The following is a 115,343-nucleotide window of genomic DNA, read 5'->3' as shown; positions in this document are numbered from 1 at the left end:
GCGTCCCCGGGTGGTGCCGACGGGCAGCGTCGTCTCGTAGCTGACGAGGGTGCCCGGCCGCAGACCGCGGGCGATGTCCTTCGTCGCCGAGTCCATCCAGCCGAAGTCCGGCACGCCCTCGGCGTCCACGAACAGCGGGACCACCACGACGACGGCCTCGGACTCGGCCACCGCGGCGGCGGTGTCGGTGGTGGCGGACAGCCGTCCGGCCTCCACCGCCGCCTTGAGCTTGACGTCGAGTTCGGCCTCGCCGGGGAAGGGCTCCACCCCGGCGTTGACCAGTTCGACGACCTTCTCGTTGACGTCGGCGCCGATCACCCGGTGGCCCTTGTCGGCGAACTGCACGGCGAGCGGAAGCCCGATCTTGCCGAGGGCTACTACACAGATCTGCATGGCTGGTTATTTCCTTCCGAGGCCCGGCACCAGGCGCCGCAGGCCCGAGGCCAGTGCGTGGCGCGGCGGGACGGCGGTCGCCGTGACGACCAGCCGGCCCTTGTTGTTCGCTGTCGCGGTGTGGCGGTGGAGGCGGCTGCGGACCCACCGGCTGGTGTGGAGCAGGGTGCCCTCGGCGGCGGGCACCGGGATCTCGTACGTCGAGCCCGCCACGTCCAGGTAGAGGCGTACGCCCCAGCGGCCCGTCCCGGCGGGTACGGGGACGCGGGCGCGCACCACGGTGCCCGCGCCGCCGGGGTCGGGCTCGGTGGTGGTCTCCCCGGTGTGCCGCGGGAGTTCGTGGCCGTCCGGCAGTCTCCGGGCACCTGGCTTGTCGGCGCTCTTGGGCATGGCGCGGTCGGCCAGCCGGACGCTGACGGAGCCGGTGTCGCCGGTGACGCCGATCCGCGCGGTGACCGACAGCCTGCCGTCCGGCAGCCATTCGGCACCCAGCCCCTCGACGCCCTTGCCCAGCCGGCCCGAGACGGCCTCCTCCAGGATCTCGAACCAGTCGTCCGGGGCGGCCAGTTCCGCGTCCCGGAAGCCGGGGTAGCAGGCGTAGGCGCGTCCGTCCTCCAGCAGGAACGGCGGCGCGCCGTGCTCCGCCTCGTGGCGCACGGCCTCCCGCAGGGCGTCGGTCTCGCCGCGCTGGGCGAGGGAGATCAGCAGCCGCTCCTTGACGCCCATCTTCGTGCGTATGGCGTCGGTGAGGTAGTCGTCGCACAGCCGGGCGACGCCCCGGCAGAGCTTCTCCTGGGTGTCCCGGTCGAGTTCCAGGAAGTCCGGCCGGAAGAGCTTGGCCAGCTCCCAGGTGAAGTGCCGCCGCAGGACGGCGTCCCGCTCCGGGCCGGCCTCGATCAGTCCGGCCGTGTGGCGCATGATCTTCCCGGTGCACTCCAGCCGGGACAGGTGGTTCGCCCGGTAGGTGATGTTGCCGGCGTCCTCGCGGCGCACCGCGTAGTAGTACGTGTAGTCGGCCAGCACCGAGATCCGCCGGGCGCGTACGCAGGCCTCGATGGTGAACGGCTGGTCGCTGCCGACCGGCATGTCCTCGGGGAACCGCAGGCCGTGCCGCTCCACCAGCTCGCGCCGGAACAGCTTGGTGTTGGCCAGGGTCCACGGCAGCGCCGAGTCGTGGAGGCCGACGTCCTTCTCGGTGCTCTTGTAGAGCGCCTGGTGGACGTACCGGCCGCCGGTGCCGACCATCTTGCCGACGACGACGTCGGAACCGTACTCGTCGGCCGCCGTCACCAGCCGTTCCAGCGCTTCGAGGCCGAGGCGGTCGTCCGAGCCGACGAAGTAGACGTACCGCCCCCTCGCCAGCTCCAGACCGCGGTTGCTGGGCGCCGCCGGGCCGCCGGAGTTGGCCTGGTGGAGGGCCCTGACGGTGTCCGGGTAGCGCTCGGCGTAGCGGTCGAGCTCCTTGCCGCTGTCGTCGGTGGAGCCGTCGTCCACCGCGACGATCTCCAGCCGGTCCAGCCCGATGCTCTGCCCGACCAGCGAGTCCAGGCACTCGGTGAGGTACGGCATGGTGTTGTAGACCGCCACGATGACACTGACGTCCGGAGCAGGCGTCATGCCACCGCCCCGACGGTACCCGCGGCCTTCTCGGCCCGCGCGGCGGGAGCGCTGCCCGGCACAAGACCGCTGTAGACGGTGTCGAGGATCTCGGCCTGGGCCTTCCAGGTCCACTGTTCCAGCAGTCCCGGAGCGTCGTACGCGGCCCGGTAACGCTTCCTGTCCGCGAGGACGGCCCGGACCGCGCGCACGTAGTCGTCCAGGTCCTCCGCCCGGAAGACCTCGCCCTGGCCGGTCTGCCTGACCATGTCGCCCATCGTCTTCACATCACTGACCACGAACGGCAGCCGGGCGTGGGAGTACTCGAAGAACTTGGTGATCAGGGCTATCTCGTGGTTCGGCCAGTGGTGGATCGGGATGACCCCGACATCGGCGGCCGAGAGGAACGGCACCACCTGGTAGTGCGGGACGTACGGCAGCGCGTGCACCCGGTCCGCGACGCCCAGTTCCTCGGCCCGGACCAGCAGTTCGGCGACGTAGCCGGTCGTCGGGCGGAGCACGACCAGCGCGACGTGGACGCCCTCCAGCCGCGGCAGGGACTCGATCATTATGTCGAGACCGCGCTGCGGGGCCGCCGCACCGCTGTAGACGGTGAGCGGGACGTCCGGTCCAATGCCGCACAGTTCGCGCAGGTCCGGCACGGGTTCCCCGTCGGGGCTGGCGGGCAGGTCGGCGTCGGGCGCGTTGAGCACCACGGACGGACGCTGCTTCAGACCGTGCTCCTCGATCAGCATGTCCGCGAGTGTCTCCGACACCGTGACCACGGCGTCGGCGTACTTCGCGTACTCCCGCTCGTGGGCGCACTGGGCCGGGTGCCAGCGCGGGTGGCTGTTCCACGGTTTGATCCCGGGCAGGAACTCGTGCGCGTCCCAGACCAGTTTGACCCGGCCTCCCCGGGCCCGCGCCCGGAGCGTCGCCCGGGCCCCGACGCCGAGCATGCGGAAGTCGTTGGCATGGACCAGATCGGGCTTGAGGGCGTCGATGACCTTGCCGTAGGCGAGTTCGTAGTCCCACAGGCCGGGGTCGAGCCTGCGCCAGGCCCGGTCCCCCATGGTCTTGAGCCAGAAGGCCGTGGTGAACCGGTCCAGCGGGGAGGTCATCTCCTTGCGCCGCTGCTCCAGTGCCCGGGTGCGCTTCCAGCGGACCGCGACCCACTTGCTCGCGATCTTCGCCGTCACCCGGGGCGGGAGCAGCGCGACCCTGGCCAGGGCCGAGCCGTTGAGCTTCGCCTGGGCGAGCCGGACGTTCAGATCGACCCGCCTGGCCTTCATGTACTGCCGGCGGTAGGCGGCGAGCCTGCCGGACGGGTAGGCCAGCGGCGAACGCAGCGGTGCCCGGCGGTACTCGTGGCGGCGCTTGCCCAGCGGGGTGGGCACCGGGAGGAGGACGACCTCCGCATCTCCGAGCTTCCAGCGCTGCTCGTGCTTGTTCGGGGATCTCCCGAGCAGGATGACGTCCCAGCCCGCCGCCGCGGCCGAGCGGGCTTCCTTCTGGACCCGGGAGTCACCGTTGACGGTGTTGTCGACGAGCATGACGATCCGGCCGCGGGTCCCCGGGCGCCGCCCGGGGAGGTTGTCGAGCTCCATCAGAACTTATTTCTCCTTGGGGAACGTCACGGTCTCGCCGCGTCCGGCGGACTCCAGTACCGCCGCGGACACTTCAACCGTACGCAGGCCCTGGGCGAGGGTGACGATGTCGGAGGACTTGCCCTCCACCGCGTCCCGGAAGCGCTCGTGCTCCACCAGCAGCGGCTCGCGCTTGGGGATGGCGTAGCGGATCATGTCGCCCTCGGCGACGCCGCGGAAGGCCCGCAGCGCCTCCCACTCGGTGTTCTGCGCGCCGTTGGCGTAGAACGTCAGGTCGGCGGTGAGGGTGTCGGCGACGAAGCAGCCGCGGTCGCCTGTGACGACGGTGGTGCGCTCCTTGAACGGGCTCAGCCAGTTCACCAGGTGGTTGACCATGGTGCCGTCGGCCAGCTTGCCGACCGCGGAGACCATGTCCTCGTGCGGGCGGCCGCTGCGGGAGACGGTGTGGGCCGTCACGGAGACGTAGCTCTGCCCGGTGACCCAGCTGGTGAGGTCGATGTCGTGGGTCGCGAGGTCCTTCACCACGCCCACGTCGGCTATGCGGTGCGGGAAGGGGCCCTGACGGCGGGTCACCACCTGGAAGACCTCGCCCAGCTCGCCGGCCTCCAGCCGGGTGCGCAGGCTCTGCAGCGCCGGGTTGTAGCGCTCGATGTGGCCGACACCGGCCACCAGCCCGCGCGAGGCGAAGGCCTCGACGAGCCGCTCGGCGCCCTCGACGGTGTCCGCCAGCGGCTTCTCGACCAGCGCGCAGACCCCGGCCTCGGCGAGCTTGAGGCCGACCTCCTCGTGGAGGCCGGTCGGGCAGGCGACGACGGCGTAGTCGACGCCCGCGGCCAGCAGTTCCTCGACGGTGCTCAGCACCGGCGCGCCGTGCGCGGCGCCGTGCTGGTCGCCCATCGGGTCGACGACGCCGACCAGGTCCACGCCGTCCAGTCCGGCCAGCACCCGGGCGTGGTTGCGTCCCATGACGCCCAGGCCGATGAGGCCGGCGCGCAGCTTTCCGTCGGCCATCAGGCCTGTCCTCCCAGTTCGTTCACCGCGGCGGCGATCCGCTCCAGGTCGCCCTCCGACAGGGACGGGTGCACCGGCAGCGACAGCGCCTCGGCCGCCGCCTTCTCGGTCTGCGGCAGGTCCCAGGTGCGTCCGGCGGCCTGGTCCGGCTCCCAGTACGGCCTGAGCCGGTGGATCGGCGTCGGGTAGTACACGGCGTTGCCGATGCCGCGCCCGGTCAGCGCCTGCTGCGCCGCGTCCCGGTCCCCGGTGATCCGCACCGTGTACTGGTGGTAGACGTGCCGCGCCCCGTCGGCGACCGGCGGGGTGACGGCGGCGGTGATCCGGCCGTCGAGGAACTTGGCGTTGGCGCGGCGCCGCTCGGTCCACTCGGGGAGCTGCTCGAGCTGCACCCGGCCGATGGCGGCGGCGACGTCCGTCAGCCGCATGTTGGCGCCGACGATCTCGTTGGCGTACCGCTGCTCCATGCCCTGGTTGCGCAGCAGCCGCAGGGTGCGGGCCAGCTCCGCGTCGCCGGTGGTGACCATGCCGCCCTCCAGGGCGTGCATGTTCTTGGTGGGGTAGAAGCTGAAGCAGCCGGCGGCGCCGAAGGCGCCGACCTGCTTCCCGTGCAGCGCGGCGCCGTGTGCCTGGGCCGCGTCCTCGACGATCGCCAGGCCGTGCCGCTCGGCGAGCGGGACCAGCCGGTCCATGGCGGCCGGGTGGCCGTACAGGTGCACCGGCATGATCGCCGCGGTGCGCGGGGTGATCGCCGCCTCGACCGCGGCCGGGTCCACGCAGAAGCTGTCCGGCTCGATGTCGGCGAAGACCGGCTCGGCGCCGACCAGGCGTACGGCGTTGGCGGTGGCCGCGAAGGAGAACGACGGCACCACGACCTCGTCCCCGGGGCCGATGCCCAGCGCCAGCAGCGCCAGGTGGAGCGCGGACGTGCCGGAGTTCACCGCCACGCAGTGCCGTCCGCCGACCAGCTCCGAGAACTCCTCCTCGAACGCCGCGACCTCCGGTCCCTGAACCACCCGGCCGCTGCGCAGCACCCGGACAGCCGCCTCGATCTCCGCCTCGCCGATAATCGGCCGCGCCGCGGGTATCGGTTCCTCGTTCGCGCCGGGCATGACCCCTCCTCATCGCTTTCACCGAACTTTTTCCGTGCAGAGGGCGAAGATGCACCGGTCCCGTACGGTTCCGCTCACCCCTCCGGCAGGATGCCGAAACCGTCCGTTAACCGTTCGGGCGCAGTCCTGCCGTGTCCGCCTGAGCGGACGGAGTGTGCCGAAGGTGGAACGGGCCCGTCTCACTGTCCGTCCGGGGAGCGCCGCCCTTCGGCCACCTCCGCACCGGCTGCCGCCCTGGCGGGCACGGCACGGTCGCGGGGGTCGTCGCAGCGTTCGGCGTTCACCGCAGCCCCAGCGGCCTCCTTCGGTGGAAGAGGCCACGAGCGGTCATATTAACCGAGCTACCGGCGGCTTCCTGCGGCGTGGCCCACACGCCCCGGGCCGCCCTGCTGCCCGAAGGTACCGGCCGGGCCTGCCCCCGCTGCGGTGTCCCGCCGCGACGAGTCCGCCGACCGTATACCGGCGGCTCCCACCGGTGCTTCCCCCGGGCGTTCCTGACCAGTAACAACACGGCGCGTCCCGGGCCGGCCCCGGTGGGCCGCGGCCGGGGTGCCCGGCGGGCCCGGGAGCCCCTGTTGCAGTTCCGCATCGGAATCGTCACCGGCCGGAACGGCCCTCTTCCAGGGCTTTCCCGGGACGCGCCGGGGCGCCGGGAGGATCAGGAGAAGGGGTCGAAGCCCTCGTACGCCTGTGCCGCCTCGTCGCGCTCCGCCTCGCGGTCGCGGCGGCGCTGGGCGGCCGGCCGGAGGGTGTCCATGCGGTGGTCCTCGCCGCGGCGGCCGAGCATCTCCGCACCGGCCATGACCGTGGGCTCCCAGTCGAAGACGACCGCGTCGTCCTCGGAGCCGATGGCGACCCCGTCGCCCTCGCGGGCGCCCGCCTTCATCAGCTCCTCCTCGACGCCGAGGCGGTTGAGCCGGTCGGCGAGGTAGCCCACGGCCTCGTCGTTGCTGAAGTCGGTCTGGCGGACCCAGCGCTCCGGCTTCTCGCCGCGCACCCGGTACAGGCCGTCGGCCTCCTTCGTGACGGTGAAACCCGCGTCGTCCACGGCCTTCGGGCGGATGACGATGCGGGTCGCCTCCTCCTGCGGCCGGGCGGCGCGCGCCTCCGCCACGATCCCCGCCAGGGCGAAGGACAGTTCCCTCAGCCCCTTGCGGCTCACCGCCGAGACCTCGAAGACCCGGTGGCCGCGGGCCTCCAGATCGGGCCGGATGATGTCGGCGAGGTCCTGCCCGTCGGGGACGTCCACCTTGTTGAGCACCACGATCCGCGGCCGGTCGTCCAGCCCGCCGTACTGCGCCAGTTCGGCCTCGATGACGTCGAGGTCGGTGACCGGGTCGCGGTCGGACTCCAGCGTCGCGCAGTCCAGCACGTGCACCAGCACCGAGCAGCGCTCGACATGGCGCAGGAACTCCAGGCCCAGCCCCTTGCCCTGGCTGGCGCCGGGGATCAGACCGGGGACGTCGGCGATGGTGTAGACGGTCTCCCCGGCCGTCACCACGCCCAGGTTGGGCACCAGGGTGGTGAAGGGGTAGTCGGCGATCTTCGGCTTGGCCGCGGAGAGGACGGAGATCAGGGAGGACTTGCCCGCCGAGGGGTAGCCGACCAGCGCCACGTCCGCCACCGTCTTCAGCTCCAGGACGATGTCCCGGGTCTCCCCCGGCTCGCCCAGCAGCGCGAAGCCCGGCGCCTTGCGGCGGGCCGAGGCCAGCGCCGCGTTGCCCAGGCCGCCGCGGCCGCCGCGGCCGGCGACGAAGGTGGTGCCCTGGCCGACCAGGTCGGCCAGCACCTCGCCCCGCTTGTCGAGGACGACGGTGCCGTCGGGGACGGGCAGCACCAGGTCGCCGCCGTCGGCGCCGGACCGGTTGCCGCCCTCGCCGGGCTTTCCGTTGCCCGCCCGGCGGTGCGGGGTGTGGTGGTAGTCCAGCAGCGTGGTCACGGACTGGTCGACGACGAGGACCACGTCGCCGCCCCGGCCGCCGTTGCCGCCGTCCGGGCCGCCCAGCGGCTTGAACTTCTCCCGGTGCACGGAGGCGCAGCCGTGGCCTCCGTTACCCGCGGCGATGTGGAGCTCGACGCGGTCCACGAAGGTGGTCATGACGAATGCCTCCAGGCTGGTGTGCGGTGATGTGCTGACGGTGGCGGATCGCGGGGCGGGCGCGGGCCCGTCGCGCGCACCCGTACCCCCGTGTTCGTACAACGCGCCGAGGGCGGAACCGCTTCCCCGCCGTACGCGCGGCGCGCGTACGGCGGAAGGCGGTCCGCCCTCGGAAGGTGGTGCGGAACGTGCCGGGTCGGTGTTACTGGGCGACCGGGACGATGTTCACGACCTTGCGGCCACGGGCGGTGCCGAACTGCACCGCGCCGGCGGCCAGCGCGAACAGCGTGTCGTCGCCGCCGCGGCCCACGCCGGTGCCCGGGTGGAAGTGGGTGCCGCGCTGGCGGACCAGGATCTCACCCGCGTTGACGACCTGGCCGCCGAAGCGCTTCACGCCGAGCCGCTGGGCATTGGAGTCGCGACCGTTCCGGGTGGACGATGCGCCCTTCTTGTGTGCCATGTCTTCTCAGTCCCTTACTTCTTGGCCGGGGCGTCGATGCCGGTGATCTTCAGCGCGGTGTGCAGCTGACGGTGACCGATCCGCTTGCGGTACCCGGTCTTGTTCTTGTACTTCAGGATGTCGATCTTGGCACCCTTGTGGTGGTCCACCACCTCGGCGTGGGCCTTCACACCGGCCAGGACCCACGGGTCGCTGGTGACCGCGTCACCGTCGACGATGAGCAGGGTCGAGAGCTCGACGCTGTCGCCGACCTTGCTGGTGGGGATACGGTCAACCTCAATCACGTCTCCGACGGACACCTTCTGCTGGCGGCCACCGGTGCGCACGATCGCGTACACGCGGAACTCTCTCTCGCTCGTGGATGGAACCCCTGATGCCAGCCGCCCGCCGGGCCCTGGGGCCCGTACCGGTCCGGTGGGACTGAGCGGCCTCTCCTCGCGCTCGTCCGCGACACCTCGCGGAGCACGTGGAGGGAGTTGCTCAGGAGCGCGGCGTGTCCACCGACACGCCGACAGTCAAGGTTACGGGGCCCGGTGCGGAGGGGTCAAACCGGGCCCCGGGCGCCGTGCGGCGCCCGGGGCCGGAGTGGCCCTGTACCGGTCCCGCGGTCAGTCCTCGGCCGGAGCCGAGACGGACGGCGGGGTCTGCTGCTCGGCCGCCGCGGTCTTCCGCGTCGCCGGCTTCTTGGCGGTGGACTTCTTGGCAGCCGCCTTCTTCGTGGTGGTCTTCTTGGCGGCTGCCTTCTTCGTGGTGGTCTTGGCGGTGGTCTTGGCGGCGGTCTTCCGCGCCGTCGACTTCTTGGCGGTGGCCTTCTTGGCCGTCTTGCGGGCCGTCTTCTTCACGGGCTCCGCCTCCGCCTCCGCCTCGGTGCCGGTCTCCGGCACGCCGGTGGTCTCCGGCTCGGCGGCGGCCGGTTCCGGGGATGCGGCGGACGACTCGGTGACGATCTCCGCCTCCTCCGGGGAACCCGCCGGAGCGGCCGCCCGGCGTACCACCCGGCGGCGGGGACGGGCCGGAGGCTCGGGCTCTCCGGCCGGCTCGCCCCCCGCTTCCGCGGCGGGTGCGACGGCAGTGTCTCCGGAGTCCACGGAGTCCGTGGATGCCTGCTCGGCGGCCGGGACCACCGTCACCGCGGCCTCCGTCTCCGCGACCGCCTTCGGCGGACCCGCCGGAGCCGACGCCTTCCGCACCGCACGCCGCCGGGTGCGCGGCCGCGGCTCCTCCGCGCTCTCCTCCGTCTCCACCGCGGGAACGGGCTCGGTGACGGGCTCGGGAGCGGCCTCCTCGGCGGCCGGGACCACCGTCACCGCGGCCTCCGTCTCCGCGACCGCCTTCGGCGGACCCGCCGGAGCCGACGCCTTCCGCGCCGTGCGGCGGCGCCTGCGGCCGCGCCGGGCGGCCTCCTCGGCCTCGGCGACGCTGCTGTACAGCTCCTCGTCCGGGACGAACTCCGGCTCCGGCAGCGCCCCGGGCCCGGTGGTCTCCGCCGGTTCGGCTGTCTCCGCGGTCTCCGCCGGCTCCGTGACCTCAGCGGGCGCCTCGGCGGCCGGTTCCTCGGCGGCCGGGGACGTCACGGGCTCGGGCTCGGGCTCGGACTGCTGTGCGCCCTTGCCCTTCTTCCGTCGCTTTCCGCCACCGCCGCCCTGCGCCTGCACCTGGTCCATGTGGACGACGACACCGCGGCCGTTGCAGTGGACACAGGTCTCGGAGAAGGACTCCAGCAGCCCCTGGCCGACCCGCTTGCGGGTCATCTGGACCAGCCCCAGCGAGGTGACCTCGGCCACCTGGTGCTTGGTGCGGTCCCGGCCCAGGCACTCCAGCAGGCGCCGCATCACCAGGTCGCGGTTGGACTCCAGCACCATGTCGATGAAGTCGATCACGATGATGCCGCCGAGGTCGCGCAGCCGCAACTGGCGCACGATCTCCTCGGCCGCCTCCAGGTTGTTCCTGGTGACCGTCTCCTCCAGGTTGCCGCCCTGCCCGGTGAACTTGCCGGTGTTGACGTCGATGACGACCATCGCCTCGGTCCGGTCGATCACCAGCGAGCCGCCGGACGGCAGCCAGACCTTGCGGTCCAGCGCCTTCATCAGCTGCTCGTCGATCCGGTAGGTGGCGAAGACGTCGGTCTCGCCGGTCCAGCGCTGGAGCCGGCCGGCCAGGTCGGGCGCGACGTGCGCGACGTACCCGTGGATCGTCTCCCATGCCTGGTCACCGCTGACGATGACCTTGGAGAAGTCCTCGTTGAAGATGTCGCGGACGACCCGGACGGTCATGTCCGGCTCGCCGTAGAGCAGCGTCGGCGCGTTGCCCTTGCGGGCCTTCTTCTGGATGTCCTCCCACTGCGCCTGGAGCCGCTCGACGTCGCGGCGCAGCTCGTCCTCGCTGGCGCCCTCGGCGGCGGTGCGGACGATGACGCCCGCGTCCTCGGGGACGATGCGCTTGAGGATCTGCTTCAGCCGGGCCCGCTCGGTGTCCGGGAGCTTGCGGCTGATGCCGGTCATCGAGCCCTCGGGCACATAGACCAGGTAGCGGCCGGGGAGGGAGACCTGGCTGGTCAGCCGGGCGCCCTTGTGGCCGATCGGGTCCTTGGTCACCTGGACCAGGACGGACTGGCCGGACTTGAGCGCGCTCTCGATCCGGCGCGGCCCGCCGGACATGCCCAGGGCCTCGAAGTTCACCTCACCGGCGTACAGGACGGCGTTGCGCCCCTTGCCGATGTCGACGAAGGCCGCCTCCATCGACGGCAGCACGTTCTGGACCTTGCCCAGGTAGACGTTGCCGACGTAGCTGGTGGCCTGCTCCTTGTTGACGAAGTGCTCGACGAGGACGTCGTCCTCCAGCACGCCGATCTGGGTGCGCTCACCGCTCTGGCGGACGACCATCACCCGCTCGACGGACTCGCGGCGGGCGAGGAACTCGGCCTCGGTGATGATCGGGACCCGGCGGCGGCCCTGCTCGCGGCCCTCGCGGCGGCGCTGCTTCTTGGCCTCCAGCCGGGTGGAGCCCTTGATGGACTGCACACCGTCCGCGCTCTCGGACGGCTCGTCCCTCCGCTTCCGCGGCTCACGGACCTTGACGACCGTGCGTTCCGGGTCGTCGGGGGCGGCCTCCGCGGCCACCGGCTCGGTGTCCCCGCCGCGGCGGCGACGACGGCGGCGACGGCGCGAACTGCTGCTGGAGGCGGACCCGGACTCCTCCGCGCCATTCTCCTCACCGGCCTGCTCCCGGCCGGTGTCGGCGGCGCTGTCGGCCTCCTCGTCGTCCTCTCCGGTGTCGCCGTCCTCCCGGGACTCCTCGGGGCTCTCGCCGTCCCCGCCGCGGCGACGACGGCGGCCACCGCGCCGGCGGCGGCGCGAGGGCCGCTCCTCGGCCTCTCCGGCCTCCCCGGTCGGGCCTTCGGTCTCCTCGTCGTCCTCACCGGCGTCGGCGGCGTCCTGGGCGGTCCCGGTGTCCTCGGCGCCCTCCTCGTACCCGGTGGTGTCGCCGGCGCGGCGGCGACGGCGACGGCGGCGCGCCGGGGCGGACTCGGCCCGCTCCGGCTCCTCCGCCGTCCCGGCCTCCTCGGACTCCCCGGTGTACCCGGCCTCGAGTTCGTCCTCGTCCTCTTCCGGCTCCCCGGACGCGGCCGCCTCGGCGGCCGCCGTCTCCGGGGTCTGGAAGACCGGCTCGGCGAAGACGGGCGGCTGGAAGACCGCCACCGGCGGCTTCTTCGCCCGGCGGCGCGAGCTCCCGGACTCGGCGGCCGGCTGCTCGGTCTCGGCGGCGGCCTCGGCGGGGGCGGCCTCGGCAGCGGGAGCGGGTGCGGCCTCGGCTGCCTTCCGGCTGCGGCGCCGCGTACGGGCCGGCTTCGTCTCCTCGGCGGGCTGCTCGCTCCCGGCGGCCTCCGCCGACACCTCCACCGGCTCCGCGGCCGACACCACCGCGGCGGCCTCAGCGGCACCCTCCGGCGCCCCCGCCGGAGCCGACACCCGACGCGTCGCACGCCGCCGCGTACGGGCCGGCTTCACCTCCTCGGCCGACTGCTCGCTCCCGGCGGTCGCGGCGGATGCGTCGGATGCGCCGGCCTGCTCGCTCTGGGCGACGGCCGGGGTGACGACCTCCGGCTCGGTGGTGCTGACCGCGGGCGGCCCGGCCGGGCGGGACACGGCCCGGCGACGGCGGCGCGGCGGCAGGGTGTCACTGGGCGTGTCGTTGTTCGGACTGTTGTTCGTCTCGGTGTTCTCCGCGGTCGTTTCCGCGGCTTCCGTGGATTCGCGCATGCGGGCGGTTCTCCCGTCACGCTCCCGGGCGCCGTGCCTCGATCCGGTCGGGCCGCGCATGAGGTGCGCGGGCCGCTGTCCGGGGCGCGGGCGCCGCACAGGAGCTGTTGTCTCGCTCGCCGTCTCCGTGCCCTCCGGCTCGGTCACGGCGAAAGTCTGCTGGTCGGTGCGCCTGCCTGATGGCCGGACCCGGGTGGCTCCCTGGTACCTCGTACATCGGCGGCGCGGCGGCGTCGGCCTTACGCGGTGCCGTCCGGCGCCGTCGCGACGAGGGTTGCGTCGCGGTCGGGCGCGAACGGATCGGTCACCGTGCCGGTCTCCTCATCGAGCGGCCCCTGCGCCAGCCTGGTCACCGCTGCGGGGACCGGCGGCGCCAGGTCGGCCGTAGCTCGGAGGCCGGACAGGACGTCGTCGGGTCGTACGGCGGGTGTCAGGTGCCGTACCACCAGCCGCAGTATCGCACAGGGACCCTCCCCGGTCCTATCGGACCCGGCGGGTACGGCCTCCAGCGCGGCCACCGCGGCACGTGTGTCGAACGTGCGGATGCCCTTCTTGGTCTGCCGCCGGACCTCGACCGACTCGGCGGCGAGGAAGACCGCCACGGCCTTCTCCGCCTCCTGCGGCTCCACGCCGTCCAGCCGCAGCTCCCAGCGGGACGCCGTGAGCCGGTCGGCGAAACCGCCGGTCCGGGCCTCCACCGCGTCGACGACGTCGAGCCCGTCGGGCAGCGAGTCGTCGAGCTGCCTCCGCAGCGCCTCGGGGTCGCGCCGCTCGGTGAGGGCGATCTCCAGGTACTCGGCCTCACTGCCCGTACCGGTCGGTGCCGCGTTCGCGTACGAGACCTTCGGGTGCGGGGTGAAGCCCGCGGAGTAGGCCATGGGCACCTCGGCCCGGCGCAGTGCCCGCTCGAAGGCGCGCTGGAAGTCGCGGTGGCTGGTGAACCGGAGGCGGCCGCGTTTGGTGTAGCGCAGGCGGATGCGCTGCGCCACGGGTGCGGGCGGCGGGCCTTCGGGCTGTCGCTTGCCCAGAGTCTTCTCCTTGCTGCGGGGTGGCGCGCCGAGCGCCCCTCGGTCGAACACTGGCGGCCGGGCCGTCCCCACCGGTGCGGGGCCCGGTGCGGCCCGTACCTCCCACCAGCCTACTCGCCGGTGGCGCCGGTCACCCCCGGGCGGTCCCTCACCGGCCCCGTGGCGACCCAGTACCGCAGTTTCCTTCCCCGCCGGTCCTCGAAGACACCGCCGCACGCCTCGATGACCCGCCGGGAGGCCTCGTTGGTGTCGTCGCAGGTGATGAGGGCCTCCTCGATGCCCAGGGCGCGGGCCACCGGCAGCGCCGCGCGCAGCATGGCGGTGGCGTGGCCGCGGCGGCGGGCGGAGGGACGCACGTCGTAGCCGATGTTCCCGCCGTAGTCCAGCAGGAAGGTGGTGAGCCGGTGGCGGATGGCGATGCGGCCGAGGTAGGTGTCGCCGTCGGCCCACCACCGGGTGGTGCACGGGACGTGGCCCGCCGGCCGCGGACTGTCCTCCTCGGCGTCGGCCCGGACGGCGGCGACGTACCGGGCGAAGACCTCCGGGTCCTCCCAGCGGCCGCCGTACCGGCGGATGTCCTGGCCCATCATCGAGTTGTCGTCCGCGGCCCCGCGGCCCTCCGCCTCGAACTCCCCTATGGCCGCCACGAAGGACGCGTGGACGCGGACGGTGGGAACGATCAGTTCCGGCATGACCGCAGTGTGACAGCGCGTCTCCGCCCCGGGCCAACGGGACCCGCCGGTCGTGGCAGCCCCGCCGGCCCCGAGGGGCCCGGCCTCACGCCGCGCCGGCGGGAGCGACCCCGGTCACCGATACGTCTCCGGCCCGGCACCGGCGGGCGGCGCCGGGTGTCCGGTGCCGCGGAGGTCGAAGGGATCGTCCGGCCTCCCGCCGAGCAGGCGTCCGAGGAGGAGACGCCGGGACCTGCCCCGAACCCCCTGGCCCCCGGGCGCGGCCGGCACCGCAGGCCGCGGTGAGCGGGCTGTCGCGCCGGAGCGCCGGTTCCCGGACGATCCCGTCCGGGAACCGGCGCTCCGGCCGTGGGGTGGCCGCCCGGGCCGGGGACGGCCGTCAGCCGTTGTTGACGACGGTCAGCGGCAGCAGCTTCTTGCCCGTCGGGCCGATCTGGATGGAGGTGTCCATCGCCGGGCACACACCGCAGTCGAAGCAGGGGGTCCAGCGGCAGTCCTCGACCTCGGTCTCGTCGAGGGCGTCCTGCCAGTCCTCCCACAGCCAGTCCTTGTCGAGACCGGAGTCGAGGTGGTCCCAGGGCAGGACCTCCTCGTAGGAGCGCTCCCGCGTGGTGTACCAGTCGACGTCCACGCCGTACGGGGCCAGGGCACGCTCGGCGCACTCCATCCACAGGTCGTAGGAGAAGTGCTCGCGCCAGCCGTCGAAGCGGCCGCCCGCCTCGTAGACGGCCCGGATGACGTCGCCGATCCGGCGGTCGCCGCGCGAGAGGAGGCCCTCGACGATGCCGGGCTTGCCGTCGTGGTAGCGGAAGCCGATGGAGCGGCCGTACCGCTTGTCGGCGCGGATCCTCTCACGCAGCTTCTCCAGCCGGGCGTCGGTCTCCTCGGCGGAGAGCTGCGGGGCCCACTGGAAGGGGGTGTGCGGCTTGGGCACGAAGCCGCCGATGGAGACGGTGCAGCGGATGTCGTTGGAGCCGGAGACCTCGCGGCCCTTGGAGATGACCTTGGCGGCCATGTCGGCGATCTGCAGCACGTCGTCGTCGGTCTCGGTGGGCAGGCCGCACATGAAGTACAGCTTCACCTGCCGCCAGCCGTTGCCGTAGGCGGTGGCGACGGTGCGGATCAGGTCGTCCTCGGAGACCATCTTGTTGATGACCTTGCGGATGCGCTCGCTGCCGCCCTCGGGGGCGAAGGTCAGTCCGGAGCGGCGGCCGTTGCGGGTCAGCTCGTTGGCCAGGTCGATGTTGAAGGCGTCCACCCGGGTGGAGGGAAGCGACAGGCCGATCTTGTCGTCCTCGTAACGGTCCGCCAGGCCCTTGGCGATGTCGCCGATCTCGCTGTGGTCGGCCGAGGACAGCGACAGCAGGCCGACCTCCTCGAAGCCGGTGTTCTTCAGTCCCTTGTCGACCATGTCGCCGATGCCGGTGATGGAGCGCTCCCGCACCGGGCGGGTGATCATCCCGGCCTGGCAGAAGCGGCAGCCGCGGGTGCAGCCGCGGAAGATCTCCACGCTCATCCGCTCGTGGACGGTCTCGGCCAGCGGCACCAGGGGCTGCTTGGGGTACGGCCACTCGTCGAGGTCCATGACGGTGTGCTTGGTCACCCGCCACGGCACGCCGGAGCGGTTGGGCACGACCCGGGCGATCCGGCCGTCCGCCAGGTACTCCACGTCGTAGAACCTCGGCACGTACACGCCGCCGGTCTTCGCCAGCCGCAGCAGCAGTCCGTCGCGGCCGTCCGGGCGGCCCTCGGCCTTCCAGGCCCGGACGATCTCGGTGATCTCCAGGACGGCCTGCTCGCCGTCGCCGAGGACCGCGCAGTCCACGAAGTCCGCGATCGGCTCGGGGTTGAAGGCGGCGTGGCCGCCGACGACGACCACCGGGTGGTCCAGGTCGCGGTCCTCGGCCCGGAGCGGGATGCCGGCCAGGTCCAGGGCGGTGAGCAGGTTGGTGTAGCCCAGTTCGGTGGAGAAGGAGACGCCGAACACGTCGAAGGCGCCGACCGGGCGGTGGGCGTCCACGGTGAACTGCGGGACCCGGTGCTCGCGCATGAGCTTCTCCAGGTCCGGCCAGACGCTGTAGGTGCGCTCGGCGAGCACGCCCTCGCGCTCGTTGAGCACCTCGTAGAGGATCATGACGCCCTGGTTGGGCAGACCGACCTCGTAGGCGTCGGGGTACATCAGTGCCCAGCGGACATCGCAGGCGTCCCAGTCCTTGACGGTGGAGTTCAGCTCACCGCCGACGTACTGGATCGGCTTCTGGACGTGCGGGAGGAGGGCCTCCAGGCGCGGGAAGACCGACTCGACAGGCATGGGTGGTGTCCTTGGCTGCTGGGATGGGTGCTGGTGCGGATGCCGGGCCCCGCCCGCCGCACCGGCGGGCGGGAGTGACCATCCAGCGTAACCCGTTCCGCCGGGCGGCCGATCTCCGCCGGCGGGCCGTGCGCGGGGCGGGCCGCGGGTCAGGCGGAGACCGGGCGCTGCACCCGGATCGACTGGAGCAGCCCGATGGCGATCCACACCGCGAACATCGAGGTGCCGCCGTAGCTGACGAAGGGCAGCGGCAGGCCGGCCACCGGCATGATGCCCATGGTCATCCCGATGTTCTCGAAGGACTGGAAGGCGAACCAGGCAATGATCCCGGCGGCGACGACGGTGCCGTACAGCTCGGTCGTCTCCAGGGCGATGCGGCAGGCCCGCCACAGCACCACGCCGACCAGGAAGATGATCAGGCCCGCGCCGAGGAAGCCCAGCTCCTCGCCCGCGACGGTGAAGACGAAGTCGGTCTGCTGCTCGGGGACGAACCGGCCGGTGGTCTGGCTGCCCTCGAACAGGCCCTTGCCGTACAGGCCGCCCGAGCCGATGGCGATACGGGCCTGGTTGGTGTTGTAGCCGGCGCCGGACGGGTCCAGGGCCGGGTTGGCGAAGGCCGCGAAGCGCTTGATCTGGTACTCGTCGAGGACGCCGAGCTGCCAGACCAGGACCGCCCCGGCGCCGCCCGCGCCGAGCAGGCCGATGATCCAGCGGTTGGAGGCGCCCGAGGCCAGCAGCGCGCCCAGCACGATCACGGCCAGCACCATCACCGAGCCCATGTCGGGCATCAGCATGACGATCCCGATCGGGACGGCGGCCAGGGCGAGGGCCTGCATCACCGTGCGGTGGTCGGGATGGACCCGGTCGCCGGCGTCCACCCGGGCGGCCAGCAGCATCGCCATGCCCAGGATGATGGTGATCTTGGCGAACTCGGCGGGCTGGAGGGAGAGGCCGCCGCCCAGGTCCAGCCAGGCGCGCTGGCCGTTGATCGTCGCGCCGAGCGGGGTGAGCACCAGCAACGTCAGCAGCACCGACAGCACGTACAGCACCGGGACCGCGCCGCGCAGCCTGCGGTGGCCGAGCCAGACGGTGGCCGCGGCGAGCGCCACGCCGATGCCGAGGCTGAGCAGATGGCGCCAGAGGAAGTGCTGCGGGTCCCCCTCGTTGATCTCGGTGCGGTTGCGGGTGGCGGACCACACCAGCAGCGAGCCGAGGACGGACAGCGCCACACAGGCCAGCAGGAGCGTCCAGTCCAGGCGGCGGACGACGGAGTCGCGCGCCATGAGCCTGCTCCAGGCCGACCGCTCCTGCCAGGGCCGCCCGCTGTAGGAATGGGTGCTCACGGCTTGAAGCCCTTCTGGCGCTGGGCCTCGATCGTGCCGTCCGGGTTGATCTTCGGGAGCTGCTTCTGCGGCTTCGGCAGCAGCGCCCGGTCCTTGCGGATCTTCCCCTCGTCGTCCACCCCGTACAGCGCGTCGTAGATGTTGCGCACGGCGGGGCCGGAGGCGCCGGAACCGGTGCCGCCCTGGGAGATGGTCATGACGATGGCGTACTCGTCGGTGTAGGTGGCGAACCACGAGGTGGTCTGCTTGCCGTGGACCTCGGCCGTACCGGTCTTGGCGTGCATGGGGATCTTGTCCTGGGGCCAGCCGGCGTCGGCGAAGCGCCAGGCGGCGGTGCCGCGGGTGGCGACGCCCTCGAGGGCCTTGTCGGTCTGCCGGAGCGTCTTGCGGTCCATCGGCAGCCTGCCCCGCTTCTTCGGGGTGATCTCCTCGACGGTCCTGCCGTCCGGGCTGATGATCGCCTTGCCGACGGTGGGCTCGTACATGGTGCCGCCGTTGCTGAGGGCCGCGTAGATGACGGCCATCTGGATGGGCGTCACCAGGGTGTCGCCCTGGCCGATGGAGTAGTTGACGCTGTCACCGGCGCGCAGCCTGTTGCCCTCCAGGCAGTTCTCGTAGGCGATCTGCTCGACGTAGTCGCCGCCCTTCTTGCCGTACTTGCACCAGGAGTCCTTGTTGGCCTCCCAGTACTCCTGCTTCCACTTCCGGTCGGGCACCCGGCCGGTGACCTCGTTGGGCAGGTCGATCCCGGTGTGCTCGCCGAGGCCGAACTCGTGGGCCATCTCGTAGAACCAGTCCTTGGCGTTCTTCTTGGGCTTGTTGCCGCCGTCCTTCTTCCACTCCTGGTGGGCGAGGGCGTAGTAGACGGTGTCGCAGGAGACCTCCAGTGCCCGGCCGAGGTCGATCATGCCGTGGTCCTGCGACTCGAAGTTCTTGAAGACCTGGCCGCCGATGCTGTACGAGGACGAGCACCGGTAGCGCCCGTCGAAGGGGTAGCCCGCCTTGACGGCGGCGGCGGTCGGGATCACCTTGAAGATCGAGCCGGGTGCCGCCTGCCCCTGGATGGCCCGGTTGAGCAGCGGGTAGTTGGACTTCTTGCCGGTCAGCTTCGCGTAGTCCTTGGCGGAGATGCCGCCGACCCAGGCGTTGGGGTCGTAGTCCGGCAGGGAGGCCATCGCCACCACCCGGCCGGTCTTCGCCTCCATCACCACGACCGCGCCCGAGTCCGCCTTGTAGTTCTCGCCGGTGTTGTCGTCGTACACCTTGCGGGCTTCCCTCATCGCCGCCGCCAGTTCCTTCTCGGCGATGGCCTGGACCCGGGCGTCGATGCTGGTGACCAGGGAGGAGCCGGGCTCGGCCTCGTCGCTGTCGGCCTCCCCGATGACCCGGCCGAGGTTGTCCACCCGGTACCGCGTCACACCGGCGTCGCCGCGCAGCGCGGCGTCGTACTGGCGCTCCAGCCCGGAGCGGCCGATCTGGTCGAAGCTGAGCAGCGGCGAGTCGCTGTCCCGCGCCTGCTCGATCTCCTCGTCGGTGACGGGCGAGAGATAGCCCAGGACCTGCGAGGTGCCGGCGCCGTACGGGGACGGGTAGCGGCGCACCGCGGTGGGTTCGGCGGTGATGCCGGGGAAGTCCTCGGCGCGCTCGCGGATCTGGAGGGCCTGCTGGGTGGTGGCCTCGTCGGTGACCGGGATCGGCTGGTACGGGGAGCCGTTCCAGCAGGGCTGCGGCGTCTTCGCGTCGCACAGCCGGATCTTCTGGGCCACCTCCTGGTACGTCATGCCCAGGACGCCGGCGAGCCGGGTGAGCACCGCCTTGCCGCCGTCGTCCATCTTCATCAGCTCGGTGCGGCTGGCGGAGACCACCAGCCGGGTCTCGTTGTCGGCCAGCGGGACACCGCGGGCGTCGAGTACGGCGCCGCGCACGGCGGGCTGGACGACCTGCTGGACGTGGTTGCCCGCGGCCTTCTCGGCGTACTCCTCGCCGTTGCGGATCTGCAGGTACCACAGCCGCCCGCCGAGGGTGAGCACCAGGGAGAAGACCAGGATCTGGATGGCGACCAGCCGGATGGTGACCCGGGTGGTGCGCCCGGTCTCGGGGATGTTGCTCACCGGTACGCCTCCACCGCGGTCCTGGCCGGTCCGGGTGCCGTGCTCCGCTCCGGGATCCGTGTCACAGCCGCTTGACCCCCTTGATCCGCTCCGTCCTGTTCCGTTGTGCGCGCACCAGCGGGACACCGCGGCGGACCCCGGCCGTCCGGGGCCGCCGGCCGCCCAGCCGGCCGGCGCGGGCCCTGCCGAGGAGGCTGCCGGAGCCGAGTGCCCCGCCGTACCCGCCGAGTCCGCCCGCGCCCTCGCTCGCGCTGCCCGCCGCCTCGGCGAGCGGGTCGTGCTCGCCGCGGCGGGCCAGTGCCATGATCACCGGCACGGTGAACGGGGCGAGCAGCAGGTCGTAGACGGTGGCCGTGGTCAGCAGCCCGCCCAGCCCCACATGGCGGGCGGCGGTGTCCCCGACGAGCGCGCCCACGCCCGCGTACAGCAGGGTGGAGGAGAGCGCGGCGCCCGCCACGACCAGCATCGGGGCGGTGGCGCTGCGGTGCCGGCCGGTCTCCGGTCTGGTCAGCCCGGCGGCGTAACCGATGACGCACAGCACCAGGGCGTAGCGGCCCACGGCGTGGTCGGCGGGCGGCGCGAGGTCGGCCAGCAGTCCGGCGCCGAAGCCGATCAGGGCGCCGGCGGTGTGGCCGTACACCAGGGCCAGGGCGAGGACGGTCAGCAGCAGCAGATCGGGGACGGCGCCGGGCAGCTGGAGCCGGGCCAGCACGCTGACCTGCACGACCAGGGCGGTGACGACGAGCGCGGTCGACAGCAGGATCCGGTTGAGGTGCATCGGCATCGGTCAGTCCCTGGAGGTGCTGGGGTCGGCGTTCTCGGCGGGCTCCCCGGACGCCGCGGCCCTCTCGGCGTTCCCGGACCGCTCCGGTTTCGGCGGGAGCACCGTGTCGCGCGGGTCGGTGCGCGGCGCCTTGACGACGACGCCGACGAGGTCGAGCCGGGTGAAGCCGACGTACGGCCGCACCCGTACCGTCCTGGTGAGGCCGCCGCTGTGCGGGTCGACCTGGATGACCTCCCCGACGGGTACGCCGGGGACGAACGGCCGGTCGTTGCTGGAGCCGAAGGTGACCAGGCGGTCGCCCTTGTCGACCTCGGCCTTGCTGTTGAGCAGCTGGACGGTCAGGGCGCTGTCGCCGCGGCCGTTGGCGAAGCCCAGTTCGCCGGTGCCCTCCAGCCGGGTGCCGACGGTGAAGTCGGGGTCGTTGGCGAGCAGCACGGTGGAGGTGGTCGGCCCGACGGTGGTCACCCGGCCGACGAGCCCGTCGCCGTTGATGACGGTCATGTCGCGCTCGATGCCGTCCCGCTCCCCGACGTCGACGGTGACGGTCCAGGAGAAGCCCTGGGCGGCGCCGATCCCGATGACCTGGGCCGCCTTGACGCCGTACTGCCCGGCGCCCGCGCTCTTGAGGAGCTTCTCCAGCTGCCGGACCCGGTCGTCGTCGCGGCCGGAGGCGGCCAGCCGCTGCCGCAGCTCCGCGTTCTCCCGCTCCAGCGCGCTGATCCGGTCGTGGCGCTCGCCGGAGTCCCGGACGGCCGCGACGGCGTTGCCGACCGGGTCGACCGCGCCCGCGACGGTGTTCTCCACCGGCCCCAGGACGGACGCGGTGACCCGCCGCGCCCCGTCGAGGGGCGACCGCTCATCCCCGCGGAGGTCCACCGTGATCAGCGCGAACGCGACGGCGACCAGCAGGACGAGCAGCAGCCGGCTCTCTCGTGTATCCCTCACGTGCGACGGCCGTGCCTTCCCCTTGGTTGGACTTGTCGGACTTGCCGGACCTCTCGGTCCCGTCCGGCCCCGGCGCCGGACCGCGTGGTGTCCGGCCGCGCGGTACGGGCCGCGCGGCCGGGCCGGTTACCGGCGCGGCTGGGAGTCGAGCACCTGCTGGAGCGCCTCGAACTCCTCGACGCACTTGCCGGAGCCCAGCGCCACCGAGTCCAGCGGGTCCTCGGCGATGTGGATGGGCATGCCCGTCTCGCGGCGCAGCCGCTCGTCGAGGCCGCGCAGCAGGGCACCGCCGCCGGTGAGGACGATGCCGCGGTCCATGATGTCGCCGGAGAGCTCGGGCGGGCACTTGTCGAGGGTGGTCTTCACCGCGTCCACGATGGCGTTGACCGGCTCCTCGATGGCCTTGCGGACCTCGGCGGAGGAGATGACCACCGTCTTCGGCAGCCCGCTGACCAGGTCGCGGCCGCGGATCTCGGTGTGCTCGTCGTCTTCCATCTCGTACGCCGAGCCGATCGTGAGCTTGATGCTCTCGGCGCTGCGCTCGCCCAGCAGCAGGCTGTACTCCTTCTTGACGTACTGGATGATCGCGTTGTCCAGCTCGTCCCCCGCGACGCGGATGGACTGCGCCGTGACGATGCCGCCGAGCGAGATCACCGCGACCTCGGTGGTGCCGCCGCCGATGTCGACGACCATGTTGCCCGTCGCCTCGTGGACCGGCAGCCCCGAGCCGATCGCGGCGGCCATCGGCTCCTCGATGATGTGCACCTGCCGGGCACCGGCCTGGGTGGACGCCTCGATGACCGCGCGGCGCTCGACACCCGTGATACCGGAGGGGACGCAGACGACCACCCGGGGGCGCGCGAGATAACGCCGCTTGTGGATTTTGAGGATGAAGTAGCGGAGCATCCGCTCGGTGATCTCGAAGTCGGCGATGACACCGTCCTTCAGGGGACGGACCGCCACGATGTTGCCCGGGGTGCGGCCGATCATCTTCTTCGCCTCGGCGCCGACCGCGAGGATTCCGCCGGTGTTGGTGTTGATGGCGACGACCGATGGCTCGTTGAGGACGATCCCGCGACCCCTGACGTACACCAGCGTGTTGGCGGTCCCGAGGTCGACAGCCATGTCACGGCCGATGAACGACATGTTGTTCGCCATGAGGATACGTCAGGCCTTCCAACTGGAACGTGTGAGGGGAGGACGACAGCGTGCGCTGCGGGATCCGGAGAGGTTTCCATCGTAGTCGCGCTCGTACCGGCGCGGACCAGAGGGCTCCTCCTCGGTCATTGTCGGCGGTACGCGAGTCATCCCCTTATGTGCTGACGTCGCGTCCGGGTGATTCGTTCCCCCGAGTGGAGGCGAGTTCACGTAGGGGCGATCGAATTCCATCGATCGCCCCAGGTCAAGAGGTTTGCGCGAATGACACGCCGTCAGAAGAGCGAAGGGAAGAAAATCTTCAGCTCCCGTTCGGCGGACTCCTGCGAATCCGACGCGTGAATGAGGTTCTCACGCACGATCGTGCCGAAGTCCCCCCGGATGGAGCCAGGCGGCGCGGCGATCGGGTCGGTCGGCCCCGCCAGGGCGCGCACCCCCTCGATCACCCGTTCCCCCTCGACCACCATCACCACGGCGGGACCGGAGGTCATGAACTCCAGCAGCGGCTCGTAGAACGGCCGGCCGACGTGCTCCGCGTAGTGCTGCTCCAGCGTGCCGCGGTCCAGGGTGCGCAGTTCCAGGGCGCTGATCGTCCAGTCGGCCTTGCGCTCGACACGGCCGACGATCTCGCCGATCAGACCGCGCCTGACCGCGTCGGGCTTGAGGAGGACGAGGGTGCGCTGGCTCATGGTCGCGGCTCCTTGAAGTGCGGCGGGACAACGGCGTTTCACAAGTGCTCAGAGGCTACAGGCAGGCCGGCCGCGCCCCGGCGGCACCCGGCCGTACCGCACCACCGCTCAGGAGGCCGCCGCCGCGCGGGCCTTCGCCTCGTCCACCTTGCGGCCGAAGTGGACCGACGCCCACCACAGGCCGGCGAAGAGGGCCCCGAGGAAGAACATCGCCGGGACGACGAAACCGGAGGCGATCAGGCCGAGTTGCAGCGCCCAGCCGAGCTGGACCCCGCCGGGCCGGGTGATCATGCCGCACAGCACCAGGCACAGCGCCATCGCCACCCCGGCCACCGTCCACACCGTCGACGCGGGCAGCCCGCCCAGCCGCATCGCCACCAGGGCGGCGAAGCCGATCACGAAGAACTCCCCGATCAGCGTGGAGGCGCAGAGCGTACGCATCTAGCGGTCCTTTCCGAGCAGCAGCCGTGCCTCGCCGACGGTGAAGACCGAGCCGGTGACCAGCACGCCCGCGCCGGCGTACTCGCTCTCCTCCTCGGCCAGCGTGACGGCCTCCTCCAGGGCGTCGTCGAGCCGCGGGGTGACCTGCACCCGCTCCTCCCCGAAGACCTCCACCGCCAGGGCGGCGAGCTCGTCCACGTCCATCGCGCGGGCGGTGGCGTTGCGAGTGACCACGACCTCGGCGAAGACCGGCTCGAAGGCCTCCAGCAGCCCCCGCACGTCCTTGCCCGCGCTGGGCGCGACCACCCCGACCAGCCGGCTGAAGCCGAAGGCCTCGGTGACCGCCTCGGCCGCGGCACGGGCGCCCGCCGGGTTGTGCGCGGCGTCCAGCACCACCGTCGGACTGCGGCGCACCACTTCCAGCCGTCCGGGCGAGGTCACGGAGGCGAAGGCGGTACGGACGGCCTCGACGTCCAGGGTGCGCACCCGCTGCGCGCCGATGCCGAAGAACGCCTCGACGGCGGCCAGCGCCACGGCGGCGTTGTGCGCCATGTGCGCGCCGTGCAGCGGCAGGAAGATCTCCGGGTACTCCCCGCCCAGCCCGCGCAGGGTCAGCAGCTGCCCGCCGACGGCGACCTCGCGGGAGAGCACCCCGAACTCCAGGCCCTCGCGGGCGACGGTGGCGTCCAGCTCCGCGGCCCGGCGCAGCACGACCGAGGCGGCGTCCACCGGCTGCTGGGCCAGGACGACGGTGGCGTCCCGCTTGACGATGCCGGACTTCTCCTGCGCGATCTCCGCGGGTGTGCCGCCCAGCCGGTCGGTGTGGTCCAGGGAGATCGGGGTGACGACGGCGACTCCCGCGTCGATCACGTTGGTGGCGTCCCAGCTGCCGCCCATGCCGACCTCGACGATCGCCACGTCCACGGGCGCGTCGGCGAAGGCGGCGTACGCCATGCCGGTGAGCACCTCGAAGAACGACAGCCGGTGCTCCTGCGCGGCGTCCACCATCCCGACGTACGGCTCCAGGTCCCGGTAGGTCTCGATGAACCGCTCGGGGCTGATCGGCGCGCCGTCCAGGCTGATCCGCTCGGTCATGGCCTGCACGTGCGGGCTGCTGTAGCGGCCGGTGCGCAGGTCGAACGCGCCGAGCAGCGCCTCGATCATCCGGGCGGTGCTGGTCTTGCCGTTGGTGCCGGTGATGTGGATGGCCGGGTAGGAGCGCTGCGGCTCGCCCAGGAGGTCCATCAGGGCGCTGATCCGCTCCAGCGACGGCTCCAGCCGTGTCTCCGGCCAGCGGCCCAGCAGTTCGTCCTCCACCTCCCGCAGCGCCCGGTCCAGCTCCGGGTCCTTGGGCCGGGACGGCAGGCCGTCCGGGGACGGCCCGGCCTGGGTGCGCAGGGTGCGGCTGCCCGCCTCGATCACCGCGAGATCGGGGTCACGGTCCGTCTCGGCGTCGATGATCTCGTCGAACCTCTCCACGAGATCGGGTCCGTCTCCGGAGTCACCGGGATCGGCGGGGCCGCCGTGGGGATCGTGCGGGGGGTGCTCGCTCACCGTTCCAGTGTACGGAGGCGGCCGTGGCCACCCCCGCTCCGGGGGTGGCCACGGCCCCCCGGAGCGGGGCCGGCGTGTGCCGCCGCTCAGCCCTGGGGCAGTGCCTCCAGCTGCGCGGAGATCCGGGCGATGTCCGCCTCGGCCTGCTCCCTGCGGCCCCTGATCTTCGCCACCACCTGGTCGGGGGCCTTGGCCAGGAACGCCTCGTTGCCCAGCTTGGCGGTGGTCTGCGCCAGTTCCTTCTGCGCGGCGGCCAGGTCCTTCGTGAGCCGCTTGCGCTCGGCCGCGAAGTCGATCGCGCCGGACAGGTCCAGCTCGACCGTCGCCCCGGCCACCGGCAGGGACGCGGTGGCCGCGAAGCCCTCACCGGCCGGCGTCAGCCGCGCCAGGGAGCGGACGGCCGCCTCGTGCGCCGCCAGGGAGGTGCCCTCCAGGGCGAGCCGGGCCGGAACGCGCTGGCCGGGCTGGAGGCCCTGGTCGGCACGGAACCGGCGGACCTCGGTGATCACCTGCTGGAGCGTGGCGATCTCCCGCTCGGCTTCCGCGTCGCGGAAACCGGAGTCGGCCGGCCAGTCGGCGATCACCACGGACTCCCCGCCCGTCAGCGTCGTCCACAGCGTCTCGGTGACGAACGGCATCACCGGGTGGAGCAGCCGCAGCGTGGTGTCCAGCACCTCGCCCAGGACTCGGGCGGAGGTGCGGGCCGCGGCGCCGCCCTCGGCGAAGGTGGTCTTGGACAGCTCGACGTACCAGTCGAAGACCTCGTCCCACGCGAAGTGGTAGAGGAGGTCGGAGAGCTTGGCGAACTGGTAGTCGTCGTAGTACGCGTCCACCTCGGCGACGACGGTGTTCAGCCGGGAGAGGATCCAGCGGTCGGTCGGCGACAGCTCCTCGGGCGCGGGCAGGTCGCCCTCGACCGTGGCGCCGTTCATCAGCGCGAAGCGGGTGGCGTTCCAGACCTTGTTGGCGAAGTTGCGGGACGCCTGGACCCAGTCCTCGCCGATGGGCACGTCCACCCCGGGGTTGGCGCCGCGCGCCAGGGTGAAGCGCAGCGCGTCGGAGCCGTACTTGTCCATCCAGTCCAGCGGGTTGACCGCGTTGCCGAAGGACTTCGACATCTTCTTGCCGAACTGGTCGCGGACCATGCCGTGCAGCGCGATGGTGTGGAACGGCGGGGTGCCGTCCATCGCGTACAGGCCGAACATCATCATCCGGGCGACCCAGAAGAAGAGGATGTCGTAGCCGGTGACCAGGACGGAGTTCGGATAGAACTTCTCCAGGCTCTCGGTCCGCTCCGGCCAGCCGAGCGTGGAGAACGGCCACAGGCCGGAGGAGAACCAGGTGTCCAGCACGTCGCCGTCCTGGTGCCAGCCCTCACCGGACGGGGGCTCCTCGTCCGGACCGACGCAGACCGTCTCGCCGTTCGGCCCGTACCAGACCGGGATGCGGTGGCCCCACCACAGCTGGCGGGAGATGCACCAGTCGTGGAGGTTGTCCACCCAGTCGAAGTAGCGCTTCTCCATCTCCCTGGGGTGGATGGCGACCCGGCCGTCGCGCACCGCGTCGCCGGCGGCCTTCGCCAGCGGGCCGACCTTCACCCACCACTGCATGGACAGCCGCGGCTCGATGGTGGTCTTGCAGCGCGAGCAGTGTCCGACGGAGTGGCTGTACGGCCGCTTCTCGGCGACGATCCGGCCCTCGGCGCGCAGCGCGCCGACGACCGCCGAGCGGGCCTCCAGCCGGTCCAGGCCCTGGAACGGGCCGTGGGCGGTGATCACGGCGTGCTCGTCCATGATCGTGATGCTGGGCAGGTCGTGGCGGCGGCCGATCTCGAAGTCGTTCGGGTCGTGCGCCGGGGTGACCTTGACGGCGCCGGTGCCGAACTCCGGGTCGACGTGCTCGTCCGCGACGACGGGGATGCGGCGGCCGGTGAGCGGCAGCTCGATCTCGGTGCCGACGAGGTGGGCGTAGCGCTCGTCACCGGGGTGGACGGCCACGGCGGTGTCGCCGAGCATCGTCTCGGCGCGGGTGGTGGCGACGACGATGGCGTCCTCGCCCTCGCCGTAGCGGATGGAGACCAGCTCGCCGTCCTGGTCGGCGTACTCCACCTCGATGTCGGAGATGGCCGTCAGACAGCGCGGGCACCAGTTGATGATCCGCTCGGCGCGGTAGATCAGCTCGTCGTCGTGGAGCCGCTTGAAGATCGTCTGGACGGCGCGGGAGAGACCCTCGTCCATGGTGAAGCGCTCCCGCGACCAGGCGACGCCGTCACCCAGGCGGCGCATCTGGCCGGAGATCTGCCCGCCGGACTCCGCCTTCCACCGCCACACGCGTTCGACGAACTCCTCACGCCCCAGGTCGTGGCGGGACCTGCCCTCCTTGGCCAGCTCCCGCTCGACGACGTTCTGCGTGGCGATGCCCGCGTGGTCCATGCCCGGCTGCCACAGCGTCTCGAAGCCCTGCATCCGCTTGCGGCGGGTGAGGGCGTCGATCAGCGTGTGCTCGAAGGCATGGCCCAGGTGCAGGCTGCCGGTGACGTTGGGCGGGGGGATGACGATCGTGTACGGCGGCTTGTCGCTCTTGGCGTCCGCCTCGAAGTAACCGCGCTCCACCCAGCGCTCGTACAGCTTCTCCTCCACCTCGGCCGGAACGTACTGCGTCGGCAGACTGGCATGGGCGCTGTTCGATGGCTCCGCCCCGGCGGGGGTCAGGCTCTGCTGAGAGTTGTCGGTCACGACCGCCAGTGTACGGGCCGCTGTGTAGCAGTCTCGAATCGGTTTAGGGGGCCAGGGCAACGGGAAGTGGCGCGGTCCGCCAGGATGGGGCACGGCTTTTCACGCACTTGTCCGAACGAGGGGGAGCCCCACCCGTGAGCCACAACCAGCCACCGCCCCAACCCGGTCCGTACGGCGGCCAGCCCAACCCGTACGGCACCCCGCCGCAGCAGCCGGGCCCGTACGGCTACCCGCAGCAGCCCGGCTACGGCTACCCCCCGCAGCAGCCCGGACCGCCCCAGCCCGGGACGGGGGTCCCCCCGGCGCAGCCCGGTTACGGCTACCCCCCGCAGCAGCCCGGTCCCTACGGCGGCCCGCAGCAGCCGGGCGGGTACCCGCCCCCGCCGGGCGGCGGCGGCAACAAGGGCAGGACCATCGGCATCCTGGTGACGGTGCTGGCGGTCGTGGGGCTGGCGGTCGGCGGCTACGTCGTCTTCGGCGACAGCGGCAGCAAGATCGCCGACGACGGCAAGCGCTACAAGCTCGTCACGCCCGAGACGGTCCTGGACGGCGAGTACAAGATGAACCCGAAGGAGAAGGACGAGGGCCCGTTCGAGTCGGAGGACCTCAAGGAGATCGAGCAGTTCGGGGTCAGCGACCCCACGAACGTCTCCGCCACCTACATGTCCGGGGACGACGTCCTGTCCCAGAAGCATCTGAGCTTCAGCGGGGTCTGGGGCGAGATCAGGGACCCCGAGGCAGTCGTCGACGCGATGTTCGCGAAGGCGGAGGAGGGGATCCGGGAGGACTCCGGCGGGGACGGGAGCGAGGGCACGGCCGAGCTGGTCGGCGAGCCCAGGGAGATGTCTCCCCCGGGGCTGGAGAACGCCGTCATGAAGTGCCAGGAGATGAAGCTCTCCGGTGAGGGCACCGCCGAACTGAGCGGTGGCGCCTTCACCATGTCCTTCTGCATCTGGGGCGACCACAGCACCATCGCCTACTCGGCCCTGAACGACATGACCGCGTTCACCACCGGCGAGAACTTCTCGATGGACGAGACCGCCGAGGCCGTGGCCAGGCTCCGTAACGACGTGCGCGTCGAGATCGAGTAGTCGCCGCGCCCGCACGCCACCGCCGTACACGTACGACGGCAGGACAGCACATACGAGGGTGCCCCGGCGGGAGAACCGCCGGGGCACCCTCGTATGTGCGCGTCCGCGCGCTACGCGCTCTTCTCGCGCGGCCCCTGCCCCGTCTCGCCGCGGGTGCGGGGGACGAGCGTGGGGTTGACGTTGGAGTGGACGACGTCGGCGGTGATCACCACGCGGGCCACGTCCTTACGGGAGGGCACCTCGTACATCACCGACATCAGCACCTCCTCCATGATCGCCCGCAGCCCGCGGGCACCGGTGCCGCGCAGGATCGCCTGGTCGGCGATGGCCTCCAGGGCCGGGCGGTCGAAGTCCAGCTCCACACCGTCGAGCTCGAAGAGCCGCTGGTACTGCTTGACCAGCGCGTTGCGCGGCTCGACCAAGATCTTCAGCAGGGCCTCGCGGTCGAGGTTGTGGACGGAGGTGATCACCGGCAGCCGGCCGATGAACTCCGGGATCATGCCGAACTTCACCAGGTCCTCGGGCATGACGTCCTCGAACTGGTTGCTCGCCTCGATCTCGCGCTTGGAGCGGATCGTCGCGCCGAAGCCGATGCCCTTGGCGCCCGCCCGGGACTCGATGAGCTTCTCCAGCCCGGCGAACGCGCCGCCCACGATGAACAGCACGTTCGTGGTGTCGATCTGGATGAACTCCTGGTGGGGGTGCTTGCGGCCGCCCTGCGGCGGCACGGAGGCCGTGGTGCCCTCCAGGATCTTCAGCAGCGCCTGCTGCACGCCCTCCCCGGAGACGTCCCGGGTGATCGAGGGGTTCTCGCTCTTGCGGGCGACCTTGTCGATCTCGTCGATGTAGATGATCCCGGTCTCGGCCTTCTTGACGTCGTAGTCGGCGGCCTGGATCAGCTTCAGCAGGATGTTCTCGACGTCCTCGCCCACGTAGCCGGCCTCGGTCAGGGCGGTGGCGTCGGCGATGGCGAAGGGGACGTTCAGCATCCGGGCGAGGGTCTGCGCCAGCAGTGTCTTGCCGGAACCGGTGGGGCCCAGCAGCAGGATGTTGGACTTGGCCAGCTCGATGCCGTCGTCCCGGCTCTGCGAGCCGCCGTTCTCACCCGCCTGCACCCGCTTGTAGTGGTTGTAGACGGCGACGGAGAGGGCCTTCTTCGCGGCCTCCTGACCGACGACGTACCCCTCCAGGAACTCGTAGATCTCGCGCGGCTTGGGCAGCTCCTCCCAGCGCATCTCCGAGGAGTCGGCGAGCTCCTCCTCGATGATCTCGTTGCAGAGGTCGATGCACTCGTCGCAGATGTAGACGCCCGGTCCCGCGATGAGCTTCTTCACCTGCTTCTGGCTCTTGCCGCAGAACGAGCACTTGAGCAGATCGCCGCCGTCACCGATGCGTGCCACGAGGTGCTTCTCCTTCGCATGGGATCCGTCGAGTTCCACGAACCCGGGTGCTTGCTCTGGGCCTTGGCGGGGGCGGCCCCGGACCCCCTAAGACGGTACCTTGCCCGGGCCCCCGGATGGGCCCCCCTCGGACCGACTCGACCCGAGGGGGGCGGAAATGTTCGGGAGATTCCCGCGGATTCCCGTGGCCTGCCCGCGGGCCTGTCCGGACCTAGCCGAGCCCCACCGAGGTCTTGCGGGTGGAGATGATCTGGTCGATCAGCCCGTACTCGAGCGCCTCCTCGGCGGTGAGGATCTTGTCGCGCTCGATGTCCTGGTTGATCTGCTCGATCGGCTTGTTGGAGTGCTTGGCGAGCAGCTCTTCCAGCTGGGTCCGCATCCGCTGGACCTCGTTGGCCGCGATCTCCAGGTCGGAGACCTGGCCGCGGCCGGTCTCGGTGTACGGCTGGTGGATCAGCACCCGGGCGTTGGGCAGCGCCATCCGCTTGCCCGGGGTGCCGGCCGCCAGCAGTACGGCCGCGGCCGAGGCCGCCTGGCCCATGCAGACCGTCTGGATGTCCGGCTTGACGAACTGCATCGTGTCGTAGATGGCCGTGAGCGCCGTGAAGGAGCCGCCGGGCGAGTTGATGTAGACCGAGATGTCGCGGTCGGGGTCCATCGACTCCAGGCACAGCAGCTGCGCCATGACGTCGTTGGCCGAGGCGTCGTCGATCTGCACGCCCAGGAAGATCACGCGCTCCTCGAAGAGCTTGGCGTACGGATCGTACTCGCGCACGCCCTGCGAGGTGCGCTCCACGAAGCGCGGGACGACGTACCGGGCCTCGGCCGCCGGCCCGTCGTAGCGGGCCTGGAACCGGTCGTGGAGCCCGGCGCCGGGGAAGGACTGCTGACTGTTCATGGGGCTGTACACCGTTCTGGAGAGATGGACTGGCTGCGGTGTCGGGGTGCGGGGCGTGCGGCGCTCACGCGCCCGTACCGCCACCGCCCGGAAGCTGCTCGGCGGAGCCGTAGACCTCGTCGATCAGGCCGTACTCCTTGGCCTCCTCGGCGGTGAACCAGCGGTCGCGGTCGGCGTCGCGGCTCCACTGCTCCTCGCTCTGGCCGGTGTGCAGCGCGGACAGGCGCGTCATCTTCTTCTTGGTGCGCAGCAGCTGCTCGGCGTGGATCTTGATGTCCGAGGCCGAACCCGCCAGACCCGCGGACGGCTGGTGGATGAGGATCTCGGCGTTGGGCAGCGCGAAGCGCTTGCCCCGGGTGCCCGCGCTGAGGAGGAACTGGCCCATCGAGGCGGCCAGGCCCATCGCGATGGTCACCACGTCGTTCTTGATGTACTGCATGGTGTCGTAGATCGCCATGCCGGCCGTGATCGAACCACCCGGGCTGTTGATGTAGAGGTAGATGTCCTTGTCCGGGTCGGCGGCCAGCAGGAGCAGCTGGGCGGTGATCCGGTTGGCGATCTCGTCGTCGACCGGCTGGCCGAGGAAGATGATCCGCTCGTTGAGCAGCCGGTTGTAGACCTGGTCGCCGAGGCCACCGATGGTCGGCTCGGTGGCGGCGTAGGGCATCGGAAGCGTCACGTGTCCACCTGCTCGGGTAACGGACGGCTCGTCTCTCACAGGGCCGTCTCTGAGTCTTCGTGTACTTGGGACCCTAACGCGCGGGTCCGACTGAGCCATCCCGGTCCGAGAACTGTTCGCTGTGAGCGCAGGGGGCGTTCCCGCAGGTGAGGTCGGTGCGTTCCGCCGTACGCGAACGGGCCCGCACACGGTGTCGTGTGCGGGCCCGCGGCGGTCGGGTGAACGGGCGCGGGGCCGGCGCGCCCCGGAGGGGGCGGCCCCGCGCCGGTGTCAGCCCTCGGTCTTCCCGTCCCGCTCCGCGGACTCCTCGCCGGACTCCGCGGCGGCCTCGGGGGTGCTCTCGTCGGCCTTCTCGGCGGCGGCCCCGGTCTCGTCGCCCTCGGACTCGTCCTCGTCGTCCTCCAGGGAGACCGTCTCGCCGTTGGTGTCGGTGACCGTGGCGGCCTCGACGACGATCGCCAGCGCCTTGCCCCGGGCGACCTCGCCGACGAGCACCGGCACCTGGCCGCTCTCGACGACGGCCTGGGCGAACTGGTCGGGGCTCATGCCGGAGGACTGGGCGCGGCGCACCAGGTGCTCGGTGAGCTCCTCCTGGTTGACGTTGACCTTCTCCTTGTTGACCAGCTCGTCGAGGACGAACTGGGTGCGGATGCCCTTCTCCGCCTGCTCCCGGAGCTCGGCCTCGAACTCCTCCTCGGTCTTCTCCTGCATCTTCAGGTAGGTCTCGAGGTCCATGCCGAGCTGCGCGAGCTGGTGGTTGACCAGGTTGTGCTTGCGGGTGTTGATCTCGTCCTCGAGGAGCTTCTCGGGGATCGGCACCTCGACCAGGCCGAGCAGCGCGTCGAGCACCTTCTCCTGGGCCTGGGTGGCCTGGTCGTACTTCTTCGTCTGCTCCAGGCGCCGGCGGCTGTCGGCGCGGAGTTCCTCGATGGTGTCGAACTCGCTGGCGAGCTGCGCGAAGTCGCCGTCCAGCTCGGGCAGTTCGCGGGCGGAGACGGAGTTGACGGTCACCTTCACCTCGGCCTCGCGGCCCGCCGCGGAGCCGCCCTTGAGCTCGGAGGTGAAGGTCGCGGAGCCGCCGGCCTCCAGACCGGTGACGGCCTCGTCGATGCCGTCCAGCAGCTCACCGGAGCCGATGACGTAGTCGACGCCCTCGGCGACGCCGTCCTCCAGGATCTCGCCGTCGATCCTGGCCTCCAGGTCGATCTTGACGACATCGCCCTCGGCGGCGGCCCGCTCAACGGTCTTGGTGGTGGCGAAGCGCTCGCGGAGCTGCTCGATCGCCTTGTCGACGTCCTCCTCGCCGACCTCGACGGCGTCGACGGTGACCTCGATGCCGGAGTAGTCCGGGATCTCGACCTCGGGGCGGACGTCCACCTCGGCGGTGAAGGCGAAGACCTCGTTGTCCTTCAGCTCGGTGATGTCCACCTCGGGCTGGCCCAGCGGGTTGATCTCGCCCTCGTTGACCGCGTCCTGGTAGAGCTTCGGCAGCGCGTCGTTGACCGCCTCCTCCAGGACCGCTCCCCGGCCGAAGCGCTGGTCGATCACCCGGGCGGGGACCTTGCCCTTGCGGAAGCCGGGCACCGTGACCTGCTGGTTGATCTTCTTGTACGCCGCGTCGAGGCTGGGCTTGAGCTCCTCGAAGGGCACCTCGACAGTGAGCCGAACCCGGGTGGGGTTCAGGGTCTCCACGGCGCTCTTCACGGTCGGTCTCCTTGGGGCTGACTGCTGGGAACTTCGATTCTTTGAGAGGCGCCCCGTACGCAGACACGACACCGGCAGGCGCGTTTTTCATAGTACGTGGTCGGGGTGGCCGGATTCGAACCGACGACCTTCCGCTCCCAAAGCGGACGCGCTACCAAGCTGCGCCACACCCCGTCCGTGCGACACGTAGCGTACATGCCGTACGATGCGGAGCGTGCGGCTCGCCGTCACGGTCACCACACAGCCGGGAGCGTTTGTCCGGCCGTGACCGGGTGGTTATGATCTGCACCTGCCCCGTGACCGGCGGGGCGTCGCGGGCGTAGCTCAATGGTAGAGCCCCAGTCTTCCAAACTGGCTACGCGGGTTCGATTCCCGTCGCCCGCTCCACGCGCGAAGAAGCGGCCCGGCTCCTGAAGGAGCCGGGCCGCTTCGCGCGTTTCGGAAGGCGGTCCGTCAGAAGGCGATCTGGTTGATCGAGTCGGCGAGCGAGTTGAGAAAACGGTTGATCGCCGGAGCCATGCCGGTCGAGGCCAGGAAGAAGCCGAAGAGGACGGCGACGAGCGCCGGGCCCGCCTTGAGGGAGCCGCCCCTGATCAACACGACCATGATGATCGCCAAGAGCAGCACCACTGACAGGGAAATGGCCACAACTGATCACACCCTACGGTCGCAACACCTCTGTACCGGCCACACCGGTCCGGGGACCCTCCGCCGTGTCCCCCTGGGCATCATCGTGCCACCAACTGCCGGGCGCTAGGCATCGGGTGGCGGATCGGCGTGGCCGGACGCCCGCCGCTGCTCCCCCAGCTCCCGCAGGATCCTGCGGCTGAGCCCGTCGGCACGGCGTGTCGTCTCGGGCAGCCGGTGGCGCGGCGCGAGGCGCAGGGTGTGGGCGCAGGCGCTGTCCAGGCCGATCCCGTGGCCCGCCGAGACGAACACCGCCCTGACCCCCGGCCGGGTGCGCAGGGCGCGGCCCACCACCTCGGGCGGGTCCCGCCGGGGGTCCAGCAGCGGCGAGGTGTCGCCGCGGCGCGGTCCCGGCTCGGCGTGCGTGAAGGCGAAGGGCGTCTTGGCCACCCCGAAGCAGGGCAGTCCGGTCAGCACGCCCAGGTGCACCGCCAGCCCGGCCCGCCGGGGGTGGGCGACGCCGTAGCCGTCGCAGACCACCAGGTCGGGCGTGGTGCGCAGACCCTCCAGGGCCGCCAGCACCGGCGGCAGCTCCCGGAAGGCGAGCAGGCCCGGGACGTACGGGAAGCGGGCGCGGTCGGTGTGGACGGCCTCCTCGACGACGTCGAGCGTGTCGGCGTCCAGCACCACCGCCGCCGCGACCAGCGGGCCGTCCGCCGTACCGGAGGAGGCGTAGGAGACGTCGACCCCGGCGATCCTGCGCACCGTCCCGGGCGCGGGCCCGGCACTCGCCAGGTCCGCCGCCGCCCGGATCCGCTCCTGCTCGGCCACCGCCTCCGCCACGGTCGCCGGCCACTCCCCCGCCGCGGTGCCCCCGGCCGTCATGCCCCGGCCGTCCTCAGTCCCGGCGGATCAGCAGCAGGGCCCGGTCGTCGTTGACGTCCCGGGCGACGGCCTCGATCAGATGCCAGGCCGCGCCCTCGAACCCGGTGACGACATAGCGGTCGGCCTCGCCGGTCAGCCGGTCGATGCCCTCGCTCAGATCGCGGTCGGAGGTCTCGACCAGGCCGTCCGTGAAGAGCATCAGCACGTCGCCGGAGCGCAGACTGCCCTTGACCGCGTCGAACTGCGCCCCGTCGTAGACGCCCAGCAGCGGTCCCTCGGCGGCCTTCTCCTCCCAGCGGCCGCTGCCCGCGCTGAGCTGGAGGGCGGGCAGGTGCCCCGCCGAGAACAGCTCGTAGTCGCCGCTGTCGAGGTCCAGGACGAGGTGCACGGAGGTGGCGAAGCCCTCCTGCCAGTCCTGGCGCAGCAGGTAGTCGTTGGCGGCCGGGAGGAAGGCGTGCGGCGGCAGCGAGCCCAGCAGACCGCCGAAGGCGCCGGACAGCAGCAGCGCGCGGGAGCCGGCGTCCATGCCCTTGCCGGAGACGTCGGTGAGGACGACCTCCAGGACGCGGCGGCCGGGGCCGGTGCGCGAGGCGACGACGAAGTCGCCGGAGAAGGACTGGCCGCCCGCCGGACGCAGCGCCATCTCGTGGTGCCAGCCGGCCGGCAGCTCGGGCAGCCGGCTCTGGACGCGGATGCGTTCGCGCAGGTCGAACAGCATGGTGCCGCCGCGCCGCCAGGGCACCCCGACCCGGCTGCGGAACTGGGCGACCAGCAGCCCGGTGAGCCCGGTCGCGGCGACCACCAGGATGGTGCCCGGGGTGACCCGGCCGGGGCCGGCCGTGTACGGGCCGAGCACCGTGGCCTCCACGATCAGCGCGGCGGCCGCGGTGGCGTACAGGATCAGCAGGTTGGCGGGGCGCAGCAGCAGCCCGCCCGCGACGATCGGCAGCACCAGGCTCTCGGGCGCGAACCACAGCGGCTCGGCGAGCGTGGCGTAGGTGAGCACGGGCACGAGGGTCAGCAGCGCGGCGAAGGCGATCCAGTCCGAGCCGTCGCCGCGGAAGTAGTCCACGGCGGACCGGCGCAGACCGGTGCGGACCCGGTGCACGGTCTTGCGAACCTGGGACCACCGGGCCGCCGGAGGGACCCTGCCCGTACGACCTGCCATGTCCTGGACCTTATCCACCCGTTCGGGCGCACGTCGATTCCCCCCGGCCGACCGCGGGCACCGGTTGCGCACCGCCGTTCGATATCGGGTCGCCACCGTCCCGCCGTCCTGATAGGGAAGGCCGTATGACGAGCACGGATCTGCGGGCGCTGCGCCCCGAGGAGTGGGACACCTGGTACCGGACCTTCGAACTGGCCTTCGGCGGAGTCCCGGAGTCCGATGAGGAGCGGGCGCTGTGGCGGGACGTCACCGACTTCGGGCGGGCGCTCGCCGCCTGGGACGGCGGACAGGTGGCCGGTACGGCCCTCTCGCACCCCTTCCGGCTGTCGGTGCCCGGCGGCGCGCTGGTGCCCGCCGCCGGGGTGTCGGCGGTGGGGGTGGCCCCGACGCACCGCCGGCGCGGCATCCTCACCGCCATGATGCGGCGTCAGCTGGACGACGTACACGCCGCCGGCGAGCCGCTGGCGGTGCTGTGCGCCTCCGAACCGGAGATCTACGGGCGCTTCGGCTACGGCCCCGCCGCGTACGCCCTGTTCGGTGAGGCGGACACCGCCCGGGTGACCCTGGCGGTGCCGCCGGGGACGGACGACACGGAGGAGGTCCGGCTGCGGCTGGCGGACCCGGAGGAGTCGCTGGCGGAGTGCGAGGCGCTGTACGCCCGCCGCCTGGCCGCCCGGCCGGGCATGATCCGGCGGCTGCCGCACTGGGAGCGGCTGGGGGTGCTGGACCCGGCGGGCGAGCGGGACGGCGCCTCGCCGCTGCGGTGCGTGCTGGCCGGGTCCGGTGGTGAGTTGCGCGGGTACGCGCGGTACGCGGTGAAGCCGGACTGGGACCTGTCCGGCCCGAAGGGCGCGGTCGTGGTGCGCGACGTGGAGGCGCTGGACCCGGCGGCGTACGCGGCGCTGTGGCGCTACCTGTTCGGGATCGACCTGACCTCGGCCGTGCGGTTCGGTCCCCGTCCCATGGACGATCCGCTGCGCCATCTGGTCTCGGACCTGCGGCGCTGCGGCCTCCGGGTCCGCGACACGCTGTACCTGCGCCCGGTGGACGTGGGCGCGGCGCTGGCGGCGCGGACGTACACCACCGCCGTGGACGTGGTGCTGGAGGTCGGGGACGACTTCTGCCCGTGGAACACCGGACGCTGGCGGCTGGCCGGGGACACCGGCGGCGCCGCCTGCGAGCGCACCGGCGATCCGGCCGACCTGGCGCTGGGCGCGAGGGAGTTGGGCGAGGTGTACCTGGGCGGTACGTCCCTGGCGGCGCTGGCCGGTACCGGGCGGGTGCGGGAGCTGCGGCCGGGGGCGCTGGAGCGGGCCACCGCGGCGTTCTCCTGGCCCGTGGCGCCGTGGCTGCCGCACGGCTTCTGAAACGGGCCCGGGCTCAGCCCTTCTGGCAGGCGGGGCACCAGAACAGGTTGCGGGCGGCGAGCGGGGCGGTGCGCACCCGCTCGCCGCAGAGGTGGCAGGGCATCCCGGCGCGCCGGTAGACGTACACCTCGCCGCCGTGGTCGTCCACGCGCGGCGGGCGGTTCATGGCCTCGGGGGTGTGCTCGGGGCGCACGGTGTCGATGCGGTTGTTGCGCACGCCCTCCCGCATCAGCTCGACCAGATCCGCCCAGACCGCGTCCCACTCGGCACGGGCGAGGTCCTTCCCCGGCCGGTAGGGATCGATGTTGTGCCGGAAGAGGACCTCGGCGCGGTAGACGTTGCCGACGCCCGCGACGACCTTCTGGTCCATCAGCAGCGCGGCGATCGTGGTGCGGCTGCGGGATATCCGCGCCCAGGCCCGGCCGGGGTCGGCGTCGGCGCGCAGCGGGTCGGGGCCCAGCCGCTCGCCGACCGCCCGTCTGCCCTCGTCGGTGATCAGCTCGCAGGTGCTGGGGCCGCGCAGGTCGGCGTACACGCGGGGAGCCTCCTCGGTGGCCAGCCGCAGCCGTATCTGCCCGACGGGGGCGGGCGGCGGTCCGGCGCCCTGGGTGAAGCCGCCGTACAGGCCCAGGTGGATGTGGATCCAGTCGCCGTCGGCGGGGTCGCCGGAGCCGGGGAAGCCGAGGAAGAGGTGCTTGCCGTGGGCGTCGGCGCCGCTCAGCGTCCGGCCGTCGACGCGGGCGGCGCCGGCGGCGAACCTGCCCTGCGGGCTGGACGCCCGCACGGGCCGGCCGCCGAACCTCTCGCCGAGGTCGGCGGCCAGCCGGTGGATGGTGTGGCCTTCTGGCACGGGTGGGGCCGTTCCTGTTCCTGTCGTCCTCGGCCGCTTCCGGCCGCTTCCCGCCGCGCGGGCGGCGTCACATCCTCACGGTCAGTCGTGCCGCGGGTGGTGCGGCGGGACGGGCGGGAGCTCGCCGGTGCGCTCGTACTCCGCGAGCATCGCGATGCGGCGCGCGTGCCGTTCGGCCCCGGAGAAGGGGGTGGCCAGGAACGCCTCGACGATGGAGACGGCCTCCTCGGTGGAGTGCATCCGGGCGCCGACGGCGATCACGTTGGCGTCGTTGTGCTCCCGGCCCAGCTTCGCCGTCTCCAGGCTCCAGGCCAGCGCGGCCCGTACGCCCGCCACCTTGTTGGCGGCGATGGCCTCGCCGTTGCCCGAGCCGCCGATCACGACGCCCAGGGCCGCGCCGTCGGCGGCCGTGCGCTCCGCGGCGCGCAGGCAGAAGGGCGGGTAGTCGTCCTCCGCGTCGTAGATGTGCGGGCCGCAGTCGACGGGCTCGTGCCCGGCCTCCTTCAGCCACTGGACGAGGTGGTTCTTCAGTTCGTAGCCGGCGTGGTCGGAGCCGAGGTAGACACGCATGGGGGTGAGTTTATTCACGGTCGCGGTCACGAGTTCCGGCCGACCAGCTTCCAGGCCGCGGGGAGGGCCCCCATGGCCAGGGCCGCCTTGAGGGCGTCGCCGACCAGGAACGGCACCAGTCCGGCGGCGACGGCCTCACCCGCCGACATGCCCGTGGCCAGCGCCAGGTAGGGGACGCCGACGCCGTAGATGATCACGGTGCCCACCGCCATGGTCCCGGCCGTGCGCAGCACGCCGCGGTCGCCGCCGCGGCGGGCCAGGGCGCCGACGACGACAGCGGCCAGCAGCATGCCGAGGATGTACCCGAAGGAGGGCATCGCGGCGCCCGAGGAGCCCTCCGAGAACCACGGCATCCCGGCGACGCCGGCGGCGGCGTACAGGCCCAGGGCGGCGAAGGCGCGGCGGGCGCCCAGTCCGGCGCCCACCAGCAGGGCGGCGAAGGTCTGGCCGGTCACGGGCACGGGCGAGCCGGGCACGGGGACGGCGAGCTGCGCGGCCACTCCGGTGAGCGCGGCGCCGCCCAGGACCAGCGCTGCGTCGCGCACCCGGGCACGGGCCGCGGTGGAGGCGGGCAGCACATCGGCCAGAACGGCGCCCGGACGGACGGTGGCGGTGGTCGCGGCAGGGGTGGTCATCATGGCTCCGGTGTCGTACGGGTTGGCGGGACGCCATGACGCTAACCGACATCGGGGCCGGTCATGCCGTGAGATTGGCGACACACCTCCGCCGGGGCGGCGGTGGTGAAGCGGCGGGGCGGCGGGCCGCGGGCGCTTTGCCTCCGGGCGGGGTCGCCGCCCACACTGGGCTGGATCCGGAGCAGATCGTTCCGGCACCCCGATCCCCGAACGGCAAGTCCCTCATGCCCGGTACCCCGCCAGAGCCGCTGACCACCGGTCCCGCCGGCGGGCCCCCGGCCGCCTCCGTCCCCCCGCCGCCCCCGTCCCTCACCCACGGCCTGCGGCAGCGCCATCTGTCGATGATCGCGCTCGGCGGGGTGATCGGCGCCGGCCTCTTCGTGGGCTCCGGCGCGGGCATCGCCGCCGCCGGGCCGTCGATCGTGCTGGCGTACGCGGCCTCCGGGCTGCTGGTGACGCTGGTGATGCGGATGCTCGGCGAGATGTCGGCCGCCCATCCCGCCTCCGGCTCGTTCTCGGTGCACGCCGAGCGGGCGCTCGGTCCGTGGGCCGGCTTCACCTCCGGATGGATCTTCTGGACGCTGCTGTGCGTGGCGGTCGCCGTGGAGGCGATCGGCGCGGCGGCGATCGTGACGGAGTGGCTGCCGGGCACCCCGGACTGGTTCTGGGTCGCCGTGTTCATGGCGGTCTTCTGCGGCGTCAACCTGCTGTCGGTGCGGAACTTCGGCGAGTACGAGTTCTGGTTCGCCGCCCTGAAGGTCGCCGCGATCGTGCTCTTCCTCCTCCTGGGCGTCCTGGCCGTCCTCGGCCTGCCGCCCGGCACCGCCTCGCCCGGCACCGCCAATCTGACCGGGCGGGGCGGGCCGCTCCCCAACGGCGCCGAGGGCCTGGTGGTCGGCCTGCTGGCCTCCGTGTTCGCCTACGGCGGTCTGGAGACGGTGACGATCGCGGCAGCCGAGTCGCAGGACCCGGTGCGGGGCGTGGCGAAGGCCGTGCGCACCGCGATGTGGCGGATCGCGGTGTTCTACGTCGGCTCGATGGCGGTGATCGTCACGCTGATCCCCTGGCACGACCCGTCGGTGCGGGAGGGGCCGTACGCCGCCGTGCTGGACCACCTGGGCATCCCGGCCGCCGCCCAGATCATGAACACGGTGGTGCTGGTGGCCCTGCTGTCGGCGATGAACGCCAACATCTACGGTGCCTCGCGCATGGCGTACTCCCTGGTGCGCCGCGGCGAGGGCCCGGCCGTCCTGGGGCGGGTGACGGGGGGAGTGCCGCGCCGTACGGTGCTGGCCTCCTCGGCCTTCGGCTTCTTCGCGGTGCTGCTCAGCCTCCGGTGGCCTGACACCGTCTTCGCCTGGCTGCTGAACATGGTGGGCGCGGCCGTGCTGGTGGTGTGGAGCTTCATCGCGGCCTCCCAGCTGCGCACCCGGCGGCGGCTGGAGCGGGAGGCGCCGGAGCGGCTGGTGGTGCGGATGTGGCTGTTCCCGGGGCTCACCTGGGCCTCGCTGGCGGCGGTGGCGGCGGTGCTGCTGCTGATGCTGCGCGAGGGCGACACCCGGGTCCAGCTCGCCTGCACCGCCGGACTCACCCTGGCGCTGGCGGCGGCCGGCCTGCTGCGCCAGCGGGCGCGCCGGGACCGGTAGCCGGCGGGAGGGCACGCCGGCCGCGACGCGCCGCACGCCTTGTTGCCTTACCACAGCTGTTGCAACTAATGTGCAACAAGAGACACCGGGCCCCGCGCTCTCCGCTTCCCCGCGGTGGGGTCCGTCCCGCGGCCGTGATCGTCTTCTCTCGGTCCTCACGCGCCGCGGGATCCGGGAAACGACAGGGGGACGGCCCGCGCGCGGCCATGGTGCGCGCGGGCCGTCCCCCTGTCCGTACCGCCGCCGGCGCGGTCCGGGCGCCGGCGGCGGTACGGGCTCAGTCGAACCTCGGCTCCTCCGTCCGGGTGCGCTTCAGCTCGAAGAAGCCCGGGGTGGAGGCCACCAGCAGGGTGCCGTCCCACAGCCGGGCGGCCGCCTCGCCCTTCGGGGCGGGGGTGACGACCGGCCCGAAGAACGCGACCCGCTCCCCGTCCGCGCCCGGTACGGCGATCACCGGGGTGCCGACCTCCTGGCCGACCAGGCCGATGCCCTCCTCGTGCGAGGCGCGCAGCCGCTCGTCGTGGACGTCGGTGTCCGCCGCGTCCGCCAGGTCCGCCGGGAGGCCGACCTCCGTCAGGGCCTCCACGAGCGTCTCGCGGTCCCGGGGGCGGCCCTGGAGGTGGAAACGGGTGCCCAGGGCGGTGTAGAGCGGGCCGAGCACCTCGGCGCCGTGCTTCTGCTCCGCGGCGATCAGCACCCGCACCGGACCCCAGGCGCTCCTCAGCAGCTCGACGTAGCCCTCGGGCAGTTCGTCCAGCCGGTTCTCGTTGAGCACGGCCAGGCTCATCACATGCCAGCGCACCTCGACCGGGCGGACCTTCTCCACCTCCAGCATCCAGCGGGAGGTCAGCCAGGCCCACGGGCACACGGGATCGAACCAGAAGTCGGCCGGGGTCGTGCTCGTGCTCTCGGCTGTCCGGGACATGTGCGTCTCCTCGTCTGTCCGGGATCTGTCCGGGATCTGCCCGGGGTCGTCAGGGATCCGTGCCGGTGGCGTACCGGGTCCGTGCCCGACCTGCGAGCAAAGCCCGGCGGCGGCTGCCGCCGGGGCGGTCACGCCAGAGCAGAACACCGGACGGCGGCCGGTGATTCCCGGCCACGGCGGGGGCGGCGCGGCGATGCGGCACCGCGTGGGATCCTGAGCCTTCCGAACCACCCGCTGTATCGACATGCGAGACGAGGGAGTCACGCCGTGCCCGGTGAGAACCTGACCCGTGACGAGGCCCGGGAGCGTGCCCGGCTGCTGACCGTGGACGGGTACGACGTCGCACTCGACCTGCGCTCCGCGGTCGGCCCCCACTCCGGGGCCGGGCCCCGCACCTTCCGTTCCACCACCACGGTCCGCTTCCGCTGCGCCGAGCCGGGCGCCTCGACCTTCGCCGACCTGATCGCGCCGGACGTCTCCTCCGTGACGCTCAACGGCCGGGAGCTGCACGTGGCGAAGGTGTTCGACGGCTCGCGCATCGCGCTCGACTCGCTGGCCGCCGAGAACACCCTGATCGTGGACGCCTGGTGCGCGTACAGCCGCACCGGCGAGGGGCTGCACCACTTCGTCGACCCGGAGGACGGCGAGACCTACCTCTACACCCAGTACGAGCCCGCCGACGCCCGCCGGGTCTTCGCGAACTTCGAACAGCCCGACCTCAAGGCGCCCTTCACCTTCACCGTCACCGCCCCCGCCGGCTGGACGGTGCTGAGCAACAGCGCTCCCGAGGACGGGCCGCGGCCGGTCGGCGAGGGAGCGGCCCTGTGGCGGTTCGCGCCCACGAAGCCGATCTCCACGTACATCACGGCGGTCGTCGCCGGCCCGTACCACCATGTCACCGACGTCTACCGGCGCGTCCTGGCGGACGGTACCGAGCTGGTGGTCCCGCTCGGGGCGCTGTGCCGCCGGGGGCTGGCCCGGCACTTCGACGCCGGGGAGATCTTCACCGTCACCAAGCAGGGCCTGGACTTCTTCCACGACCACTTCGACTACCCGTACCCGTTCGGCAAGTACGACCAGGCGTTCGTGCCCGAGTACAACCTGGGGGCGATGGAGAACCCGGGGTGCGTGACCTTCCGCGAGGAGTTCGTCTTCCGCGGCAAGGTGACCGACGCCGCCTACGAGGGCCGCGCCAACGTCGTCCTGCACGAGATGGCGCACATGTGGTTCGGCGACCTGGTCACCATGGAGTGGTGGGACGACCTGTGGCTGAAGGAGTCCTTCGCGGACTTCATGGGCGCCCTGTCACTGGCGGAGGCCACCCGGTTCACCGACGGCTGGGTCACCTTCGCCAACCGCCGCAAGTCCTGGGCGTACCGCGCCGACCAGCTGCCCTCCACCCACCCGGTCACCGCGGACATCCAGGACCTGGAGGACGCCAAACTCAACTTCGACGGCATCACCTACGCCAAGGGCGCCTCGGTCCTCAAGCAGCTCGTCGCCTACGCCGGGCGCGACGCGTTCATGGAGGGCGCGCGCCGCTACTTCAAGCGCCACGCCTGGGGCAACACCCGGCTGGCGGACCTGCTGTCGGTGCTGGAGGAGACCTCCGGCCGGGACATGGCGGCCTGGTCGCGGGCCTGGCTCCAGACCGCCGGCGTCAACTCCCTGACCCCGCACGCCGTCTGCGACACCGCGGGCCGGATCACCGAGCTGGCGATCACCCAGGAGGCGCCCGAGGAGCACCCGGTGCTGCGTCCGCACCGGGTGGCGGTCGGCCTGTACCGGCGGCAGGGCGCGGGCGGGGCGCTGGAGCGCTACGCCCGCGCGGAGGTGGACGTCACCGGGGCGCGAACGGTCGTGGCGGAGCTGGCCGGGGCCGAGCGGCCGGAGCTGATCGTCGTCAACGACGAGGACCTGACGTACTGCAAGGTCCGCTTCGACGCGGCCTCCCTGGCCACCCTCCGCGACCACCTGGACTCGATCACCGAGCCGCTGACCCGCGCGCTGTGCTGGTCGGCGCTGTGGAACCTCACCCGTGACGCGCTGATGCCCGCGCACGACTTCCTGGGCCTGGTGCTGCGCTTCGCGGGCGAGGAGAGCGACATCGGCGTGGTGCAGATGCTGCACGCCTGGGCGCGCACCGCTCTGGTGCACTACGTGGCGCCCGCCGCGCGCGAGGAGAGCGCCCGGGAGCTCACCCAGGGCGCGCTGCGGCATCTGCGGCAGGCCGCCCCCGGCAGCGACCACCAGCTGGCCTGGGCGCGGTTCTTCGCCTCCCTCGCGCACGACGAGCACGACCTCCAGCTGCTCGACCGGCTGCTGGCGGGGACCGGCCGGATCGACGGGCTGGAGATCGACCAGGAGCTGCGCTGGACCTTCCTGGAGCCGCTGGCCGCCCACGGCACGGCCGACGAGGCGCGGCTGGCGGCCGAGCTGGCGCGCGACGACACCGCCTCGGGCCGGCGCCACCAGGTGCGCTGCCTGGCCGCACGGCCCTCGGCCGGGGTCAAGGAGCGGGCCTGGGCGGACGTGGTGGACTCCGACCGGCTCTCCAACGCGCTGGTGGAGGCGACCATCTCCGGCTTCGACCAGCCGGGGCAGCGGGAGCTGCTGGCGCCGTACGCGCCGCGCTACTTCGAGGCGCTGGAGCGGGTCTGGGCCGAGCGGTCCATCGAGATCGGCATGGCGGTCGTCCGCGGCCTGTACCCCGCGCTCCAGGACGCCCGGGCGGTGGTGGAACTGACCGACGCCTGGCTGGCGGAGCACCCGGACGCCGCCCCGGCGCTGCGGCGGCTGGTGCTGGAGGCCCGCGACGACACCGCCCGGGCGCTGCGCGCCCAGGAGTGCGACGCGCGCGCCCGCCGCTGAGCGGAACGGCCCGTACCGCCGATGCGGCGGTACGGGCCGTTCCGGCTGCTCCGGCCGTTCCGGCCGTTTCGGCTGCCGCCGCAGAAGGAACGCGATTCCAATGAATGATCCGTCCTTCGCCGCTCCCCTGTGGGTGTGGGCCGCGCTGACCGTCGGCATCGCCATGATGCTCGCCGTCGACCTGCTCGCCCACCGCGACAACCATGTGATCGGCCTCCGCGAGGCCACGATCTGGAGCGCGGTGTGGATCGCCGTGGGCCTGGGCTTCGGCCTGGTGCTGTGGGCCTGGCAGGGCAGCGATGCGGCCGGCACCTACTACGCGGGCTACCTGATCGAGAAGGCGCTGTCGGTCGACAACATCTTCGTCTTCGCGCTGGTCTTCTCGTTCTTCGCCGTCCCCGACGCCTACCAGCACAAGGTCCTCTTCTGGGGCGTGATCGGCGCGCTCGCCGCCCGTCTGGCGTTCATCTTCACCGGGGCCCGACTGCTCGAGACCTTCTTCTGGACCGCCTACCTCTTCGGCGCGTTCCTGATCTGGACCGGCTGGAAGATGGCCTTCTCGCACAACGAGGAGGTCGACCCCGACCGCAACCCGGTGGTGCGCCTGGTCCGCAAGGTCGTCCCGACCGACCCCCGGTACCACGGCAGCCGGTTCCTCGTCCGGCTCGACGGCCGCCGGAAGGTCACCCTGCTGTTCGTCGCCCTCATCGCGATCGAGGCCACCGACCTGGTCTTCGCCATCGACTCCGTCGCGGCCGTCCTGGCCATCACCACCAACACCTTCCTGGTGTGGACGGCCAACGCCTTCGCCATCCTCGGCCTGCGCAGCCTGTACTTCTGTCTGGCCGGGCTGCTGCGGCGCTTCGTCCACCTCCACTACGGCCTGGCGTTCCTGCTCGCCTTCGCCGGCGCCAAGATGATCCTGTCCGAGACCCCCGTGGGCAAGCTGCCCATCCCCCTCACCCTCGGGGTCATCACCGCCACCATCACCGTCTCCGTCGTCTGGTCCCTGTTCTCCACCCGCTCCCGGAACGGGGACAGCGGCGAGGACAGCGGGGCCGGCGCATCGGGCGACGGGCCCGGGCCGGGCCGCGCCGCGCCGGACTGACCGCCGGGGCGGAGCGGAACGGCCGAGGGGGTGGCGCCCGGGCGCCACCCCCTCTCTCCGTGTGCGCCGTACGCGCTCCGGCTCCTCCCGTTCCCGGCGTCAGACCGCCGCGGCGGCGTCCGCCGCCTGCGCCTTCAGGGCCCGCTCGATCCCGGCGCGGGACTCGACCACCAGCCGGCGCAGGGCGGCGCTGGGCCGGGCCGTCGCCAGCCAGGCGTCCGTGGCCCGCAGGGTCTCCTCGGAGACCTGGAGGGACGGGTAGAGCCCGACCGCGATCTGCTGCGCCATCTCGTGGCTGCGCGACTCCCACACGTCCTTGAGCGCGTCGAAGTACTTCGCGGTGTAGGGGGCGAGCAGTTCGCGCTGGTCGGTCTGGACGAAGCCGGAGATGACCGCCTCCTGCATGGCGTTGGGCAGCTTGTCCGACTCCACCACCTCGGCCCAGGCCTCCGCCTTGGCCTCCTCGGTGGGCCGGGCCGCCCGGGCGGCGGCCGCGTGCCGCTCGCCGGCCGAGGTCCGGTCGCGCGCCAGCTCGGCCTCGACGGCCGCCTCGTCGGCGCGCCCGGTGGCCGCCAGGCGGTGCAGCAGCGCCCAGCGCAGCTCGGTGTCCACGGTCAGGCCCTCGATCTCCTCGCTGCCGCCCAGCAGCCCGGCGAGCAGGTAGAGCTGCTCCTCGGTGCGGGCGGTCGCGGTCAGGGCCCGCGCCCAGGCGAGCTGGTGGTCGCTGCCGGGCTCGGCGGCGAGCAGCCGCTCCAGGGCCGCGTCGGACCAGCGCAGCAGCCCCGTCTCACGCCAGCCGGGGGCCGCGTACAGGTCCAGGGCGAGCTTGACCTGCCGCTGGAGGGACTGCACGACCCCGATGTCGGACTCCTTGTCGATGCCGGAGAGCACCAGCTCCAGGTAGTCGCGGGTGGCCAGCTCGCCGTCCCGGGTCATGTCCCAGGCCGAGGCCCAGCACAGGGCGCGCGGCAGCGACTCGGCGAAGTCGCCCAGGTGCCGGGTGACGGTGGCCAGCGACTCGGGGTCGAGCCGGACCTTGGCGTACGACAGGTCGTCGTCGTTGAGCAGGAGCACGGCCGGGCGGCGGGTGCCGGCCAGCTCGGGCACCTCGGTCAGCTCGCCGTCCACGTCCAGCTCGACGCGGCCGGTGCGCACCAGCTTCCCGTCCGCCAGGTCGTAGGAGCCCACCGCGATGCGGTGCGGGCGCAGCAGCGGCTCGCCCTGGGCGCCCTCGGGCAGGGCCGGGGCCTCCTGGCGCACCGCGAAGGAGGTGATCGTCCCGTCCTCGCCGACGGTGATCTCGGGGCGCAGGATGTTGATGCCCGCGGTCTCCAGCCAGGCCCGCGACCAGGTCTTCAGATCCCGCCCGGAGGTCTCCTCCAGCGCGGTGAGCAGGTCGGTCAGCCGGGTGTTGCCCCAGGCGTGGCGCTTGAAGTACGTCCGCACGCCGCTGAAGAAGGCCTCCTCGCCGACGTAGGCGACGAGCTGCTTGAGGACGGAGGCGCCCTTGGCGTAGGTGATGCCGTCGAAGTTGACCAGGACGTCGTCCAGATCCCGGATCTCGGCCATGATCGGGTGGGTGGAGGGCAGCTGGTCCTGGCGGTAGGCCCAGGTCTTCATGGAGTTGGCGAAGGTGGTCCACGCGTGCGGCCAGCGGCTGCCGGGGGCGGCGGCCTGGCAGGCGATGGAGGTGTAGGTGGCGAACGACTCGTTCAGCCACAGGTCGTTCCACCACTCCATGGTGACCAGGTCGCCGAACCACATGTGGGCCAGCTCGTGGAGGATGGTCTCGGCGCGCACCTCGTAGGCGGCGTCCGTCACCTTGGAGCGGAAGACGTACTGGTCGCGGATGGTGACCGCGCCGGCGTTCTCCATCGCGCCCGCGTTGAACTCGGGGACGAAGAGCTGGTCGTACTTGGCGAAGGGGTAGGGGAGGCCGAACTTCTCCTCGAACCAGTCGAAGCCCTGCCGGGTGACCTCGAAGATCGCGTCCGAGTCGAGGTGCTCGGCCAGCGACGGGCGGCAGTAGACGCCCAGCGGCACGCTGCGTCCCTTGCCGTCCTCCCAGCTGCTGTGCACCGAGTGGTACGGGCCGGCGATCAGCGCGGTGATGTAGGAGGAGATGCGCGGCGTCGGCTCGAAGCGCCAGACGTTGTCGCGCGGCTCGGGGGTGGGCGAGTTGGAGACCACCGTCCAGCCCTCGGGGGCGGTGACGGTGAAGGTGAAGGACGCCTTGAGGTCGGGCTGCTCGAAGCTGGCGAAGACCCGGCGGGCGTCGGGCACCTCGAACTGGGTGTAGAGGTACGCCTGCTGGTCGACGGGGTCGACGAAGCGGTGCAGTCCCTCACCGGTGTTGGTGTACGCGCAGTCGGCGACGACCCGCAGTTCGTTGCGGCCCTCGACCAGGCCGGGCAGGGCGATGCGGGAGTCGGCGAACACCTCGGCGGGGTCCAGGGACACACCGTTGAGGACGATCTCGTGCACGGTGGGGGCCACCAGGTCGATGAAGCTCTCCCCCGTCTCCCGGGCGTCGAACCGCACCGTGGTGACCGAGCGGAAGGTACCTCCGTCCTGGGCGCCGGAGAGGTCCAGCTCGATCTCGTAGGCGTCCACCTCGAGCAGACGGGCCCGCTCCCGCGCCTCTTCACGCGTGAGGTTCGTACCAGGCACCTGCGTCATCTCCTTCTCTCGGACCGTGTGTCCGGCCATCCTCGCACGCCGACCCTCGCGGGCACGGTGGCCTTTTTCCGCCGGTGACCGGGATGGACGACGGCCACAGTGGACGCATGACGACGAGCGGTTCCCCTCCCCGCGCCGCACGCAGGCGCCCCCTTCCCATCGCTCCGGACGTGCTGGAGACACTGCGCGCAGGTGACGACGCCGGGCGTCCGGCCCTCCCGTTCACCGACGAGGAGGGCGGCGCCCCGCTGCGCTGCTGCCTGCGGCCGTCCCTGCGCGGCGAGCGGATCGCCCTGGTGGCGTACGCACCGCTGCGGCGGTGGGCGGCCCGGACGGGCGCCGCCCCGGGGGCGTACGACGAGCAGGGGCCGGTGTTCGTCCACGCCTCGGCGTGCGGTGGGCCGGACCCGGACGAGGTGGGCCGTCACCCGTTCGCGGAGCCGGGGCTGCGGCGTGTCCTGCGCCGCTACGACGCCCGCGGACACATCGTCGGCGGACGGCTCGTCGAACTGCCGGACGCGCCGCCGCCGGTCCCCGGCGACGTTCTCGACTCCGCGCTGGAGGAGTCGTTCACCGACCCGCGGGTGGTACTGGTCCACGTCCGGGCGGTGGAGTACGGCTGCTTCCTCTACGAGGTGCGCGGGTCCTGAGGGGCACGGCGGTCCGTGGCGGCCCGCCGGCCGGAGCGTCGTCAACTCGGGGTTGACGGCAGCCTGTCGTCAACCTACGGTTGACGCATGACGAATCCCGGAAACCCCGCACCCCTGACCGCGTCCATCCGCCTCGACGACCTGATCCACGGCATCAAGAAGACCCACGAGGACGTCCTGGACCAGCTCTCCACCGCCGTCCTCACCGCCGAGCACCTCGGCGAGGTGGCCGACCACCTGATCGGCCACTTCGTGGACCAGGCCCGGCGCTCGGGCGCCTCCTGGACCGACATCGGGCGGAGCATGGGCATCACCAAGCAGGCCGCCCAGAAGCGCTTCGTCCCCAAGACCCCCGGCACCTCGGACCTCGACCCCGCCCAGGGCTTCGGCCGCTTCACCCCGCGCGCCAGGAACACGGTGGTGGCGGCCCAGAACGAGGCCACCGCGGCGGGCCACCCCGAGATCACCCCGCCGCACCTGGCCCTGGGCCTGCTGAGCGAGCCGGAGGGGCTCGCCGCGAAGGCGATCACCGCGCAGGGCGTGACGCTGGAGGCCGTCCGGCAGGCCCTCACCGACGCCCTGCCGCCCGCCTCGGACGAGGCGGGGAAGACCGACCTCATCCCGTTCGACACCGGGAGCAAGAAGGCCCTGGAACTCACCTTCCGCGAGGCGCTGCGCCTGGGCCACAACTACATCGGCACCGAACACCTGCTGCTCGCCCTGCTGGAGCAGGAGGACGGGCAGGGGCCGCTCAGCGGCCTGGGCCTCACGAAGGAGGCCGCCGAGGCGTACGTCGCCGAGGCGCTGGCCGTCATCCGCGCCGACCTCGGACGGGGGTGACCGTGCGGACCGGCGCCCATCCCGGTCGACGCCCCGGTCACGACCACGGGTTCCCGACTTTCAGATGCCCTTGTCATCGACGTGGCCCTGCCACACTCGGATGACTTTGTCAACCCACTCGGGGGCTCTGTCGTCACGGCGGCGCTAGGATCTCCGGCATGCCCAGCCGCGCCGAATCCGCCGCCGCCACCCGCCGCGCCCTGCTCGACGCCGCAGCCGGCCTGCTCGACCGCGGCGGCCTCGAAGCGGTGACCCTGCGCGCGGTCGGAGCGCAGGCCGGAGTGAGCCGTGGAGCGCCCTACCGCCACTTCCCCGACAAGGAGAGCCTGCTGATCGCGGTCGGCACGCGGGCGTGGGACCGGCTCGGGGACCAGCTGCAGGCCCTGCGCGCGAATCCCGGCTTGTCGGCCGCCGAGAAACTGCGCGGCGGGATCATCACGCTCATCGGCATCAGCCGCTCCCAGCCGCACCTCCACAAGCTGATGTTCAGCAATCCGCCCGGTGACCCCACGGCACTGGCCCGCGCGGCCGAGCGCAGTCAGACCGAGTTTCTCGCGATCGTCGCCGACCTGGTCGGCGAGCGGGATGCCCGTCGGTACGGCGCCCTGCTCATCAGCACCGCGAACGGAATCGCCGGCATGGAGGTGAGCGGCCAGTTGCCCGACGAGAAATGGGGCGAGGTCTCCGCCGAAGAGCTCATCGACACGCTCGTCGGCATGATCGCCGGCGAGGGCCAGCGCGCATAACGGGGACTTCCCGCTCACCCTCTTCGACATCACCCGGGGCGCCACCGTCGAGTCGCGCTGCCCGTGGACGCGTCCCCGACGCCGGCCGGATCAGCGGCGAAGGGCTGCACGACACCATGGGCGTCCAGCATGCCCCGCGCTGGTCGTCCCCGTCGCGAGCCGGACCGCCTTCGCCGCGGCGGCCGGGGAGGCGCGGCTCCGGCAGCCGGACGAACGGACAGGCGCACCGCGCGGTCCCGCCGCTCTGGCGAGCGGTGGAACCGCACGTCCGTGTTCCGCGGCGGCCGGGCGAACGTGCGGTGAGCGGCAGGTGACGGTCCCGGGGTGCGGTGATCCATGCGGCGCGATCGGTGCCGGGCGTTCCCGTGGCGTTGGAACGCGGGTCACCGGCGGTGCCGACGATCCCCGTGGGCGGGGGAACACCCCGTTCCGCGTCCGCATCCGGGGAGACGTCCATGCCCAGCAGCCGTCCTGAACCCACCGCCTCCGACCCCGCCGCCACCGGCCGCCGTACGCTCGCCCGCCGCACGCTGCTCACCGCCGCCGGGGTCGCCGGGGCGGCCGGGGCCACCACCGGGCTGGGCGCCGTCCTCCACGCGGACGGTGAACCGGCCGGTGCCGCCACCCCGGCCGCCCCGAGCACACCCTCCGCCGCCGCACCCACCGCGCCCGCACCGGCCGGGCCCTCCCCCGCCGGGACCACGCTGGAGAGCGTCGCCGCGCCGCGCGGCACCACCGGCTACCGGCGGCTGGGCGCGGGACCCGGCTGGCCCCGCGTGGTGCGGGAGGAGCTGGCCCCCGCCGGGCGGCGGCGCGAGGAGAAGCGCACGGTCCTGCTCTCCTTCGTCCACCTCACCGACGCCCACCTCATCGACGTGCAGCATCCGGTGCGCTTCGAGTACCTGCGCGCCACCGAGCCCCGCGCCTGGCGTCCGCAGGAGGCGCTCACCGTCCACGGCCTGGTGTCGATGGTCGAGCGGATCAACGCGCTGCGCGGCGGCCCGGCCACCGGCGCGCCCCTGGACTTCGCGATGACCACCGGCGACAACACGGACAACAACTGCCGCGCCGAGGTGGAGTGGTTCCTCACCGCGATGAGCGGCGGCCGCATCACCCCCAACACCGGTGACCCGGGCGGCTACGAGGGCGTGCAGGACTCCGGGCTGCCGCTGTACTGGCAGCCGGAGAAGCCGCTGGACGGCATCGACCGGCGGCACGGCCTGCCGCACCTGCCCGGCTTCCTCGACGCCGCCACCGGGCGGCTGACCAGCCCCGGGCTGGGCATCCCCTGGTACTCCACCGTCGGCAACCACGACAACCTCGTCGGCGGCCACTACGCGGTGGACCCGTACTTCGCCGAACTGGCCGTGGGCGACCGCAAGCTGTACGAGCTGCCGGCGGCCGAGGCCGCCGCGATGCGCGCGTCGATCAGCGCCGGGACCGACACCCGGGGCTCGGCCCTGCGGCGGCTGCTGCGCGGGCACGCCCGCCGGATGCGCACCGTCACCCCCGACCCGGCCCGCGTCCCCCTGACCAACCGCCAGTACGCCGAGGCGCACCTGGACCCGGCGTACACCGGCCCGGGGCCCGCCGGGCACGGCTACACCGCCGAGTCCGTGGCCGAGGGGCGGCTGTACTACTCGTTCCGCGCCCCGGGGAACGCCTCGGGAAGCGCGGCGGGAAACGTCGTGGGGATCAGTCTGGACACCACCAACCCGGACGGCGACCACCGGGGCCACCTCGCCGCCCCGCAGCTGCGCTGGCTGGACCGCGAGCTGACCCGCCACCGCGACGACCACGTGCTGGTCTTCAGCCACCACCCCAGCACCTCCACGCCGGTGGGCGGCGACGCGCTGCTGGCCGTACTGGAGCGGCACCCGAACGTGGTGGCCTGGCTCAACGGGCACAGCCACCGCAACCGGATCAGGCCGCGCGGGCACTTCTGGGAGATCACCACCGCCTCGCACGTGGACCATCCGCAGCTCGCCCGCGTCGTCGAGCTGGCGGACAACGGGGACGGGACGCTGTCGCTGTTCACCACCTGCGTGGAGTCGGCCGCCCCGTACGCCGCCGAGCCCGGCGACCTCTCCCCCGCCGCGCTGGCCTCCCGCTACCGGGAGCTGGCCTTCAACGCCCCCGGCCGCCTCGACATCCTGGCCGGGGAGCCGGGCGACCGCAACACCGAGCTGCTGCTTCGGCGGCGGCACCGGCACGCCGGCCGGTGACCGGGGTCACCGGCCGGAGCCGGCCTTCTCGTCCGTCTCCCCCGCCTCGTCTGTCTCCTCCGTCCCGTCCGCTCCGTCCGCCCCGCTCCCCCGGCCGCGCGCCCGGTCGAGCCGGGCGATCACCGGCCCGGCCGTGACACCGTGCAGCACGACCGAGGCCAGCACGGTGAACGTCACCACCGCCCACAGCTCCCGCTCCGGCACCGGGAAGTCCGTCTCCCCCAGCCCGTAGGCCAGGTAATACAGCGAGCCGATCCCCCGGATGCCGTAGGCGGCGACCACCCCGCGCTCCCGGCGCCCCGGGGAGGCGCCCAGCAGTCCGGCCCAGCCCGCCGCCGGGCGGACCACCAGCAGCACCAGCAGCGCCACGGCGGCGCCCCACCACGTCAGAGGGGCCAGACCGCCCAGCGCCACGAAGGCGCCCAGCAGGAACAGCAGCCCCGCGGTGAGCAGGCGCTCGACCTGCTCCACGAAGTCGTGCAGGACGTTGTGGTAGCCGTGGGCGCGCTCGGCGGCCCGGATGGCGCAGGCGGTGGTGAACACGGCGAGGAAGCCGTAGCCGCCGGCCAGTTCGGTCAGGCCGTACGACAGGAAGGTGGCGCCCAGCGCGACGAAGCCCTCCCGGTGCCGGGACAGCCGCAGCAGCCGCGAGGGGGCCCGGAAGAACAGCCAGCCCAGCAGCCGGCCGACCAGCAGCCCGCCGAGCACCCCGACCACGCACTTGTAGAGCACGTCCTCCAGCACCCACGAACCGACCCAGTCGGCCGACCAGCCGCTGCCCGCGGCGACGGCCAGCGCGACGGCGGCGTAGGTCAGGGGGAAGGCGAGCCCGTCGTTCAGGCCCGCCTCGCTGGTCAGGGCGAACCGCACCTCGTCCTCGCCGTGCTCCTCCCCGGTCGGCTCGCCCACCTGCACCTCCGAGGCGAGCACCGGATCGGTGGGGGCCAGCACCGCGGCCAGCAGCAGCGCGGCGGCCGGCGGCCAGTCCAGCAGCCACCACGCCACACCGGCGGTGGCCACCACGGTCAGCGGCATCGTGATGCCCAGCAGCCGCCAGGTGGTGGCCCAGCGGCGCAGGCCGACGGGCCGGTCGAGGGCCAGCCCGGCTCCCATCAGCGAGATGATCACGCAGATCTCGGTGACGTGCTCGACGAGCAGCCGGTCGTCCACCGGATCGACGGCGGGCAGCGGCAGGGGCAGGAGGTACACGCCGATGCCGCACAGCAGGAACACCAGGGGCAGCGACAGCGGCCGCCGGCCGGCCACCAGCCGGGGCAGCACCGCCGCGAGCAGCGCCCCGGCCCCCAGCCATGTGTACACGCCGTCGCCGATCGTCACCGTACGGTTCCGCCTTCCCGTCCCCGCGCCGCCGTCCGGCGCCGCAGCGCCCTGGTACCCGCGAACGGGCAGGTCATGGGGGTGAGGTACGGCACGGCGGCCGCCGGAGGCGCGCCGGGACGCGGACCGTCACGGGTTCTCCGCACGGGCGAGGTACCGGCGGAGCGCGCCGCCCGCGGCGGCCCGCAGCGGCCGGGGGCGGCGGCCGACGCCCAGGGCGGCCCGTACCGCCTCGTCCAGCAGGCACTCGGCGAGCACCGGCCCCAGCGGGGCGACCGGCGCGGGCAGCCGCTCCGCGAACACCTGCCGCGCCGCGCGCCACAGGGCGCGTCCCTCGGGCGTGGGGCGCAGGCGGCGCGCCTCGTAGGCGTCGGTGAAGGCGGCGAGCGCTCCGAAGTCCGGGGGCAGGCCGGTCAGCCCCATGCGGCGGCCGAGTTCGGCGTAGAACGCGTACGCCGCGTCCCGTTCGGCGGCGGTGGCGGGCCGGGGACCGTACCGGGCCATGAAGCGCAGGGGGTGGACGCAGAACAGGCCGAGGACGTACGCGTACGCCCCGTCGTCCGCCGGCAGGCCGCGGTGGACGGCGCGCAGGTGCCGTACGGTCTCCCGCGCCGCCGCGGTGCCGAAGCCCTCCTCCAGCAGGCGGAAGAGGTGCGCGCCGGTGGCCTTGGCCCGGGCGGTCGGCCGCCGGGTGATCCCGCCGCTGCCGGCCAGCACCCGGGCGATCCCGGGGACGGCGAAGCAGCGGTAGAACGCCAGGTTGAGGCCGGTCTTCAGGGTCTTCGGGCAGGTGCGGGCCAGGGCCCGGTAGGCGGCCCAGGTGTGTTCGCCGCCCGGCTGCGGCCGGGGGTCGGCGGCGATCGGTTCGGACACGGTGGTCTGCGCTTCGGTCGGGGTCGGTGGGGATTCGGCGGAGGTGGTCCGGGGCGACCGGGGCCGGCCGGCGCTCAGCGCGCCCGCCGGACGGCCTCCAGGACCGCCGGGTGCCGCAGGTGCCGGGCGATGCGCACCAGGTGCGCGCGTTCCGCCCGGGCGTCGAGGTCCGTCGCCAGCCGGCCCGGACCCTCCGGGACGGGCCGGGGGCCGGGGGCCTGCCCCGCCCTGACCCGCCGGAGCGCGCCGAGGAAGGTGGCGGCGTCCTGCGCGGCCCTGAGGTCGTCGCCGGCCAGCCGGTGCCGTTCCGCGCTGCCGGTGACCTCCCGGGCGGGCCCGGGGACGGCGTAGGGCTGGAGCGCCCGCTGCGCGTCGGTTATCTCGATGATGCGCCGGGCCAGCAGGTAGTCGACGCCGCTCAGCGCCAGGCGCCCGAAGACCAGGTCCACCGGCACCAGGGAGCGGCTCGGTGTCCGCTCCTGCATCGCCGCGTTCCACAGCGGGGCCAGGTGCAGGTAGTCCCGGCGGGCCGAGTGCCACTTGCGGACGAGCGGGTAGAGGAAGCCCAGGGAGATCAGGGCGGCGCCGAGGGCGGACGTCGCCGGGCCGACGACGTTGCTGAGCACGTCCACCCGGTAGGCGTCCAGCACGATCCCGGTGATCGCGATCGTCTTGCACACGCCGTAGGTGCTGCAGGTGAGCACCCCGGCCAGGACCAGCCGCAGGCTGCGGCGCAGGGTGCGCTCGTCCGGCCGGACGCGGCGCAGGTGCCGCCGGCAGATCGCGGCGATGTGCAGGCACGCGTAGAACCAGCCGGCCTGGTAGAGCATGAGGAAGGCGAAGATCACCGGCTGGTCGGCGTACTCGACGTCGAAGGTGAGGGGCACCGCCGGTCCCGCCGGGGCGCCCCAGGCGAACAGCGCGGCGAGGACCGCGATCAGGGCGAGGTACGCCGCGATGTGGCGGCGGGCCGCGGACCGGGTGCCGCCGCCGTCCGGGCGTTCCACGGGCGCCCACCTCAGGGCCATGCCCTGGGCCAGTCCGCCGTAGAGGGTGACGAACCCGTAGACGAAGAGGGTGGCGAGGTTGGGGACCCCGGTGGCCTCCCCCACCGCGCGGTAGACGAGGGGGGAGCCGAAGAGGAAGGCGGTGGCGCCGGCCAGCAGGCTCACGGTGGAGACGGTGGCGACGGGCGCCGCGGCCCCGCCCCGCGACCGCACGAGCCGCAGCAGGAAGATCAGGTAGGCGAAGCCGCTCACCGTGAGGTAGGCGGCGTTGTACACGTCCTCGGACACCGCCTCAGACACCGGTGCCCCCGATCTCGAAGGACGCGGTCAGGGCCTTGTTGCGCTGTGGGGACATGTCCAGGCACTGGAGGAGGACGGTGCCCATGATCTCGGCCTCCAGCTCGGCGTCCTCGTCGTACTCGTCACGGCCCAGGACCAGGCGCACGATGTCCGGGTCCATGACGCCGAACAGGGCTCTGGACACCTCGTCGTCGATCTTCCGGTGGTCGGCCGGTTCGTGGCCCAGGTGCAGGTGCATGAGCTCGTGGCAGACGACCTGGTGCTGGAGGAGCGGGCTGGCGTGGGCGTCGACGTAGATGTAGTCGGTGTCCTCGGACTGGGCGCAGTAGCCGGAGACCCGCAGTTGCAGGGGTTCGACGATCAGTCTGATGGGGCGGCCGCGGCGGGCCGAGACGGCCTGGATCGCGTCCTGGAGCGAGGGGTCGGGGGGCAGGCCGAGTTCTCCGCGGACCCGGCGGGCCCAGCGCCGGCGCATCCACCATAACGAGAAGGCGCCCATGTCACCGCCTTCCGGGATGTGCCACTCGCACAGGACAGGCCGGTGGGGGCGGATGTCCGTCCCCGTCACGCGCTGTCCCCGGAAGCGGCCTCGTATCTGTCGACGAGCCGGCCGACCACCCGGCTGACCCGCTTGTCGGCCATGGCCCTGAGCAGGCGCAGATTCTCCGTCGCTTTGACGACATAGGGATCGTCATCTTCCTGGACAAGGAACTCCTTCGTGAGACCGAAGCAGGCCGCCACGGCGCTCAGCGGTGAGGCACTGAAGTAGCCGACGTTCACCCCGAAGAACTCGGCGAGCTGCTGGGCGAGCACGATGGACGGGTTGTTCGCCCCCTTGCGGAGGTTGGCGATGTGCTGCCGGTTGGTGCCGATCCCCCTGGCCACCTCGGCCTGGGTGTAGGGCTTGCCCGTCACGGGGGAGAGCCGGGTGCGCAGGAGGCATTCCAGGCGGCGGCCGAAGAGCCGGTCCTTGTCGATCTCGGGATCCACCTCGTCGTCCGGCAGGGTGCCCTCGCGCAGCGCCCGGACGTACTCGGCGTCCACCCCGCAGCGGTCGGCGACCTCGGCACTGGTCCAGGGGCGCTGGAGGTGGGCCGGCTGGACGGCGGCGAACAGGAGGCCGAGCCGCGCCGCCACACGCTGCGACAGCTCCGAAGCGCCGGGCGCGTCCGCCATGCGGCAAGTCCCTTCCCGATCGTGCCCGGTCCCCGCGCCCCGCCGCCCCGGCCCGTTCGGTCCGTCGCGGGAGGGGAGCCGCGGCGGGCACGGCATGAATGTTCCTCACCAGTAGTGTGCCGCCGCCGATCCTGGCGGACGAGAGCGGGGTGGTCAAGAATTCTTGACCGTCCGGCTTTCATGCGTCAGGATCGTGCCGCAGGGCCCGCACGGGGGATCCACGGGGGATCCACGGGGGAAAGTCGGTCGGCCGACCGCACCATCTTCACCTGTTCCACCTCTCCCCTTCCAGTCCCTCCCGCTGTCTCCTTCCGCGCGGCCACGCATGCGCCGGCGCCAGGCGGGACATCCTCTGCCGCGTGCCGTCGCGTGCCGTCGTCGCATCCCGTCGTCACGGCCCGTCCGGACGACCGGGGCAAGGATCGGGAGGGCGAGCACCACGGCACTCGGGCCCACCGGCACCCGGATCCGGCACCCGCCGTACGGCCGGGTGCCCCACGGCCGCCCGGCAGCGGCCCGGTGACGGCCGTGCCGCGCCGACTGGGCGCCACCCGCCGGTCCGCGCGCCCACCGCCACGGCGCCACCGTGCCCCGGGCAGACCGCCTCCGGGAACGGCGGCCCTTCCCCGCGGACCCCACGCGTCCGTACGCACCAGGCGCACACCGGCGAGCCGGACGCCGCCCGCCCGGCCCCGGCGTCCGTGCCCGATCCCCGAGGACTCCGAGGAACCGCCCATGCCCATCCCCACCACTGCCCCCAGGGACCGGCTGACCGCGGCGTTCCGCCGCGCCGGAGCGGCCGGACGGGCCGCGCTGGTCGGCTGTCTCCCCGCCGGCTGCCCCACCGCCGAGGACAGTGTCACCGCGCTGCGCACCCTGAGCTGGCACGCCGACGTCCTCGTGATCGGCACCCCCCTCGGCGACCCGGTTACGCCGGGCCCGGCCGCGCCGCCGGTCACACCGGCCGCCGTGCTGGAGATCCTCCGGGAGGTGTCGGCGACCGCCGGCGTCCCGGTGGTGCTGACGGCCGGGCGGGAGCTGCTGCTCCGGTCCGGTCCCGGGGCGCTGGCCGCCGCCGTGGCCTCGGCGGGCGCGGCGGGCGTGGTGCTGCCCGATCTGCACCCGGCCGGTCCCGAGGCGGGCCGCTGGCTGGCCGCCGCCGTACGGCACCGGCTCGCCACCACCTTCCTCGCCGACCACGACCGGTTCCCGGACGCGGCCGTCACCTCCACCGGGTGGGTCCATCTCCCGGCCAACACCGATCCGGCGGGCGCCGCCGGAGTGCTCGATCTGACCGACCTGCGCCACCGCACCGGGCAGGCCAGACGGCTGACCACCGCCCCCGTGTGCACCGGCATCGGCATCACCAGCCCCGAACTGGCCGCGGCGGCGGCACCCGGGGTGGACGGGGTGGCCGTCGGCTCGGCCTTCGTCCAGGTCCTCAAGGACGCCCCGGAGCGGGCCGCCGCCATCAGCGAGCTCGACCACCGCGCCGCCCGCTACGCCGCCGCCCTGCGGGCCGTCCCCGGCGGCCGGCGGCGGGAATGCCGCCGGGAGGCGAACGGTTGCGACCGGTGGCTGGCGCGCCACGCGCCACGAGACCGGCCGACGAGTGAGCGAGGTTGCCGATGAGCGTGTCCCTGCCGACCGGGGAAGCGGTTCAGCCGGAGCCGGGGCCCGGCCCCGATCCGGGCGCGGACGCGGCGGCGCCGGAGGAGACGGCCTTCGGCATGGTCGTCCTCGGTTCCGGCGGCGACGGCGGTGCCGCCGGCTGCGCGGGCGGGGTGTGCGCGCTGTGAGCGAGGCGGAGGAGAAGACCGGCACGGTACGGATCGAGGTCTGGTCGGACGTCGTCTGCCCCTGGTGCTACATCGGCAAACGGCGTCTGGAGCGCGCCCTGGCGGACTTCGGGCACGCCGACGAGGTGGCGGTCGTCTGGCGCAGCTTCCAGCTCGACCCGTCCTTCCCCAGGGGCGTACGGCAGCCGGTGCCCGAGATGCTGGCGAAGAAGACCGGCGCCTCCCCCGAGCAGGTGCGCGCCATGAACGAGCGGGTCACCGAGCTCGCCGCGCGGGAGGGACTGGACTACGCCCTGGAACGCACGGTCATGGTCAACACCGTCGACGCCCACCGGCTGACCCACCTGGCGAAGGAGCACGGCCTGGGCGGCCGGGCCCACGAACGGCTGCTGCGCGCCCAGCTCGTCGAGGCGCGGACCCTCGACGACCCGGACACCCTCGTCCGGCTGGGCACCGAGATCGGGCTGGACGAGGCGGAGGCGCGCCGGGTGGTGACCGGCGACGCGTACGCCCGGGAGGTCGAGGCCGACATCCGCGAGGCCCGGACGCTGGGCGTCACCGGGGTGCCGTTCTTCGCCTTCAACCGCGCCTTCGCCGTCTCCGGCGCCCAGCCCGCCGAGACGTTCCTGACGGCGCTGCGCAGGGCCCACGAGCACGCCCGTACGCCGTCGGCCTCCTGACAACCCGGCTGCCGTACCGGCCGGGGCCCGGTGCCGGGCCCCGGCCGGTACGGACCGGCGCGTCACGGCGTCCTGCCGAATGTCATCAGCGCGCAACAAGCCCCCCGGCCACCGAACCCGTTCCCGGAAGCCCCCGTTCCCCCGGACAAGAGCCGGTCGCGACGACCGCAGCACAGTCCCGTTCCGAGAACCCCCGGGAGAGCCACCTCATGCCGATCTCTTCCATTCGCGGCCCCGCCACCGTCTGCCTCCTCGCCTCCGGCATACTGACCCTGACGGCCTGCGCCGACGGCACCGGCCTGCGGACCGAGCGGGAGGCGGAGCCCGCCACGCTCTCGGCCGGGGAGCCGGAAGCCGTCGTGGGCGACCTGTACTACGTCGCGCCCGGCCAGATCCGGGTCGGCGAACGGGTCGTCACCCTCACCGAGGAGACCGCGATCTGGGGCATGGGCCGCCTCTGCGGCGAGCCCGGGGCCGAGAGACCGACCAGGTGCACGATGGAGCAGTTCCGGGCGTCCCTCATGGACGGCGACATCAGGGTCAGGGTGCTCACCGAGGGCGACAGGGCCGTCGAGATCCTGGACGAGCACGTCCTCCGCGACCCGGCGGGGACCGGCCGCGGCACCGAGGAGGACACCGAGGAGGACCGGGACGGGAGCGAGAGGACCACCGGGCCCTGACGCCCCCGCACGACCACGCCCCCACCACCGACCGGAGACCGGAGCGACGCCCATGGACCTCCTGCCGTTCGCCCCCGAGTACGCGCCCCTCGTGGCGAGTTGGGCGCGCTCCGCCGAGGAGGCCGTGCTGTGGTGCGGCGAGCGCGAGTTCCCCGTGCCCGCGCGGCGGATCGCCGAGTGGCAGGAGCAGGACTGGGTCCACTCCCGGCTCCTCGTCGCGGACGGGGCAGCGGTCGGGTACGGCGAGCTGTGGATCGACGACGGGAACGGGACGGACGGCGAGAACGGCGAGGACGAGGCCGAACTCGCCCGGATCATCGTCGCCCCCGCCGCCCGCGGCCGGGGACTCGGACGCGCCCTGGTCCGGGGGCTGGCGGCCGAGGCGCTGTCCGCCGGGCGTTCCGAGGTCTTCCTCCGCGTCCACCCGGACAACCCCGCCGCCCTGCGGTGCTATCTGAACGCCGGTTTCGCCCCCGTCGACGCGGCGGCCGCGCAGACCTGGAACGCGGGCCAGCCGGTCGACTACATCTGGCTCCGGCTGCCGGACTTCGCGCGCTCCCGGGCCAGCACGCCGGACTGACCCCGGCACCCGCCCTCCCCGTTCGCCCGGATGTTATCCGGATGCGGACGCACACCGGCGACCGGAAGACTTCGCCCATGGGCGGACGGCGGCGACAGCGGCGGCAGACCTTCGCGGACCTGGTGAAGGCCGTGGCACGGGAGGGCGAGGACGCGCCCGCCCGCCGGGACGAGGCGGTGTCCGCCGGTCCCGGGCCCGGCCTCAGGCGCGACGGGACGCTGGTGGACCCGCAAGGGCGCGTCCACGAGCAGGTCCGCGAGACGGTCTCCGCCTCCCGCGCCCTGTCGGCCGCCGCGTCCGGGGCGCTGGTCGTCTGGGATCCGTGCGGCTGCGGCGGCGGCTGCGGGTTCCGCTGGCTGGACCCGGAGGAGGTGGCCGCGCTGGTGAGGTCCGGCCCGCCGCGCGTCCGGAACAACAAGCGGCACATCGGCAACATCTCCGAGTGGCACGCGGCGGACGGCTCGGTCCTGCTGCTCGCCGAGGAGGCCGTCCACTGGGGCGAGTCGCTCGCCTGACGCACCGGCACGCGCCGTTCCGCGGCACCTCCCACCCGTCACGAGCACACGGCCGCGGACGTTCCGCTTCGGCTGCTCCGGCGGCAAACGCCGGGCTCCCGGCCGGAGTTCACCCGCCGCCCCGCTTCCGTTCCGCCAGCCCCGGGGAAACGTGTCGAGCATGGGGAACGATTCCACCGTTCCCGGGTATTGACGCCCCTGTTAACGAGCGCTTAACGTCCGTGAGCCATACGTCCGGAAACTTTCCGGAAACTTTGAGAAGGCCGACCGAAAAGGGAGCCCTCCAAATGAGAACCATCCGTCTCGCCACTGCGGTCGTCGCCACGGCCGCCCTGGCGCTGCCGCTGACGGTGACCTCGGCCACGGCCGCCCCGTCCGCCGACAACAAGGCTCCGCGCCACTCCAACGCCAAGTTCGAGCGCCTGCGCTGGGCCGCCCCCCCTGGGTTCTACGTGGGTACCGCGGTGGCCGGCGGCGGCCACCACCTCGAGCAGGACTACCCGGACCCGTTCACCCACGACAGGCCGTACCGGAAGCTCCTGGCGCAGCAGTTCAACTCGGTCTCCCCCGAGAACCAGATGAAGTGGGAGTTCATCCACCCCGAGCGGGACCGCTACAACTTCGAGGCGGCCGACGCCATCGTCGAGTTCGCCCAGCGCCACCGCCAGGTCGTGCGCGGACACACGCTCCTGTGGCACAGCCAGAACCCCGAGTGGCTGGAGCAGGGCGACTTCTCCAAGGAGGAGCTGCGCGAGATCCTGCACGACCACATCACCACTGTCGTCGGCCGCTACAAAGGCAAGATCCAGCAGTGGGACGTGGCCAACGAGATCTTCGACGAGCAGGGCAACCTCCGTACCCAGGACAACATCTGGCTCCGTGAGCTCGGCCCGGAGATCATCGCCGACGCCTTCCGCTGGGCCCACGAGGCCGACCCGAAGGCCAAGCTGTTCTTCAACGACTACGGCGTGGAGAGCGACAACGCCAAGAGCGACGCCTACTACGCGCTCTCCCAGGAGCTGATGGAGCAGGGCGTGCCCGTGCACGGCTTCTCCGTGCAGGCGCACCTGAGCATGCGCTACGGCTTCCCGGGCGACCTCCAGCAGAACCTGGAGCGGTTCGACGAGCTCGGCCTGGAGACCGCGGTCACCGAGCTGGACGTGCGCATGGACCTGCCGGAGAGCGGCGTGCCCACCGAGGCGCAGCTCGAGCAGCAGGCCGACTGGTACCAGCGGACGCTGGCCGCCTGCCTCGCCGTCGAGGACTGCAACTCCTTCACCATCTGGGGCTTCACCGACAAGTACTCCTGGGTCCCGGTGTTCTTCGAGGGCGAGGGCTCGGCCACGATCATGACCGAGGACTTCGAGCGCAAGCCCGCCTACTACGCCCTCCAGTCCACCCTGAAGGAGGCCAAGAGGACCGCCTGGAAGGAGGCGTGGGAGAAGGCCTGGAAGGACTGGAAGAAGGAGTGGAAGAAGGACTGGCGGCGCCACTGAGCCCGCCCGCCCGCCGCGGCTCCCGCGGCGGGTGACCCGAGCTCCCGGGCTCCGGTCCCCCGCCGGGCCCGCCACCGCCGCACCACCCGCGGTGGCGGGTCCGGCCCGTACGGCCTCACGGGCGGCTCACAGCCGATCGCCCCGGCCGGCCGCCGGTGGCGGACCCACCGGGCCGCCGCACACGGCGCCGGGGACGACGGCGGCCCGTTCGAGGTCCGGCAGTACCGGCCCGGCCGTCCTGTGGGACCGGGCGGAGGCCGCCTGGTACGCCTTCGAGGCCGAAGGCCGCCCGGAACAGGACGAGTCCGGCCCGACCGTCACCCGCGACGGCCAGGTGTGGCCGCGCGACCCAGGCCGATCCGGCCGACCCCGCGCCGGGCAAGTACCCGCCGAGGCAGCCCTGCCGGCCGTGACGGCGGGAGTCCCCTGCTCGTCTCCCCCCGGACCGCGGTACGCCGGGCCGGTGCTCCCGCGGGACGCCGATGGACCGCGCGCCGCCGCGCCCGCGCGCAACATGTTCGTGGTTGCCCGCTGTGCGGGGGCGGCTACGCTTCTTCACCGGGACGCCGCGTCTCATCGGGAGCCGGAGACCGGAGAGGACACCATGACCCTCGGCGCGGAGCATCTGGTGATCATCTCCGTCCTGGCCTTCTTCGCCTACGGTCTCAAGGGGCTGACCGGCTTCGGACCCGCGCTGCTGTTCGTCCCGGTGGCGTCGGTGCTGTTCAACCAGCCGCTCGCGGTGGCCGCCTCCGGTGTCCTGGACGCCACCTCCGGAGCGGCGCTCACCGCCGCCGACGCGCGGATCCGCCGGGGCCGGGAGGGACTCCTGATCGGCACCACCATGGCGGTCGGGACCGCGGTCGGCGTCGTGGTCCTGAGCCTCGTTCCGGGACCGGCCTCCGCGGCCATGCTCGTCCTCGCGATCCTCGTCGGCCTGGCGTCGGTGGTCGCGGCCCAGCTGAAGGGCCCGGTGGAGCAGTCCCGGAAGACCGGCCCCCGGGGCGGGGCGGTCGGTCTGCTGGCCGGCTTCACCGGCGGCGTCACCGGGATCAGCGGCCCTCCGCTCGTCATCTACCTCCAGCGCGTCCTGACCCCGCACGACCTCAGGATCGTGGTGACCCGCGTCCTGCTCATATCCGCGGTGGTCCGGGTGGCCACCTTCCTCGCCGTGGGCGACGGCATCGCGAGCGCGATGCTGCTGGCGCTGGTCTGCCTCCCGATGCAACTGGTCGGCATCCTCACGGGAAGCAGGCTCTCCCGCCGCACCTCCCCCCGAAGCCTGGCCACGGTCAACAGCGCGATCGTCGCCGCCTCCGTCCTGCTCGCGGCCTGCAACGCCTTCTGGACCACGGGGGTGCGGCCGTGACCGTGTCGGCCGGCTTCGCCTTCGCCGCCTGCGGCGGCCGGGCGATGCTGAACGGACGTCCGCACGGCGGACCAGGAGAAGGTGAACCGGCATGAGGGACGGCGGCACCGCGGAGAACCCGCCACCGCGTACGGCGGAGGCGGACACGCCGGACGGGACACGCACCCGCACCGGGACGGTACCGGCGAGCCGTACACCGCCGGCAGCCGCCGCCGAGCCGCCCCTGACCGCCGTCACCGGCGTGCGGCAGGTGCTGGCCGTGGTCCTGCCGGTACGGCTGCTGCGCGAACCCGGTGAACACGGCCCCGGCCCGGAGGCGGGCGGCTGGGAGACGGGCCCGCTTCCCTTCTCGCTGGGCGAGCGGCGCACCGACGCCGCGACCCGCGCCGTCCACTTCGCCCCGGCCTCCGCCCGGGTGCTGTACGGCACCCCGGACCGCCCCCGCCGCTGGCACCGGCCGGCGTCCGTCGAGCACGGCGGGCTGCTCCTGGAGGGCCTGGAGCTGCTGCGCACCGCCACCGTGCGCGGGCCCGACTGCGCCCTGGCCGTCCTGCACTTCACCGTCGCCCGCCCCCTGCTGCCGGTGCTGCGGGCCATCGGCCACCGCCCCGGGGCCGACCCCGACCCGCTCACCGGTCCCCTCGATCCCGGGCGCCTGCTGGGGGACGTCGCCGAGGTGCGCGACCCCGTCGGCACGTTCGCCATCGCCCGCCCCTACACCGTCGCCTTCCTCACCCCCGGGCCCGGCCCCGGCCACGCCCCGGCCCTGCGCTCCACCCCGCAGACCCCCGTGCCGCCCGGCGCCGACCGCTGGCTGTGGCAGCTCGCCTCCCGCTCCCAGCCCTCCGACTACCCCCTGGCCCCGGAGACCGCCGCCGAGGAGCTGTCCCGGGCGGTACGGATCTCCGCCGACTGGAGCGCCCTGGTCCTGCGCCACGGCGCCGCCTTCCTCGGCCACCGCCCCGACCCCGGCGGGGACGAGGACTTCCACGCCTTCGCCGCCCTGCACGCCCGCACCGTCTACCTCGACGCCCTGCTGCTCGGCTCCCTCCAGCGCGACCACATCGACGAGCTGACCGACGAACTGGCCGCCGTCTTCGACACCCCGCGCCTGGCGCCCCGGGTCGCCGCCCTGGAACGGAACATCGCGCGCTTCCGCAGCACCTACTGGCGCCAGCACCTCACCGCCCACGGCCCCGCCAACGGCCTGCTGCTCGCCTTCCAGAACCAGCACCGGCTGCCGGAGCGCTTCACCGGGATCCTGGCCGAGGCTGCCGACTACAGCCGCCTCGTCCAGACCCAGGAGAGCCAGCAGATCAGCGGTGCGCTCGGCGTGCTGACCATCCTCGGCCTGCCGCTGGGCACCGCCCTGGGCATCCTCCAGGTCCTCGGCGACGAATCCCCCACGCACCTGCTGGCCGCCCTCGGCCTGGCGGTGGCGGTGACGGCCGCCGCGCTCACCACCCGCTACGGCCGCCTGGTGCTCTCCTCCCTGCGCGGCACCCCCGACCCCGGCCCCGGCCGCCGCCCGCGCCGCTGACCCCCGGGCAGCGGGCCCGGGTCCGCCGTCCGGAAACCGCCCCCCGGGGTCCGCGCGGCGCGCATAGGCTCTGGGGGCGCGCGGCAGGCCGGGGCGCGCCGAGCCCATGCCCGTGGGGTGAGCGGAGGGAGCGTCCCGCTGTGACGCGTGCGCACGAGGAAGAAGTCCTGGCCCGGATCGCCAAGGGGCTCGTCTACACCGAGTCGGAAGCCGCCTTCCTCGCCTTCCGGCGCCGCGCCGAGCAGATCTTCGAGTACAACCACACCCCGCCGGGCGAGGCGGAGAAGCGCCGTTCGCTGCTCACCTCGATCCTCGGCTCGGTCGGTAAGCGCACCGAGCTGCTGCCGCCGTTCCACGCCGCGTTCGGCAGCAACGTCCACATCGGCGACGACTTCTTCGGGAACGTGAACCTCACGTTCGTCGACGACGTCGAGATCCGCATGGGCGACGGCGTCATGATCGCCCCCAGCGTGACGCTGACCACGACGGGCCACCCGGTGCACCCCGCGCGCCGCACCGACTTCGGGCGGTCCTCGGAGCCGATCGTGATCGAGGACAAGGTGTGGATCGGCAGCAACGCGGTGGTCCTGCCCGGCGTCCGCACCGGGTACGGGTCGGTCATCGGCGCCGGCAGCGTCGTCAGCCGCAGCATCCCCCCGATGACCGTGGCGTTCGGCACCCCCTGCCGGGTGGTCCGCCCCATCACGGACGAGGACCTCGCCACCCGCGCCGCCGAGCGGTAGACGGGTCCGGGCCCGGCGGCGTTCCGCACCCGGGCGAAGCGGTGCGCTTCCGCCGCGAACCCATGGGACGCGGGCACCCTGACGGTACGCGCCCGCGTCCCGGCACAGCCGCCGCGCCGAGCGCCCCGGCCCGCTCCTCACCGATCTCCCGGCTTCGTGACGGCGGTCAAGGGCAACGTGCTCTGCCCCCCGGACCGGCCCCGCCGTTCCTCCACCCCCTCCAGGAGCGGCGGGGCTTCCGTCGCTCCCTCCGCCCAAGGCGCAGAGGCCCACGAGCGGGCGTGACCACAGGACGCCGACACCGCTGCCGGACGGCTGCTCACCATCCCTCCCTGCCGCCCGGGACAACGGGGCCCGGGCAGGGCGCTACCGCGCCGCCGCACCGGCCGGCTCGGAGTGGGTGGTCATGCGGTCGACGACCCGGAGCGCCAGGCGGCGGCCGAGGAACCGGCTCGCGAAGATCATGGTGCGGTTCATCCGGCCCGCGATCACGCTGGGCGGCGGGTTCCGGCGGTCCAGGGTCCGCAGTGCCGTGCGGACGACGTCGGCGGGTGGCCGGAGCGGGCTGCCGCCCGCGGCGGCCTCCGAGCCCGCCACGTCGAAGAACTCCGTGCGGGTCGCGCCGGGCGACAGCGCGAGGACGCGCAGGCCGCTGCCCCGGGACTCCTGCCACAGGGCCTCGGTGAAGTGCAGCACGAACGCCTTCGCGGCGCCGTAGACGGCCAGGTTCGGGGTGGACTGGTAGGCGGCCGTACTCGCCACGTTGACCAGGACGCCCCGCCCGTGGACACGCAGCTGCTCGATGAAGACACGGCTGATGTCGACCACGGCGCCGACGTCCAGGGCCACCTCCCGGCTCAGCCGGCCGGGATCGATCTGGTGGAAGCGGCCGTGGGTGCCGAAGCCCGCGTTGTTGACCAGGCTCGTGACGTCGAGGCCCCGGGCGGCGGTCTCGTCCGCCAGACGCCGGCCCGCCCCCTCCGCGGCCAGGTCCATGGGGAGGGCCGTGGCCCGTATGCCGTGCGCGGCGGTGAGCTCGGCGGCCAGCTTCTCCAGGCGGTCGGCACGGCGGGCCACCAGCACGAGGTCCGATCCCCGTTCGGCGAGCCGGCGGGCGAACTCCACGCCCAGACCGGCACTGGCTCCGGTGATCAGCGTGGTCTGCCCCCGGTAGTCGACCGCGTTCATGAAGAGCTCCCCTCGGAACGGCGGCCCGGACCGGCCGCTCTCTCACCATAGCCGAATGTGGCAGTCGATGACAGGTAGACATCAAGTGACCGACAGTCTCCGGGCGACGAGATACGGAAGGCGGACCTCTAAGCTGGGCCCATGGGCAGGAATGAGGCGCCGACACTGTGGGACCGCTCTCGGCAGGCGGCGATCGAGAGCATCCTGGACACGGCGCTGCGCCTGTTCGCCGAAGAGGGCTACGAGGCGACGACCACCGCCCGGATCGCCCGGGAGGCGGGCATCTCCCAGCGCTCCCTGTTCCGCTACTTCGGCTCCAAGGAGGACCTCGTCTGCGGGGAGCAGGACGCCCGCGGCGTCCTGCTGAAGGAGACCGTGGCGGCCCAGCCGGACGACGTGTCCGTATGGGAGGCGCTGCGCACGGGGCTCATCGCCGCCACCGCCCCCGAGCACCCGCCCGAGCGCGCCCTGGAGATCTCCCGGCTCATCTACACCACACCCTCGCTGCGCGCCCGGCAGACGGAGAAGCGGCTGCGCTGGCAGGAACTGCTCCTCCCCGAGGTGGAGCGGCGAATGGCACTCGACGGCGAACCCGTCCCGCGGGCGGGGGCCCTCGCCGTGACCGGGACCGTGTTCGCCTGCATGGACGCCGCGGTCGGCGCCTGGGTCGCGAGCGGCGGCACAGCCGACGCCCTCGCCCTGTACGACGAGGCCGTCGCGGCGGTGCGCGGGCAGAACTGAGGGCGGAACCCGGCAACACACCTCGCCCACCCCACACACAAGGCCCGCCCGACCCGGCAATCCGGCCGCGGACAGCCTCCCGGCTCATCACGACAGCAGAACAGAAGCATTCTCGCTATCGACGATAACAGAACACCGCTATCACCTTGACTCATCATCGAAAACATGATTCCGTTATCACCGGAAACACGAGTCAAGGAGAGACAGATGCACGGGAACAAGCGTGTCGCCGTCGTCACCGGCGGGTCCCGCGGCATCGGCCGCGCAGTCGCCGAGCGGCTGGCCGCCGACGGACAGGCCGTCGCCATCGCCTACGCGGGCGACGACACCGCCGCCCGGGAGGCGGTCCTGGCGATCGAGAAGGAGGGCGGCGAGGCCTTCGCCGTCCGGGCCGACATCGCCGACGAGGAGGCCGTCCGGGCCCTGTTCGACACCACGGAACACCAGCACGGCGGGGTGGACGTCGTCGTCAACGCGGCAGGGATCATGCGGCTCTCCCCGCTGGCTGAGCTGGACCTGGACGTTCTGGACCGGATCCACCGCACCAACGTCCGGGGCACGTTCGTCGTCAACCGGGAGGCGGCCCGCCGCGTCCGGCCCGGAGGGGCAATCATCAACTTCTCCACCACGGTGACCAGGCTGAGCCTTCCCGCCTACGCCGCCTACGCGGCGAGCAAGGCGGCCGTCGAGGCGATCGGCCCCATCCTGGCCAAGGAGCTGCGCGGCCAGGACATCACGGTCAACGCCGTCGCTCCCGGCCCGACCGCCACCGAGCTGTTCCTGGACGGAAAGAGCGAAGAACAGATCGAGCAGACAGCCGCTCAGAACCCGATGGGGCGGCTGGGTACCCCCGAGGACATCGCCGAGGTGGTGTCGTCCCTGGCGGGCCCGGCCCGCTGGATCAACGGCCAGACGGTCTACGTCAACGGCGGTGCCGCCTGAGAGCGGTCCCACGCCGCAGCGCGCCGGATACGCGGCGCCCGTCGGTCCCGCAGACAGCAGCGAGCCCATCCCCAGCAGCGCGCCGGACCGCGCGATACGTATCGGACCCGCAGACGACAGCGAGCCCGTCCGCCCACAGCGCGCCGGATACGCGGCGCCCGTCGGTCCCGCAGACGGCAGCGAGCGGGAGGGGACGGGGAGGGGCGGCCGTTCCGGACACTCAAGCGTTATTTGCGGCCAATGAGCGGGCAAGGAAGCGTGTCACGGCACGGCCGTAAATCATGCCGTCCGGAACGGTCGCCCCGGACCGGCCCCGACCCCAGCACGCACCGCACCCGCACCCGCGGACGTACCCCCGCACGCAGGCGCGCCGGACCGGCCCGACCGCGAGGCGGTGGGCGGTCCGTGCGGGCCGCGCGACCCGGTGACGGCGTCAGCCGCGGTTGGGCTCCTGGCGGCCGCCCACCTGACCGCTCTTGCGGGAGGAGCGGTCGGCCACGATCACCAGTCCGGCGATGACCAGGAACAGCACGAGGGGCGTCACCACGTACAGGCCCAGGGTCTCGGCCACGCTCAGACCGGTGCCCGGGTCGTCGCCGTCGTCGCGGTAGAGGGCGGAGGCAGTGGGAGAGGCGACCAGGAGCGTCAGCGCCGTGAGGGCGGCGACGGCTCCGGCGCGCGCGGCGTGGCCGGCGCTCCTGATGTTCTTGTTGACCTTGATGTCCACACTTCAACGCTAGCGAACCCGCTTCGCGGTCACGCGTCCAGGGTGGGGTTCGCGGGTGCCTACGGGTGTTCCCGCGGTCCGCGGGGCACATGCGGACCCGGCACCTCCGGACCCGGCACCTCCGGACCCGGCGCCCCCGAACCCGACACCCCCGTCCTCGGGCCCTTCGGGTCCGGACCGTGCAGTTCCTCGCGGACCGTCTCCAGCAGGCCGTGCAGCCGGGACGAGGTGACCAGCTCCTCCAGGGTGACCGGCCTGCCGTCGCCGTCGGCGATGGGCAGCCGCCAGTTGGGGTACTGGTCCCAGGTGCCGGGGACGTTCTGCGGACGCCGGTCGCCCACCCCGTCCGGCAGCCAGACGCCGACCATCTTCGCGGGGGTGCGGGCCAGGAAGCGGTAGACCGCCCTGATCTCCGGCTCCTCGTCCCCCGCACCGTCCAGCAGGCCCAGCCGGACCAGATGGGCGATCCACTCGGCGGTCTCCATCGTGTCCTGGGTCTGCTCGGCGGCCAGCGAACCGGTCAGCAGGCCGAGGCGGTGGCGCAGTTCGACGTGCTCGCCGCTGAGCCGGGCGGCGGTGCTGGGCAGGTCGTGGGTGGTGGCGGTGGCCAGGCAGTCGGCACGCCAGTGGTGCGGGTCCAGCGGCTGGGGCGGGGCATCGTTGCCGGAGCCGCCGGGGCTCCCGGAGCCGGGCGGGGTGTGCCGGTGCTCGTAGTCGCGCTCGAACCACAGCACGGAGGTGCCCAGCACCCCGCGTCCGGCCAGCTCGTCGCGTACGCCCGGCTCGACGGTGCCCAGGTCCTCGCCGATGACGACGGCGTTCGCGCGGTGCGCCTCCAGGGCGAGCACACCGAGCATCGCCTCGGCGTCGTAGCGGACGTAGGTGCCCTCGGTCGGCGGACGCCCCTCGGGGATCCACCACAGTCGGAACTGGCCCATGACATGGTCGATGCGCAGCCCGCCGGTGTGCCGCAGCAGCCCGGACAGCAGCGCGCGGTACGGGGCATAGCCGGAGGCCGCCAGCGCGTCCGGGCGCCACGGGGGCAGGCCCCAGTCCTGGCCGTGCGGGCTGAAGGCGTCCGGCGGGGCGCCGACGGACATGCCGGCGGCGAGGAACTCCTGCTGGGCCCAGGCCTCCGCGCCGGAGGGATGGACGCCCACCGCCAGGTCGTGCACCAGGCCGATGGACATGCCCGCGTCGCAGGCGGTGCGCTGGGCACGGGCGAGCTGGGCGTCGGTGAGCCAGGCCAGCCAGCAGTGGAAGTCCACCCGGTCCAGCAGTTCGTTGCGGGCGCGGGCGGTGGCGGCCGAGCGCGGGTCGGACAGACCGCCGGGCCAGGAGCGCCAGTCGGGGCCGTGGATCTCCGCGAGGGCGCACCAGGTGGCGTGGTCCTCCAGGGGCTGGCCCTGGCGGGCGAGGAAGTCGCAGTAGGCGACGCGGCGGCCGGGGCTCAGCGGGAGGGTGCGGACCAGTTCCAGGGCCTGCCCCTTGAGCGACCACACCGCGTCGCGGTCGATCCGCCCGTCCTTGGTGAGGGTGGCCTCGCGCAGTTCGGCGGCGCGGGCCGCCAGCTCCGCGGCCCGCTCGCGGGCCGTGCCGCTCAGGTAGGCGTACTCGGGGATCTCCTCGACGCGCAGGTGCACCGGGTCGGCGAAGCGCCGTGAGGAGGGGCGGTACGGGGAGGGGTCGACGCCTTCCCCCTCGGCGGCGGGCACCGCCGAGTGCAGCGGGTTGAGCTGGATGAACCCGGCGCCGGTGGCGCGCCCGGCCCAGGCCGCCAGATCGGCGAGGTCGGCCAGGTCGCCCATGCCCCAGGAGCGGGAGGACAGCAGCGAGTAGAGCTGGACGAGGAGGCCGAAGGAGCGGTCCGCCAGGGGCGGGAAGCGGTCCGGCGCCACGATCAGGGTGGCGCGGGACCGGCGGCCGTCGGGAGCCTCGGCGCGCAGGGTGTGGAAGCCGGGGAGCAGGGTCTCCGCGGTCTCCGCGCCCCCGTGGCCGTCCGGGGCGCCGGCACTCCCGGCGGGGCCGCACTCCAGGGTGCGGCCGTCCTCGGTCTCGGCGTGCACCGCCGTGCCCTCGGGCAGCGGAGGCAGGCCGCCGCGGACGGCGGCGGGCGAGGCGGTGGCCGGACCGGCGGACGAGGGGGCCTGCCGGGCGCGTACGACGACGGTGGGCGGGAGAAGCCTGGTGGCCTCCTCCTCCGCGTGCCGTTCCAGGGCCCTGTCGAGCGCCTGGGGTGTGGAGGCGTCCACGCCGAGGGCGGCGAGGACTTCGACGATCGTCCCGTCGGGCACCTGGACGGTGCGGCCCGGGGCGGGGTCGTAGGAGGTGCAGACGCCGTATGCCGCGGCGAGCCGTGCCAGTCGGCTCATCTGGATCTCCCTCGGCTCTCCGTCGGCCCCCGGGGGACTAGATGCCCGCGTCCTCCGTGCCGTATCCCACTCCGGCCGGCTCGCTGGTCAGCGGAAGCTCGGCGGTCAGGGGCGGCTCGCTGGTCAGCGGAGAGGTGTCCGCGAGCGGGGGTTCACTGGTCAGTGGGGCTTCGATGGTGTCGGAGGTGCAGGAGCCGTCCAGTCCGGAGTCGGGGTCGGAGACACCGGACAGATCGATCGGCCCCCGCCCCTGTTTGGGGAGGAGCGGAAGGGGGGTGAGCAGTTCGGCGGACGCGGCCACGGGGGGCCTCCGTTCGTTCTCGTCGGACAAGGTCGCCTTACCCACTGAAACAGAGCCCAGACCTCATGGCGAGAAGAACGTGATCCAGGTCACTTCAGCTTCTGGACAAATGATTTAACGGTGCGGCGCCCTCCCGAGCATAGAACATTATGGCAAAACGGGCATCCCCCCCAAGGATTTCTCGCAGCGTAATGAGTTGGTCATGCGGCGCACACCCTCGTCGGCGCTTCCGCCGAGGACGGGCGGCGGGTGCGGACGGAGCTCGCGGCCCCCGTCCGCCGCCGGGGCGCCCCGCGGACCCACCGGGACACCCCTCGGAACGACGAAACCCGGATCTCAGACAGGTGTTCTGCCTTCGATCCGGGCGAGGGCGTCGTCCGCGCCGTATGGCCGCAAGTACGGCAGCCAGCGCGGATCCCGGTGCCCCGTGCCGATGATCCGCCAGGCCAGGCCCGACGGCGGCGCGGGTTGGTGCCGCATCCGCCAGCCCAGCTCGGAGACATGGCGGTCGGCCTTGAGATGGTTGCAGCGGCGGCAGGCCGCCACGACGTTCTCCCAGGCGTGCTGCCCGCCGCGGCTGCGCGGGACGACGTGGTCGACGCTGGTGGCGACGCCACCGCAGTACGCGCACCGGCCGCCGTCCCGGGCGAACAGGGCGCGACGGGTGAGCGGCACGGTGCCGCGGAAGGGCACGCGGACGAAGCGTTTCAGGCGTACGACGCTGGGGGCGGGTATGGCCTGGGTCGCGCTGTGCATCAGGGCGCCGGAGTCCTCCAGGCTTATCGCCTTTCCGTTGAGGACGAGGATGAGCGCGCGGCGGAGCGGTACGACGCCGAGCGGCTCGTACGACGCGTTGAGGACCAGGACGTGCGGCACGGTGCCTCCTTGTACGTCGGCGGCGCGTGGCTCGCGCCGGGACGATCTCCCCCAGTGTGTCCTGTGGCCTGGTGGCGGCGCCACCACGATCGCGTAACGCACCGGGCGTGTTCTCGACCACATCCTTTCCCCCCTCACCTGGTGCGGAAGCCCGCGTCCCGCCCCCGGCACCGCGACGCCCGGTCCGGTCGGTTATCCACCGTTAGTGTGTGGGACGTGGAACCGATGAGCGAGGCACACAGGACGGCCACCGACACGGCGGGCTGGATCGAGGCGAACTGGGGGGACTGGCTCGCCGCCGGCCTGCGCATCCTGCTGATCGTGGTGGTTGCCACCGTGCTGCGCGCGGTGGTCAGGCGGGCCATCACCCGGCTGATCGCCCGGATGACCCGCAACTCCGAGGCCGAGGCGAGCGGCAACGCGCTGCGCGGCCTGCTGGTCAACGCCGAACGGCGGCGCCAGCGCACGGAGGCCATCGGCTCGGTGCTGCGCAGCGTCTCCACCTTCCTGATCATGGGCACGGCGTTCCTGATCGTGCTCTCCACCCTGGGCATCGACCTCGCTCCGCTGCTGGCCAGCGCCGGTGTGGCCGGTGTGGCGATCGGCTTCGGCGCCCGCAACCTGGTCACGGACATGCTGACCGGGGTGTTCGTGCTGCTGGAGGACCAGTACGGGGTCGGTGACCGGATCGACGCGGGCGAGGCCACCGGCACGGTGCTGGAGATCGGGCTCCGGGTCACCAAGCTGCGCGGCGACGACGGCGAGATCTGGTACGTGCGCAACGGTGAGATCAAGCGGGTGGGCAACCTCAGTCAGGGCTGGGCGACGGCCTCCCTGGACGTCGAGGTCCGCTCCGACGAGGACCTGGAGGAGGTGCGGTCCGCCGTCGCCTCGGCCGGGGAGGAGATGTCGACCTCCGCGCCGTGGGACGAGCAGCTGTGGGCGCCGGTGGAGGTGCTGGGCCTGGACTCGGTGACGCTGGACACCATGGTGATCCGGGTGGCGGCGAAGACCATGCCGGGCAAGGCGCTCCCGGTGGAGCGCGAGCTGCGATGGCGGATCAAGCGGGCGCTGGACGCCCGGGGCATCCGGATGGTGGACGAGGACTCGCTGGCCACCCTGCGCAAGCTGGACGAGGACCTGGAGCGGGATCTCGGCAGGGGTCTGGTGAAGGGCCCGGCGCGGGAGACCCCCGTGAAGGCCTCTGCGGAGGTCCTCCGGAACACCCCGGCGGACCCCGCGCGGAAGCTCCCGGGGGACGCCGCCGGAAACACCGCCGGGGGTGCGGCGAGGGGCACCGCGGCCGGGGACCCGGCCCGGAAGCCCGCCCGGCGCGCGCAGGAGGGCGCCGAGGAACCGGGGTAGGAGCGCACGCCGCCGGAAGCGCTCTGCGGCGTGCCCCGTCGCGCCCCGGCACACCTCAGTTCCGGGCCGCGCTCACCCCTGGTCCGTACGAGTGAGCCGGCCGGGCGCCCCGTTGACGCAGACCGGAGGCGGTCCTACTGTCCTGACCACACACAACAGGAAACCTTCCTGTCAGTGAGACGGACAGTTCGGGAGAGGCGATGGCCGGGACGACACCGGGGACCCCCCGGGTGCTGCGCGCCATGAACGACCGCGCGGCGCTCGAACTGCTCCTCACGCACGGCCCGCTGTCCCGCAGCCGCATCGGCAGGCTGACCGGGCTGTCCAAGCCGACCGCCTCCCAGCTCCTGGCCCGGCTGCAGGCCGCCGGCCTGGTCGTCGTCACCGGCACCAGTCAGGGGCGCCCCGGCCCGAACGCCCAGCTCTACGCCCTCAACCCGGCCGCCGCGCACGTCGCCGGGCTGGACGTCACCACCGCCCGGATCCGCGCGGCGGTCGCCGATGTCACCGGCCGCACCGTCGGCACCTTCGAGCTGCCCGCCCCCACCGGAGGGAAGGCCCGCCGGCACCCCGGGGAGCCCGGCGGTCCCGGGGACGCCGGGGAGACCGGGGACGCCGGGGAGACCGGGGACGCCGTCCAGCGGGTGGTGGCCGCCGTGGACGGCGCCGCCAAGGCCGCCGGTCTCACCCGCGACGCCCTGGACCGCGTCGTCATCGGCACCCCCGGCGCCTTCGACCCCCGCACCGGACGGCTGCGCTACGCCTCCCACCTGCCCGGCTGGCACTCCCCCACCCTGCTGGAGGAACTGGCCGCCGCGCTGCCGATGCCGCTGGAGTACGACAACGACGTCAACCTCGCCGCCGTCGCCGAGCAGCGGCTGGGAGCCGCCCGCGGCCACGAGGACTTCGTGCTGCTCTGGAACGAGCAGGGCCTCGGTGCCGCCCTGGTGCTGGGCGGGCGGCTGCACCGCGGCTGGACCGGCGGCGCGGGCGAGGTCGGCTTCCTTCCGGTGCCCGGCGCCCCGCTGGTGCGCGGGGTCGCCCGCGCGGGCGGCGGCGGGTTCCAGGAACTGGCGGGCGCCCACACCCTGGTCCGGCTGGGCCGCGAACTGGGACTCGAACCGCCGCCCGGCCCGGACGAGGAGGCGGCGGCGGACCTGCTCGCCCGGGCCGCGGAGCACGCCGGGGACGCCACGGGCGGGGACGGCGACGGGTACGACGCCGGGACCGGGGCCGGGACCGGGGGCCCGTACGGGGAGCTGCTGCGGCACACGGCCACCTCGCTGGCGACCGGGCTCGCCGCGCTGGTCGCCGTCCTCGACCCCGAACTCGTCATCCTCTCCGGCGGGGTGCTCACCGCCGGGGGCGAACCGCTGCGCGCGCTGGTCCAGCGGGAGCTGGCCGAACTGGCCGCACCGCGGCCGCGGCTGGTGCTCGGCGCCGTCACCGGGCACCCGGTGCTGAGCGGAGCGCTGGAGAGCGCCCTGGCCGCCACCCGCGACGAGGTGTTCGACACCTCCCGCTGACCCCCTCGTCCCCCGCTCGTCCTTCGTCCTGTTCCCCGTACACCCCCTGCATCCCGTACCGAGGAGGCGCGGCACCCCGTGAAGCTCGCAGTGGTAGGCGGCGGATCGACCTACACCCCCGAACTCGTCGACGGCCTCGCCCGGTTGCGGGACGTCCTGCCCGTCACCGAGCTGGCCCTGCTGGACCCGGCCGCGGACCGGCTGGCGACGGTGGGCGGACTCGCCCGGCGCATCCTCGCCCGGGCCGGCCACCCGGCCACCGTGACCTGCACCTCCGATCTGGAGACGGCCGTGGCGGACGCCGGCGCCGTGCTGCTCCAGCTCCGGGTCGGCGGGCAGGCGGCACGCGAACGGGACGAGTCCTGGCCGCTGGAGTGCGGCTGCGTCGGGCAGGAGACCACGGGCGCGGGCGGACTGGCCAAGGCGCTGCGCACCGTCCCCGTCGTCCTGGACATCGCCGAACGGGTGCGCCGGGCCGCTCCGGACGCCTGGATCGTCGACTTCACCAACCCGGTCGGCATCGTCACCCGCGCGCTGCTGGACGCCGGCCACCGGGCGGTGGGGCTGTGCAACGTGGCCATCGGCCTCCAGCGGAAGTTCGCCGCGCTGCTGGACGTACGGCCGGCGGAGCTGCACCTGGACCACGTCGGGCTCAACCACCTCACCTGGGAGCTGGGCGTACGGCTGGGCGGCCCGGACGGTCCCGACGTGCTGCCCGGGCTGCTGGCCGACCACGGCGGGGCCGTCGCCGCCGACCTGCGGCTGCCCAGGGCGCTGCTGGACCGGCTGGGCAGCGTTCCCTCGTACTACCTGCGCTACTTCTACGCGCACGACGAGGTGGTGGCCGGGCTGCGCGGAAAACCCTCGCGGGCGGCCGAGGTCGCCGGAATGGAGCGGGAGCTGCTGGCGATGTACGCCGACCCGGCGCTGGACACCAAGCCGGAGCTGCTGGCGCGGCGCGGCGGCGCCCACTACTCGGAGGCCGCCGTCGCCCTGACCGCCGCACTGCTGGGCGGCAAGGACGGCACGAACGGCGGCGGTGTGCAGGTGGTGAACACCCGCAACGGCGGCACCCTGCCCTTCCTGCCCGGCGACGCGGTGGTCGAGGTGCCCGCCGCGGTGTCCCCGGCGGGTGCGAGACCGCTGCCGGTGACACCGCCGGGCCCGCAGTACACCGGTCTGATCGCGGCCGTGGCGGCGTACGAGGAGCTGGCCCTGGAGGCCGCCCTGCACGGCGGCCGGGACCGGGTGTTCGCCGCGCTGCTGGCCCACCCCCTCATCGGGCAGTACGCGCTCGCCGAACGGCTGACCGATCTGCTGATCGCGCACAACCGGGAACACCTCGCATGGGCCTGACACCCCTCCCCTCCCCCGCGGCCCCCGCGCCCCCCGCCGCGGCCGCACCGCCCGCCGCCGCCCTGGCGATCGACGCGGGCAACAGCAAGACCGACGTGGCACTGCTCGCCGGGGACGGGAGCGTGCTGGGCACCGCGCGGGGCGGCGGCTTCCAGCCGCCGGTGACCGGGGCCGTGGCGGCGCTCACCGCGCTGGGCGGAACCGTGGCCCGGGCGGCGGCGGACGCGGGGCTGGGCGCCCGGCCGGGACCGGAGTCCGGTGGCCCGGAGCCCGGCACGGGCATCCCCGTCCCGCTGGCCGAACACGTCTCGGCCTGTCTGGCCAACGCCGACCTGCCGCGCGAGGAGCGGGAGCTGGCGAGCCGGATCGACGCGCGGGGCTGGGGCCTCACCAGCGCGGTCGCCAACGACACCTTCGCCGTGCTGCGCGCCGGGCTGCCGGACGACGGCTCGGTACGGCACGGGGTCGCCGTCGTCTGCGGCGCGGGCGTCAACTGCGTCGGGGTCGCCGGGGACGGCCGCACCCACCGCTTCCCCGCCGTCGGCCGGCTCTCCGGCGACTGGGGCGGCGGCGGAGGACTGGCCGAGGCGGCGCTGTGGCACGCGGCCCGCGCCGAGGACGGCCGCGGCCCGGACACCGAACTGGCCCGGGCACTGCCCGCCCACTACGGCCTGGCCGGCATGTACGCGCTGATCGAGGCGTTCCACCTGGGCGAGTTGCCGGGTGAGCGGCGGTACGAGCTCGTCCCCGTCCTCTTCGCGGTGGCCGACGGCGGCGACCGGGTGGCCCGCTCGCTGGTACGGCGGCAGGCGGCGGAGATCGTCAGCATGGCGGTGGTCGCCCTGGACCGGCTGGACCTGCTCGCCGTCCCCACCCCGGTGCTGCTGGGCGGCGGTGTCGTCGCGGCCCGCCACCGGCTCCTGCACGACCGTCTCCTGGAACTGCTGGCCGCGCGCGCCCCCCGGGCCACCGCCGAGGTGGTCACCGCCCCTCCGGTGCTCGGTGCCGGGCTGCGCGCCCTGGACCACCTCGGGACCCCGCCCGCCGCCCACGCCCGGCTGCGCGCCCACTACGGCAGGCCGGACACGCCCCGCTGACCGCCCGCCCGCCCCGGGAACCGGACACCCGCACCGCCGCGTGACGGGACACGGACGGAGGCGCACCGGAGGAGCCGTGAGCCCCCGGGGGAGCACGGGGGCACGGGAGGGGCGCGCGGAACGGCGCATGCCGAACGGCCCGCGACCGGGGCGGGATCCCGGCGGTACGGGTGTCACCGCCGGGGGCCGGGCCGCCATACTGCTGACCGGGCCTCCTCCGCCGGGCCGCGCGCAGGACGCGGCACACACCGGGGAGCCCGGTGCTCAGCGTCCGAGGGGGAGGTCCCGACAGTGGCACAGCCGGCGAGCCCGCCCCCGTCCCCCGCCGCCCCGGGACCGGCGCGCCGCACGATCCGCGCCGACACCCTGGCCCGGCTGCGCGCGGCGGCGGTGACCGAGCCCGGCCGGCTGCGGATCATCGGGGCCGTGCTGGCCCTTCTGGTGCTGGTGTTCGGGACCGTGACCGTCTGCCAGACCGCCAACCGGGCCGCCGCGGCCGACGCCGTGGTGGACCGCGGCCGGCCGCTGAGCGACGACGCGGCGAGCATCTACCGTTCGCTCGCCGACGCCGACACCACCGCCGCCGGCGCCTTCCTGACCGGGGACGGCGGCTCGCCCGCGCTGCGCGAGCGGTACGAGAGGGACATCCGGACCGCCTCCCGGCTGCTGACCGAGGCGGCGGCGAACGCCGGTGTCTCGGGGCGCGGCCGCGAGGAGATCACCGAGCTGAACGAGCAGCTCACCGTCTACACCGGCCTGGTGGAGACCGCCCGCGCCAACGACCGGCAGGGACTGCCGCTGGGCGGCGCCTATCTGCGCCACGCCAGCGAGCGGATGCGCGAGCACATGCTGCCCGCCGCCGACGCCCTCTACCGGTCCGAGACCGCCCGGCTCGGCGAGGACCGCCACCGGGCCCGGGCCTGGCCCCTTGCGGCGCTGCTCACCGGAGTGGCCGCGCTGGCCGCGCTCGGCTGGGCCCAGCGGCGTCACTACCTGCGCACGAACCGGGTGTTCAGCCCCGGGCTGCTGGCCGCGACCGCGGCGACGGCCGTACTGCTGCTGTGGCTGGCCGCCGGGCACTGGCTGGCCCGGTCCGCCCTGGACGAATCCGACCGGCACGGCGCCCGGTCGCTCCAGGTGCTCAGCGCGGCGTGGACGACCGCGCTGCAGGCGCGCGGCGACGAGAACCTGACGCTGGTGGCGCGCGGCGGCGGCACCGCGTACGAGAGGAGCTACCGCGCGGGCATGCGCACGCTGGCGGGCAGCCGCTCGAGCGGGGGCGCGGGCCCGGACCGGCAGAACGGCGGGCAGTTGGCGAGGGCCCTGGAGCTGGCCGACGACGAGGCGGGGCGCGCACCGGTCGAGCGCGCCGTACGGGCCGCGGCCGTCTGGCGCGAACGCCACGCGGCGGCCCGTGAGCTGGAGAACGGCGGCCGGTACGAGGCCGCCGTGGGCCTGGTGATCCGGCCCGGCGAGGACACCGCGCGCAGCGCCTTCGACGAGGTGGACACCGCGCTGGCCGAGGCCGTACGGCACGAGCGGCGGGAGTTCGGGCGGGCGGCCGGGCGGGGCCGGGACGCCCTGGCCGGACTGCCCGCCGGGGCCGGGGCGCTGTCCGTCCTCGCCGCGGCGGGCGTGGCGGCGGGCGTCGGCCGCAGACTGTCGGAGTACCGGTGAGCGGTGCGGGCGGTACGGGGGACGAGGAGGTGGGACGGGGGATGCGGATGACGCGGACCGGCGGTGCCCGGACGGTGGCGGGCCTGCCCGTGCCGGTGGTCCTCCTGGTGGCCGTGCTGGCCGCCGGGGCCCTGCTCGGCGCGGCCGTACAGGCGGCGCTGTCCGGCGGGGTGGCCGCGCGGCCGACCGTGGGGTCCGGGCCGTCCGCCGGACCGGACGGCGGATCGGACGGCGGATCGGACGATGAGCCGGACGCCGTACCGGGCCCGGTACGGCCCGCCGCCGGGCGGGAGCGCTGCGCCGACGGGAGCGACCCGGCGGCGAGCCTGCGGCCGTCCAGGGCCGCGGGCCCCGCCGTCGAACGCGTCCGGCGGGCGGGACGGCTGGTGGTCGGCGTCGACCAGAACAGCTATCTGTGGGGCTACTTCGACCCCTTCTCCAGGGAGTTCACCGGCTTCGACATCGAACTGGTGAAGGCGATAGCCACCGATCTGCTCGGCCCCGACCCCGAGATCGTCTACAAGACCATCCCGACCGACCAGCGCATCCCCGCGCTCCGGCGGCGTCAGGTGGACATGGTGGTGCGGACCATGTCCATCACCTGCGACCGGATCCGCCAAGTGGCGTTCTCCACCGCGTACTTCGAGGCCGGGCAGCAGATCCTCGCCCCGGAGGACTCGCGGATCACCGGGTTCGACGCCTCGCTGCGCGGCAGGCGGCTGTGCACCGCGGCCGGTTCGACCGCGCAGACGCTGCTGGAGAAGGACTCCCGGGGTGCCCGGCCGGTGTACGCCGACAACCAGCTCGACTGCCTGGTGCGGCTGCAACTGGGCGAGGTGGACGCGGTGATGACCGACAGCGCCCTGGCCGCCGGGCAGGCCGCCCAGGACCCCTCGGTCCGCCTCGTCGGCGACCCGCTGACCGTCGAACCGTACGGCGTGGCGATGAATCTCGGCGACGAGGATCTCGTCCGCCGGGTGAACAAGGTGCTGGAGGACTACCGTCGGGGCGGTGCGGACAGCGCGTGGACGACCGCATACGAACGGTGGCTGGCAGACAGGATGGAGACGGCGGAGCCGGCACCCCCGGCCCCGGCCTACAGGGACTGAAGGCACATCGGACGAGGCGTCGGCGACGGCGACGAGAGCGGCGAGGTGACGGATGGGGGACGGCGGCACTGCGGGCGGGACAGCGGGCCCCGGCGGCCCGGCGGGCGGCACTGCGGGCGGGCCGGTGCTGGGCCCCGAGGAGGTGGACCGCGCGCTGGCCCGGCTGGGCGCGGAGCACGAGGCGGTCGAGACCTCCCTGTACGCCCTTCAGGACCACGCGGGGCGCGGACTGCTGGAGAACGCGGAACTGACCGGTGTCACCAAGGAGCGGTGGGCCCGGGCCGAGGAGTCGATCGCACTGCTGTGGACGTGCTTCGACACCTTCACCGCGGCCCTGCGCTCGGTGCACGAGCTGCGGGCCGGGTGCCGCCGGCCGGGTCCGGAGGAGCTGGCCGAGCTGACCGCGCGGCTGCGGGGCCCGGTGGTGGCCCTCCCGGGCGGCACGGACGGCGGCGAAGGCGGGGAGCGGGTCGGTCTGGCGGAGCTGGTCCGCCGGATGAACCGCTGGTACGCCCAGGCCCTCGATGTGGTGGCCGCCGCCGAGTCCGTCTGGTCCGCGCTGCCCGCCCGGATAGACATGCTCTCCGCCGAGTTGCAGCGGGTCCGCTCCCTGGCGCACTCCGTCGGCGTACGCCCCGGGGAGCATCCGGCCGGTGACGAGCTGGAGGACATCACCGCCGAGCTGACCTCGCTGCGCGCCGAGGTCGTCGCCGATCCGCTGGCCTTCTGGGTCTCGGCGGGCGGGAGTTCGGCGCCGGGCGGCGGCCGTCCCGACACCGTGCGGTACGACCGGGCGGCACGTGCCCTGGAGGACGTGCGGCGCGAGATCGAGGCCGTGCTCCAGGTGCGGCAGGACGCCGAGCAGCGGCTGATGCGGCTGCGCGACGTGCTCTCCCGCGCGGACCGCACCCTGGCGGAGGCGCGCACGGCGCGCGGCGAGGTGCTGGCGAAGATCGCCGCCTCCGAGGTGCCCGCGGTGAGCGGGCCGCCGACCGCCCTGTACGAGCAGCTCTCCCTCGCCGCGGAGCACCGGCGGCACGCCCGGTGGCACCGGCTGTCCCCGCTGCTGGAGAGCCTGGAGGAACGGGCGGAGGAGGAGCTGGAGCGGGCCCGGGACTCCCTGTCCGCGGTGACCGCGCCGCTGGCCGTCCGCGCGGAGCTGCGCGGCCGGCTGGACGCGTACCGGGCACGGCTGGCACGGCGGCGGATGGCGGACGACCCGCTGCTGGCGGAGCGGTACGACGCCGCCCGGCGGCTGCTGTGGAGCGCGCCGTGTGATCTGCGGGCCGCCGAACGCGCGGTGCTGCGCTACCAGCGGGCGGCGCTGGAGGTCCTGGCACCGGACGGCGAGGGGGGCGTCCGGTGAGTACGGAGCACCCGCGGAACGCGGAGGGGGCCGGGCACCCGGAGCCCCCGGAGCCCCCGGAGGACGCGGAGAGCACGGAGAAGGAGAGGAGAACGGGGGGCGCGGAAGGCGCCGGGCCCCCGGCCGGCCGGGGCGCGTACGAGGACGCCGACGGCGGGACGGCAGCGCACCCGGCCACCGACGGCACGGTGACCTCGCCGCCGACGAGGACCCTCGCCCTCCCCTCGGCCGGGCGCCCCGCCGGGCGGCCGGTCTCCGTGCGGGGCTCGGGCCCGCCGTCCGCGGCGGCGTCCGCGGCGTCCTCGTCGTCCGGCCGCGCCGCGCTGGGTGCCGGGCTGGTGACGGTTCCCCCGGTGCCGCGCCCGGACCCCCGGTCGGCGGTGCTGGCGGACCCGGAGGTGCCCGAGGGGAAGCGGTTCTGCGGCAACGGCGGGTGCGGCGCGCCGGTGGGCCGCTCGCGCGGCGGCCGGACGGCCCGTCCCGAGGGCTTCTGCACCCGGTGCGGCCGCCCGTACTCCTTCGTCCCGAAACTGCGGCCGGGCGAGGTGGTGCACGGCCAGTACGAGGTGGCGGGCTGCCTGGCGCACGGCGGGCTGGGCTGGATCTACCTGGCGGTGGACCGCGCCGTCTCCGACCGCTGGGTGGTGCTCAAGGGGCTGCTGGACACCGGTGACGAGGACGCCATGGCGGCGGCGATCTCCGAGCGGCGGTTCCTCGCGGAGATCGAGCATCCCTCGATCGTGCGGATCTACAACTTCGTCGAGCATCCCGACCGGCGCACCGGCAGCCTCGACGGCTACATCGTGATGGAGTACGTCGGGGGCAGGTCTCTCAAGGAGATCGCCAACTCCCGCCGCACGCCCGCCGGCCGCCGCGACCCGCTGCCGGTGGCGCAGGCGTGCGCCTACGGCATCGAGGCGCTGGAGGCGCTGGGCCATCTGCACGGACGCGGCCTGCTGTACTGCGACTTCAAGGTGGACAACGCCATCCAGCAGGGCGACCGGCTCAAGCTGATCGACATGGGCGCGGTCCGGCGGACGGACGACCACACCAGCGCGGTCTACGGCACGATCGGCTACCAGGCGCCCGAGGTGGCCCGCACCGGCCCGTCGATCGCCTCCGACCTGTACACGGTCGCGCGCACCCTGGCCGTGCTGACCTTCGACTTCCAGGGCTACACCACCGTGTTCGCGCACGACATGCCGGGCCCGGAGCACATCGAGGTCTTCCGGCGGCACGAGTCCTTCCACCGGCTGCTGGTACGGGCCACCGACCCCGATCCACGGCTCCGGTTCGCCTCGGCCGAGGAGATGTCCGAACAGCTCACCGGGGTGCTGCGGGAGATCGTGGCGCTCCGGACGGGCCGCCCGCGGCCGGTGGTGTCCACGCTGTTCGGTCCGGAGACGAAGGTGGTGGACACCCGGCTGCTGCCGCCCGTCGGCGGCGACGTCTCGCTGCTGGGACTCCGTCCGGTCCGGACGCCGCGACGGACGCGCCCGGGGCGCGCGCCGGTCCCGGTGGACGGCCCCGCGCCGCGCCCGGCAGGCGGTGCGCCGACGCTGGTGCCGCTGGACACGCGGGCCGCCGCGCTGGCCCTGCCCGTCCCGCTGGTGGACCCGGCCGACCCGAGCGCCGGGTTCCTCGCCGGGCTGCTGGCCGCCGCCCCCGCCGAACTCCTCGCCGCGCTGCGGTCCGCGCCCGCCGACTCCGCCGAGGTGCGACTGCGGGAGCTGCGCGCCCGGCTGGAGTCGGGCGAGGAGCGGGACCGCCGGGCCGCGGCCGGGACGCTGGCCGGTCTGGAGGAGCGGCACGGCGGTGACTGGCGTGTCGTCTGGTACCGGGGGCTGTACGCCCTGGTGGGCGGCGATCCGGGGACGGCGGCGGCGGCCTTCGAGGCGGTCCGCGACGCCTTCCCGGGCGAGCTCGCCCCCAAGCTGGCGCTGGGCGTCTGCGCCGAGGCGCTGGGGCGGTGGGAGGACGCCGCGGCGTACTACCGCCTGGTGTGGTCGACCGATCACGGTCAGGTGGGCGCCGCGTTCGGCCTGGCCCGGGTACGGTTGGCCATCGATGATCGCCAAGGTGCGGTGCGGGCGCTGGAATCCGTACCGGAGTCCTCCGTCCATCACACGGCCGCGCGGGTCGCCGCCGTGCGGGCCAGACTGCGGCGGCGTTCCCCCGGGGAACCGCTGTCGGCGGACCTGCGCGCCGCCGCCCGCCAGGTGGAGCGGCTGCGGGAGGCGGGGCTGGACGCGTTGCGCCGTGAACGGTTGACCGCCGAGGTACTGGGAAGTGCGTTGGACTGGGTGCTTGCGGGCCGACCGGGCGAGCCCGCGCCCGCCTCTCCGGGGCGCCCCCCGGACCTGCTGGGCTGCGAACTGGACGAGACCGGGCTCCGCCTGGGGCTGGAACGCTCCTTCCGGCGGCTCGCCCGGCTCGCGCAGTCCGGCACCGAAAGGATCGAACTGGTGGAACGGGCCAACCGTCTCCGCCCCAGAACGTGGGTGTGACCATGCCGCAGCTCGACCAACTCTCCGTATGCCCCCGCTGTGCGGAGCCGCTGGAGGAGGGGGACCTCTTCTGCGGCGCGTGCGGCGCCGACCTGGCCGCCGCGCGCCGGACAGCGGAGGGCGGCGGCACCGCCGCGTCCGCCGGTACGGACGGCGCGCGGCCCTCGGTACCGCCACCCGCGTCCGCCGCGCCGCCCGCGGTACCGCCGTCCGCGCCGCCGCCTCCCCCGTACCCGCCCGCCCCGGCCGCGCCCCCCGTCCCGCCGCACGCGCCCACCGGCGCGGACGGACCGGGCGGGGCGGACGGGGCCGACTTCGTATTGCCGCCGCCCGCAGCCGCCCCGGACGGGCGGCACCAGGCCGGCCCCGCGCCGGAGCGGGAGGACTTCCCGCTCACGCCGCCCGCACCGGCGCCGGACGGCCCCGACCCGCGCGAGGAGCAGCACGAGTCCCCGCGTGAGGAGCGGCACGGGGAGTCCCGCGGCCACTCCCACGGGGAACCGCACGACGGCCCGGGCGGAGACGCGGACGGGGAGGCGGACGGCGGCCCGGGCGGGGGCGCGGAAGAGCCGTGCGTCGCCTGTGGCACGGGCGCCGTCGGCCGGGACGGCCACTGCGAGCACTGCGGCCACCGCCGCCCGCACGAACGCGACCACCTGGAGCGCACGGTGCCGGGAGCGGCGGCGGTCAGCGACCGCGGGCTGCGCCACCACCGCAACGAGGACTCCTTCGCCGTCGCCTCCGCCGGGCTGCCGGACGGCTCGGCGGCCCCGGTCGCCGTCGTCTGCGACGGGGTGTCGTCGGCGATCCGCCCCGACGAGGCGTCGGCCGCCGCCGCCGAGGCCGCCTGCGCCTCGCTGCTCGCCGCGCTGCCGCACGGCACCGATCCCCGGGAGGCGATGCGCGCCGCCCTGCTGGCCGCCGCCGGGGCGGTCGGCGACCTGGCCGCGAGGACCCCGGCGGACCCGGCGCGCAACGCCCCGGCCTGCACCATCGTCGGCGCGGTGGTCACGGGCGAGGTCCTCACCGTCGGCTGGGTCGGCGACAGCCGCGCCTACTGGGTGCCCGAGGACCGCTCCACCCAGCCCGCCCGGCTCACCGAGGACGACTCCTGGGCGGCCCAGATGGTCGCGGCCGGCCTGCTGGAGGAGGCCGAGGCGTACGCCGACCCGCGGGCCCACGCCATCACCGGCTGGCTGGGCGCGGACGCCCACGAGATCGACCCGCACACCGCGTCCTTCACCCCGGACCGGCCGGGCGTGGTGGTGGTGTGCACCGACGGGCTGTGGAACTACGCCGAGTCCGCCGAGGAGATGACCTCGGTGGTCGCGCCCGACGCCCGTACCGAGCCGCTGCGCTGTGCCCGCCAGCTCGTGGGGCACGCGCTCGACGGCGGCGGGCACGACAACGTGACGGTGGCGGTGGTGCCGTTCCCCGCCCCGGACGGCCGGACGGTGTCCGGCTGACACCGTGCCGGGGGCCCGGCCGCCCCGGCCGAGGGACCGGTCCGTGCCCCGCGGCCGGTCCGCCTCCCCGGCGGTACGGGGACCGCCGGACCACTCGCCACGGTGGTGGGCGAGGCCGGCGCCGGGACCGGTACTGTTCCGCTGAGGGCGAGCGTCTCCGAGGCCGACGAGACGGCGCCGCGCACACGGGGCAACCGGAACGGTCCGTGTGGACGTGAAGAAGTGAGCAACCGATCGACGCGGAGCTGCACGGAGGGGAAGGACCGACATGCCGACTTGCCCGAACGGTCACCAGTCGGCGGCCGACGACTGGTGCGAGGTGTGCGGCCAGCGCATGACCTCCGCTCAGGGTGCGCCCGCCGGCGCCGTCCCGCCCCCGCAGATGCCCGGCCTGGGAGTCCCCCCGGCCCGGCCGGGGGGAGGCTACGGCTACCCCGCGCCGGAGAACGACAGCACGATGCAGGCCCAGCTCTGCCCGCAGTGCCGCACCCCCCGCGAGGGGCTCTCGCCGTTCTGCGAGGAGTGCCGGTACAACTTCCTGACCAACACTCCCACCACCTTCACCTCGCCCCCGCCGCCGTCCCCGCCCTCGCAGGCGCCCGGCGGCAGTACGGGGCTGAACCTGCCGCCCGGCTTCCAGACGGGCCCGCCCGGACCGCAGCCGCCGCAGCCCGGGCAGCCCCTGGACTACGAGCGCTCCCGGCCGTCCCAGGTGAACCGCCCGGCCGAGCCGCTCGCCCCGGAGCCGCAGGGGCCGCCGCCCCACCGGCAACAGCACCAGCAGCAGCACCAGTCGCAGCCGCAGCACCAGCAGCAGGGCCCGCCCGACTACGCGCAGCAGCCCGGCTACGGCCGGCCGGCCGACTACGGGCAGCAGTCCGCCGTGGGGGCCCCGCCCGCACAGCCCGGCTACGGCTACCCCCAGCCGCCCCAGCCCCCGCACCACCAGCCGGGGCAGCAGCCCGGCGGCGGGGGTGACGACTGGACGCTGCCGCCGGCCGGCCGGCCCGCCCAGCCGGACTACGGGCAGCAGCCCGGCTACGGATATCCGCAGCAGCAGCACCAGCAGCCCCCGCACCAGCATCAGCAGCAGCCGCCCCACCAACAGCAGCACCAGCAGCCGCAGCAGCCGGCGAACTGGATGGTGACGATCGGGCCGGACCGCGAGTACTTCGCGGCGATGATGCAGCGCAGCGGCCCGGAGGCCGCCGGCCTGAACCTGCCCGCCTACTCCCCCGAGCAGCGCGTCCAGCTGACCGGCCCCCAGGTGACCATCGGCCGCCGCCGCCACTCCACCGGCGAGTCCCCCGACATCGACCTGGCCCGTCCGCCGGAGGATCCGGGGGTCTCGCACCAGCACGCGGTGCTGGTGCGGCAGCCCGACGGGAACTGGGCCGTGGTCGACCAGGACTCCACCAACGGCACCACCGTCAACGGCGCCGAGGACCCGATCCAGCCGTTCGTGCCGGTGCCGCTCCAGGAGGGCGACCGGGTGCACGTCGGGGCCTGGACCACGATCACCCTGTACCGGGGCTGACCCCGGCGGCTGATCCCGTGCCGGGCCCCGCCGGCAGCGGCCAGCGGTCCGGCCCGTCCGGGTCGTCCAGCCAGACCCACTGGTCCGCGCCGCGCACCGTCACGCCGTACCGGGTGCGGTCCGGCCGCCCGGCGCGCCGCCACCGTTCGTAGGCGGTGCCCGGGTCCGGGCCGGCCGGGCCGCCCCCGGTCAGCGACAGCAGGAAACCGAACGACTCGGTCCGCAGCGCCTCGCTCGGCAGGTCCGACGGATCGATCCGCGGGCGCGGCGGGCGGTCGCCGCGCAGCGGGACGAAGTAGGCGGGCTCCGGCAGGAAGCGGCCCTCGGCACGGCCGGGCTCCGTCACCCGCAGGGCGAGCAGCCCGGTGGCCACCGGGGTCAGGATGACCGCCCCCGGCCTGCACTGCGCCGGCCAGGCCGGCGGTACGGCGTCCACCGCGCAGGTCCCGATGATCCGGTCGTACGGCCCCCGCTCCGGGCAGCCGAGGGCCCCGTCCCCGGTGACCACCTCGGGGTGGCGGCCGGCCGCCGCCAGCCGCGTCCGGGCCTCCCCGGTGATCTCCGGATCCACGTCGACGGTGGTCACGCGGGCGTCGCCCAGCCGGTGGGCCAGCAGGGCGGCGTTCCAGCCGGTGCCGGTGCCGATCTCCAGCACGTCCATCCCGTCCGCCACCCGCAGGTCCCGGAGCATCATCGCCATCAGGGACGGCTGGCTGGAGGAGGACCGCGGCTCGCCGTCCCGCACCCGGGTCGCCAGCGGCACGTCCTCGTAGACGCCCGTCAGCCAGCGCTCCCGCACCGACGGGTCGGGGTCGTCGCGGCCGAGCCGCTCGTAGCCGCCCACCAGGGGCAGGTAGTAGCAGGGCACGAACAAGTGCCGCGGCACGGCCTCGAACGCCGCCCGCCACGCCGGGTCGGCCAGCAGGCCCTCCGCCTCGATGCCGCGCACCAGCGCCCGGGCCAGTGTCCGGGCCCGGTCCCGGAACTCCCCGTCATGGGCGGCCCGGGCGGCCCGGCCGTCCCACTCGCCCCTTCCGTCCGCTTCGTCGGTCATGCTCCCCATACTTCCACTCCCGTCCCGGGAGGTGATCGAACATGTCCGTCCGGGACCGCTCGGAAGGTGATGTTCCGCCACTACCATCCGCCTCATGAGCGAAGCCGCGATCACAGTCGAGGGGCTGCGCAAGCGGTACGGGGATGTGCGGGCCGTCGACGGGGTGTCCTTCACGGTCGAGAGCGGCGAGTTCTACGGCATCCTCGGACCCAACGGCGCGGGCAAGACGACCACCCTGGAGATCACCGAGGGCCTGCGCAGACCCGACGAGGGCGAGGTGCGGCTGCTGGGCCGCTCCCCCTTCCCCCGTGACCCGGCACTGCTGCGCCGCATGGGAGTGCAGCTCCAGGCGTCGGCGTTCTTCGAGCGGCTGACCGCCCGCGAGCAGATCCACACCTTCGCCTCCTTCTACGGCGTACCGGCCGAACGGGCCGACGCGATGCTGGAGCGGGTCGGCCTGACCGAGAAGGCGGGCACCCGCGAGAACAAGCTCTCCGGCGGCCAGGCCCAGCGGCTGTCCATCGCCTGCGCCCTGGTCCACGATCCGGAGCTGGTCTTCCTCGACGAGCCGACCACCGGCCTGGACCCGCAGGCGCGCCGCAACCTGTGGGACCTGCTGCGGGACATCAACGAGGAGGGCCGCACGGTGGTGCTGACCACCCACTACATGGACGAGGCCGAGACGCTGTGCGACCGGGTGGCGGTGATGGACCACGGCCGCGTGCTGCGGGTGGGCGCCCCCGCCGATCTGGTCGCGGAGCTGGGTGTGAGATCGCTGGAGGACGTCTTCCTCCAGCTGACCGGACGGGAGTACCGCCAGTGAGCGGCACCGAGGCGCGCACCGCGGCGGGCGGCGGCGGGCAGACCCCGGGCGGGACCGGGGGAGGCGGCCGGCCGGGAAGGACGGGCCGGGGCCCGGACCTGCGGGTGTTCGCCGGTCTGTCGAAGGCGATGGCCCTGGGCCTGCTGCGGGACCGGGCCGCCGTCTTCTTCATGCTGCTCTTCCCGCTGATGTTCCTGGTCTTCCTCGGCGCCCTGCTCAAGGGCGACTCGACGCCGCGGGTGGAGATCGTCCAGATCGGCCGGGTCGAGGTGCTGGACGCGCTGCCGGCCGGGACGCGGGAGGAGCTGGACGACTTCCTGGAGCTGCGGAGGTCCGGCGACCGCGAGAAGGCACTGGAGGAGGTCCGCGCGGGCGATGTGGACGCCGTGCTCTGGCAGCACGGCGACGAGGTGCGGCTGCGCTACTCGGCGGCCGACCCCACCCGGGCCGGCAATGTGCGCGCGGTCGTCAACTCGCTCGTCCAGCAGGCCAACATCGCCGCCACCGGGCAGCCGCCCGCGTACGAGCTGACCTCCGCGCAGGCGGAGGACGAGTCGATGAAGGCGATCCAGTTCCTCACCCCCGGCCTGCTCGGCTGGGCGGTGTCGATGAGCGCGGTCATGGGCTCGGCCCTGGTCCTGGTCAACTGGCGCAAGAAGCGCATCCTGCGCAGGCTGTGGCTCGCCCCGGTGAGCGCGGGCTCGGTCATCGCCGCCCGGGTCGGGGTGACCGTAGCCCTGGCCCTGGTCCAGACGCTGGTCTTCATCGGGGTGGCCACGCTCCCGTACTACGGGCTGGAGCTGTCCGGCCACTGGTGGCTGTCCCTGCCGCTGGTGGTCTGCGGCACACTGGCCTTCATGTCCATGGGGCTGGTCGTCGGCGCCTGGGCGAAGACCGAGGAGGCCGCCAACGGCGTCTCCCAGCTCGTCGTCCTGCCGATGGCCTTCCTCTCCGGGGCCTTCTTCCCCCTGGAGGGCACCCCGGCCTGGGTGCGCACGCTCTCCGAGATCTTCCCCCTCAAGCACCTCACCGAGGCGATGCAGGACGTCCTCTCCCGCGGCCAGGGCTGGGACGCCGCCCTGCCCGTGATGGGCGGGCTGCTGCTGTTCGCGGTGGTCCTGACGGCCGTCGCCGCCAGGTTCTTCCGCTGGGACGACGCGTGATCCGGCGCCGGTCCGCGCCGCGGGGCCGCCTGGACGGACGGCCCGGCGGCGTGGACCGGCGCGTCTGCGACCATGGGTGGGTGGCGGCTCCGCTCCCCACCGGGAGACGGGGGTCTGCGGCCGGGAGACCGCGGTCCGGCCCGGGCCGGTCCCCCGCGGGACCGGAGGGGCGCCACCGAGCAGGACGCGATTCCCCCGCCGGCCGCGACCGGCGGTCCCTTCGCTAGGAGACTGATGGAGATTCCGCACGGCAGCCTGCAGGCGCAGACCTTCTTCGAGCAGGTCGGGGGCGAGGAGACGTTCCGGCGGCTGGTGCGCCGGTTCTACGAGGGCGTCGCCGAGGACCCGCTGCTGCGGCCGATGTACCCGGAGGAGGACCTCGGTCCGGCCGAGGAGCGTCTGACGCTGTTCCTCATGCAGTACTGGGGCGGGCCGAAGACGTACAGCGAGCGGCGGGGGCACCCCCGGCTGCGGATGCGCCACATGCCCTTCACCGTCGACCGCGCCGCGCACGACGCCTGGCTGCGGCACATGCGGGACGCGGTGGACAGCCTCGGTCTGACCCCCGAGCACGAGCGGCAGCTGTGGGACTACCTGGTCTACGCGGCCGGCTCGCTGATCAACTCCCCGGACTGAGCCGTCCCCGCCCCCGGGCCGGACGGCCCCGGCCGTCCCGGGGCCGTCCGGGGCGGGGTCAGCCGCCCCGGACGGGGATGACGCCCAGCCCCGTACCGCCGCCGCGGCGCACCGCGACCGAGCCGTACGGGGTGCGCAGCCGCAGCCAGGTGCCGGCGGCGAGCACGGCGGCCTCCGGCCCCGCGCCACCCGGCCGCCCGGGAGGCGGCGGGCCCTGTGGCCCGGCCGCCGGGGCCGGGCCGAGCGGCCGCAGCATTCCGAGCGACCGGGCGGCGTGCACGGCGCGCAGCGGCAGCCCGGTGCCGCCGCCCAGCGGCCGGGACCAGATCTCCTCGGCCAGCGCGTCCAGCGCCTCACGGGTGCGCTCCCCGGGCGGCAGCGCCTCGCTGCGCCGCCGGAACTCGGCCACCACGGAGTCGGCGGCCGCGCGGACCGACTCGTAGGGCAGCACACCCACCGGGCGCCAGCCGCCGAGCGGCGGCAGCAGCCCGGCCCAGGGCGGGCCGGTCACCGCGGCGGGGACGGACACCGAGGCGTCCTTCTCGGCCACGCCCTCGAGCAGTTCCCCGGCCGAGACGGTGGTGTCCAGTTCCACCGGTCCCACCGGTCCCGCCGCCGACCCCCCGGTCCCCTCCGGTGCCACCAGCCGTGCCGTGCGCACGGCCAGCACCTCGAACCGGGCCGGGCGGGCGAAGAGGCCCAGGACGCCCTCCTCCTGGTGCGGCCGGCGTGCCCGCAGCCGCACCACCGCGTTCCGCTCCCAGCGCAGCAGCCGCTCCAGGAGGGCGGCGAGCTCCGCCGCCTCCCCGGGATCGGCGAACACCAGACGGCGGGGCTGTGGCTGTCCTCCGCTCATGCGGCGACGGTCCCCGTCGCGCTGTCGTCCAGGTACTCCTTGAGGAACGCCTTCTCCTCGTCGCTGAGCCGGCGGGGCCGCTCCCGCTCGAGGTCGTAGGGGACCACGACCGTGGAGGCCCGCGCGTAGACGGTCTCCGCGCCCTCGCCGTCCGCCGCCCCGGGGCCGTCCTTGACCTCGTAGGAGACCGTCACCGAGGCCGCGCCGACCTTCGTGACCCACAGCTCGACCACGACCGGCTCGTGCCGGTGCGTCAGCGGCCTGAGATAGGAGATCTCGTGCCGGGCCACCACCGAACCGCCGGTGAAGGCCCCCGACGCCGCCTGCCGCGCCAGCCGGAACATGAAGTCGATCCGCGCCTCCTCCAGGTAGCGGAGGAAGACGACGTTGTTGACGTGCCCGAAGGCGTCCATGTCCGACCAGCGCAGCGGACAGGGGTACACGTGTCGCACTTGGCCCCTCAGCCCCGGGTCAGCTTCTTGTAGGTGGTGCGGTGCGGACGGGCGGCGTCCGGGCCGAGCCGCTCGATCTTGTTCTTCTCGTACGACTCGAAGTTGCCCTCGAACCAGAACCACTTGCTCTCGCCCTCGTAGGCGAGGATGTGCGTGGCGACCCGGTCCAGGAACCAGCGGTCGTGGGAGACGACCACGGCGCAGCCGGGGAACTCCAGCAGCGCGTTCTCCAGCGAGGACAGCGTCTCGACGTCGAGGTCGTTGGTCGGCTCGTCCAGCAGCAGCAGGTTGCCGCCCTGCTTGAGGGTGAGCGCCAGGTTGAGGCGGTTGCGCTCGCCGCCGGACAGGACGCCGGCGGGCTTCTGCTGGTCCGGGCCCTTGAAGCCGAACGCGGAGACGTAGGCGCGCGAGGGCATCTCGACCTGGCCGACGTTGATGTAGTCGAGCTCGTCGGAGACCACGGCCCACAGGGTCTTCTTGGGGTCGATGTTCTCGCGGGTCTGGTCGACGTAGGAGATCTTGACCGTGTCGCCGACCCGGATGTTGCCGGAGTCCGGCTGCTCCAGGCCCTGGATCATCTTGAACAGCGTGGTCTTGCCCGCGCCGTTGGGACCGATGACGCCGACGATGCCGTTGCGCGGGAGGGTGAAGGACAGGTCGTCGATGAGGACCTTGTCACCGAACGCCTTGTGCAGGTTCTCCACCTCGACCACGACGTTGCCCAGCCGCGGCCCCGGCGGGATCTGGATCTCCTCGAAGTCCAGCTTCCGCATCTTGTCGGCCTCGGCCGCCATCTCCTCGTAGCGGGCCAGTCGCGCCTTGGACTTCGCCTGGCGGCCCTTGGCGTTGGAGCGGACCCACTCCAGCTCCTCCTTGAGGCGCTTCTGGCGCTTGGCGTCCTTCTGCCCCTCGACCTTCAGCCGGGAGGCCTTCTTCTCCAGGTAGGTGGAGTAGTTGCCCTCGTAGGGGTGGGCGCGGCCGCGGTCGAGCTCCAGGATCCACTCGGCGACGTTGTCCAGGAAGTACCGGTCGTGGGTGATGGCCACGACGGTGCCCTCGTACTTGGCGAGGTGCTGCTCCAGCCACTGCACGGACTCGGCGTCCAGGTGGTTGGTGGGTTCGTCCAGCAGCAGCAGGTCGGGCTGCTCCAGCAGGAGCTTGCACAGCGCGACGCGGCGCTTCTCGCCGCCGGAGAGGTTGGTGACGGGCCAGTCGCCGGGCGGGCAGCCCAGGGCGTCCATGGCCTGCTCCAGCTGGGCGTCGAGGTCCCAGGCGTTCGCGTGGTCGAGCTGCTCCTGGAGCTTGCCCATCTCCTCCAGCAGCGCGTCGGAGTAGTCGGTCGCCATCTGCTCGGCGATCTCGTTGAACCGGTCGAGCTTGCCCTTGATCTCCGCCACGCCGTCCTGGACGTTCTCCAGCACGGTCTTCGACTCGTCCAGCGGGGGCTCCTGGAGGAGGATGCCGACGCTGTGGCCGGGAGAGAGGAAGGCGTCGCCGTTGGACGGCTGCTCCAGGCCCGCCATGATCTTCAGCACCGTGGACTTGCCCGCGCCGTTGGGACCCACGACGCCGATCTTCGCGCCCGGCAGGAAGCTCAGTGTGACGTCGTCGAGAATCACCTTGTCGCCGTGCGCCTTACGCGCCTTGCGCATGGTGTAGATGTACTCAGCCAAGAGAAACCGTCCGGCAGTCAGGGAGTAGGCGGATACACCCATCTTGCCGCACCCGGTGCCGGGGGCGAAAACGAGCACTCGGGCGGCCTGTGTCACGCCGCTGACCTGCGATCGCGCCGGGACGACGGGGGCAGCGGCGGCGGCAGCGAAAGCACCGGGACGACGGGACGGCGAAAAGGGCCGTGTGCCGCCGCACGGGGTGCGGCGGCACACGGCCGGGTGGGTCGGGGCGTCAGGGGATCACGCCCGGATCCCGTGGTTCAGCTCTCGGCGCCGGTGGCGGGCTTCCGCTTCCGCAGGAAGAACACCGCGGCACCGCCGGCGATCACCAGCGCGATGGCGACACCCGCGATGATCGGGGTGGCGCTGCTGCCGCCGGTCGCGGCGAGGTTGCCCTCGTCGTCACCCTTGTCGCCGGTGTCACCGCCGACCGTGGCCGGGCTGGGCTCGGTCTCGGGCTTCTCCGGGGTCTCCTCGGGGGTCTCCACCTTGCCGCCGTTGCCGCCGGTGCTGCCCGCCTCGCAGTCGAGGGTGCCGGTGAAGGTCTCCTTGAAGCCGTCCGGACCGGTGATCGTGATCTCGTAGGGCTGGTCCTCCTTCACCGGGACGGTGATGGTCTCGGACCCGCCGGCCGGGATCTCGTGCTCCTTGCCCGCGAGGGTGAAGGTGAACGGCTCGTCGCCCTCGTTGGTGGCGGTGACGTCCACGCCGCCCTTGACGCAGTTCTTCTCGGCGGACACCGCCGGGATCGGGCCCTTGCCGGCCGCCCAGTTCGCGGTCGCGTTCGCGGTCACGGTGGACTGGCTGGAGCCGGCCAGGATCTGGGTCTGGCTGCGCACCTTGAGGCTGGTGAACGCGCGGCCCACCGAGACCTCGGTGCTGGCGTGCGCGGTCAGCGAGGCGGTGCCGTCCTCGGCTTCCTTCGGGACGTCGAAGAAGAGCTCGTCGCCGTCCTTCGCGGAGACCGCCGCCTGGCCGTCCTTGGTGACGACCTTCACGCCCTTGGCCTCGGCCTCGGCGTCGGGCGTGATGGTCACGCTCTGCGCGTTGGTGCGGACGGTGACCGGGCCGAGCTTCTCACCGGGCTTGCCCGACACGGCGGGCGAGTCGAGGGTGAGGGACGGCGTGGGCTCCTGGAGGTCCTGGGCGCTCTTCTCCAGGTAGTCGGCGAGCTTCTCGGCGTCCGGGTTGACCGCCTCGACCTTGGCGTTGTCGGAGAAGCGCCAGATGGCGACCTGGGTGCCCGCGGCGGCGGTCTTCTCGGTGAGCTGTCCGGCGCCGGCCTTCTCGGCGAGCGCGGCCAGGTCGTTCACCTGCGGGTAGGAGTTCTTCAGGATCCAGAGGATCTTGCCCGCCTGCTTGTTGTCGTGGAGCTTGGTCTGGTCCCAGGAGGCCTCCTGGTACTTGGCCTCGGAGACCGTGTTGGTGCCGATGTCGATGCAGTAGGTCTGCAGGGTGCCGCCGCCCTCGACGGTCATCTCGAAGAGACCCGCGCCGAACTTCTTGCCGCCGATCCGGGCGAGGTCGGCGGTCTTCAGGCCGTTCAGGGTGGCGATCGCGCCGCCCGGCTGCTCGTTCTCGTCGGCGACGGCGGTGCCCGCGCCGACTATCGCCCCGGCCGCCAGCATGCCCGTGGCGACGGCGGTGGCGGTGAGGCGGGCCATACCGCGCCTGCGTACGGAAATCATCGTGTTGGTCGTCCCCTCGTCAACCCCCGTGCTCTGCAGGGGATCGTAGGGAGCAACCGCACCCGGTTCCCCACGAATACCAAACGTCACACGTACCGAGTCCCAATCGTTATCAGGGAATGCCGTGTTGTCGGACTTCACCCCTCATATGTGGAGTTGGCGAGGGTTCGTGGGTAAGGAGCGTCATGCGCCAACCACCTGATCCGGCGTCACCTGGGCGCGGGAGACACGGTGGAACACCGAGGTGCCGCGCGCCAGATCGTGGCCGACGGCCGTCGCCTCGATGTCCGCCGACGTCCAGCGTCTGCCGTCCCGTTCGCCCTGCTGGACCCTCAGCCGTCCGGTGACGACCAGGGGTTCGCCGACGGTGACGGAGGCCGCCACGTTCTCCGCGAGCGCCCGGAACGCCCACACCGTGTAGAAGCTGGTGTGGGCGTCCGTCCAGCCGCCCCGCCGCTCGTCGTAGCGCCGCACCGTCGTGGCCAGCCGCAGCCGGGCCACCGGATGGCCCGCCGCCGTCGTCCTCGCCTCCACCTCCGACGCGGCGTTGCCGACCACCGTCACCATGGTCTCGTTCATCCGGACCGCCCCCGTGTTCACCCGCGACCACCGCCCCGCCTGCCGGGGCTGTATCCACCGCCCCGTCCGCCGGGGCCTCGCGGACGCCATGCTGCCCGTCGGAGCCGGTGGCCGCCGGGCCCTGTGGAGTACCGGCGGGTTGTGGACAACTCCGTCACTCCCGGGGGTGGCGGAGCCCGTCAGGTCCGGACCGTGCCGCCCGTCGCGACGGCGTACTGCTCGCGCACCTCGCGGTACCGCAGCAGTTCGGCGGCCACCGGCTCCAGCACCCACGCCTGACCCCAGCCGGTGGCCAGCCGCCGCAGTCCGTGCTCCCGTTCCAGCCCGTAGGCCCGTGCCGGTCCCCGGGCCGCCAGGCGGCAGCACCAGGCGAGCAGCGGGCCGCCCAGCGCACCGCCGACCAGCAGCGAGACCGGCGGCCACACCCCGGCCGGGCCCGGCCCGTCGACCAGCAGGTCCACCAGCAGCCAGCCGCCCAGCAGCTGCGCGGCCAGCAGCAGCACCTGGCCGACCGCCGCCACCGTCCACCAGCGCGGTCGCGGGAACGGGCGTTCCCCGTGCGCCTCCCGCCCGCCGCCCCGCCCGCTCCGGTGCCGGGCACCGCCGCCCGGTGCCCCGTACGGCGCGCGGTCCGGATCCCCCACCGGCTCCCCCAGTTGGTCCCCGGCTCCGGCGATCGCCGCCTCCAGCGCCTCCGGGAGCCCTCTGGCGCCGCGCCAGGCCGCCTCCCGCACCGACCTCGCCCACGGCTGGGGCAGCCCGGCCGACGCCTCCTCGGCGAGAGTGCGCACCGCCTGCGCCAGGACGGGCCGGGCCACCGCCACCGCCGGTCCCGCCGTCCCTTCCGTACCCGCCGCGAGCGACTCCCCGCGCCGCCCCCCGTACCCGCGCCGCTCCTCGGACCACCGCAACAACCGGGCCCAGGGGGTGCCGCAGGCCTGTTCGGCGTGCCGCAGCCACAGGCGTTCGGCGGTCTGCCCGGCCGCCGCGGCGCCCACCGACGCCGCCAGCCGGTCCTCGAACTCCTCGCGCGCCAGCTCCGTCAGCCCGGCCGGGCCGTGCGGGGAGTCGACCACGTAGACCGGGCGGAGCCGGGCGACCGCGCCGTCCACGTCCGCGGCCAGCCGCAGCCCGGCCGCCCGCCGGCCCGAGACCAGCCCGCCCAGGGAGCGCCGCAGCTCGTCGACCCCCTCGCCCGTCAGGGCGGACAGTGCCAGTACGGTCGCGCCGGGCTCGCCGTGCTCGCCGAGCGCCATGCCGTCCTCGTCCAGCAGCCGGCGCAGATCGTCCATGACGGTGCCGACGTCCTCGGCGGGCAGCCGGTCGGTCTGGTTGAGCACCACGAACGTCACCTCGGCGTGCCCCGCCAGCGGGCGCAGATACCGCTCGTGCAGCACGGCGTCCGCGTACTTCTCCGGGTCGGCCACCCAGATCACCGCGTCCACCAGCCGCAGCAGCCGGTCCACCTGTTCGCGGTGGCCGGGGACGGCGGAGTCGTGGTCGGGCAGGTCGACCAGGACGAGGCCGTGCAGCGCGGGGTCGCGCGGCGGCACCCGGCGCCGCGCCCGGGGCGGCACCCCGAGCCGTTCCAGCAGGCCGTCGGCCCCGCCGTCCCAGCCGTCCCAGCCGTCCCGGCCGCCCTCCCAGACGCAGGCGACGGGCACCCCGGTGGTGGGGCGGCGGATCCCGGTCTCGGAGAGCTGGGCGCCCGCGAGGGTGTTGAACAGCGTCGACTTGCCGCTTCCGGTGGCCCCGGCGACGGCCACCACGGTGTACGCCCCGGACAGCCGGCGCCGGGCCGCGACCTCGTCCAGGATCCGGCCCGCCTCGCCGAGCACCTCGCCGTCCAGCCGGGTGCGGGAGAGTCCGACCAGCTCCCGCAGCGCGTGCAGCCGCGCCCGCAGCGACTCCTCGTACCGGTGGTGGTGCGGCGGGGTACGGACCGGCGCGCGGTACGGCACCCCGCCGTCCCAGCCGCCTCCCCCGTCCTCCCGGCCGCCGTCCGGAACCGGTCCGGCGGCCGGCGGTCCGCCGCCGGCGCCCTCCCACGGCTCCCCCCACCAGTGCTCCCCCGGCCCCCGCCACGGGTCCGCGGCCGGTGCGCCGCCCTCCGGCCGGGCGCGGCGGGCGATCAGCCCGTCGTCCCAGGCCCGGTCATCCGTGTGGACTTCCGCGGTCACCGCGGTCACCTCTCCCTCTGCAGTACGGACAGCGCGGCGATCAGGGACACCTGCTGCCCGGGGGTGGCGTCGAGGTCCCGCAGGGGCGCCAGCCGGTGGTCCCGCTCGCCCCGCAACACCCGGTCCAGGCAGTTCTCCAGCAGCCTCCCGCCGCGCTCGCGCAGCCGGCCCGCGACGGCGGCGCCCAGCGCCCCGGTGAGGGCGCCGCCCGCGCTCCGGGCACGGCGGCCGCCCAGCAGGGCGACCGCGAGCAGGGCCGCGACCTCCTCACCGGTCAGCGGGCAGCCGTCGACGGCGCACAGCCCCTCCTCGGCCAGTTCCTCCGCGCAGCGCCGCCAGCGCCGTACGAGGACCTCGATCCGCTCCGCCACCGGTTCGTCCGCGCGGCCGTACTCCGGAGCCCCGGGCTCGGTGCGCCAGGCGCCGGCCGCCTGCTCGTCGGCGTCGCCGACGGCGCCGCGCAGCAGGGCCGACAGGCCCTCGGTGAGGGCGTCGAGCAGTTCGTCTCCCCCGCTGTCCCGGGGGAAGCCGCGCCAGCGGGCCAGCGCCTCGCCCGCCAGTGGTTCGCCGTCGGCGAGCTGCCGCCGCACCCGGGTGCCGGCCGCCTCGTAGGCGGTGTCGATGTGCCGCGTCAGCCGCAGCGCGGTGGCGTGCTGGGCCGCCGCGGCACCGGCCAGCTCGGGGATCCGGGAGCGCAGCGAACCGACGGCCCCGGCCGCCGTGCGGCCGGCGGCGACCGCGCGGGCGGCGGGGTCCCGGGCGCGGTGGAGCAGCCACTCGCGCAGTCCGGCCACGGCCGTCTCGGGCAGCAGACCGGAACCGCCGCGGGCCGACTCGGGCAGCTCCGGGACGGTGAAGCGGGGCACGTCGCCGAGTCCGGCGCGCTCCAGCAGGGCCGCGTACTGGCGGGAGACCTCGGCGGTGACCTGGTGGGGCACCCGGTCCAGCACGGTGGCCAGGGTGACGTCGTACTCCCGGGCGGCGCGCAGCAGGTGCCAGGGGACGGCGTCGGTGTACCGGGCCGCGGTGGTCACCAGGATCCAGACGTCGGCGGCGCAGATCAGCCCGGCGGCCAGCTCGCGGTTGCGGACCACCAGCGAGTCGATGTCGGGCGAGTCGAGGAGGGCGATCCCGGCGGGTACGGCCTCGGTGGCCTCCATGACGAGTGCGGGCGGCCCGTCGGCGGCCTCCCCCGGATCGTCCTCGGCGCCCCGGACCGGCTCGTCCCCGTCGGCCGGGAGCTCCGGCCGCGGTGCCCACACCCGCCGCAGCCGGGGCAGCACCCGCGGCCCGGCGAACCAGTGCTGGTCGCCGGGATGGCAGACGAGCACGGGGGTGCGCGTCGTGGGCCGCAGGACGCCCGCGTCGCTGACCCGGCGGCCGACGAGCGAGTTGACCAGGGTGGACTTCCCGGCTCCGGTGGAGCCGCCCACCACGGCCAGCAGCGGTGCCTCGGGGCTGCGCAGCCGCGGCACCAGGTAGTCGTCGAGCTGGGCGAGCAGCTCGGTGCGGGAGCGGCGGGCGCGTTCGGCGCCGGGCAGCGGCAGGGGAAAGCGCGCTGCGGCGACGCGGTCACGCAGCGTGTTGAGCGCGTCGAGCAGTTCGGTCCTGGCCTCCATGATCGCCACATGCGCAGAATGCCCAATTTCGAATGGTTTTTGAAGTGCTTTCGGGCAGGAACAGGCGGTTTTGACCCCTGTGGCCCGCGAGACGCGCGCGCCGAGAGGCATAACGAGTGCACAACACCCGCTCCCGGGAAGCGCGCAAACCGATGCATGATTCGTACGCGCCTGCGAGTATCGGACCGCTTCACGGAACCTCCACAGGGTGTCGTGGACGTGAAGCAACGGAGAGGAAGCACCCGGCCCTCTATCCTTGTCGCGGCAAGGTCGGACCGGGGCGCTGCCCGTCCGCGATCACCAGGCCCCCGTAGCTCAGTGGATAGAGCAGGCGCCTTCTAAGCGCTTGGCCGCAGGTTCGAGTCCTGCCGGGGGCGCCACCGGCCCAGCTTCGGCTGGGCCGTACTCTTGCAGGTCAGACAGGGTGTCCCGGTCTTCCGGAGCCACCGGATCCCGCTGCTCCGCCAGGCCCGGGAGTCCGGTCGGCACCGGCCGAAACCGGGCCCCTACGGGTGTCCGTCCCACATACGTCCCACAGAAACCGGAGCCCGGGAGCAGCCCCGCCCCCGCTCCGAGCACACAGCGAAGCGGCCCCGGGCCCCCCTCCAGGGACTCCGAGGCCGCTCCTCACGCCACCACCTTCGGCAGCGCCTGTTCGTCCTCGACCTGCCTCAGGCAGAGGTCCCGCCGGCCGACGATGCAGCGTGCGTAGACGGCCTGCAGGACCGGCACGCTGTTACCGGTCCACTCGGCTGCCTGCTCGTGCGGCACACCCTTGTTCATCAGGTCGTCAGACAGGTGTGGCGCAGGTCATACACCCGCTTGCCGGTCGGCGACTTGAACTCGCGTTCGGGCAGGACCTCCTTGCGCGCCTTCGCCCAGACGCGCCGGAACACCGAGCCCGCCAGCGTGCCGCCCTTCTCGCCCGGGAAGAGGAGGCCGGCCGGCTTGAGGTCGTACTCCTTGACGACCTCGCGGATGAGCACGACGAGCAACGGGCGGATCGGGACGAGACGGGTGTCGTCCTCCGCGCGCCCCTTGAGACCCCGCTCCTCGTGGACCTCACCGGTGTCGGTCCACTGGCTGCCGACTTCCGGCCGGGCCTCGTGGACGAGGAACTCACCCCACCCGGTCTCCGGCAGAGTGGCGTCGCTCACGCGGAGGGCGACGGCTTCCTCCGGGCGGAGCCCGGCGTAGTAGAGGGTGGCGAAGAAGGCCCGGTAGAGATGCCCGCGCCGCGGACGTCCGCCTGTCCAGTCGAGCATCTGCGCGACCAGGTCGCGGTTGAGCAGGCATCGCTTGTCGATGGCCTGTGCCACCTTCGGCGCCGTGTGCTCCCCCTTGCCCTTCGGGAGAGGGCTGGCCTTCAGGTAGTTGTGCCTGATGGCGTAGCCCGTGACCAGATTCATGATCCGGTCGTTGCGTGTGACCGAGCCGGCGGCTGCCGCGGTGCCGTCCAGAAGGGTGCCAAGGGCCGTGACGACCTTGTCGGCCGTCCCGGTCTTCTCCCACGCGCTCATCGGCAGGGCGTTGCGCTGGGCCCAGCCGAGGATCGTCCGCACCTCGGCCGGCACCGGCTTGTCCGGGTCGGTGCGCCGGTTGACGTTGAAGGCGTACTCCCGCGGGGCCCTGCGGACCTCCACCGGCTCGAAGTGCGCCGGCACAGGTGTGCGCAGCATGGCCATGGTCACGGAGGTGAGCGTCTTGGCCATGTTCTTCCGGGTGTTGCCGGACGCACGGGGCCACTTCCAGTCGACGTACTCGACAGCGAAGTCGTACCAGTTCACCTCGGCCGCCTTGGACATCCGGGAGAGTGGCCGCCCCGTCTCGATGTCGAACGGCTCACGCTTCCGGTGCGCGGCCATCAGCCTGGCGCGCTCGTCGTCGGCCACCGCCTTCTTCTTGTAGGTCTTGCTGTGCTCCGCGGTCACCGCGGAGGGCGCGCCGCTCGACGTCACCGGCCACGTCATCGGCCCCGTGGTGGAGGTGTGGCCCTTACGCCCAGCGCCCTCGAGGTCCGCCGTGACAGGTCCGCGCGGCGGCTCCCCGCGCACTCTCGTCAGCCGTGACATCCGTGAGGTCTGGGAGGGCTCCTTCACCGAGCTGGCCCCGGAGCCCGGGCCGCCGCGCGAGTCCCACCGCACCACAGACTTCTCTCCGACGTCCTCGCCGTCGGGACGCCTACCCGCTGGTCCTCACGGGCGGCTACGCCGTCCAGGTCCATGGCCTGACCGACCGGGCGCTGGAAACCGATCCGCTTTCCGCACGGCTGATCGTCACCGACCCCTCCGACGGCGAGGAGCGCGAGACCGGCATCCTCGAGGAAACGCTCTGGCGCCCTCCCGTGCGCACCGAGCACGCCTCGTGCTCTCCCTTGAGGACGTCATCGGTACCAGGGTCCGCGCGTCGGCCGACCGAGGTCTGGCCCGGGATCTGATCGACGTCCGGGCCGCAACAGACTGCTGAGTCACGCCGACCTCAAGGAGTTCGGCCGCCGCCACGCCCGCGACACCTTCGGTCTCACCGGCCTCCAGGCCCGTCCGGCCGGCGCGGACTGGATCGACGACGCCGGGTCCGCCGCGTACGGACTCGGCAGCGCACCCGTACGGGGCTGCCGACGCCGGCGGCGCACCGCTCGGTCGGCACCCCGCGCGGAGCAGTGGGCGAAGTGGCGGGATCGTCGGCGGACGCCGTGCCGGCCGTTCCCAGAGCGCTTCCGGCGACCACGGCAACGACCGAGACAGCAGGATCGCCCTGGCGTTCATGCGCGGTTGCTCCTTCTCTTGGTTTCACCGGAGATGCTGCTTTCCGCCTCCCTGAAGAGGCGTTACCAGCAATCACCCGAAGCGGTGCCATCCCGTCGCCGCTCCCGTCACTCCGCAAGGAAGTCGCCGGCTCTCGGGTACGACAGGGCCTCCCCGGCCCCCGGCGTGACGCACATCACCGAGACGGCCCGCGGCGGGCGGACAGGACGGAGCGTGGATCTTTCTCTACGCGCCCGTATACGGGCCGGTGACGCGCAGGCGTTCGCGCGGCTCTTCCGGGAACACGCGCAAGCCGTGCACGGTCACGCGGCACGGTGGCTCGGTGATCCGGACATGGCCGAGGACGTGGTGTCGCTGACCTTCCTGGAGGCCTGGCGCCTGCGGGAGAGGCTGCTGGACGACGACGTCGCCGCGCGGGCCGGCTACGAGGCCGACGCCGGTGACGGCCTGCGGGCCTGGTTGTTCGGCATCTCCACCAACGTGCTGCGCAACACCCGCCGCGCCGCGCGGCGGCACAGGGCCGCACTCGGCCGGCTTCCGGAGCGTCGCGCGGACGCCGAGACGGTGCCCGACTTCACCGACGCACTGGTGGGCCGCATGGAGGACGCCGAACGCCTCGCGGCCGCCCGGGCGGCCCTGGGGAGGCTCCGGCCGCGCGAGCGGGAGGTGTTCGCTCTGTGCGTCTGGTCGGGCCTGAGCTACGCCGACGCCGCCGCGGCCCTGGAGGTGCCGGTCAGCACGGTGCGGTCCCGGCTCTCCCGTGCCCGGCAGCGGTTGCGGCGGCTGGCCGAGAGCGAACTCGCGGACCGTTCCGGCCGGACAGGCGGGGAGCCGGACAGCCGGCGGCCGAAGATGGAACGAGACGCCTCCCCGTCCGCGGACAGGAACCGGGTGACCGCGCCGTGGCGGCCCGGTCGACACAGGAGAGACACCGATGAATCCCGCCGAACGTGAAGAGCTGGCCGGCCTGCTGCCGAGCCCGGGTGACCCGGTCCTGCCGAGCGACCGTCTGAACCAGTTGGAGGCCCATATCATGCGAGAGATCACCGCCGGAGCGCCCGTTGCGAGCGCTCGGCCGGCCGGCGAAGGCCGGTCCCCGTTCCGGCGTTTCGCCGCGATCGCCGTCCCCGTCGGCGTCGCCGCCGCGGTCGGCGCGACGCTGCTCACCGTCGGCAGCGGCGGAACCGGCGGGCCGTCCACCGACCCGGAAGCGGTCCGCCTGCTGAACCGCATCGCCAAGGTCGCCGCCGCCCAGGACGCCCCGCAGGTCCGGGACGACCAGTACGTCTACACCCTGGTCCAGGGCACCGAGCAGATCACGGACAAGGGCCAGGACACCTTCCGGCGCTCGGACTGGCACGCCGTCGACGGCAAGCGGGACGGACTGGCCCGTATCACCGTGCTGTCCGGCCCCTCCGGCAAGGGCACCACGGACATGAAACTGAATGCCGACCCCAACGCGACCACCTACCGAGAGCTGGAAGCCCTGCCCACCGACACCGAGGCGCTGCACGACCACGTCTGGTCCGCCACGGAGGGTCAGGGCCCCACGCACGAGGAGGCCGCACTGGAGATGATCGGCTCCATGCTCGAGAGCGCCGCGCTGCTGCCCGAGGTGGAAGCGGCCCTCTACCGCGCCGCCGCCCGGATCCCGGGCGTGACGGTCGTGGACCACGCCGAGGACGCCGCCGGCCGGGCAGGTGTCGGACTCGCCTTCGGTGACGGCGAGGAGCGCGACGTCTGGGTCTTCGGAGAGAAGGATCTGAACTACCTCGGCTCCGAGGAGGTCGCGCTCCTCGACGTCGACGTCGTCGATGAGGCCGGGCAGATCCCGGCCGGCTGACCTCCGCCGACCGCGGCGCCAGCCGCCCGGACCTCTCATATCACCGACGGCCGACGGAGCCTGCCCTCGCACACCCGCGGAGGCGGGCTCCGTCCTGTTCGCCTCTCCCACCGGCCCCGGCGCCGCTCACCAGGGCGGCACACCGCCCCATGCCCAGCCCCGCAACGCGGATCACACGAAGCGAGCGCCGGGCGGACAGCCCACGGCGACGGAGGGACGCGGGCGGCAAGCGTACGGCCTCCGCCCGGCCCAGAACCAGGCGGCGTCCTCCTGCAGCGGGTTCACCGCCCAGGTACGGCGCTCCCAGCCCTTTCGAGGCGACCGATGACAGGATCTCCGCCGTGGAGCGTAGCTGGCGGTCCGTCACCCACCGTGCCTGCCACCCGGGCGGAAACCACCGGCTGGTGGACGGCCGGCCCCGGGCGAGCACCGAGCGGCCCACGGCAGATCCCGGCCGGGCGAAGAAGGGGCGGCGTGCTGTCGGCCCGTCCGGCTGTCGGTCAGTCCAGCGTCGCCCTGGCCAGCAAGGGTGAGCTGTACCGACATCCGCGGAGGCCCCTGACGCGGTCCCGGCCACAGCCGGGACGACCGGGGTGGTGCCTCTCACGCATGGATGTGTCCGGATGGCAACGTCGGCGCCGAGGACGCGGCCTCTGAGGCGGCTCTGTCCGGCCCCGGCCGCCGCGGACCTCGGTGGTCCGCCGCCGGGACCGCCCCACTTCCCCGGGGAAAGCGGGTTGCTCTGCGGTGCGTGAGCCCTTTCAGTCTGGGCCCCGTGTGGGTGACGGGCGGGCCGGCCGCAACGCACAGAGCTCCCGCGCCGTTGAGTGAGGTGTTCGACGTCTCAACTCGACAGTCCGGGAGCCCTGTTGGTTCCCTATCCTGCCGCACTCGACCTCCCGCGTGCGCTGGTTGAGTGGGTCACGATGCTGATCATCTCCCGGGAGGGTGACCGCCGCTGCGAGCCGAGCCCTTCCGGACGGGCGCTGATCGCTCTGGCCTGCCTGCGCCGGCACGACACCCTCGCGCAGTTGGCGGCCGGGTCCCAGGTGTCCGTCGGCACCGCCCACGCCTGCGTCACCACCGTCGTCCAGCACCTGGCGGACAAGGCGCCGGGACCGCTCAAGGTGCTGCGGGAGGCGGACCCCGACTACGCCCTGGTGGACGGCACCCTCGCCGAGTGCGACCGGGTCGGCGACGGACGGGCCGACTACTCCTCCAAGCACAAGCGGCACGGTGTGAACGTGCAGGTCGTCACGGACCCGGCCGGGGAGATCCTGTGGCTGTCGCCCGCGCTGCCGGGCCGGAGCCACGACCTGACAGCCGCCCGCGCCCACAAGATCATCCGGATCCGCGAACGCCAGGGCGTTCCGGTCCTCGCCTACATGGCCTACACCGGTGCCGGTGACTGGGTCACCACCGCCAAACGCCGCCCGTCGAACGGCGACCTCACACCCACCGGGCGGACGGCCAGCCGGGCTCTGTCCACCGCCCGGGCACCCGTCGAACGCGGAGTCGCCCGCCTGAAATCCTGGCGAATCCTCCGACACGCCCGCTGCAGCCCCACCCGCCTCACCGCAATCGCAGCCGCCGTCCTCACCCTGGAGAGGCAACGCCGAAAAGGCTCAGTGGTCAACGGCAGCGCAATTAACGTCTTCAAAAGACCCCGGGGGCCACCCTCTGAAATCGGGAAGCCGGGATTTTCCAGTAGCCGGCGAAGCGGACACGCTCGCGATGAGAAATGAATGGAAAGTGCGGATGTCCAGGATCTCCTGGGCGGCACTTTCCGGCGTCCGCCTCGGATGTGTTCAGAGGTTCCTCACGGGGACCGCACAAATCGCAGTGACGCAGGACATGCTCGTACAGCACCCATACCCCGCTCCCCCGTCTAACAGTCGGCCGCCTGGACGCAAAGATCACAAATGGTCGGCTCAACGATCTCAGCAGACTGATCAGCTCGAAAATCCCAGCCGACTGAATCACCGTCCGAGCGTCGGCACACGCCCCAGCGGCAAGATTGGCGAAAACTCCTCCGCCGGTGGCGCGTTCAGGCCGATCCGTCCCCGCGCTCCCGATCCGGTCACGAGGCCCTGGGAGCTCCCGCGGAAGCCCGACGCCGTCACCGCCGCGTCCGCTCCGCCGGCTCCCTCCCGCGCCCCGTTCCCCAACTCGCCTCCCCCGCCGTGCCTTCGCCCGCTCCGCATGTTGTGATGGGCCTGACACGTCCGACGCGGCACGACCGCGATTGATGACGGCGAAGGGCAGACGTGGCACGGACAGAGAACATAAGGAGAGTCGCGCAGACGGTCGCCGGGGGAGCCTCCCCGCGCGAGGTCGCCGAGGAGGAGCTGCGCCGCCGGGTGCGCGGCGGAGGCGGCGGCCAGGAGTCCTCCGGCGGAGCGGACCGCCCGCGGGGGGAGCGGGCGGAGCCGCAGCAGGACGGCATGGACCCGTCCGACTTCCCGGCGGCCCGGGAGCAGGGCGGCTCCATCGCCACCGTCATGACGCAGGAGAGCGTCCCGCTGGCGGAGGCCGGCGAGACGCTCAACCGCAGCGAGCAGCGGCGCGAGGGCGGGGAGCCGGTGCACGCCATCTGTCCGATGGTGCTGCCGCGCGGACGCTCCCTGCTGAGCATGCTGCCGGTGCTGCTGCTGCTCGTGGTGGGCGCGGTGGGCACCTCGGTCGCCGTGGCCGCCGGGGGCGGTGTGCTGACCAACCCCTTCTTCGGCGCCCACTACTGGGTGCTGGCGCTGCTGGCGGTGGCCTTCGTCTGGTGGCGGCAGGGCATGGTGATGGTGCCGGAGGGCTGCCAGGCGCTGATCACCCGGTTCGGGAAGCTGGAGCAGGTGGTCGGCCCCGGCCGGGTGATCCTGCTGAACCCGTGGAAGCGGGTGTCGTACATCCTGAACACCACCCGCGAGTACCCGTTCAACGCGCCGGTGCGCGAGGCGCCCACCCGCAGCGGAGTGAAGGCGTCCATCGACCTGTTCATCCAGTTCCGGATCAACGACCCGGTGGAGTTCGTCTACACCCTCGGCGCGGTCCGCGGCTTCGAGGAGAAGCTGAGCAACGCCGTCAGCGAGACGATCCGCAGCCTGATCTACGAGCAGGAGGCGGCCGGGATCTACGACATGGTGGGTGAGGACACCGGGCGGCTGCTGGAGCAGCTCAACCAGCAGTTCCAGCCGGCGGTGGAGCTGACCAACGCCAACATCACGCACGCCGAGCCCTCCGACCGCAACTACCGCATGGACCTGGCGGCGCCGGAGATGGTGCGGGTCGCCAAGGAGGCGTACACCCACGAGTACGCCCTCCAGCTCCGCAAGGAGCAGGACGAGGGCGACCTCACCAGGGAGCTGGCCTCCCTGCGGGAGACGCTCTCCGGGATCCAGGCGGAGATCGCCCAGTACCAGGCGCAGATGGACACCGCCGTGGAGCGGGAGACCAACCGGGCCCGGGCGCTCGCCCGGCAGCGCTACGTGCAGGCCGAGTCGGAGGCGAAGGCCAACGCGGCGCTGCTGGAGGCGCAGTCCCTGGACATCCGCGCGGTGACCGCCGCCGAGGCACCGGAGATCCTGGAGTACCGCTACCAGCAGCAGATCCTGGACACCCTGGAGCAGGTGGCCGACCACCTGCCGCAGCTGGTGCGGGTCGGGGGCGGGGAGCCCGGCGGCGCGGCGGGGGTCGACTTCCTGCGGCTGGCCCGGGAGATGGTCGGCGAGCGGGGCGCGGAGCTGTTCACCGAGGTCGACATGGAGGCCGTGCGGGCCCGGCTGGGAGAGGTGTCCGACCGCATCGCCGGACGCCAGGAGGAGATCCGGGCCCTGCTGGCGGAGGCCGAGGAGCGGCCGACCGTGCCGTCGGAGGCGCCCGGGGCGACCGGAGCGCCCGTGCCGTCCGACGCGGCCGGAAGCAGTGAGACCACTGAAGCCACCGGAACCACCGGAACGTCCGAGGAGGCCGCGGAGTGAGCACCGTACCCATGAGCCGCAGGTCGGTCATCTCCGAGGCGGTGGCCCCCTGGACCGAGGTCGCCCGGCTGCTGCGCGGCGGCGAGGCGGGCACCCTGGTGCCGGTCATCATCCCCCGTCACCGGCGCCGGCTGTGGTGGCTGCTGCCGCTTTGGTTCGGGGTGTTCTCCCTGCTGACCGGGGTGATGCTGTCCGCGGGGGACGCCGAGGGCCTGTCCGGTGACGTGAGCGACGCCCTGGCCGGGCTCGCGTACACCCTCGGCGTGGTGTCCCTGCTGGCCGGCGGGTTGTGGTGGTGGCGTTCCTCGATCGTGGAGATCGAGCAGGGCACCAACGGGGTCCTGACCCGCTACGGCGCGGTCGTCCGCACCCTGGACCCGGGCCGCCACTACCTGTGGCACCCGTGGTCGCGGGTGGACTTCGTGGTGGACACCGCCACCGAGATCCCCTACTCCGCCCCGGTGATGGCCTGCCCTACGCAGGAGAACGTGCCGCTGCGGTCGATCGAGTTCTTCCTGAAGTTCCGCATCATCGACGCGGTGATGTTCGTGCGCACCATCGGCGCGGGCAACTTCGACCTGGTGCTGTCCAGCGCGGTGCAGGACGCCATCCGGCAGCGGGCCCGCAGGGTGCGCACCGAGCGGGCCTACGACCTGCGCGGCTCGGACGTGGCCGACATGCAGGAGCTGCTCAACCGCCAGCTGTCCCGCTACGGGGTGCGCATCACCGGCTCCAACATCCCGGAGGTGCAGCTGCCCGCCCAGTACCAGCAGCACCTGGCCACCCGGGAGCGGGTCGCCAAGGAGCGCGCCGCGTACGACCAGGAGTGGGGCCTGACCCGCAAGCGCCGCATCGACAGTCTCCAGATGGACATCGAGCGGGCGAAGAAGGTGCGCGACGCGCGCATCGTCGAGGTGAAGGCCGCCCTGAACAAGGCCCGTGAGGAGGTCGCCCAGCTGCTGGAGGAGCAGGAGACCAACGCGCAGCGGGTGCGGTTCGAGATCGAGACCCGCGGGCGCAGCGGGCTGATCGCCGCGGAGAACGAGGCCCGCGCCCAGCGCCGGCTGGCCCAGGCGTACCGCGACAACCGGGCGGTGCTCCAGTACGAGCTGGCCCGCCGGCGGCTGGAGGTCGGGGCGGCCCTGGCGGGCAGCGCGCCGCGGCCGGTGGTGGTCCGCACCGACGGGGCGGAGGGCGGCGACACCTCGGCGCTGTCCACCCTGCTGACCGCCCAGCTGCTGCCGCGGCTCGCCGCCCTCCCGGCGGCTCCGGAGGTGCGGGGGGCGCACCCCGCGCCGCGGACCGCGGACCGGGAGGACGGCGAGCGGTGACACCGCGGCGGCCGCCGCTCCGCGCCCGGCCCGTGCGTTCTCGGCGCGGGCCGGGCGCGGCCGGTCTCACACGTCCGCCGCCTTCGCCGGGCGGTCCTGCCCGGCGGCCGGCGCGTCCGGCCCCTCCGGCTCCGCCCGGACCCGGTCCCGGCCGTCCTCCGCGTCGGCGGACCGGCCGCGCCGGACCAGCCACAGGCCGACCGCCACACCCGCCGCGGCGAGCAGGGCGGCGCCCAGGAAGGTGAGCCGGTACCCCTCGTTCAGCGCCGTGACATCCCCGCCGCCGGCCGGACCGGTACGGGCCTCGGCCAGCGCGGCCAGGACGGCGACACCCAGCCCGGCGCCGATGCGCTGCGCGGTGTTGACGACGGCGGAGACGACACCGGTCTCGCTCTCCGCCACCGCCTTCACCGCCGGCAGTGTCGCGCCGACGAACACGGCGGGCAGCCCCACGGCGAAGATCAGCGCGCCGGGCAGGTAGTCCGTCATGAAGTCGAGGCCGACCGGCAGCCGGCTCAGCATCAGCAGCCCGGCGGCCAGGAACGCCATGCCCAACGTGAGCACCATCCGCGGTCCCCAGGCGGCCAGCACCGGCGGGACGACGGTCCGGGACACCACCAGGTTGACGGCCGCGACCGGCAGCACGGCCAGTCCGCTCTCCAGCGGCGTGTAGTCCTGCACCTCCTGGAAGTACAGGGCCAGGAAGACGAAGGCCGGCACGTGGGCCGCGCCGACGAGCACACTGGCCACGGTGCAGCCGGTGATGTCGGGGTTCCGGAAGAAGCGGAAGGGCAGCAGGGGGTCGGCGGAGCGCAGCTCCACCCTGACGAACACGGCGCCGAACGCCAGCCCCACCACTGCCAGCAGGCCGGTGAACGGGTCGAGTTCGCCCTCGGCCGCGACGGTGACCGCATAGACCAGCAGCAGCAGCGCCGCCGTGCCGGAGACGATGCCGGGCAGATCGAGCCGCTCGCGCACCCGCACCCCGGCGGACCCGGCGTCCGGCGGCAGCAGCCGGCCGCTCAGCAGCAGCCCGACAAGTCCGATCGGCACGTTGATCAGGAAGATCCAGGGCCAGCTGAACAGCTCGACAATGAGGCCGCCGAGCACCACGCCGCCGGCCGCCCCCACCGCCCCCATGGCACTCCACCAGCCGAACGCCCGCCGGTACGCGGCGGGTTCGGTGAACATCACGGTCAGCAGGGACAGCTCGGCGGGGACCAGGATCGCCGCGCCCACTCCCTGGAGCGCCCGTGCCGTGACCAGCACCCACGGTTCGGTGGCGATTCCGGCGAACAGCGAGCCCAGCGTGAAGACCACCAGGCCGATCCGGAACATCCGGCGCCGGCCCAGCACGTCGGTCGCCCGGCCGGCTCCCAGCTGGAAGCCGCCGAAGGTCACCTGGTAGGCCGTACCGACCCAGGCCAGCCCCACGACCGTCAGCCCCAGTGCTGCCCCCATGGCGGGCAGCGCCACGTTGACGATCGACACATCGAGGAACACCACGAGTTCCACCGAGGTGAGCAGCAGCAGAGCCGCCCGCTTCCCTCGCAGTACACCGGCCATGCCTTCCCTCCCCTACTCTCATCATGACCATGCCCAAGAACTAGAGTATCGCTCTAGAATCTAACTACAGTTATGGCTGATTCAACCATCCTCCCTGCTCAGGGCGGTGCGAAAGATTTAACTTGACTAGAGTTGCACACTAGATTAGAGATATAAGCACTTCACGTCACGGAAGACACGGCACGGCGGACGCGACAGGCGCAGCACCGCGCCACTCGCACCACCGCACGCCCTGAACGGCGTCGAGAGTGCAACGGGGGAGTCTTATGAAGTGGGGAGAGGGCACGGAGCACGAACCGGACACCTCCGGGGAGTGCGCACGCAGACTCGCGGAGCTGTCCGCGCTGTGGGAGAGACCGCGCCACCACGTCGTCCTGGCCATCGCCCTGGTGGTCCTGGCGCGGCAGGCGGGCGACGGCATCGCGCGTGTCGGTACCGGTCCCGGCGGGACCCGCCGGGACCGGATGGCGTTCGCCGCCGAACTCCCGCTGCGGGAGGCTGTCCGGACCGTCGGGGACCTCGTGGGTGACGCCACCGCGGTCCTCGTCACCACACCGGGCTGCGGATCGGCGCTGCCCGAGGAGGTCCGGCTGGAGATCGCCGACCGGGCGGACGGAACGTTCGCGATCCGCGGCGACTGCACCGAGCGCCAGACGGCGCGACTGATCACGGCCTTACGCCACGGCTACGAGCCCTCGGCTCTCGTCTCCGAGGTCCCCCTGCACGCTCCGGCCGACGAGACGGACCTGGCGGTGTGGGAGCGGAACCTCGCCCCCGTCCCGGCCTCCACCCTCGACGGCCTGTTCTCCCGGGTGGCCCGGACGGCACCCGGCCGGGACGCCGTGGTCGCCGACGGTGAGCGGCTCACCTACGCGGAGGCGCATGCCCGGGCCGGCCTGCTGGCCTCCCTCCTGCTCGGCCACGACCTCCAGCTCGGCGAGCCCGTGGTGGTCCTGTCCGACCACCCCCTGCGGGCGGTCGTCGGACAGCTGGCCGTGCTGATGGCG

93 protein-coding genes, 3 tRNA genes and 2 pseudogenes (2 of these 98 running past the window's edge) are annotated in these 115,343 nt (G+C 73.4%); 43 read left to right on the top strand and 55 right to left on the bottom strand.

Going from position 1 to position 115,343, the window contains the following annotated elements; translation table 11 throughout:
• From V1L54_RS01665 to V1L54_RS01565, 21 genes are all read right to left on the bottom strand, one after another.
• Positions 1–393, bottom strand: the start of a protein-coding gene (locus V1L54_RS01665) for a nucleotide sugar dehydrogenase (RefSeq protein WP_330115970.1). It extends 891 nt beyond the left edge of the window; 393 of the gene's 1,284 nt are visible here — the first part of the coding sequence; its start codon is at positions 391–393; its stop codon lies beyond the left edge, outside the window.
• Between the two features lie 6 nt (positions 394–399).
• Positions 400–2,010, bottom strand: coding sequence for a glycosyltransferase family 2 protein (locus tag V1L54_RS01660; RefSeq protein ID WP_330115969.1), 1,611 nt, complete (start codon positions 2,008–2,010; stop codon positions 400–402).
• Positions 2,007–3,596, bottom strand: a complete 1,590-nt coding sequence (locus tag V1L54_RS01655) for a glycosyltransferase family 4 protein (RefSeq protein ID WP_330115968.1) — start codon at positions 3,594–3,596, stop codon at positions 2,007–2,009. Before V1L54_RS01655 ends, V1L54_RS01660 begins: the two co-directional genes overlap by 4 nt.
• 6 nt (positions 3,597–3,602) lie before the next feature.
• Positions 3,603–4,607 carry a Gfo/Idh/MocA family protein gene (locus tag V1L54_RS01650; RefSeq protein ID WP_330115967.1) on the bottom strand — a complete coding sequence of 335 codons (1,005 nt, stop codon included), beginning with the start codon at positions 4,605–4,607 and terminating at the stop codon, positions 3,603–3,605.
• Positions 4,607–5,719 (bottom strand): DegT/DnrJ/EryC1/StrS family aminotransferase, encoded by a 1,113-nt coding sequence (locus V1L54_RS01645; protein ID WP_330115966.1) that lies wholly within the window; start codon positions 5,717–5,719, stop codon positions 4,607–4,609. Before V1L54_RS01645 ends, V1L54_RS01650 begins: the two co-directional genes overlap by 1 nt.
• A gap of 658 nt (positions 5,720–6,377) precedes the next feature.
• Positions 6,378–7,817 carry a GTPase ObgE gene (gene obgE, locus V1L54_RS01640; protein WP_330115965.1) on the bottom strand — a complete coding sequence of 480 codons (1,440 nt, stop codon included), beginning with the start codon at positions 7,815–7,817 and terminating at the stop codon, positions 6,378–6,380.
• A gap of 202 nt (positions 7,818–8,019) precedes the next feature.
• Positions 8,020–8,277, bottom strand: coding sequence for a 50S ribosomal protein L27 (rpmA, locus tag V1L54_RS01635; RefSeq protein ID WP_330115964.1), 258 nt, complete (start codon positions 8,275–8,277; stop codon positions 8,020–8,022).
• Between the two features lie 14 nt (positions 8,278–8,291).
• Positions 8,292–8,615: a 50S ribosomal protein L21 gene (gene rplU, locus V1L54_RS01630; RefSeq protein ID WP_100204864.1), complete on the bottom strand. Its 324-nt coding sequence runs from the start codon at positions 8,613–8,615 to the stop codon at positions 8,292–8,294.
• A gap of 270 nt (positions 8,616–8,885) precedes the next feature.
• Complete coding sequence (locus V1L54_RS01625) at positions 8,886–12,536, bottom strand: Rne/Rng family ribonuclease (RefSeq protein ID WP_443076428.1); 3,651 nt, start codon at positions 12,534–12,536, stop codon at positions 8,886–8,888.
• Between the two features lie 239 nt (positions 12,537–12,775).
• Positions 12,776–13,564: a TIGR03936 family radical SAM-associated protein gene (locus V1L54_RS01620; RefSeq protein WP_443076446.1), complete on the bottom strand. Its 789-nt coding sequence runs from the start codon at positions 13,562–13,564 to the stop codon at positions 12,776–12,778.
• 110 nt (positions 13,565–13,674) lie between these two features.
• Complete coding sequence (locus tag V1L54_RS01615; protein ID WP_330115963.1) at positions 13,675–14,256, bottom strand: GNAT family N-acetyltransferase; 582 nt, start codon at positions 14,254–14,256, stop codon at positions 13,675–13,677.
• A gap of 379 nt (positions 14,257–14,635) precedes the next feature.
• Positions 14,636–16,567 carry a TIGR03960 family B12-binding radical SAM protein gene (locus V1L54_RS01610; protein WP_330115962.1) on the bottom strand — a complete coding sequence of 644 codons (1,932 nt, stop codon included), beginning with the start codon at positions 16,565–16,567 and terminating at the stop codon, positions 14,636–14,638.
• Positions 16,568–16,716: 149 nt separating this feature from the next.
• Positions 16,717–17,850 (bottom strand): rod shape-determining protein RodA, encoded by a 1,134-nt coding sequence (gene rodA / locus V1L54_RS01605; RefSeq protein ID WP_330116128.1) that lies wholly within the window; start codon positions 17,848–17,850, stop codon positions 16,717–16,719.
• A 56-nt stretch (positions 17,851–17,906) separates the two neighbouring features.
• The gene (gene mrdA / locus V1L54_RS01600; RefSeq protein ID WP_330115961.1) at positions 17,907–20,021 is read right to left on the bottom strand and encodes a penicillin-binding protein 2; all 2,115 of its coding nucleotides are present in this window, start codon (positions 20,019–20,021) and stop codon (positions 17,907–17,909) included.
• Between the two features lie 61 nt (positions 20,022–20,082).
• Positions 20,083–20,799 (bottom strand): rod shape-determining protein MreD, encoded by a 717-nt coding sequence (gene mreD, locus V1L54_RS01595; RefSeq protein ID WP_330116127.1) that lies wholly within the window; start codon positions 20,797–20,799, stop codon positions 20,083–20,085.
• 9 nt (positions 20,800–20,808) lie between these two features.
• Positions 20,809–21,750: a rod shape-determining protein MreC gene (gene mreC, locus V1L54_RS01590; protein WP_330115960.1), complete on the bottom strand. Its 942-nt coding sequence runs from the start codon at positions 21,748–21,750 to the stop codon at positions 20,809–20,811.
• Between the two features lie 126 nt (positions 21,751–21,876).
• On the bottom strand, positions 21,877–22,896 hold the full coding sequence (locus V1L54_RS01585; protein WP_330116126.1) for a rod shape-determining protein: 1,020 nt from the start codon (positions 22,894–22,896) through the stop codon (positions 21,877–21,879).
• Positions 22,897–23,180: 284 nt separating this feature from the next.
• Entirely contained in the window at positions 23,181–23,594 is a 414-nt protein-coding gene (ndk, locus tag V1L54_RS01580) for a nucleoside-diphosphate kinase (RefSeq protein ID WP_330115959.1), read from the bottom strand.
• Between the two features lie 108 nt (positions 23,595–23,702).
• Positions 23,703–24,035: a DUF4233 domain-containing protein gene (locus tag V1L54_RS01575; protein WP_330115958.1), complete on the bottom strand. Its 333-nt coding sequence runs from the start codon at positions 24,033–24,035 to the stop codon at positions 23,703–23,705.
• Positions 24,036–25,589, bottom strand: coding sequence for a bifunctional tetrahydrofolate synthase/dihydrofolate synthase (gene folC / locus V1L54_RS01570; protein ID WP_443076426.1), 1,554 nt, complete (start codon positions 25,587–25,589; stop codon positions 24,036–24,038).
• A gap of 86 nt (positions 25,590–25,675) precedes the next feature.
• Complete coding sequence (locus V1L54_RS01565) at positions 25,676–28,324, bottom strand: valine--tRNA ligase (RefSeq protein ID WP_443076425.1); 2,649 nt, start codon at positions 28,322–28,324, stop codon at positions 25,676–25,678.
• 134 nt (positions 28,325–28,458) lie between these two features.
• Here V1L54_RS01565 and V1L54_RS01560 point away from each other — a divergent pair, with 134 nt between their 5' ends.
• Positions 28,459–29,415 carry a hypothetical protein gene (locus V1L54_RS01560; RefSeq protein ID WP_330115957.1) on the top strand — a complete coding sequence of 319 codons (957 nt, stop codon included), beginning with the start codon at positions 28,459–28,461 and terminating at the stop codon, positions 29,413–29,415.
• Positions 29,416–29,525: 110 nt separating this feature from the next.
• Here the strand turns inward: V1L54_RS01560 and clpX are convergent, their stop codons facing one another.
• The 5 genes from clpX to V1L54_RS01535 form a co-directional block, all read right to left on the bottom strand.
• The gene (gene clpX, locus V1L54_RS01555) at positions 29,526–30,815 is read right to left on the bottom strand and encodes an ATP-dependent Clp protease ATP-binding subunit ClpX (protein WP_330115956.1); all 1,290 of its coding nucleotides are present in this window, start codon (positions 30,813–30,815) and stop codon (positions 29,526–29,528) included.
• Positions 30,816–31,026: 211 nt separating this feature from the next.
• Entirely contained in the window at positions 31,027–31,713 is a 687-nt protein-coding gene (locus V1L54_RS01550; RefSeq protein WP_330115955.1) for an ATP-dependent Clp protease proteolytic subunit, read from the bottom strand.
• Between the two features lie 64 nt (positions 31,714–31,777).
• Positions 31,778–32,380 carry an ATP-dependent Clp protease proteolytic subunit gene (locus tag V1L54_RS01545; protein ID WP_330116123.1) on the bottom strand — a complete coding sequence of 201 codons (603 nt, stop codon included), beginning with the start codon at positions 32,378–32,380 and terminating at the stop codon, positions 31,778–31,780.
• Positions 32,381–32,662: 282 nt separating this feature from the next.
• Positions 32,663–34,096: a trigger factor gene (gene tig, locus V1L54_RS01540; RefSeq protein WP_330115954.1), complete on the bottom strand. Its 1,434-nt coding sequence runs from the start codon at positions 34,094–34,096 to the stop codon at positions 32,663–32,665.
• Between the two features lie 97 nt (positions 34,097–34,193).
• A tRNA-Pro gene (locus tag V1L54_RS01535) sits at positions 34,194–34,270 on the bottom strand.
• A 139-nt stretch (positions 34,271–34,409) separates the two neighbouring features.
• Here V1L54_RS01535 and V1L54_RS01530 point away from each other — a divergent pair.
• Positions 34,410–34,483: transfer RNA gene (locus tag V1L54_RS01530), tRNA-Gly, on the top strand.
• 66 nt (positions 34,484–34,549) lie between these two features.
• Here V1L54_RS01530 and V1L54_RS01525 read toward each other — a convergent pair.
• The 3 genes from V1L54_RS01525 to V1L54_RS01515 form a co-directional block, all read right to left on the bottom strand.
• Positions 34,550–34,744, bottom strand: coding sequence for a hypothetical protein (locus tag V1L54_RS01525; protein ID WP_100204846.1), 195 nt, complete (start codon positions 34,742–34,744; stop codon positions 34,550–34,552).
• 105 nt (positions 34,745–34,849) lie between these two features.
• The gene (locus V1L54_RS01520; protein WP_330115953.1) at positions 34,850–35,608 is read right to left on the bottom strand and encodes an endonuclease V; all 759 of its coding nucleotides are present in this window, start codon (positions 35,606–35,608) and stop codon (positions 34,850–34,852) included.
• Positions 35,609–35,621: 13 nt separating this feature from the next.
• The gene (locus V1L54_RS01515; RefSeq protein WP_330115952.1) at positions 35,622–36,776 is read right to left on the bottom strand and encodes a PP2C family protein-serine/threonine phosphatase; all 1,155 of its coding nucleotides are present in this window, start codon (positions 36,774–36,776) and stop codon (positions 35,622–35,624) included.
• 125 nt (positions 36,777–36,901) lie between these two features.
• On the opposite strand from V1L54_RS01515, the gene V1L54_RS01510 reads away from it, so the two are divergent.
• Positions 36,902–38,143 (top strand): GNAT family N-acetyltransferase, encoded by a 1,242-nt coding sequence (locus V1L54_RS01510; RefSeq protein WP_330115951.1) that lies wholly within the window; start codon positions 36,902–36,904, stop codon positions 38,141–38,143.
• Positions 38,144–38,156: 13 nt separating this feature from the next.
• On the opposite strand, the gene V1L54_RS01505 is transcribed toward V1L54_RS01510, so the two are convergent.
• The 3 genes from V1L54_RS01505 to V1L54_RS01495 all read right to left on the bottom strand — a co-directional run bounded on the left by V1L54_RS01505 (position 38,157) and on the right by V1L54_RS01495 (position 40,198).
• A complete protein-coding gene (locus V1L54_RS01505) occupies positions 38,157–38,993 on the bottom strand; it encodes an Fpg/Nei family DNA glycosylase (RefSeq protein WP_330115950.1) in 837 nt (278 codons plus the stop codon).
• A gap of 81 nt (positions 38,994–39,074) precedes the next feature.
• Positions 39,075–39,563, bottom strand: coding sequence for a ribose-5-phosphate isomerase (locus tag V1L54_RS01500; protein ID WP_330115949.1), 489 nt, complete (start codon positions 39,561–39,563; stop codon positions 39,075–39,077).
• Between the two features lie 26 nt (positions 39,564–39,589).
• Positions 39,590–40,198, bottom strand: coding sequence for a biotin transporter BioY (locus V1L54_RS01495; protein ID WP_330116122.1), 609 nt, complete (start codon positions 40,196–40,198; stop codon positions 39,590–39,592).
• A 224-nt stretch (positions 40,199–40,422) separates the two neighbouring features.
• On the opposite strand from V1L54_RS01495, the gene V1L54_RS01490 reads away from it, so the two are divergent.
• Positions 40,423–41,844 carry an amino acid permease gene (locus V1L54_RS01490; RefSeq protein WP_330115948.1) on the top strand — a complete coding sequence of 474 codons (1,422 nt, stop codon included), beginning with the start codon at positions 40,423–40,425 and terminating at the stop codon, positions 41,842–41,844.
• Between the two features lie 277 nt (positions 41,845–42,121).
• On the opposite strand, the gene V1L54_RS01485 is transcribed toward V1L54_RS01490, so the two are convergent.
• A complete protein-coding gene (locus tag V1L54_RS01485) occupies positions 42,122–42,769 on the bottom strand; it encodes a mycothiol-dependent nitroreductase Rv2466c family protein (RefSeq protein ID WP_330115947.1) in 648 nt (215 codons plus the stop codon).
• Positions 42,770–43,036: 267 nt separating this feature from the next.
• Here V1L54_RS01485 and pepN (V1L54_RS01480) point away from each other — a divergent pair, with 267 nt between their 5' ends.
• The gene (gene pepN, locus V1L54_RS01480; protein ID WP_330115946.1) at positions 43,037–45,640 is read left to right on the top strand and encodes an aminopeptidase N; all 2,604 of its coding nucleotides are present in this window, start codon (positions 43,037–43,039) and stop codon (positions 45,638–45,640) included.
• A 100-nt stretch (positions 45,641–45,740) separates the two neighbouring features.
• On the top strand, positions 45,741–46,748 hold the full coding sequence (locus V1L54_RS01475) for a TerC family protein (protein ID WP_330115945.1): 1,008 nt from the start codon (positions 45,741–45,743) through the stop codon (positions 46,746–46,748).
• A gap of 99 nt (positions 46,749–46,847) precedes the next feature.
• Here the strand turns inward: V1L54_RS01475 and pepN (V1L54_RS01470) are convergent, their stop codons facing one another.
• Positions 46,848–49,418 (bottom strand): aminopeptidase N, encoded by a 2,571-nt coding sequence (gene pepN, locus V1L54_RS01470; protein WP_330115944.1) that lies wholly within the window; start codon positions 49,416–49,418, stop codon positions 46,848–46,850.
• Between the two features lie 116 nt (positions 49,419–49,534).
• Between pepN (V1L54_RS01470) and V1L54_RS01465 the strand changes: the two genes are divergently transcribed.
• The 4 genes from V1L54_RS01465 (at position 49,535) to V1L54_RS01450 (ending at position 53,888) form a co-directional block, all read left to right on the top strand.
• Entirely contained in the window at positions 49,535–50,077 is a 543-nt protein-coding gene (locus V1L54_RS01465; RefSeq protein WP_330115943.1) for a DUF1203 domain-containing protein, read from the top strand.
• A gap of 87 nt (positions 50,078–50,164) precedes the next feature.
• Positions 50,165–50,917 (top strand): Clp protease N-terminal domain-containing protein, encoded by a 753-nt coding sequence (locus tag V1L54_RS01460; protein WP_330115942.1) that lies wholly within the window; start codon positions 50,165–50,167, stop codon positions 50,915–50,917.
• A gap of 158 nt (positions 50,918–51,075) precedes the next feature.
• Positions 51,076–51,663, top strand: coding sequence for a TetR/AcrR family transcriptional regulator (locus V1L54_RS01455; protein WP_330115941.1), 588 nt, complete (start codon positions 51,076–51,078; stop codon positions 51,661–51,663).
• A gap of 455 nt (positions 51,664–52,118) precedes the next feature.
• Entirely contained in the window at positions 52,119–53,888 is a 1,770-nt protein-coding gene (locus tag V1L54_RS01450; RefSeq protein WP_330115940.1) for a TIGR03767 family metallophosphoesterase, read from the top strand.
• A 6-nt stretch (positions 53,889–53,894) separates the two neighbouring features.
• On the opposite strand, the gene V1L54_RS01445 is transcribed toward V1L54_RS01450, so the two are convergent.
• From V1L54_RS01445 to V1L54_RS01425, 5 genes are all read right to left on the bottom strand, one after another.
• Positions 53,895–55,226: a cation:proton antiporter gene (locus V1L54_RS01445; protein ID WP_330115939.1), complete on the bottom strand. Its 1,332-nt coding sequence runs from the start codon at positions 55,224–55,226 to the stop codon at positions 53,895–53,897.
• Positions 55,227–55,355: 129 nt separating this feature from the next.
• Positions 55,356–56,099 carry an oxygenase MpaB family protein gene (locus V1L54_RS01440; protein ID WP_330115938.1) on the bottom strand — a complete coding sequence of 248 codons (744 nt, stop codon included), beginning with the start codon at positions 56,097–56,099 and terminating at the stop codon, positions 55,356–55,358.
• Between the two features lie 74 nt (positions 56,100–56,173).
• Positions 56,174–57,394, bottom strand: a complete 1,221-nt coding sequence (locus V1L54_RS01435) for an MAB_1171c family putative transporter (protein ID WP_330115937.1) — start codon at positions 57,392–57,394, stop codon at positions 56,174–56,176.
• Between the two features lie 4 nt (positions 57,395–57,398).
• Entirely contained in the window at positions 57,399–57,905 is a 507-nt protein-coding gene (locus V1L54_RS01430) for an ImmA/IrrE family metallo-endopeptidase (protein ID WP_330115936.1), read from the bottom strand.
• A 65-nt stretch (positions 57,906–57,970) separates the two neighbouring features.
• Positions 57,971–58,582: a helix-turn-helix transcriptional regulator gene (locus V1L54_RS01425; protein WP_330115935.1), complete on the bottom strand. Its 612-nt coding sequence runs from the start codon at positions 58,580–58,582 to the stop codon at positions 57,971–57,973.
• A gap of 735 nt (positions 58,583–59,317) precedes the next feature.
• On the opposite strand from V1L54_RS01425, the gene V1L54_RS01420 reads away from it, so the two are divergent.
• The 10 genes from V1L54_RS01420 (at position 59,318) to V1L54_RS01375 (ending at position 67,984) form a co-directional block, all read left to right on the top strand.
• Positions 59,318–60,214 (top strand): tryptophan synthase subunit alpha, encoded by an 897-nt coding sequence (locus tag V1L54_RS01420; protein ID WP_330115934.1) that lies wholly within the window; start codon positions 59,318–59,320, stop codon positions 60,212–60,214.
• A complete protein-coding gene (locus tag V1L54_RS01415) occupies positions 60,211–60,381 on the top strand; it encodes a hypothetical protein (RefSeq protein WP_330115933.1) in 171 nt (56 codons plus the stop codon). Before V1L54_RS01420 ends, V1L54_RS01415 begins: the two co-directional genes overlap by 4 nt.
• Complete coding sequence (locus tag V1L54_RS01410; protein ID WP_330115932.1) at positions 60,378–61,061, top strand: DsbA family oxidoreductase; 684 nt, start codon at positions 60,378–60,380, stop codon at positions 61,059–61,061. The genes V1L54_RS01415 and V1L54_RS01410 overlap by 4 nt, the downstream gene beginning before the upstream one ends.
• A 209-nt stretch (positions 61,062–61,270) precedes the next feature.
• Positions 61,271–61,741, top strand: a complete 471-nt coding sequence (locus V1L54_RS01405; RefSeq protein WP_330115931.1) for a hypothetical protein — start codon at positions 61,271–61,273, stop codon at positions 61,739–61,741.
• Between the two features lie 52 nt (positions 61,742–61,793).
• Positions 61,794–62,321 carry a GNAT family N-acetyltransferase gene (locus tag V1L54_RS01400; RefSeq protein WP_330115930.1) on the top strand — a complete coding sequence of 176 codons (528 nt, stop codon included), beginning with the start codon at positions 61,794–61,796 and terminating at the stop codon, positions 62,319–62,321.
• A gap of 41 nt (positions 62,322–62,362) precedes the next feature.
• A complete protein-coding gene (locus tag V1L54_RS01395; protein WP_330115929.1) occupies positions 62,363–62,836 on the top strand; it encodes a hypothetical protein in 474 nt (157 codons plus the stop codon).
• Positions 62,837–63,123: 287 nt separating this feature from the next.
• Positions 63,124–64,332: an endo-1,4-beta-xylanase gene (locus V1L54_RS01390; protein WP_330115928.1), complete on the top strand. Its 1,209-nt coding sequence runs from the start codon at positions 63,124–63,126 to the stop codon at positions 64,330–64,332.
• Positions 64,333–64,936: 604 nt separating this feature from the next.
• On the top strand, positions 64,937–65,701 hold the full coding sequence (locus V1L54_RS01385; RefSeq protein WP_330115927.1) for a TSUP family transporter: 765 nt from the start codon (positions 64,937–64,939) through the stop codon (positions 65,699–65,701).
• 91 nt (positions 65,702–65,792) lie between these two features.
• Complete coding sequence (locus V1L54_RS01380) at positions 65,793–67,241, top strand: hypothetical protein (protein WP_330115926.1); 1,449 nt, start codon at positions 65,793–65,795, stop codon at positions 67,239–67,241.
• 140 nt (positions 67,242–67,381) lie between these two features.
• A complete protein-coding gene (locus V1L54_RS01375; RefSeq protein WP_330115925.1) occupies positions 67,382–67,984 on the top strand; it encodes a sugar O-acetyltransferase in 603 nt (200 codons plus the stop codon).
• A gap of 366 nt (positions 67,985–68,350) precedes the next feature.
• Here the strand turns inward: V1L54_RS01375 and V1L54_RS01370 are convergent, their stop codons facing one another.
• Positions 68,351–69,172 (bottom strand): SDR family NAD(P)-dependent oxidoreductase, encoded by an 822-nt coding sequence (locus V1L54_RS01370; RefSeq protein WP_330115924.1) that lies wholly within the window; start codon positions 69,170–69,172, stop codon positions 68,351–68,353.
• Positions 69,173–69,313: 141 nt separating this feature from the next.
• Here V1L54_RS01370 and V1L54_RS01365 point away from each other — a divergent pair, with 141 nt between their 5' ends.
• Together V1L54_RS01365 and V1L54_RS01360 are read left to right on the top strand one after the other, a co-directional pair.
• Positions 69,314–69,913, top strand: a complete 600-nt coding sequence (locus V1L54_RS01365) for a TetR/AcrR family transcriptional regulator (protein WP_330115923.1) — start codon at positions 69,314–69,316, stop codon at positions 69,911–69,913.
• 207 nt (positions 69,914–70,120) lie between these two features.
• Positions 70,121–70,855 carry an SDR family oxidoreductase gene (locus V1L54_RS01360; protein WP_330115922.1) on the top strand — a complete coding sequence of 245 codons (735 nt, stop codon included), beginning with the start codon at positions 70,121–70,123 and terminating at the stop codon, positions 70,853–70,855.
• Positions 70,856–71,288: 433 nt separating this feature from the next.
• Here the strand turns inward: V1L54_RS01360 and V1L54_RS01355 are convergent, their stop codons facing one another.
• From V1L54_RS01355 to V1L54_RS01340, 4 genes are all read right to left on the bottom strand, one after another.
• Positions 71,289–71,582, bottom strand: coding sequence for a hypothetical protein (locus V1L54_RS01355; protein WP_330115921.1), 294 nt, complete (start codon positions 71,580–71,582; stop codon positions 71,289–71,291).
• A 59-nt stretch (positions 71,583–71,641) separates the two neighbouring features.
• Positions 71,642–73,954 carry a 4-alpha-glucanotransferase gene (gene malQ, locus V1L54_RS01350; RefSeq protein ID WP_330115920.1) on the bottom strand — a complete coding sequence of 771 codons (2,313 nt, stop codon included), beginning with the start codon at positions 73,952–73,954 and terminating at the stop codon, positions 71,642–71,644.
• A 37-nt stretch (positions 73,955–73,991) separates the two neighbouring features.
• Complete coding sequence (locus V1L54_RS01345) at positions 73,992–74,255, bottom strand: hypothetical protein (RefSeq protein ID WP_100204818.1); 264 nt, start codon at positions 74,253–74,255, stop codon at positions 73,992–73,994.
• A 336-nt stretch (positions 74,256–74,591) separates the two neighbouring features.
• The gene (locus V1L54_RS01340; RefSeq protein WP_100204817.1) at positions 74,592–75,131 is read right to left on the bottom strand and encodes an HNH endonuclease; all 540 of its coding nucleotides are present in this window, start codon (positions 75,129–75,131) and stop codon (positions 74,592–74,594) included.
• Positions 75,132–75,356: 225 nt separating this feature from the next.
• On the opposite strand from V1L54_RS01340, the gene V1L54_RS01335 reads away from it, so the two are divergent.
• The 10 genes from V1L54_RS01335 (at position 75,357) to V1L54_RS01290 (ending at position 90,137) form a co-directional block, all read left to right on the top strand.
• Positions 75,357–76,496, top strand: coding sequence for a mechanosensitive ion channel family protein (locus V1L54_RS01335; RefSeq protein ID WP_330115919.1), 1,140 nt, complete (start codon positions 75,357–75,359; stop codon positions 76,494–76,496).
• Between the two features lie 200 nt (positions 76,497–76,696).
• Positions 76,697–78,022, top strand: coding sequence for an ROK family transcriptional regulator (locus V1L54_RS01330; protein WP_330115918.1), 1,326 nt, complete (start codon positions 76,697–76,699; stop codon positions 78,020–78,022).
• Between the two features lie 78 nt (positions 78,023–78,100).
• Positions 78,101–79,378 carry a 6-phospho-beta-glucosidase gene (locus V1L54_RS01325; RefSeq protein WP_330115917.1) on the top strand — a complete coding sequence of 426 codons (1,278 nt, stop codon included), beginning with the start codon at positions 78,101–78,103 and terminating at the stop codon, positions 79,376–79,378.
• Positions 79,369–80,475 (top strand): N-acetylglucosamine kinase, encoded by a 1,107-nt coding sequence (locus V1L54_RS01320; protein WP_330115916.1) that lies wholly within the window; start codon positions 79,369–79,371, stop codon positions 80,473–80,475. The genes V1L54_RS01325 and V1L54_RS01320 overlap by 10 nt, the downstream gene beginning before the upstream one ends.
• Before the next feature lie 291 nt (positions 80,476–80,766).
• On the top strand, positions 80,767–82,152 hold the full coding sequence (locus tag V1L54_RS01315; protein WP_330115915.1) for a GlnX family signal transduction membrane protein: 1,386 nt from the start codon (positions 80,767–80,769) through the stop codon (positions 82,150–82,152).
• Positions 82,153–82,199: 47 nt separating this feature from the next.
• Entirely contained in the window at positions 82,200–83,261 is a 1,062-nt protein-coding gene (locus V1L54_RS01310; RefSeq protein ID WP_330116121.1) for a glutamate ABC transporter substrate-binding protein, read from the top strand.
• 52 nt (positions 83,262–83,313) lie between these two features.
• Positions 83,314–84,627, top strand: coding sequence for a hypothetical protein (locus V1L54_RS01305; RefSeq protein WP_330115914.1), 1,314 nt, complete (start codon positions 83,314–83,316; stop codon positions 84,625–84,627).
• Positions 84,624–87,134, top strand: a complete 2,511-nt coding sequence (locus V1L54_RS01300; RefSeq protein WP_330115913.1) for a serine/threonine-protein kinase — start codon at positions 84,624–84,626, stop codon at positions 87,132–87,134. Before V1L54_RS01305 ends, V1L54_RS01300 begins: the two co-directional genes overlap by 4 nt.
• A 2-nt stretch (positions 87,135–87,136) precedes the next feature.
• A complete protein-coding gene (locus V1L54_RS01295; RefSeq protein ID WP_330116120.1) occupies positions 87,137–88,600 on the top strand; it encodes a PP2C family protein-serine/threonine phosphatase in 1,464 nt (487 codons plus the stop codon).
• Between the two features lie 268 nt (positions 88,601–88,868).
• On the top strand, positions 88,869–90,137 hold the full coding sequence (locus V1L54_RS01290) for an FHA domain-containing protein (RefSeq protein ID WP_330115912.1): 1,269 nt from the start codon (positions 88,869–88,871) through the stop codon (positions 90,135–90,137).
• Here V1L54_RS01290 and V1L54_RS01285 read toward each other — a convergent pair.
• Positions 90,118–91,191 (bottom strand): methyltransferase domain-containing protein, encoded by a 1,074-nt coding sequence (locus tag V1L54_RS01285; RefSeq protein WP_330115911.1) that lies wholly within the window; start codon positions 91,189–91,191, stop codon positions 90,118–90,120. The genes V1L54_RS01290 and V1L54_RS01285 overlap by 20 nt on opposite strands.
• A gap of 94 nt (positions 91,192–91,285) precedes the next feature.
• Here V1L54_RS01285 and V1L54_RS01280 point away from each other — a divergent pair, with 94 nt between their 5' ends.
• From V1L54_RS01280 to V1L54_RS01270, 3 genes are all read left to right on the top strand, one after another.
• Positions 91,286–92,014, top strand: a complete 729-nt coding sequence (locus tag V1L54_RS01280) for an ABC transporter ATP-binding protein (protein WP_330115910.1) — start codon at positions 91,286–91,288, stop codon at positions 92,012–92,014.
• Positions 92,011–93,177: an ABC transporter permease gene (locus V1L54_RS01275; RefSeq protein WP_330115909.1), complete on the top strand. Its 1,167-nt coding sequence runs from the start codon at positions 92,011–92,013 to the stop codon at positions 93,175–93,177. The genes V1L54_RS01280 and V1L54_RS01275 overlap by 4 nt, the downstream gene beginning before the upstream one ends.
• Before the next feature lie 231 nt (positions 93,178–93,408).
• Complete coding sequence (locus tag V1L54_RS01270) at positions 93,409–93,813, top strand: globin (RefSeq protein WP_330116119.1); 405 nt, start codon at positions 93,409–93,411, stop codon at positions 93,811–93,813.
• 58 nt (positions 93,814–93,871) lie between these two features.
• On the opposite strand, the gene V1L54_RS01265 is transcribed toward V1L54_RS01270, so the two are convergent.
• The 7 genes from V1L54_RS01265 to V1L54_RS01235 form a co-directional block, all read right to left on the bottom strand.
• Complete coding sequence (locus V1L54_RS01265) at positions 93,872–94,669, bottom strand: DUF8010 domain-containing protein (RefSeq protein WP_330115908.1); 798 nt, start codon at positions 94,667–94,669, stop codon at positions 93,872–93,874.
• Positions 94,666–95,121 carry an acyl-CoA thioesterase gene (locus tag V1L54_RS01260; protein ID WP_330115907.1) on the bottom strand — a complete coding sequence of 152 codons (456 nt, stop codon included), beginning with the start codon at positions 95,119–95,121 and terminating at the stop codon, positions 94,666–94,668. The genes V1L54_RS01265 and V1L54_RS01260 overlap by 4 nt, the downstream gene beginning before the upstream one ends.
• Before the next feature lie 8 nt (positions 95,122–95,129).
• On the bottom strand, positions 95,130–96,794 hold the full coding sequence (gene ettA / locus V1L54_RS01255; protein WP_330115906.1) for an energy-dependent translational throttle protein EttA: 1,665 nt from the start codon (positions 96,792–96,794) through the stop codon (positions 95,130–95,132).
• Between the two features lie 260 nt (positions 96,795–97,054).
• Positions 97,055–98,482, bottom strand: a complete 1,428-nt coding sequence (locus tag V1L54_RS01250) for a Cys-Gln thioester bond-forming surface protein (RefSeq protein ID WP_330115905.1) — start codon at positions 98,480–98,482, stop codon at positions 97,055–97,057.
• A gap of 183 nt (positions 98,483–98,665) precedes the next feature.
• Positions 98,666–99,061, bottom strand: coding sequence for a single-stranded DNA-binding protein (locus V1L54_RS01245; RefSeq protein WP_330115904.1), 396 nt, complete (start codon positions 99,059–99,061; stop codon positions 98,666–98,668).
• A gap of 179 nt (positions 99,062–99,240) precedes the next feature.
• A complete protein-coding gene (locus V1L54_RS01240; RefSeq protein ID WP_443076422.1) occupies positions 99,241–101,250 on the bottom strand; it encodes a GTPase in 2,010 nt (669 codons plus the stop codon).
• Positions 101,247–102,860 (bottom strand): dynamin family protein, encoded by a 1,614-nt coding sequence (locus tag V1L54_RS01235; protein WP_330116118.1) that lies wholly within the window; start codon positions 102,858–102,860, stop codon positions 101,247–101,249. The genes V1L54_RS01240 and V1L54_RS01235 overlap by 4 nt, the downstream gene beginning before the upstream one ends.
• Positions 102,861–103,164: 304 nt before the next feature.
• Here V1L54_RS01235 and V1L54_RS01230 point away from each other — a divergent pair.
• Positions 103,165–103,240: transfer RNA gene (locus V1L54_RS01230), tRNA-Arg, on the top strand.
• Positions 103,241–103,487: 247 nt separating this feature from the next.
• Here the strand turns inward: V1L54_RS01230 and V1L54_RS01225 are convergent.
• A complete protein-coding gene (locus V1L54_RS01225; RefSeq protein ID WP_330115902.1) occupies positions 103,488–103,643 on the bottom strand; it encodes an integrase in 156 nt (51 codons plus the stop codon).
• Entirely contained in the window at positions 103,643–104,830 is a 1,188-nt protein-coding gene (locus V1L54_RS01220; RefSeq protein ID WP_330115901.1) for a tyrosine-type recombinase/integrase, read from the bottom strand. Before V1L54_RS01220 ends, V1L54_RS01225 begins: the two co-directional genes overlap by 1 nt.
• A gap of 111 nt (positions 104,831–104,941) precedes the next feature.
• Here V1L54_RS01220 and V1L54_RS01215 point away from each other — a divergent pair.
• The 6 genes and pseudogenes from V1L54_RS01215 to V1L54_RS01190 form a co-directional block, all read left to right on the top strand.
• Positions 104,942–105,478 (top strand): annotated as a pseudogene (locus V1L54_RS01215) (hypothetical protein); the annotation flags it as partial.
• Positions 105,479–105,838: 360 nt separating this feature from the next.
• On the top strand, positions 105,839–106,579 hold the full coding sequence (locus tag V1L54_RS01210; protein ID WP_330115900.1) for an RNA polymerase sigma factor: 741 nt from the start codon (positions 105,839–105,841) through the stop codon (positions 106,577–106,579).
• Complete coding sequence (locus V1L54_RS01205; protein WP_330115899.1) at positions 106,560–107,468, top strand: CU044_5270 family protein; 909 nt, start codon at positions 106,560–106,562, stop codon at positions 107,466–107,468. Before V1L54_RS01210 ends, V1L54_RS01205 begins: the two co-directional genes overlap by 20 nt.
• Positions 107,469–108,337: 869 nt before the next feature.
• Positions 108,338–109,084, top strand: a pseudogene (locus V1L54_RS01200) (transposase family protein); the annotation flags it as partial.
• Positions 109,085–109,735: 651 nt separating this feature from the next.
• Positions 109,736–111,439 (top strand): SPFH domain-containing protein, encoded by a 1,704-nt coding sequence (locus V1L54_RS01195; RefSeq protein ID WP_443076421.1) that lies wholly within the window; start codon positions 109,736–109,738, stop codon positions 111,437–111,439.
• Between the two features lie 11 nt (positions 111,440–111,450).
• Positions 111,451–112,770, top strand: a complete 1,320-nt coding sequence (locus V1L54_RS01190) for an SPFH domain-containing protein (RefSeq protein ID WP_443076445.1) — start codon at positions 111,451–111,453, stop codon at positions 112,768–112,770.
• Between the two features lie 66 nt (positions 112,771–112,836).
• Here the strand turns inward: V1L54_RS01190 and V1L54_RS01185 are convergent, their stop codons facing one another.
• Positions 112,837–114,336 carry an MFS transporter gene (locus V1L54_RS01185; protein ID WP_330115897.1) on the bottom strand — a complete coding sequence of 500 codons (1,500 nt, stop codon included), beginning with the start codon at positions 114,334–114,336 and terminating at the stop codon, positions 112,837–112,839.
• A gap of 266 nt (positions 114,337–114,602) precedes the next feature.
• Here V1L54_RS01185 and V1L54_RS01180 point away from each other — a divergent pair, with 266 nt between their 5' ends.
• Positions 114,603–115,343, top strand: partial view of an AMP-binding protein gene (locus V1L54_RS01180; RefSeq protein ID WP_330115896.1) — the 5' end (the start) only. 1,023 nt of this gene lie beyond the right edge of the window; the window shows 741 of its 1,764 coding nt (coding positions 1–741); the start codon lies at positions 114,603–114,605; the stop codon falls past the right edge of the window.

Source organism: Streptomyces rubellus (assembly GCF_036323805.1).
Classification (GTDB): domain Bacteria; phylum Actinomycetota; class Actinomycetes; order Streptomycetales; family Streptomycetaceae; genus Streptomyces.
Note: the sequence above shows the minus strand (reverse complement) of the source record. Positions and strands in the feature narration are given on the sequence as shown.

Excerpts from the sequence above, each read along its gene's own strand:
- V1L54_RS01660 (WP_330115969.1), bottom strand. The coding sequence starts at position 2,010 with ATGACGCCTGCTCCGGACGTCAGTGTCATCGTGGCGGTCTACAACACC.
- V1L54_RS01655 (WP_330115968.1), bottom strand. The coding sequence starts at position 3,596 with ATGGAGCTCGACAACCTCCCCGGGCGGCGCCCGGGGACCCGCGGCCGG.
- V1L54_RS01650 (WP_330115967.1), bottom strand. The coding sequence starts at position 4,607 with ATGGCCGACGGAAAGCTGCGCGCCGGCCTCATCGGCCTGGGCGTCATG.
- V1L54_RS01645 (WP_330115966.1), bottom strand. The coding sequence starts at position 5,719 with ATGCCCGGCGCGAACGAGGAACCGATACCCGCGGCGCGGCCGATTATC.
- obgE (WP_330115965.1), bottom strand. The coding sequence starts at position 7,817 with ATGACCACCTTCGTGGACCGCGTCGAGCTCCACATCGCCGCGGGTAAC.
- rpmA (WP_330115964.1), bottom strand. The coding sequence starts at position 8,277 with ATGGCACACAAGAAGGGCGCATCGTCCACCCGGAACGGTCGCGACTCC.
- V1L54_RS01625 (WP_443076428.1), bottom strand. The coding sequence starts at position 12,536 with ATGCGCGAATCCACGGAAGCCGCGGAAACGACCGCGGAGAACACCGAG.
- V1L54_RS01615 (WP_330115963.1), bottom strand. The coding sequence starts at position 14,256 with ATGCCGGAACTGATCGTTCCCACCGTCCGCGTCCACGCGTCCTTCGTG.
- V1L54_RS01610 (WP_330115962.1), bottom strand. The coding sequence starts at position 16,567 with ATGCCTGTCGAGTCGGTCTTCCCGCGCCTGGAGGCCCTCCTCCCGCAC.
- rodA (WP_330116128.1), bottom strand. The coding sequence starts at position 17,850 with ATGGCGCGCGACTCCGTCGTCCGCCGCCTGGACTGGACGCTCCTGCTG.
- mreD (WP_330116127.1), bottom strand. The coding sequence starts at position 20,799 with ATGCACCTCAACCGGATCCTGCTGTCGACCGCGCTCGTCGTCACCGCC.
- V1L54_RS01585 (WP_330116126.1), bottom strand. The coding sequence starts at position 22,896 with ATGTCGTTCATCGGCCGTGACATGGCTGTCGACCTCGGGACCGCCAAC.
- ndk (WP_330115959.1), bottom strand. The coding sequence starts at position 23,594 with ATGAGCCAGCGCACCCTCGTCCTCCTCAAGCCCGACGCGGTCAGGCGC.
- V1L54_RS01575 (WP_330115958.1), bottom strand. The coding sequence starts at position 24,035 with ATGCGTACGCTCTGCGCCTCCACGCTGATCGGGGAGTTCTTCGTGATC.
- V1L54_RS01550 (WP_330115955.1), bottom strand. The coding sequence starts at position 31,713 with ATGAACAGTCAGCAGTCCTTCCCCGGCGCCGGGCTCCACGACCGGTTC.
- V1L54_RS01545 (WP_330116123.1), bottom strand. The coding sequence starts at position 32,380 with ATGCCCTACGCCGCCACCGAGCCGACCATCGGTGGCCTCGGCGACCAG.
- V1L54_RS01520 (WP_330115953.1), bottom strand. The coding sequence starts at position 35,608 with ATGACGGCCGGGGGCACCGCGGCGGGGGAGTGGCCGGCGACCGTGGCG.
- V1L54_RS01515 (WP_330115952.1), bottom strand. The coding sequence starts at position 36,776 with ATGGCAGGTCGTACGGGCAGGGTCCCTCCGGCGGCCCGGTGGTCCCAG.
- V1L54_RS01510 (WP_330115951.1), top strand. The coding sequence starts at position 36,902 with ATGACGAGCACGGATCTGCGGGCGCTGCGCCCCGAGGAGTGGGACACC.
- V1L54_RS01500 (WP_330115949.1), bottom strand. The coding sequence starts at position 39,563 with ATGCGTGTCTACCTCGGCTCCGACCACGCCGGCTACGAACTGAAGAAC.
- V1L54_RS01495 (WP_330116122.1), bottom strand. The coding sequence starts at position 40,198 with ATGACCACCCCTGCCGCGACCACCGCCACCGTCCGTCCGGGCGCCGTT.
- V1L54_RS01490 (WP_330115948.1), top strand. The coding sequence starts at position 40,423 with ATGCCCGGTACCCCGCCAGAGCCGCTGACCACCGGTCCCGCCGGCGGG.
- V1L54_RS01485 (WP_330115947.1), bottom strand. The coding sequence starts at position 42,769 with ATGTCCCGGACAGCCGAGAGCACGAGCACGACCCCGGCCGACTTCTGG.
- V1L54_RS01475 (WP_330115945.1), top strand. The coding sequence starts at position 45,741 with ATGAATGATCCGTCCTTCGCCGCTCCCCTGTGGGTGTGGGCCGCGCTG.
- V1L54_RS01465 (WP_330115943.1), top strand. The coding sequence starts at position 49,535 with ATGACGACGAGCGGTTCCCCTCCCCGCGCCGCACGCAGGCGCCCCCTT.
- V1L54_RS01460 (WP_330115942.1), top strand. The coding sequence starts at position 50,165 with ATGACGAATCCCGGAAACCCCGCACCCCTGACCGCGTCCATCCGCCTC.
- V1L54_RS01455 (WP_330115941.1), top strand. The coding sequence starts at position 51,076 with ATGCCCAGCCGCGCCGAATCCGCCGCCGCCACCCGCCGCGCCCTGCTC.
- V1L54_RS01450 (WP_330115940.1), top strand. The coding sequence starts at position 52,119 with ATGCCCAGCAGCCGTCCTGAACCCACCGCCTCCGACCCCGCCGCCACC.
- V1L54_RS01430 (WP_330115936.1), bottom strand. The coding sequence starts at position 57,905 with ATGGGCGCCTTCTCGTTATGGTGGATGCGCCGGCGCTGGGCCCGCCGG.
- V1L54_RS01425 (WP_330115935.1), bottom strand. The coding sequence starts at position 58,582 with ATGGCGGACGCGCCCGGCGCTTCGGAGCTGTCGCAGCGTGTGGCGGCG.
- V1L54_RS01420 (WP_330115934.1), top strand. The coding sequence starts at position 59,318 with ATGCCCATCCCCACCACTGCCCCCAGGGACCGGCTGACCGCGGCGTTC.
- V1L54_RS01415 (WP_330115933.1), top strand. The coding sequence starts at position 60,211 with ATGAGCGTGTCCCTGCCGACCGGGGAAGCGGTTCAGCCGGAGCCGGGG.
- V1L54_RS01405 (WP_330115931.1), top strand. The coding sequence starts at position 61,271 with ATGCCGATCTCTTCCATTCGCGGCCCCGCCACCGTCTGCCTCCTCGCC.
- V1L54_RS01400 (WP_330115930.1), top strand. The coding sequence starts at position 61,794 with ATGGACCTCCTGCCGTTCGCCCCCGAGTACGCGCCCCTCGTGGCGAGT.
- V1L54_RS01395 (WP_330115929.1), top strand. The coding sequence starts at position 62,363 with ATGCGGACGCACACCGGCGACCGGAAGACTTCGCCCATGGGCGGACGG.
- V1L54_RS01390 (WP_330115928.1), top strand. The coding sequence starts at position 63,124 with ATGAGAACCATCCGTCTCGCCACTGCGGTCGTCGCCACGGCCGCCCTG.
- V1L54_RS01385 (WP_330115927.1), top strand. The coding sequence starts at position 64,937 with ATGACCCTCGGCGCGGAGCATCTGGTGATCATCTCCGTCCTGGCCTTC.
- V1L54_RS01380 (WP_330115926.1), top strand. The coding sequence starts at position 65,793 with ATGAGGGACGGCGGCACCGCGGAGAACCCGCCACCGCGTACGGCGGAG.
- V1L54_RS01370 (WP_330115924.1), bottom strand. The coding sequence starts at position 69,172 with ATGAACGCGGTCGACTACCGGGGGCAGACCACGCTGATCACCGGAGCC.
- V1L54_RS01365 (WP_330115923.1), top strand. The coding sequence starts at position 69,314 with ATGGGCAGGAATGAGGCGCCGACACTGTGGGACCGCTCTCGGCAGGCG.
- V1L54_RS01360 (WP_330115922.1), top strand. The coding sequence starts at position 70,121 with ATGCACGGGAACAAGCGTGTCGCCGTCGTCACCGGCGGGTCCCGCGGC.
- malQ (WP_330115920.1), bottom strand. The coding sequence starts at position 73,954 with ATGAGCCGACTGGCACGGCTCGCCGCGGCATACGGCGTCTGCACCTCC.
- V1L54_RS01335 (WP_330115919.1), top strand. The coding sequence starts at position 75,357 with ATGAGCGAGGCACACAGGACGGCCACCGACACGGCGGGCTGGATCGAG.
- V1L54_RS01330 (WP_330115918.1), top strand. The coding sequence starts at position 76,697 with ATGGCCGGGACGACACCGGGGACCCCCCGGGTGCTGCGCGCCATGAAC.
- V1L54_RS01320 (WP_330115916.1), top strand. The coding sequence starts at position 79,369 with ATGGGCCTGACACCCCTCCCCTCCCCCGCGGCCCCCGCGCCCCCCGCC.
- V1L54_RS01310 (WP_330116121.1), top strand. The coding sequence starts at position 82,200 with ATGACGCGGACCGGCGGTGCCCGGACGGTGGCGGGCCTGCCCGTGCCG.
- V1L54_RS01305 (WP_330115914.1), top strand. The coding sequence starts at position 83,314 with ATGGGGGACGGCGGCACTGCGGGCGGGACAGCGGGCCCCGGCGGCCCG.
- V1L54_RS01295 (WP_330116120.1), top strand. The coding sequence starts at position 87,137 with ATGCCGCAGCTCGACCAACTCTCCGTATGCCCCCGCTGTGCGGAGCCG.
- V1L54_RS01290 (WP_330115912.1), top strand. The coding sequence starts at position 88,869 with ATGCCGACTTGCCCGAACGGTCACCAGTCGGCGGCCGACGACTGGTGC.
- V1L54_RS01285 (WP_330115911.1), bottom strand. The coding sequence starts at position 91,191 with ATGACCGACGAAGCGGACGGAAGGGGCGAGTGGGACGGCCGGGCCGCC.
- V1L54_RS01280 (WP_330115910.1), top strand. The coding sequence starts at position 91,286 with ATGAGCGAAGCCGCGATCACAGTCGAGGGGCTGCGCAAGCGGTACGGG.
- V1L54_RS01265 (WP_330115908.1), bottom strand. The coding sequence starts at position 94,669 with ATGAGCGGAGGACAGCCACAGCCCCGCCGTCTGGTGTTCGCCGATCCC.
- V1L54_RS01250 (WP_330115905.1), bottom strand. The coding sequence starts at position 98,482 with ATGATTTCCGTACGCAGGCGCGGTATGGCCCGCCTCACCGCCACCGCC.
- V1L54_RS01245 (WP_330115904.1), bottom strand. The coding sequence starts at position 99,061 with ATGAACGAGACCATGGTGACGGTGGTCGGCAACGCCGCGTCGGAGGTG.
- V1L54_RS01235 (WP_330116118.1), bottom strand. The coding sequence starts at position 102,860 with ATGGAGGCCAGGACCGAACTGCTCGACGCGCTCAACACGCTGCGTGAC.
- V1L54_RS01225 (WP_330115902.1), bottom strand. The coding sequence starts at position 103,643 with ATGAACAAGGGTGTGCCGCACGAGCAGGCAGCCGAGTGGACCGGTAAC.
- V1L54_RS01220 (WP_330115901.1), bottom strand. The coding sequence starts at position 104,830 with ATGACGTGGCCGGTGACGTCGAGCGGCGCGCCCTCCGCGGTGACCGCG.
- V1L54_RS01205 (WP_330115899.1), top strand. The coding sequence starts at position 106,560 with ATGAATCCCGCCGAACGTGAAGAGCTGGCCGGCCTGCTGCCGAGCCCG.
- V1L54_RS01190 (WP_443076445.1), top strand. The coding sequence starts at position 111,451 with ATGAGCCGCAGGTCGGTCATCTCCGAGGCGGTGGCCCCCTGGACCGAG.
- V1L54_RS01185 (WP_330115897.1), bottom strand. The coding sequence starts at position 114,336 with ATGGCCGGTGTACTGCGAGGGAAGCGGGCGGCTCTGCTGCTGCTCACC.